Source organism: Oceanimonas smirnovii ATCC BAA-899, assembly GCF_000381965.1.
GTDB classification, from domain to species: Bacteria; Pseudomonadota; Gammaproteobacteria; order Enterobacterales; family Aeromonadaceae; genus Oceanimonas; species Oceanimonas smirnovii.
Genome location: NZ_KB908462.1, coordinates 1 through 114,157, shown reverse-complemented (window position 1 = coordinate 114,157; position 114,157 = coordinate 1). Strand labels below are relative to the sequence as shown.

The following is a 114,157-nucleotide window of genomic DNA, read 5'->3' as shown; positions in this document are numbered from 1 at the left end:
CGGTGAGGTCGAACTGCACATTGGTGCCTCACCCGACAACACCTATGCCCTGCAGGTGCTCAGACGCATGCAGGAGCAGGGCCATATTGAGGTACAGCTGGCAGCGGGCAAGGCCTATTTGCGTGAATCCCGTCATCCGGTGATCCTGATGGCCGGTGGCACCGGCTTTGCCTATACCCGCTCCATTTTGCAGCAAATGCTGGCCGACGGTCTGCATAAGCCGGTATTTATCTACTGGGGCGTGCGCCATCAAGAGCATTTATACGCCCATGAAGAACTGACAGCCTGGGCTGCCGAGCATAAAGAGCTGACCTATGTGCCCGTGGTGCAGAATGGCGGCGAGCAGTGGCAGGGACGCAGCGGTCTGGTGCATGAAGTCATTATGGATGATTTCCCCAGCCTGACCGGTTACGACATTTACGTGGCCGGCCGCTTTGAAATGGCAGGCGTGGCGCGGGAAGCCTTCAAGGAAAAAGGCGTGGATGCTGAACGCCTGTTTGGCGATGCTTACGAGTTTATTTAAACAGCTCGTCGAGTAAAGGAGCAGCGTCCTTTAGCTAAAAATAATGCCGGGCTTGCCCGGCATTATGCTTTTCAGCGGCAACTATTCCTGCTCATTGCGGCCATCGGCCAGCTGCTGTTCCAGCAGGGCCAGGCGGGCTTCCAGTTCGTTCAGTTTTTCCCGGGTGCGCAGCAGTACCTTGGTCTGCACATCAAACTCTTCCCGGGTTACCACATCCAGTTTGCCCAGCTGAGACTGCAGCACGGTGCGAATGCGTTTTTCTGCTTCCTCACCCATGTTCTTCAGGCCGGCGGGCATATTGCTTTGGATCTGTTTGGCGATATCTTCCAGTTTTTTCGGGTCCAGCATGGTCGCTCTCCTTAAAATATTGCTGCTATTGTAACCCAATACTGCTACTCATGGGGATTCGGGATTGGCCTGCTGCAGCGCAATTTGACGAAAGGCACGAATAAGCGGATCTTCCAGCCGTTTCTTAAGCAGACAGACGCCCACCTCAAAGGGTTTCAGATCCGGTGTCACCGCCAGCCGCTGAATTTTATCGGCCATGGGGCTGTGGCGAATGACCGCTGTGGGCACCAGCGCCACGCCACAGCCCAGCGCCACCATGCCGACGATGGCCTCGTTGCCGGCCACTTCGGCATACACGTTAGGGCTGATGCCCTTGTTACGAAACCACTGGTTAGTGCGTTTGCGGGCGACACCCTGCTCCGGAAGAATCACCGGAATCTTGCCCCAGTCGGCGGGACTTTGCTGCAGCAGCTCGTTGGCCAGGCAGGGAATGCGCGGCGCAATAAACACCAGCGGCACCGTTTGCAGCCGAATAAACTCCAGCTTGGCGGGCAGCGCATCGGGGCGGGCGGCAATGGCCAGATCCGTTTCCTCATTCAGTACCTTGTCGATGGCCAGCGCCGGGTCACCGGTTTCCAGCCGCAGCTCCAGTTGCGGATAGCGGGTACGAAAGCGGGCCAGAATGTCGGGTAACAAAAAGTAACTGGCGGTTACTGAGCAAAACAGCCGCAGCCGGCCCTGCAGAGGGCTGTCGTTATGCTTGAGCCGGTCGCGCATCTGATGCCAGTCGCCCAGCCAGCTTTCGGCAAACTGCTGCAGCTGCAGCCCGGCCGGCGTCAGTGCCACGCTGCGGTTGTCCCGCAGCAGCAGCTCGCAGCCCACTTCCTGCTCCAGCCGCTGAATGGCCCGGCTCAGGGTAGACGGGCTCACTGCCATGGCATCGGCAGTGCGGCCAAAATGCAGGCTCTGGCTGAGGTGAACAAATAATTCAAGATTGCGTAAGTCCATTCTGTTGCACCAAATGAAATACTCTGTTTCGAATATATCATTTCCGGCAACGAATGGCCTGGGGTATAGTGCTGGGGTCGTCACCGAAAACGGTGCAAGCATTCAAAAATAACGGATTAATTGGAGCAAAAGGTCATGGCTACTAACTATTTCAACACCCTGAACCTGCGTCAGCAGCTCGAGCAGCTGGGCAAGTGTCGCTTTATGAACCGCGAAGAATTTGCCGACGGTTGTAACTACCTGAAGGGCAAAAAGGTGGTTATCGTTGGTTGTGGTGCTCAGGGTCTGAACCAGGGTCTGAATATGCGCGATTCCGGTCTGGACGTGGCCTACGCCCTGCGTGCTGAAGCCATTGCCGAGAAGCGCAAGTCTTTCGTGCAGGCCACCGAGAACGGCTTCAGGGTAGGCACCTATGAAGAATTGATCCCGACCGCTGATCTGGTGATGAACCTGACTCCGGACAAGCAGCATACCTCTGCCGTTAACGCCGTTATGCCGCTGATGAAAGACGGTGCTGCCCTGGGTTACTCCCACGGTTTCAACATTGTTGAAGAAGGCATGCAGATCCGCAAAGACATCACAGTGGTGATGGTGGCGCCCAAGTGCCCCGGCACTGAAGTGCGTGAAGAATACAAGCGTGGCTTTGGTGTGCCGACCCTGATCGCCGTTCACCCGGAAAACGACCCCAAGGGTGAAGGTCTGGCCATCGCCAAGGCTTGGGCCTCTGCCACCGGCGGCGACCGTGCCGGCGTGCTGGAATCTTCCTTCGTAGCCGAAGTGAAATCCGACCTCATGGGTGAGCAGACCATACTGTGCGGTATGCTGCAGGCCGGTGCCATCGTGTGCCACGAGAAAATGGTGGCCGACGGTATCGACGCTGGCTACGCCGGCAAGCTGATCCAGTTTGGCTGGGAAACCATCACCGAAGCCCTGAAGCAGGGCGGCATCACCAACATGATGGATCGCCTGTCCAACCCGGCCAAGATCAAGGCTTTCGATCTGGCCGAAGAGCTGAAACAGCTGATGCGTCCGCTGTTCAACAAGCACATGGATGACATCATTGAAGGCAACTTCTCTGCCGGCATGATGGCTGACTGGGCCAAGGACGACCACGATCTGCTGACCTGGCGTGAAGAAACTGCTGAAACCGGCTTTGAGCAGTATCCGGCCACCGACGTGGTGATCGGCGAGCAGGAATACTTCGATAACGGTATTCTGCTGGTAGCCATGGTGAAAGCTGGCGTTGAGCTGGCATTTGAAGCCATGACCGCGTCCGGCATCATCGACGAGTCTGCTTACTATGAGTCGCTGCACGAACTGCCGCTGATCGCCAACACCGTTGCCCGTAAGCGTCTGTACGAGATGAACGTGGTTATCTCCGACACCGCCGAATACGGTAACTACCTGTTCGCCAACGCTGCCGTACCGCTGCTGCGCGAGAAGTTCATGCCCAAGGTAGGCACCGATGTGATTGGCAAGACCATCACCGTTGAGTCCAACTCCGTTGACAACCGTCGCCTGATTGATGTGAACGAAGCGATTCGCAACCACCCGGTAGAAATTATCGGCAAGACCCTGCGTTCTTATATGACCGATATGAAAAACATCGCCGTTGGCGGTTAAACAAACAAAACAATAAACAGAGCTGTAAACAGGGAGACTTCGGTCTCCCTTTTTTGTTTGGTGAGCAGGGATTTGGGAATGGGGATTAGGGGCTGACGGTTTTAGTCCCGAGTCCCCAATCCCGGTGACTTTGATATAATATCCAGCTGAATTCTGCGGGAGTGAATAATGAGTTTTGACGAGCGTTTCGGGGGCATTGCCCGCCTGTATGGTGCCCGGGCCCTGGCCCGGTTTGCCGAGGCCCATGTATGTGTAATTGGCATTGGCGGTGTGGGCAGCTGGGCGGCGGAAGCCCTGGCGCGTTCCGGCATTGGCGCTATTACCCTGATCGACATGGACGATATCTGCATTACCAACACCAACCGGCAGATCCACGCCCTCAGCAATCAGATTGGCGCAGAAAAGACTCAGGCCATGGCTGAACGCATTGCCCTGATCAACCCGGACTGCAAAGTAACTGTGGTGGATGATTTTATCAGTGCCGACAACCTCAGTGATTGTCTGCTGGCGGGGTTTGATTATGTGGTGGATGCCATCGACTCGGTGCGGGCCAAGGCGGCACTCATCGCTTTTTGCAAGCGCAACAAGATCCCGGTGATCACCGCCGGCGGTGCCGGTGGCCAGATAGATCCTTCCCGGATCCAGTTAAAGGATCTCAGCAAGACCATTCAGGATCCATTGGCGGCCAAGGTACGGGGCGAGCTGCGCCGCTTCTACAACTTCAGCAAGAACCCCAAGCGCAAGTTTGGCGTGGACTGTGTGTTTTCCACCGAGCAGCCCCGTTACCCGGACGGCGAGGGCGGCATCTGCAGCGCCAAACAGGAATCGGATGGCACCATGAAAATGGACTGCGCCTCGGGCTTTGGCGCCATTACTCATATCACCGCCACCTTCGGCTTCTTTATGGTCAGCCGGGTGCTTTCCCGGCTTGTCGCTCAGGTTGACAGCCAGAGCTAGCCGAGAGTATTGCCATGCGAAGCATCAGTGCGGTTGCGCTCCGCCGACACGCTTCACTGATTGCCACTCACTAAAAAAGCCTGCTGCGAACATAATTAATGTTCGGTCAGGCTTTTTTAATTCGTCATGGCGAGCAAAGCTCGCCCCATGAACGCTCGAAAATGCCATCCATGGCATTTTATGGTCGGCTACGGCAATCCCCACTGCTGCTTCGGGCAACATCGGCGTTGTCTGCAGGCAGTCGGTCAACTCAATGCGTTCTGAGGAGGGCAAAGGGTGTCTGCTTCGCCGTGCCCTTTGCGCTAGGGATGGCGCAACGGAGCCTACAGGGAGGTATTCACGGCGTGCCGGAGAAGCAGTGCGCTTTGTCCGACGGAAGTGCACGGCACAGCAAACAACAAGCGCTTTGCGGTCGGTTCAGCTTTCCGCTTTGGCTTTGATTGCCGAAACGACTGCTCTTAAACCATTGCCCCGGGACGGGCTCAGGTGGTTGAGCAGCTGTAATTCCTCGAAGTAAGTATCTATATCAAAGGCGGCGATCTCGGCGCTGGTCTTGTTGCTTAAGGCCGCCAGCACCACCGCCATCAGGCCCTTTACAATGCGGGCGTCGGAGTCGCAGTGAAACTGCCAGCGTTCCTGTTCATCCTTCGTCGCCACCAGCCAGGCCTGGCTTTCACAGCCGTGAATGGCGTTGGCCTCCACTTTTTCTTCCTCTGCCAGAGGCGGCAGCTGTTTGGCCAGTTTAATCAGCTGTTTGTAGCGGGCTTCCCAGCCCTGAGCGGCGGCAAACAGGGCGCGCACCTCGGTGGCGGTGATCTCTGTACCAAAGGGATGAGTCATTACAGCAGCTCCCGGGCCTTGTTGATGCCGGCCAGCAGGGCGGCCACGTCATCTTCGGTGTTATAAAAAGAAAAGGAGGCACGCACAGTGCCGTTTTTCAGCCCCAGCGCCTGCATCAGCGGCATGGCGCAGTGGTGGCCGGTGCGCACGGCAATGCCCTGCATATCGAGCAGGGTGGACAGATCCTGGGGGTGCACCTCGTCCATGGTAAAGGATACGGCTCCGGCCTGGGGTCGGCCAATCACGCGAATGTCGTCCATGGTGGCCAGGCCATCCAGCAGTTGGGTCAACAGCGCCTGCTCGTGGCGTTGCAGTGCGGCCCGATCCAGCCCTTGCAGATAGTCCACTGCCGCCCCCAGCGCAATGGCCCCGGCAATATTGGGGGTACCCGCTTCAAACTTGAACGGCGCTTCGGCAAACTGAGTGTGCTCAAAGCTGACTGTCTTGATCATCTCGCCACCGGTCTGCCAAGGGGGCATCTTTTCCAGCCACTCGGTTTTGCCATAGAGCACGCCAATGCCGGTGGGCGCAAACATCTTGTGGCCGGAAAAAGCGTAAAAGTCACAGCCTAATGCCTGCACATTCACCGGAAAATGTCCCACCGCCTGAGCGCCGTCAATCAGGGTTACGGCACCCACGGCTTTCGCCATGACAATCAGCTTGGCCACCGGATTGACCTGGCCCAGGGCGTTGGACACATGGCCCACGGCCAGCAGCCGGGTACGTTCGTTAATCAGTTGCTCAGCGGCGGCCATGTCCAGCTCGGCGCTGTCGGTGAGGGGAATCACCTTGAGCACGGCACCGGTGGCGGCGGCCACCTGCTGCCAGGGCACAATATTGGCGTGATGCTCCGAGGTGGACACCAGGATCTCGTCGCCGGTGTTCAGAAAGTGCCGGCCGAGGCTGAACGCCACCAGATTGATGGCTTCCGTGGTGCCCCGGGTCCAGATAATGTCGTTGGGCGAGGGCGCATGAATAAAACGCGCTACTTTTTCCCGGGCCTGCTCAAAGGCGCGGGTGGCCTGGCCGCTCAGGGCATGAGAGGCTCTGTGCACATTGGCGTTGGTATCCCGGTAGTAATGATTGAGCGCATCCAGCACGGCCTGTGGCTTCTGGGTGGTGGCGGCGTTATCGAGATACACCAGCGAATGGCCGTTAACAATTTGCGCCAGGGTAGGGAAGTCGCGTCTGAGTACTCGAATATCCACGTTCATGCATAACCATTAGAAAAAACTGTCAGGATCATGAGCCAAACCCAAGCCGATGACAAGGCGGCCTTCACCCCGAGCGGTCATGGCGGTAAAATCACCGGTCGTTTAATGCTGAGGAGCCGCCATGAAGTTAAACCCCGCCCAGGATGAAGCCGTTCGCTACATTGCCGGACCCTGCCTGGTGCTGGCCGGTGCCGGCTCCGGCAAGACCCGGGTGATCACCAACAAAATCGCCTATCTGGTGCGCCAGTGCGACTATTCCGCCCGCCATATTGCCGCCGTCACCTTTACCAACAAGGCGGCGCGGGAAATGAAGGAGCGGGTGGCGCAAACCCTGGGCAAGAGCGAAGCCCGCGGCCTGATGGTGTCCACCTTTCATACTCTTGGGCTGGACATTATTCGCCGTGAGCACAAGACCCTGGGGCTGAAATCCGGTTTCTCCCTGTTTGACGATCAGGATCAGCTGGCGCTGATCCGAGAGCTGACCGAAAAGGAGCTGGAAGGGGACAAGGAAAGGCTCTCCCGGCTGCTGAGTGCCATTTCCAACTGGAAAAACGATCTGGTGCTGCCGTCCCGTGCCGCCCGGCTGGCCACCGATGCCGAAACCGTGCTGTTTGCCCAGTGCTATGAGCGCTATCAGCGGCATATGAAGGCCTATAACGCCCTGGACTTTGACGATCTCATTCTGATGCCCACCCTGTTGCTCAAAACCAACGCCGAGGTGCGGGCCTACTGGCAGAACAAAATTCGTTACTTGCTGGTGGATGAATATCAGGATACCAACACCAGCCAGTATGAGCTGGTCAAGCTGATCGCCGGCGAGCGCGCCCGCTTTACCGTGGTGGGCGACGACGATCAGTCCATCTACTCCTGGCGCGGTGCCCGGCCCCAGAACCTGGTGCTGCTGAAGGAAGATTACCCCAGCCTGAAAGTGATCAAGCTGCAGCAGAACTATCGCTCCCGGGGGCGTATTCTGCAGTGCGCCAATATTCTGATCGCCAACAACCCCCATGTGTTCGAGAAAGAGCTGTTCTCGGAAATGGAATACGAGGCTTCGGTCAGAGTGCTGTTTGCCAAAAGCGAAGAGCACGAAGCGGAGCGGGTGGTGGCCGAGATCATGGGCCACAAGTTCATGAATGCCAGCAAGTTCGGCGACTACGCCATTCTGTACCGGGGCAATCATCAGTCCCGGCTGCTGGAAAAGGCGCTGATGACCAACCGCATTCCCTACAAGATCAGCGGCGGTACCTCGTTTTTCTCCCGCACCGAGATAAAGGACATCATGGCCTATCTGCGGCTGCTGGTGAATCCGGACGACGACAACGCCTTTCTGCGGGTGGTGAACACGCCCCGGCGGGAAATTGGTCCCACTACCCTGGAAAAGCTGGGCACCTATGCCAACGGCCGGGGCAAAAGCCTGTTTGCTGCCAGCTTTGAGCTGGGGCTGGAGCAGACTCTGACGGGCAGAGGCCTGGTGGCGGTGCGTGCCTTCAGCGACTGGCTGGTGCGACTGGGGGATGAGGCCGCCCGGGACAACGCGGTGGAAGCGGTGCGCGACATGATCAAGGACATTCACTATGAGGAATGGCTGTATGAAAGCTCGCCCAGCCCCCGGGCCGCTGAAATGCGCATGCAGAACGTGTCCACCCTGTTCAAGTGGGTCAGCCAGATGCTGGAAGGCTCGGATCTGGAAGAGGCCATGACACTGCCGCAAGTGGTTACCCGCCTGACCCTGCGCGACATGATGGAGCGGGGCGAAGATGAGGACGACGGCGAGCAGGTACAGCTGATGACCCTGCACGCCTCCAAGGGCCTGGAGTTTCCCTTTGTGTTTATGGTGGGCATGGAAGAAGGCCTGCTGCCGCACCAGAGCAGCATTGACGAAGACAACATAGAGGAAGAGCGGCGGCTGGCCTACGTGGGCATCACCCGGGCCCAGCAGGCGCTGACCTTTACCCTGTGCCGGGAGCGGCGGCAATACGGTGAAACCATTCGCCCCGAGCCCAGCCGGTTTTTGCTGGAACTGCCCCAGCAGGATCTGGACTGGGAGCACAACCGCAAACCCCAGAGCGAAGGCGAACGCATGCAAAAGGGCCAGGCCGGCGTGGCCAGCCTGCGGGCCATGTTCAAGAAATAGCCATCAACCGAAAAGACAGCCATCAGCGGTAAGCTGTCAGTAAAACCATTGGTGCTGGCGAGGGACGTACAAGGCAGGGAAACTTCGCTCGTGCTTGCACACAATGCAAATCTTGCCCGAAGCAGTAGCGGGGATTGCCGGAGCCGACCGTCATCATGCCATGGATGGCATGTGCCGAGCGCCCCGGGGAAGGGCTTGAAGCGTGTCGGCGGAGTGCAGCCGCGCTGCTGCTTCTTGCGACAGGCATAAAAAAGCCGCATTGCTGCGGCTTTTCACGTTACTGATGGTCGCGCTCAGATTGCGTCCAGCATATAGTCAATGGCGTTACCAATCTCCTCATCGGAGCAGTTGCCACAGGCACCACGGGCGGGCATGGCGTTAAAGCCATTAATCGCGTGGCTCAGCAGGGTATCGCGACCCTTGTCAACGCGGGGGCCCCAGGCAGCAGCATCACCTTTTACCGGCGCACCGGCGGCACCGGTGCCATGGCAGGCGGCGCAAGCGGCGTTATACACGGCTTCACCACTGCGGGGAGCAGCAGGTTCGCCGCTGTCACCACCGGCGGCGGCAGTGTCGATAATGCCTTCCAGATCGGCGGCAGAATACACACTGCCCACCGGCTTGGTGCGCTCGGCAACAGCTTCAGGCGACATATCATTGGCGGCGTAGGCCATACCACTCAGTGAAGCAGCGGCAACACCGGCAAGCAACAGGTTTCTAAACAGGCTCACCTTTTCATTCTCCCAGTTGGCTTTCATTATTTTTCCATTCAACCAGGCGAGTATACCCCAAGAATCATGGCCATTAAATGCTCCAACCATACCAACATCAGGGAATATCCCGAGATGAGAGCGGGGTTTACGTTACCGGCTTTGTGATACTATACAGATGTCTTGATATCAAAATGGCTTCCTGGAAGAACCAATCACAATGAACCATAACCACACGCACTCATCAGACAACATCATGGATCAAATTGACCGTATCGTCACGCTTTGGCACCGGGCCCGCCCGGATCTCAGTTTTAATAGCACTGAGGTTATTGGCCGTGTAGTAAGGCTGGAATACTTTATTACCCGCCGGGTACTGCAGGATCTGGCCCATTACGACCTGAACGTAGGTGAATTCGACGTGCTGGCGGCGCTGCGCCGGCATCCGCCCAGTTTTCAGCTGTCTCCTAATCAGTTGCAGTCCATGGTACTGATTTCATCCGGTGCCCTTACCAACCGCATTAACCGGCTGGAAAGCCGGGGGCTGGTTACCCGGGCGCAGGCAGATCATGATCGCCGGGGCGTAATCGTCACTCTCACCGATGAAGGCTACAAGGTAGTGGAAGAGGCGGTAAAACATCACCTGGCGGCAGAAGCCGAGCTGGCGGCAGCCCTTACTGAAGAAGAGCAGCAACAGTTTGCCGCTCTGCTGAAGAAAATGCTGCTGTCGGTTGAAGACTGATCCCTGTTTTTATCACATACTCAATTGGTGACATATTTTTGTAAAATTTGTCGCCAATTTGTCATTCTCCGCCAATACTCAAACTAGATCTGTGTCAGGTTGCTGCAACCGGCACAACTCCAGTCGTGTTCAGGAGGTTTATTTAAATGAAATTATACTTCAAGCCCGGTGCCTGCTCTCTGGCTCCGCACATAGTGCTGTGCTGGATGGAGCAGCCCTTTGAGCTGGAGCCGGCCAACACTCAGGATCCGGAGTTTGTAAAAATCAATTACATGTCGGCGGTGCCGGTACTGATGACAGACGACATGGGGGCCTTGTATCAGACCAGTGCCATTCTGCGTTATCTGGCCCGCTTACCTGCCGGTGAGCACCTGGGGCCCATTAACGATCCCGTGCTGCAGTATCAGTGTGATTACTGGCTAAGCTTTTTTAACACCGACGTTTACCGCGTTATGGTACCCTGGTTTGCCCAACACAAACTGACCACAGACACTACGGATGCCGCTCATGATGCCATCAAGGCAGCGGTGCCCGAGCGTATCGCCCCCTGGCTGCAGCGCATGGACAATCATCTGGCCAGCCGCACCTGGTATATGGACGAGCACAAAAGTATAGTGGATGCCTGTGCCTTTGTGTTTGAGCTCTGGGCCACACAAATTCTGCCTGATGGCTTAAGCAACTACCCGCATGTTGCCCGGCACTTTCAGGATCTGAACGAAGACGCCGGTGTGCGTCGCGCCCTCAGTGCAGAAGGCCTTAACCTTTAACGAGTCACTATCAGGGCCGTGCCAATCACTGTGACCAGGGCGCCCAGCCAGGCGCCACTGGCAGGGCGGCGCTTCATGATCAGCCACAACAGCGGCAGCACCAGCACCGGGCTTACCGAACTCAGCATGGCCACCATGCCCACCTCACCATGGCGCAGTGCCAGCAAAATCAGGGTCATGCCCACGCCCATGGCCAGAAAAGCATTCAGCGCCACCATGCCAAACACCGGCCAGTTAATGCGCTGCAGGGGTTTGGCCACCGCCAGCCCGCACCACAGCAGTGCCATATGAGCGGCAAAGGCGGTGGTCATGCGTACTGCCGAGGCCGCTACCGGATCCACATTGCCTTCCATTACCGGCTTGACCATTAACGTGGCCACCGACTGACACAGCGCCGACAGCAGGCCAAGGGCAATGCCTGGCCAGAGGCTGCCGTTGTCCTGCTCCCAGGCATGGGTTTCATTGCCGCGCTTGCCAAAGAAAATGGCGGTCATGACACCGCCCACCAGCAGTACGCCGCCGGCCAGTGCCTGCGCGCCAATGCGTTCATCAAACAGGGCAAACCCCAGCACCACGGAAAAGAGCGCATGAGTGGCAAACAGCACACTGGCCCGGCGTGGCCCCAGCCGGTTCATGGCGGCATAAAGTGCGGTATCACCGATAAAAATGCCAATCAGGCCAGAAGCCGCCATGACGCCCAGTGCCGGCGTACTCAGGCTGGCCCAGCCGCCGGTGACCATGGCGGCGGCCCATAGCATCAGGCTGACGCAGAACATGCGCCAGCGGGAATAGGCAAACGCCCCCAGATGGCGGGCGGCACTGGCAGACAGCAAACTGGACACTGCCCAGCAGGCAGCGGCTGCCAGGGCAAGAAAGTCGTAGGAAAATGGCATAATAAGCGGCGCTGGAAATGAAAGCATCAGTCTAGCAAGTTTTGGGCCGGCACCAAGCGAGTTTGCCTCTGGCCGGTATAGCGGTGCTAATATTTGTCATTTATTGAAATTTCAAGGGCTTCCATGCGCATTCTGCACACCTCCGACTGGCACCTGGGCCAGCATTTTATGGGCAAAACCCGGCTGAATGAACACGCCGCCTTTCTCAACTGGCTGGTGGCTCAGGTAGAGCAGTACCAGATTGATGCCGTGCTGGTAGCGGGTGATATCTTTGATACCGGCACGCCTCCCAGTTATGCCCGTGAGCTTTATCATAATTTTGTGGTGCAGATCAGCCGCAGCGGTGCCAGCCTGGTGCTGCTGGGAGGTAACCACGACTCTGTGGCCATGCTCAATGAATCCCGTGAGTTGCTGGGTGCGCTGAATGTTCGGGTGATCCCCGGGGCCATGGCCGAGCCTGAACAACAGATTATTACGCTGGCCAACCGTGCCGGCGAGCCCGGTGCCGTGCTCTGTGCCATTCCTTTTTTGCGCCCGCGGGATCTGCTGGAAAGCCGGGCCGGCGACAGTGCCGATGACAAGGGCCGTGCTCTGCAACAGGCCATTGCCGCGCACTATCAGCAGTTGTATGAGCAGGCCCGGGCACAAAATGCCGGTCTGCCCATTGTGGCCACCGGCCACCTCACCACGGTGGGGGCCAGCCGCACTGATTCGGTGCGTGACATTTATATCGGTACCCTGGAGGCTTTTCCTGCCAGCGCCTTTCCTGCCGCTGACTATATTGCACTCGGGCATATACACAGGCCGCAAAAGGTGGGGGGCTGTGAGCATATTCGCTACAGCGGCTCGCCCCTGACCCTGAGCTTTGATGAGACCGGCCAGCAAAAAGAGGTGTTGCTGGTAGAGCTGTCGAATCGCGGCCTGGAAAGCGTCACCCCGGTGCCGGTGCCGGTGTTTCAGCCCATGGCAAGAGTGGCAGGTTCACTGAACGAGCTGGCTGAGCGTTTGCCCGAGGCCGCCCGGACAGGCACTGACACGCGGCCGGTATGGCTGGAAGTGACTGTGTCTGAAGACGATTACCTGAGTGATCTGCAGCCCAGGGTGCAGGCCCTGAGCGAGGGGCTGAATGCCGAGGTGCTGCTGGTGCGCCGGGAGCGCCAGGGGCGCAATGCTGCCTTGCTGGCGGAGCAGAAAGAAACCCTGAGCGAACTGACCCCAACTCAGGTATTTGAACGGCGGCTGGCGCAGGAAACCCTGAATGAGCACGACCTGCGTGAACTGAACCAGCTCTATGCTCAGGTGCTGGCCAGTCTGGAGGAGCAAGCATGAAAATTCTGAGCCTCAGGCTGAAAAATCTGAACTCCCTGCAGGGCGAGTGGAAAATTGACTTTACTCAGTCGCCCTTTGTCGACAGCGGACTGTTTGCCATTACCGGCCCCACCGGGGCGGGCAAAACCACGCTGCTCGATGCCATTTGTCTGGCGCTCTATCACCAGACGCCACGAATGAAAACCGTCTCTGCGGGCAGCAACGAGCTGATGACCCGGCACACCGCCGATTGTCTGGCAGAAGTGGAGTTTGAGGTAAAGGGCGAGGGCTACCGGGCCTTCTGGAGTCAGCGCCGGGCCAGAAGCCAGGTTGGTGGCAAACTGCAGGCGCCCCGTGTTGAGCTGGCAAAGCGCAGCGGTGAAATTCTGACCGATAAAATCAATGACAAGCTCAGGCTGACCGAAATGCTCACCGGTCTCGACTTTGGCCGCTTTACCAAATCGATGATGCTGGCCCAGGGCGGTTTTGCCGCCTTTCTGCATGCGGATGCCAACGAGCGTGCCGAGCTGCTGGAAGAGCTGACCGGCACCGATATTTACGCCCGTATTTCCCAGCGGGTGTTTGAACAGACCCGGGAGCACAAACAGGCGCTGGCCGAGCAGGAAGCGCAAGTTAAAGGCGTGGCTCTGCTGGGTGAGGAGGAGCGTGGCGAAATTGAACGCCAGCGCACCGGGACGGCTCAGCAGCTGAGTGCAGTGCAGCAGGCATTGCAGCGCACCCGGACCGCGTTGGTACAGCGCCAGCAGTGGGATCGGAATGAGCAGCAACTGGTGCAGGCCAGCCAGGCACACCAACAGGCGCAGGCCGCGTTGAACGAGGCGGCCCCTGAACAGCTGGCGCTGGAGCAAAGCGAGCCGGCTGCCCGCTTGTATGTGCAGTGGCAGCAACGCCAGCAGCATCAGCAGCAACAACAAGTCCTCGGCCATCGAATAAGCGAGCGTCAGGCTGAGCTGGGCCGGCTGACACAAGAGCAGCAGGTGTGCCACTGGCGCGGCCTTTCATTCAGCCGGCAGCATCATCAGGCACTGCAGCAGCAGGATCAGGCTCTGGAGCAACAACAGCAGCAGCTTGCCGACGCCATGGCGGCCAATCCTGCCGGTGAGCAGCTGGGAGAGCAGCTGGCCGGCTGGCGGGGTGATATTAAACAGCTGGATAAACTGCACCAGCAAATACAACAGCTTACGGCACAGCACCAGCAACACGGCCAGCAGCAACACCAGCTGGCGCAACAACAACAGGTACTGCAGCAGCAACAGCAGCAGGCCAGCCAGGCTGAGCAAACCGCGCAGGCGCGCTGCCGGCAGCAGCAGGATGCACTGGCCGGCGTGCTTGGCCATGCCACTGAAGCGGAGTTAAAAGCACAATGGCAGGCGCTGCGCAGCCAGCAGCCGCACTGGCTGGCCCTGGAGCAAACTGCCGGGCAACTGCAGGAGCTGAAACAGGAGCAACAACAGCAGCAGCACACTCTGAACCGGCTGACACCACAATGGCAGCAGGGCGAGCAGCAACTTGAGCAAACCCGGGAGCAATATCGTCAGCTGCAGGAGCAAATAAAAGACAAGACCCGGCTGCTGGAACAGGAGCAGCTGATCCGCTCTCTTGAGCAGCACAGGGCTCAGCTACAGCCCGGCGATGCCTGTCCGCTCTGTGGCAGTGAGTCTCACCCGGCCATTGTCGCTTACCAAAACCTGAATAACAGCACTGCCGCCGAGCTGCAGCAAAAGCGCCATGAGCTGGAGCAGATCGAGCAGGCCGGTGCCTCGTTGCGCCACCAGCAGGCGGAGCACAAGGCGAAGCTGGATTATACCGGCCAGCGCTTGCAACAGCTGAGCAGCCGCCTTCACGAGCTGCAGGAAAAACAAACGGCGCTGTTACAGCAGCTGTCTCTTGATGCCAGCGACTGGCAATCTCAGCTGCAGGCGCGTCGCCAGCAGCTGGCTCAGCTTGAGCAACAGGCAGAGCAGCTTGAGGCGGCCAAAGCCGCGCTCCATCAGGCTGAGCAGGCCCGACAGGCGGCAGTGGCACAAACCGGCGAGCTGGCGCATCAGCAACAGCTGCTGACACAAAAAATGGACACTCTGCAGCAGGCACAGCAGCAGCGGCACAGCGACATTCAGGCCTGTGAGCAGCAGCGCTGCGAGCTGGAGCAGCAGCTGCTTGCCGGCATTGGTCATCAGCCCGGTAACTGGCAGGCCTGGCTCAGCCACACCGAGCAGCAATGGCAACAATGGCGGCAGCAGCAAAACAGCGTCAGTCAGCTGAAAGAGCAGCGCCAGCAGCTGGCCATGGCCCTTGGTGAAGCCGAACGCCGGCTGGCACACTGGCAGCAGGGCTGGGATCAGCTGGCCCTGCCTGATGATGCGCCGGTAACAGCCGCCGATCCGGACGCGGCAGCCAGTGAGGCTGAAATCCGGCTGGCCGAACTGAAAGACGCCCTGCAGCGTCAGCATCTGCTGCTGGAGCAGGAGCAACAGCAGGCCACAGAACTGCAGAAAACGCTGAACGAAGCCAACGCCGGCTGGCAGCAGGCGCTGACCGACAGCCCCTTTGCCGATGAGGCAGCATTTCTGGCGGCACATCTGCCGGAGCCAGAGCGCCAGCGGCTGCAGGCACGGCTGCAGGCGTTGCAACAGGCGCTGGCACTGGCTGCCGACCGGCTGGCTCAGGCGCAGCAGGCAAAACAGCAGCTGGGAGACACAGCGCCGCCGGCGCTGGCCGAGCTGGAGCAGCAACAGCAAAACCAGCAACAGGCGCAAAATACCGCCCAGCAGCAACTGGGCCGGCTGGAAGAGCGCCTGGCGCACGATGCCGCTCAGCGTGAGCGCCAGCAAAGTTTGCTGCAGCGCATTGAGCAGGGCCGTCAGCAACTGCAGCGCTGGGAGCAGCTCAATAGTCTGATTGGCGCTGCCGACGGTGCCCGTTATCGCCGTTTTGCTCAGGGGCTGACCCTCGAGCATCTGGTATATCTGGCCAACCGCCGGCTGGAGCGGCTGCACGGCCGTTACCGGCTGGCGCGCAATCATGCCGCCGAGCTGGAGCTGTCGGTCATTGACACCTGGCAGGCGGATGTAAGCCGGGATACCCAGACCCTGTCCGGTGGCGAAAGCTTTCTGGTGAGTCTGGCGCTGGCGCTGGCGTTGTCGGATCTGGTGAGCAGCAAAACCTGTATCGACTCGCTGTTTCTGGATGAAGGCTTTGGCACCCTGGATGCCGACACTCTGGAAGTGGCACTGGATGCGCTGGATGCGCTGAATGCCAGCGGCAAGATGATAGGCGTGATCAGCCATATAGATGCACTGAAGGAGCGGGTGCCGGTGCAGATAAAACTCAGCAAAGGGCAGGGCCTGGGCCTCAGCCGGCTGGCACCGGAATTTGCCTTCAAGGCCGAAGCATGAGCAACAAAAAGCCGGAGCTTTGCTCCGGCTGTTATTGTATCAACGTAAGGATTATTCTGCGGTAATCAGCGCCGGAATACCCGGCAGCATGCCCACCGCCGCCATAATGGCCAGCAGAATGACAAAGGTAATACCCGGAATCACCCAGCGGTCCATCAGTCGCAGTTTCTTGCCGCGCTCCTTGTCACCAATCAGACCCAGGTTATCCAGCAGCATGGTCATGGACCAGCCAAATACCGGGTTAACAAACGCGGAGGCGAACACCACAATCCCGGCAGACTGGCTGCTGGTAGTGTTACGGGTCATCTGCATGCCCGCTTCCAGCAGTGGCATAAATACACCCACAATCAGCGCTACCCGCAACACCGGTGCCCACACCGCCAGATCCATGGGGTAACCCCAGAGTGCGGCAATCACACACAGAATGCCGGTCAGTACGGCACCCGCCGGAATGGGGCGCTTGGCAATGGCCGCCGGAATAATATAAGTCCCCCAGGAAGAGGCCAGATTACCGCCACCCAGCACACTGCCTACAGCCTGGCGTACCGAGGCCACACCCATGGTGTCGTCCACGTTCATCAGTACCTTGGTGGCTTTTTTGGGATAGTTCAGCTCCTGGAAAACCCGCTGGCCCATAAAGTCAGGAGACCACATGGCTACTGCCAGCACCGCAAAGGGTGCCACACTCACAAAGTGATGCAGCTCGGGCCAGCCCATCTGCCAGCCGGTGTTCTCACCCCACCAATAAGACGGGCTCAGGTTGGGAATGCCGGGCTCGGTCACAAACTCAAAGGGTGCGCCCAGGGCAATGGCAATAATAAAGGCAATACCGGAGCCCAGCGGAATGGACAGCCAGCGCATTTCCAGCCGGGCCAGCAGGGCATACATGATAATGGTGCTCAAAATGACCACAAAGGCGACGTAGCCCATATCAATGCCGTTGGCCCATGCGGTCAGTGCCTTGATCTGGCTGAGCAGGCCCATGGCCCCCAGATAAATCAGCAGGCCGCCGCGTACACCATCACTGGTGAGCGCCATCAGTTTACTGCCGCCTTTGGTTAAACTGAGAATTAAGCCAAACAGCCCCACCAGCAAGCCCAGCGCCAGCGGGTGCCCCCCCGAGGCTACAATCAGCGGGATCAGCGGAATCATGGGGCCGTGGGTGCCGGCCAGGTTGGCGTTGGGGTTAATAAAGCCCGAAAACAGAATCACGAACAGCAAGGCCGCTATCAGCATTTCAAAGCGAACGTTTTCTACTACAAAAGCGTCACTCAGCCCCAGCGGACCGGCAAAGGCCGCGACCACGGCGGCAACCATAACAATTTTGCCGATAGTCGCCGCCAGTGCCGGTACAAAATCTTCGAACTCAAAGCTGTAGTCACGAAATGGCAGGTTGATCCCCCAGCGGCGGGGCGACAATATAGACAGCTCATGCTCCAGATAGGCGGCCCGGCTGTCGAAATCTTTGCGGGGCTTGCGCTGGGAGCGGTAGGTCTGGGAGGGTGCTTCAGACATGATCATCTCCTCGATGAATAATACTTTCCCTGTTTAATCACAAGGCATGCTAGCGTCTGTTAACGAATGTAACTATTCGACATAAGTCTTAAAACATAACTGTTACATTCTTGATGCAAGACAAATCATTCAACGTGAAACGGAGATATTCATGATTACTCTGCATTATCTGGAAGACTCCCGCGCTCAGCGCATTCTGTGGTTGCTGGAAGAGCTGGGCCTTGAATATGAGCTGGCCCGTTACTCCCGCAACGCCGGTTCAGGCCTTGCCCCCGATAGCCTGAAGCGTGTGCATGCCCTGGGCAAGTCACCGGTGATCACGGACGGCAACCTCACTCTGGCAGAGTCGGGTGCCATTGTGGATTATCTGGCCCAGCGTTACGGTGCAAAGCAGCTGTTGCCCGAGCACGGCACCGACATCTGGTGGGATTATGTGTACTGGCTGCACTATGCTGAAGGCTCGCTGATGCCGCCGCTGCTGATGCGCTTTGTGTTCGAGCGGGTAAAACAGGCTCCCATGCCGTTTTTTGTGAAGCCGCTGGTGAAAAAAATAGTGGCAGGTGTTAACAGTGCCTTTCTTGACAAGCAGATACATACTCACCTTAATTTTGTGGCGGATCACCTTGCCTGTCATGAATGGATGCTGGGTGAGCAGTTCAGTGCTGCCGATATTCAGATGAGTTTTCCGCTGGAAACCGTGATCAGCAACCCCGAGCTGGCCGACAGCTACCCCAGGCTGCAAGCCTATGTGGCGGCGCTGCAGGCCAGGCCAGCTTACCGTAAAGCCCTGAAAGCAGGCGGAGCCTATCGTTATGGCCCGGCTAATTGATGAGTACTATGTCAGCCGGTAGCATGATGGCTGACTATTTAACCTGTGAGTGAGAGCAATGGATGAGGTAAAAGATCTGGAAGGCTGGTTGTTGCCCTGGCTGAATCAATACGTTCCCCAGTTTGCCAAGCTGGCCTATACCGGTATTGCGCTGGCACTGATTGTTATCATTTCGCTTGGCATTCACTTTGTGCTGCACAGGGTGGTATTACGCTGGGTGGAAGGGCGCACCCGGGGCACGCAGCGCATCTGGCGGCGGGCCTTTTTTGAGCGCAAATTATTTGGCCGGCTGGCACTGACTCTGCAGGGCATCATTATTTACATACAAGCCGGGCTCTGGCTAAAAGGCGATACCATATTATTACCTGCCATTCAGACCGCGGTAAATATGTGGATCCTGCTCTACGCCTTATTATCGCTTTATTCCCTGCTGGATGCGTTGCTGGATATTTTTCGTCAGCGTCCGGCAATGCGGACTTTTCCGTTGCGGGGTATTTTTCAGAGCATAAAACTGATTGCCAGTATCTTTATTGGCCTGCTGATTATCTCTGCCCTGATCGGCAAGTCACCGGTGATCCTGCTGAGTGGTCTGGGTGCCATGACGGCCGTGCTGATGCTGGTATTTAAAGACCCCATCATGGGGCTGGTGGCAGGTATTCAGCTTTCAGCCAACGACATGCTGGCGGTGGGGGACTGGCTGGAAATGGGGCGTTACGGTGCCGACGGCGAAGTGATTGATATTGGCCTGACCACCGTAAAAGTACAGAACTGGGACCACACCATTACCACCATTCCCACTTATGCCCTTATTTCCGACTCCTTTAAAAACTGGCGGGGCATGAGCGAATCTGGCGGCCGGCGCATCAAGCGCAGCGTGCTGCTCGACGCCAGCAGCGTGCGCTTTCTTAACGAAGACGATATTCAGCGGCTGCAGAAGTCTCGCTTGCTCGGTGATTATCTGAATGAAAAAGTACAGGAAATCACACGTTATAACAGTGAAAAGCAGACAGACATGAGCCTGCTGGTGAATGGCCGGCGGCTGACCAACCTCGGCACCTTCAGAGCGTACCTTGGAGTGATGCTGCGCGAGCACCCGCATATCCATCAGCAAATGACCCTGATGGTGCGTCAGCTGGAAGCCAGCAGTAATGGTATTCCTGTTGAAATTTATGCGTTTACCAATACCACCAGCTGGGTAGTTTATGAGGGCATACAGTCTGATATTTTCGATCATATCTTTGCGGTGCTACCCGAGTTTGATCTGCGAGTACATCAAACTCCCACCGGTTATGATATGCGCATGCTGGCTCACCATGAGCAGCCAAAGCTGAAAAAGGTGATGTAAATAAAAAGGCCGGAATATTCCGGCCTTTTTTGTGCAGTGTGATTACGGCTTGTTCGGATGGTTGGGATAGCTGGCAGTGCCCAGCACGCTGCCATTGAACTCCTTGCCATACTGGCTGTATCCACCGTGAAATTTTTCCACGGTTTCTTCCAGTGAGCCCTTGTTACGCGGATCTTGCGGGCGCTCCTGAGTGTCAAGATACATGGCCACGTCCCAGGCCTGCTGCTCGGTGAGTTTCTCGGGCTGCCCCAGGGGCATGTTTTTGTGAATAAAGTAAGCGGCCGTATTCACCCGCTGCATGCCGGCACCCCAGTTATAGGTGTCCGGCCCCCACAGCGGCGGGAATACATAGCGGTCATTCACTTTCTGACCTTCACCATTGGCACCATGACATACAGCACATTCCTGTGCATATACGGCTTTGCCACGGGTAATATCAGGCTCCTGCCCGGGGTCAGACAACTTGGGGTAGCCCCGGCCCGGCGTTTTCACTTCAGCGGTGCCGCCATTATCCAGATAAGCCTGCATAAAGGGGAAGTCATCACGTTTGCCGCCTTTTACCAGGTCCTCATCGCCGGGAATGGGCATGGTGGCCGGATCAAACTGTTCACCGGTCATGGTGCCCTGAGCCAGCCAGTAGGCGTAGGCAGACAAATCAACCAGCACCGGGTTCATATGCTCAGGCGGTGTTCCGTTCATGGAATACAGAAAGCAGCCCTGAATACGCTCTTCATAGCTGTTGATGCGGTCATTCTTTTTTCGGTAAGCGGGGTAACTCATATAAGCCGCCCACAGCGGCGCGGCATTTTCTTTTTTGCCGGCATCCATGTGGCAGTTGACGCAGTTAAGACCGTTACCGACAAACTCCGGAGACAGTGACTGAGTGTTAACAAAATAGTTATAGCCACGGATCACTCGCTCACCGAACTCACCTTCCGGCAGTTTGTCCCAGCCGGGAGGAGCCGGATATTCACCGGCCGCCTTGCCTACAGGGAGCTCTTCCTGAATGGCCAGTTTTTCCAGATTGGCCGGCTGAGCAGTGCTCTGGGCATGAGCTGCAGTGACACCAGCCAGTGTCAGGCCCAGCATAATGGCAGAAATTCGGTTCATGTTACTGACCTCCCAGGCTTGCGAAGTAGCTGGCAACGGCGGTAATTTCTTCTGCCGTCAGCTTTTTGGCCACCGGGGCCATCAGGCCGTGAGTGTCGGTAGCACGGCTGCCGCTTTGCCAGGCTTTAAGCTGGCTCTCTATATAGTCGGCGTGCTGGCCGGCCAGATGAGGAAATACCTCACCCACACCGACGCCTTCCGGTCCATGACAGGCCACACAACTTGGCAAATCACGCTGCCAGTCGCCCTGATAGGCCAGTTTCTCGCCCAGCTCCATGTGTTGTGGTGCCGGTTTTTCACCGCGAAAAGCCGGGTTGTCCGGCAGTGATACCGGCAGGCTGGCAAACCACTGACTGACGGCCTCAACACCGGCGTCGTCCAGCATCATGGCCATGGGCTTCATAATGGCATTATTGCGAGCTCCGCTCTGAAAGTGGCGCAGCTGCTCTGCCAGATAAGGAGCCGGCATACCGGCAATGGAAGGGGCCACATTGGCCATGCCAAGGCCGTTGGCCATATGACAACTGACACAGACACCCGCCTGCGGCGGCATTTCTGCCATCACAGGAAGTGCGCCGGCTCCCAGCAAAGCTCCCAGTAGTATGGTCTTGGTCATTGTTATTATCCTCGATTGGAGGTGGGTGTTACTCAGCGCTAATTCTAGAACCCGAACCCGAGGGCGAGTATACGTATATTCCACATAAAGAGCGGGTTCTTTATTGTTTTTAAAAGAAAAATACGTCTTGCCTGAAAAAAGCGCTGTTAACCGGTCTCAGGCTTGCCTGACATGATCCCGCCACAGCAGCCAGAGCCGGGTATCCAGTTCCAGCTGATGATAGTCAGGCTCCATATGACAACATAGTTGATAGAAGGCCTTGTCGTGTCCTTTTTCCCGAAAGTGGGCCAGCTCATGAACGACTATCATGCGCAAAAACTCCGGCGGCGCTTCACGAAACAGGGCGGCCACGGTAATGCTGTTGCGGGTTTTGAGTTTGTTGCCCTGCACATGGGCACGGTAGGTATGCAGACCCAGCGCCTGTTTCACCACGTTCAGTTTGCTGTCATAGCGAGCCTGACTAAGCGGCGCTGCTTTTTTCATATAGCGGCTTTTCAGCGCGCTTACATAATCGTAAAGCGCCTTGTCGCTCTGCACGTGATGAGACTCTGGATATTTTCGCGTCAGGTAGGTGCCAAGACGGCCATCAGTCACCAGCCTGGCGGCCTGTTGCTGCAGAGATGCCGGATAGCCGGCGAGGTAGTCTGGAGTGCTCAAAATATTATGCCAGGCCGATCAGTGCCTGAGCCTGCTGTTTGGCCGAGCGGCCATAAACACCGGCAATCACTTCATTGCGCTGCTGCATGGGACTGTTGGGATCGCGCTCAGCGGAGGAAACCGGTTTGCTGCTGGCGTCTTCCTGTTTGCCGTCCCGCAGCTCTGCGCGGGCCTGGGCGATGAGTTGTTCGGCCTGGGCGGCGGCATTCTTGTCGGCCTGAGACGGCTCTGCCGGTGCCATGGCAGCCGCCTTTATCTGCTGCATTTTATCGATGGTGGCCTGCGGATCGCCGGGCACCGGTGACATGTCAACCTGCACATGGCCTTCTACCGCATACTGTTTGCCGTCGGGGCCGGTTTCATATTCGTAATTGGGCGAGCCTGCATGCTGGCCACCCACGGCAGCGTGCTGCTGTTCATGGGTGCGCACTTCCTGATCCCGTAACTTGAGATCGTTCAGCTCCAGCACTTCTTCTTCGGTCATGGGTTCGCCGGAGGGTTTGCTGGGGCGAGTGCCGGCTTCGGTGCTGGCCTGCTCATTCCCGGCTTTTTCTTTGCTGTCTGCAGGGGGATCGGCAGAGTCGGTTTCAGTGCCGGTTTTCTGGCCACGGGCATCATACAGGGCGATTTCTTCGCCGCCGCGCTCACGGCGCTCGTCCTGACCGGCAAAGGCATCGGCCTGCTGAGGCGGAGCAATACGCTCCTGTTTGTCGTTGTCCTGACGCGACTGAGTGCCGGCGGTTGGTGCCGGAACAAACAGCGGATCATTAAGCCGGTTGTCGATATTCATGGAAATCTCACCGAATAAAAGTCAGGAAACGATGGCTTATTAAACATAAGAATCATGGTTAAAGAAAGCAAATAAAAAAGCCCTCTTGCAAGAGGGCTAAACAGCAGGCGTAAATCAGGTGATCAGAAACGAATATTAGTAGACAACCAGAGACGACGGCCTTCTTCCAGCACACCGTCCGTCGAGCGACCGCTCTGGGTGTAATCAGAAGCCCAGTCATTACCATTGTTATAGAAAGTGCCTGTGGTGAAGTCTTTGTCGAGCAGGTTATAAATGGTGGCGTTCAGGGTTACCTTGTCGGATACCTGATAGGAGCCTCCCAGGTGAAACAGCTCATAGCCCTGAATGTCGCCTGCCGCGTCGAGCAGGGCCTGCTGATCGGTGTCCAGGTTTTCACGCTTGCTGAGGAAGCGGGCGCGATCGCTGCGGTATTCACCCTGCAGCCACAGGGTCAGCTGTTCTGTGGTGTTCCAGCTCAGTTTGGCATTAACCATGTGTCTGGGCGTGTTGGTCAGAGGTTCACCCTGGTTATCACCGCTTTTCTGCTCGCTGTCGGTCAGGGTGTAATTACCGGAGAGTTTCCAGTCCGGAGCAAACTGCCAGCCGGCAGCCAGCTCTATCCCCTGAGTCACGGCTTTATCCACGTTGACTTTCTGCGAGCAGGTACCACCCGCATTGCCGGCACAAAGCGGGTCACTGACGGGATCACCGTCTGCGATTTTATCGCTGAACTGAGTATGGAACAGGGTCACATTGGCATTGAGGCCTGTAAGGCTGTCGTAATAGGCACCTACTTCGGTATTAATGGTGGTTTCCGGCTGCAGATCCGGGTTGCCGATATTAATGACAGTGCCCTGTCCGCCAATACCGTTAATGCCATCATGCAGGTCATTCAGACTGGGGGTTTTATAGCCCTTGCTGACACCGCCCTTGAGGGTCCAGTTGTCTGTGGTGTTCCATACCAGATAACCGCGGGGGCTGATATGACCGCCAAAGGCATCATGATGGTCATAGCGGGCCCCCAGCGTCAGGGCCAGATCGTCGCGCAGCATCCACTCGTCTTCACCAAACAAGGCCCAGGATTTTTGCTCAAAGGTTTCGGTGGAAATACCGTCTTTCAGCTCGGAATCCTGCCACTGGCCGCCGATGGTGGCAATATGGGTATCACCGACAGGGGCTACCAGCTTGCTGTCGATAACCAGTTCGGTGGCTTTCAGCTCCCGGTCATTGCCGACGATAATGGAGGGAAAACCATCATAGCTGCTGCCAATAGGTTTGAAGTTGGACTGACCGGCTCGTCCGCCCGGAATGGTGCGGCCCAGGGTTTCGGTGGTGTTGTGGGTAATGCTGCTGTCAAGGTTGCCGAATCCCAGCCGGGCACTGTGCGTAAGCGCCAGCTGATCCCGCTCAAAGCGCAGCTCATCCTTATAGCCGTTGGCCTGGGTGGGCTCTTCCTGAGAGCAGCCGTTTACCGCGCTGCCGCCGGTTTTACCATCCAGAGTGCCCAGCTGACAGTCGTCATTGTTATAGACCTGACGGCCCCGCTCCATATCCAGAGAAATATCGTGATCTTCGTTGGGTGTAAAGGTCAGGCGGCCACCGATGGTATAATTTCGCCCCTCTACCGGCGACACACCGCGCTTGTTGACGGTTGAGCCATTATCAAAGGTCAGATCAGACGCTCCCCGGTCGTATACACTGCCGCGCACCGCCAGGCCCAGCTTGTCTTCCATCAGCGGGCCGGAAGTATAAAAGCTGACATTACTTGAATCGCCGTAGTCGCGATCTTCCTGGAAGGTGTGATCCAGGGTGACCGAGCCGCTCCACTCATTTGCCACTTTTTTGGTGATGATATTGATCACCCCACCCATGGCATCAGAGCCATACAGGGTGGACATGGGACCGCGGATCACTTCAATGCGCTCAATGGCGGACAGCGGCGGTATAAAGCTGGTGGCGGTGTCGTTAAAGCCGTTGGGAGTGGCGTTGCCGGAGGTATTCTGGCGGCGGCCGTCGATCATGATCAGCGTATATTCGCTGGGCAGACCACGCATGCTGATATTAAGGCCGCCGGTTTTTCCGGTGCCCTGGCGAATATCAATGCCTTCTACTCCATCCAGTGCCTGCGCCAGGTTGCCATAACGTTTTTGCTGCAGTTCCTGCTGGCCGATAACGGTAATGCTGGCCGGCGCGTCAGTAACGTCCTGTTCAAAGCCGGACGCACTGACCACCACGGTATCAAATACCTGAGCGGTCTGTGCTTGCGCGGTGGCGAGGGTGGCGGTGTTTAACAGCACCAAAGAAATAGCGCTGGCCAGACGACTGGGCATGAGCTTGGGCATGACTACTCTCCTGTGTACAAATATGCCGACTTCGATAAAAATGAGCTTGTTAATGATAATTGTTATTGAAAGCGATTGGCATTGTAGAGAAAGCCTTTCCAAAAAGTGACATCAATTAATGGAACATTTCATTCCGTTAATGGAACAGCGCCTTGAGCTTTTGGGTGATAGTGATGGAGCCGGTGTCTGGTGTTTTTTCTATTCGCTAATGGCTGCCCGTCGTTGCCCGCAGCCGGGCTTGCCAGGTCATGTTGATAATTTTATGGGAGCGCTATGCAAGATTTGTTTGAGCTGGAAGGCGTTGTCACTGTGGTGGCCTGTGGCAGCCTCACGGAGGCTGCACGGCGTCTTGGTGTGCCCAAGTCGACCTTAAGCCGGCGGCTCAGTCAGCTGGAGTCCCGGCTTGGTCAGCCATTGCTGCATCGCCGTGGTAACCGCCTGCAGGCCACTGAAGCGGGTGTATTGTTTGAACGGTATAGCCGGCAAATACTGCACCTTGCAGAGCAGGGGCGTCAGGCCATGGATGACCTGAAAGAAGAGATAAGCGGCGAACTGGTCATAAAAGTGCACAGCAGCTGTATCAGAGGGTGGTTTCCTGGTGTGCTGCAGCAGTTTATGGCGGACTATCCCGGTGTGAGCATCTCGCTCTATAGCGAGACCCGGGCACCGCCTGCGAAAGCCGGGCAGAATGAAATATGGCTATGGGTGGGCGATGATCCTCAGTGTGGCCTGCGCCATGAGGTGCTTGGCCACTGGCCGCGCAGACTTTATATGAGCCCGGATTATGCACAGCGCCATGGTGTGCTGCGGCACCCTCAGGAGTTGCCGGAGCATGTCTGGATAGACAGGCTCAGCGAGCGTCATCATGCGCTTTTGCTGCGCCATGAGCATGAAGGTGAATATATTTTTCAGCCGTTACCTTCCCGGCTGAAGGCAGATGATTACATACTGCAGCTGGATGCCATTGCCAACGGGCAGGGCATTGGCGTACTGCCCGAGTACTATGCTGAAGCATACCTTAAGGCGCACCCGGGGCGCTTGCAGCTTTGTCTGCCCGAGTGGCGGCTGCCGCCGTTGCCGGTGGGGTTACTCTACTCCTTTGGCCGTCAGCCCAAAAAGCAGGCAGCGCTGCTGTCGTATCTGCGTCAGTCGGTACCGGCAGAGTGGACCATATTGCCAGCCCGGGAAGGTTAACAGCACTGTTGCTGACGCTCGGGACGGTTACCCATTGTCGCCAGGCGGCTCAGGGCCGGTGCAATATAATGTTGAAAATGCTGATGGGTCTGGTGCAGCAGTGTTTTGCTGCCGTTATCCAGATCGTCGGCAAGACGATAATACACCCACTGGCCGGCGCGGCGGTCGGCCAGCAGGCCGGCCTGGCGCAGCAGGGCTAGATGGCGGGAAATTTTGGGCTGGGTTTCATTAAGCGCGTGAGTCATTTCACACACGCAGATTTCGCCTTCAGCCACGATCAGCAGCACCAGCTGCAGACGCGTATCATCGGCCAGCGCCTTGAACAAAGACAGGGGAGAGGTTACCACAGGGTTTTCTCCTGCCGGTCCTGTACCAGTACCAGTAACTTTATACGTTCGTAAATTTCCTGGGTGAGCTTGCTGGCATCAGTTTCGCTGCAGCAGGGAGTGTCGGTAAAGTGCCAGGCCATAAAGCGTTCTGCCGGCACAGCACCGGCGGCCGCTTCTGCCTGCTCACACAGGCTGACAACAATATCAAAATATTCGTCGGCAACCGCATCCAGGCCCTTGCTCTCAAGGCCGCTGGTGTCAACGTTCAGTTTATTCAGCGCGGCCAGCGCATTGGCATCGATGGCCACCGGCTGCACACCGGCACTCATTACCCGGTAGCGATCTGCCGCCAGATGATTAAGCAATGCCTCGGCAATGGGGGAGCACACGCTGTTGCTGTGGCAGACAAAAAGCACAGAAGTCATGGCAAGGCCCGTATTCTTGATAATGCGCTCATCTTATATACGGACCTTCGCATGTCAACGCCGTTGTCATTCGCCTGTCATATTTTGCGCGGCAGGTCAGAAGCCCTGCTGTTTTAAACGGGCGGCCAGCTGGTGAGCGCTGGTAAAGGCGGCTTCTACCCGGCCCCCCAGGCACCAATCACCACAGGCAGCCAGCTTGCGCTCGCTGTCCAGCACATACCCCGAAGGATCATGCCCCAGCGCATTCTTGGTTACTTCTGTGGCCAGAGCATAGCGCCAGCGGTGCAGCTGTGCTTCCTGTACGGCTTGCGGGCTGACGCCGGTCAGTGCGCAGAATTCGGCGGTCAGCTGGTTCCGTACCGTATCCTGACAGTCTTCCAGATGGGTAGCAGCCCAGTCGGCGGTGCTGTGAGCCACCACAGCACCCAGCTCCCTGTTGCGGCCGGGCAGGCGATGGTTAAAGGCAATCCAGCGCAAGGAAGAATCATTCACTTTGGCTGCATCCCACACCGGCAGATCACTGTCGTTGACTTTCAGCATCAGGGCGTAGCAGGGCAGCATGCCAAAATCGGCCCAGGTGTCGGGCGCAAAGGGCAAGAGCACTTGAGTTTGCGGCAGCGGTGCCGAGCTGATTACCCAGTCAAACTCGCCCAGCTCCGCCCCTTGGTCATCCAGCAGCCGCCACTTGCCATTGTGCTGCTGCAGGGTTTCAACCCGGGTTTGCAGAGCAATGTTCAGCCCCGGACTCATGGCCTTGAGCAGGCTGTTCATGCCCGGTGCGGCCACATAATGAGGCTCAAACCAGGGGCGCTTGTAAGCGGGCTGACAAGGGGAAAGGGTGGTGATATTGGGTTGCCACTCCACCACGTCACCGCTGGCAATAAAGGGCTTGAGCAGTGCCTTGAAAGCACGGGAGCGGGCGGTAAAAAACTGGGCACCATGATCCCAGCGATGCTCATCGCGGCGGCGGGTAGACATGCGTCCGCCCAGCCCCCGGGCCTTTTCAAACAGGCTGATGTTGGCGTGTTCGCTCAGTTCCCGGGCCAGGGTTAAACCGGCCAGACCGGCACCGATAATGGCAATGTCAGCTTTCATTGTGTTCCTTATTAGTATGAATGGTGCATTGTTGAACATGGGGCTGGCGGCGGTACCAGCATAAAAACAACCGGTAGCCGGCATTCAGCAGCCAGCGCACCGGTGCCAGGCGGGCAAGGCGCGCCAGCCAGGCAAGCGCAGGCACGGTTTGCCATAACAGCAAAAAGGCATCTACGCCGGTATGCAGGTGTTGCTGCTCATCCAGCAGATGCAACTGCTGCAGGCACAAAGCCGGCGTCAGGCCGGCGGCAGCCAGCTCTGGTGGCTGATCCCAGATATTGAGCCAGCGCACTGAGCCGGATTTTGCCCGCCGGCGGTAAAAGGCAATTTCCCGGTCGCACAGGCCACAGCGGCCATCGTAAAATACGGTCAGCATAATGAAACTCTGCATAAAGACGGACAAGGTTCCCCTGAGACCGAGACCGATCCCGCTTTCTTTCAGTGATTTTTATGCGTACTCCGCCTCACCGGCCAATAATCGGTTTACAATGAAAACTTTGCGGCAACCGAAACAGGTGAGTATGGAGATTCCGATACGTATAAAGCAGAAAACCTGCATGGATTGCCTGAGCGGGCACTCCCTGGGGTTTGATATTCGCATGGCCTTTCAGCCCATTATTGACTGGCAGCAACAGGATATTTTTGCTTACGAGGCGCTGGTGCGCGGGCCGGAAGGGCAGGGTGCCGGTTGGGTATTTGAGCAAATCAAGGGCGATAACAAGTACTACTTTGATCAGATGTGCCGGGTTAAGGCCATTGAAACCGCCGCCCGTCTGGGCTGCGATCGCCTGCTCAGCATCAACTTTTTGCCCAATGCCATTTACAATCCGGACACCTGTATTCGCGCTACCATAGAGGCCTCTGAGCTGTATGGTTTTGATCTTAAAAAGATTATTTTTGAGGTGACTGAAGGTGAGCGTATTGTCAGCCAGCAAAAGCTCAAGCGCATTTTTGAGGCGTATGCCCGCTATGGGTTTTATACCGCCATTGATGACTATGGCGCCGGTTTTACCAGCCCAGAGTGGTTATACAGCCTCAAGCCCGCCATTGTGAAACTGGATATGGACATGATTCGTGATATTCATCGCGATCCTGCCAAGCAGCAGCAGCTGGCAGAAGTACAGCGGGTATGCCGGGAGCTGAATGCCCTGGTGCTGGCCGAAGGCATCGAAACCGTGGAAGAGCGGGATTATCTGGTGAATGCCGGTGTGCGTTATTTGCAGGGCTACCTGTTTGCCCGCCCCATGCTGGAAGAGCTGACAGGACTTGAGCAGATAACGGGCTGGACGACCGGATAGCGTGATGAACAGCGCGCGAGAACTGCTTCGGCTGCAGGTTGAAAACGAACGACTAAAGCGCATTGCCGCCGATGCCCGGGAAAAACTGGAAGCGGCCATGGACGGCACCGGCCTGTGCGTGTGGCAGCTGCATGTGCCCAGCGGCAAGCTGGTTATCTTTAACCGGCGCTGGGGTGCCATGCTGGGCTTTCAGCCCAAGGAAATAGAAGCCAGCTTTGAGGTGTGGAAGTCGCACCTGCACCCGGAAGACCGGGAAGAAGTGCTCAACAACTTTTTTGAGCACCTGCACGGGCGCAGTGAATTTTATGAAGTGCAACACCGCATGGTGGCCAAGAATGGTGCCATTACCTGGGTGCAGGACAGGGGCCGGGTAGTAGAGCGCGACGAACAGGGCCGGCCGCTGCGCGTGATGGGCACCCATATCGATATCACTCAGGAAAAGGAGTACGAGCTTGCTCTTTCACGCCTGGCGCACAAGGATCCGCTTACCGGTCTGCTCAACCGCGGCGGCCTGATTGAACGCTTCAAGGCGCTTAAAAGCGAAGGCGCGCTGACCCTGTGCTTTATTGATCTCGACGACTTCAAACAGGTCAACGACACCCTGGGCCACCGTGCCGGTGACAGGCTGCTGATACAGCTGGCCGAGCGGCTGCGCGGCCTGTGCCCGCCGGAAGGGGTGCTGGGACGCTTGGGTGGCGATGAGTTTGTGTTGTTGTTGCCCTGGGCATTACAGAATCCTCAAACCCAGCCGCTGGCGCAGGCCTGCATCGACTGCCTGGATACACCCTTTGAACTGGATAACGGCGAGGCCTCTGTGGGCATGAGCATGGGAGTGGAAGGCGTGCGTGAGCAGGATGATTTTGCCGATGTCATGGCCCGGGCCGATGCCGCCATGTATCAGGTAAAACGCGCGGGCAAACGCGGTATGGCTTTTAATGCAGCCCCTGTGGTGGCTCATATAGGATTAAATGAACGCAGCCGGCATACCGGATAATAAAGGCCCCGCCAGGCGGGGCAAGAGCAGAACCGAAGAAATTATTTGCTCATCAGCTCGGGCACATCGCACTCCTGGGGCTCAATGGCCAGACTGGTGGCGTGGCCGGCGGGCTGGCGCAGGCCGATGATCACCTGCCAGGTCACCGCCAGGGCGCCGACGATGAACACCACGTCACCAAAGGTGCGCACCCAGCGCAGGGTTTGCAGCAGGCCCTGCTGCATAAAGCTTTCGCTGCGGGCATACCAGAGGCCTTCGCTGGCGCTGGCCACAAACTGAATGACACCCACCGGCAGCACGCTGGTAAACAGCATCAGTGCCAGGCCGCCGTTCATCCACCAGAAGGCGGTTTTCATCAGTGACTCGCTGAATACCAGATTGGGGCGAATGTAGCGCAGCACAAGCAGGGCAAAGCCCAGCGCCAGGAAACCATACACACCAAACAGGGCGGCATGAGCGTGAGTGGGCGTGGTGTTCAGACCCTGAATGTAATAGAGCGCCACCGGGGGGTTGATCATAAAGCCCAGCACACCGGCACCCAGCATGTTCCAGAAGGCTACTGCCACAAAGAACATCAGCGGCCATCTTACGTTTTCCATCCAGGGGGCGCTGTTCTTCAGCCGCCAGTTTTCCCAGGCCTCATAACCCAGCACCACCAGCGGCACCACTTCCAGGGCGCTGAAGGTGGCGCCCACCGCCATCACCGGGGTGGTGGTGCCGGAGAAATACAGGTGGTGGAAGGTGCCGGGAATGCCGCCCAGCATAAACAGCGAGGCCGAGGCCAGGCTGGCGGTGGTGGCGGCACGGCGGGACACCAGACCCATGCTGCAGAAGATAAAGGCCAGCGCCGTGGTGGCGAACACTTCAAAGAAGCCTTCCACCCACAGATGCACAATCCACCAGCGCCAGTATTCCATGACCGAGATATGGGTGCGTTCGCCGTAGAAGAAGCCGGCACCGTAGAAGAGGCCAATGGCTGCGCAGGAGGCGGTGAGCAGCGCCAGCAGGTGGCGATCACCGGGCTGACGCAGCGCCGGCACCACACCGCGCAGCATCAGCACCAGCCACAGCACTATGCCGGTGAACTTGCCAATCTGCCACAGCCGGCCCAGATCCACATATTCATAGCCCTGATGCCCCAGCCAGAAGTTGAGGTTGGCAGGCATAATTTGCGCAATGGCCAGATAGTTGCCAACAAAGCTGCCCACCACCACCGCCACCAGCGCCCAGAACAGCACGTTTACCCCCAGTGCCTGATATTTGGGATCCTTGCCGCCGTTGATGATGGGTGCGAGGAACAGGCCGGCGGCGAGAAAGCCGGTGGCAATCCAGAACAGGGCGCTCTGAATGTGCCAGGTGCGCAGCAGTGTGTAGGGGAACCACTTCGACAGCTCAATGCCGTAAAAATGCTGACCTTCCACCGTGTAGTGGGCAGTGGCGCCACCCAGCAGCACCTGAAAGGTAAACAGGGCCACCACCAGAAACACATATTTGCCCAGTGCCTTTTGAGATGCAGTAAGGGTGAAGGTGGTGAGCGGATCCTTTGCCGGCGGCTCAGGGTCGGCTTCGTCTTCCTTGCGCAGAAAAGCCCAGGCCCACACCAGACCGCCCACACCGGCAATCAGCAGCACCACGCTGGCAATGGACCAGACAATGTTCTCGGCGGTGGGCTTGTTGCCGATCAGCGGCTCGTGCGGCCAGTTGTTGGTATAGGTGGCTTCACTGTCTGGGCGCTCGGTGGCGGCGGCCCAGGCGGTCCAGAAGAAGAAATTGGTCATATCGGCCCGGCGCTCGGCGCTTGGCAGGGTGTTCTCCTTCATGGCAAAGCTCTGGCGAGTGCCGCGCAGGGCAGGGTCATCACTGAACAGTTTGTCGTAATAGGCAGCGGTATCGGCCATGGCCTGGGCACGGCGCTCAGACAGCACCAGTACGTCAGCCTCAGCATCGTAGCTGTTGGTGCGATATTCCTGCTTTAAGCGGTGTTGCAGCATGGCTTGCTGATCACCCTCAAGATTGGCATAAGCGGTGCCAAATTCATCCTGAGCGGCCAGCTCCAGCCAGGCTACCAGCTCCCGGTGCAGCCAGTCGGCAGTCCAGTCCGGTGCCTGATAGGCACCATGACCCCACACCGAGCCCAGCTGCATGCCGCCCACCGACTGCCAGGCGGTCTGGCCGTCGAGAATGCCGTCGTGGGTGGTAAGCAGGGTACCGTTTTCGGTCACTACCTGAGCGGGAATGGGTGGGGCCGTCCGATACACTTCACGGCCAAAATAGCCAAGAATGGCAAAAGTAATGCCAACAACCACCAATAACAGTAGCCAAAGGCGACGATAGTTAGCCATGTTGCACCTCCTGGTGCCGGGAAGGGGAAAAGAGAAGGTTGTTTTCCAGATGAATGTGCTGCATCAGGTCGTTCTGCAGCTCCTCAATGCCCGCATACAGCGCCTGCCAGCTGCCGCAGGCATCGGCGGGCAGGGCAAGGTGATTGGTCAGCTCCAGCAGGCGGGCCAGGGCCTGGCCATGGTCGTTGTGCTCCATGCGCATCACGCTGATCGGCCCCTGGGCGGGAGCAAACAGGCCCCGGCGCAGCATGGGGAACAAAATCTGCTCCTCTTTCTGCATGTGGCTTTCCAGCTCCTGGCCCATGCCCTCAAGATGATCCGCCAGCCCCTTGGGGCAGAGCGGATGCTCTTCATGTACCGCTTCCACCCGGCGGGCCAGCCCGGTGAGTTCTGCCAGCTGCTGGCGATGCACCTCATGGTAGCGTGCCAGAATATGGTCAATCAGCTCACCGGTGCCGGCCTCGGCCCAGTTGGTGTCGTCTTCGTTGCGGGCGGGCAGGGCTTCCAGCCGGGCAATGACCTCGGCGGCATCCAGCCCGCGCTCGGCCAGTGCCTCGCTTAACAACATGTTGCCGCCGCAGCAGTAATCCAGCCGGTAATGATGAAACACCCGGGTGGCTCCCGGAATATCCCGGGCCAGTGCGCCCAGGGAATGGTTGAGCAGGCTCATGATGTGGCTCCTTGTTCATGTTACCCTTGCTCTGTAATTGGCAAATTGCATGCCACTTTTTAAGTTGCTGATTTTAATGGGTTATGGATTTTTGATGGTATTTTTCACCCTGTTTGAGTAGGGTAAATAAAACCCTGTTACGGTAAAAATAACCATGCTTTATGAAATTCTGCTGGCGGATCTGGCCGCCGAGCTACCCAGAGCCGTGCGACTACAGAGTCTGGTGCGTATGGTGCGGGAACATTTTGGCTGCGGTGCCGTGTGTCTGCTGCGGCTGCAGGACGGCATGCTCAGCCCGGTGGCGGTAGAAGGTTTGGTGCAGGAGGCCCTTGGCCGGCGTTTTGTGGTGGCTCAGCACCCAAGGCTGGCGGCCATTCTGGCCAGCCGCAGCACTGTGGCCTTTGCCCCCGACTCACCTCTGCCCGACCCCTACGACGGCCTGCTGGAACATCATGTGGGTGAGGCATTGCCGGTGCACGACTGCATGGGCATCAGTTTGTATGTGAACGGCGAACTCTGGGGTGTGATGACTCTGGATGCACTGACCGCCGGCACTTTTGATCAGGACGCTCAAGATTCCCTGCAACGGCTGGCGCTGACCGTAGCCGCCGCCGTGCGCATGACCCGGCTGGAGCGGGACATTCGTGCCCTGCGGCTGGCCCGGCAGGATGCGCCTGTACCTTTGGGCGACCGGCAGGAAGGGGAAATTCTGGGGCAGAGCACCAAGCTTAAACGGCTGCTGCACGAGCTGAATGTGGTGGCCGACTCGGATTTGCCGGTGCTGCTTACCGGTGAAACCGGCGTGGGCAAGGACTTGTTTGCCCGCCGCCTGCATCAGCGCTCGCCCCGCAAAGACAAGCCGCTGGTGCAGGTAAACTGTGCCGCCCTGCCCGAATCCCTGGCCGAAAGCGAGCTGTTCGGCCATGTAAAAGGTGCTTTCTCCGGTGCCGGCAACGCCCGGCCCGGCCGCTTTGAAGCCGCCGACGGCGGCACTTTGTTTCTGGATGAAGTGGGTGAACTGCCACTGGGCATTCAGGCCAAGCTGCTGCGCACCCTGCAAAACGGTGAAATACAGCGGCTGGGGGAAGACGAACCGCGCAAGGTAAATATAAGAATTATTGCGGCCACCAATCGCCAGCTGCACGACAGCGTACGCGACGGCCATTTTCGTGCCGATCTCTACCACCGGCTGTCGGTCTACCCGGTGCCCATTCCGCCGCTGCGGGAGCGGGAAGGGGACGTGCTGATACTGGCCGGCCACTTTCTCGAGCTGAACCGGGGCCGGCTGGGCCTGCGCAGCCTGCGGCTCTCGCCCGCCGCTGAGCGAGCCCTGTGCGCCTACGCCTGGCCCGGTAACGTGCGCGAGCTGGAGCATGTGATCAGCCGCGCCGCCATCAAGGCCCTCAGCCGGGGTGCCGACCGCGCCGACATCATCACCCTGGAACCGGAGCTGCTGGATTTGGCCGGCAGTGAGCCATTAGCCGAACCCGCACAGACAGCAAGCATACCCAAGGCAGCTCCTCACCCGCTGGCCAGCCTGCAACAGGTGACTAATCAGGCTCAGCAGGCCGCCATTAAACAGGCGCTGGACGCTACCGAACACAACTGGGCCGCCGCCGCCCGCCTGCTGGAAGTGGATCCCAGTAACCTGCATAAACTGGCGAAGCGGTTGGGGATGAAGTGAGCGAGTGCCCAAGTATTATTCCTTTTGCAGCCTTACATCAAAGCTGACGTCTATTTCCATGGTGTTGTTCGGGGTGTGCTCTGTTTGCAGATTTTCCACATACATCAGGGTGGTGTTTACACTGCCGCTGGCCCGGCCGTTTTCGTTATTAAGCTCCAGCACATCCAGCTGAATGGGTACTTCTTCTTTGGTGCCGTAGTGCGGGGTAAGGCTGCTTTCCGGAAAATAGGTGACAGAAGCAGTGTTGACCTTATCTTGTATCACCATAAAGTCGATGGTGAGTGTGCCCTTGGTTTCATATTTGTTCTGGCGATGGCCCTGAATAGATACGCTGTACATGCCGGGCATCAGCTCACTGAAGTTGGCGGTAGAGCCTTGCTCATGCTCCAGAATATGCCAGCTGTGTTGTTCTCCGTTGAGGGTACCGGTCAGCTCGTTGGCAACCGCCAGCGGGGCCAAGAGCAGGGCCAGTGTCAGTGAGGTGGTTATTGTTTTAATGAGTGCTCTCCGCTTGAGTACCGGTTTGCCGATTGTTGTGCACTCAGTGTAGAACACAAAAAAACCGGCGGCCTTGGGGCACGCCGGCAATGTCTTGCGACGAATGGTTACAACAAAACGAAATCAGCTTTCCAGGCTGCGCACCCGGCTGGCCAAAGCGGCAAAGTCAAAGGGGTTGCGGTTAGGCACCAGCAGCAGCAGGGCAGACATGGCCACCGGCACAAAGGTGGCCAGCAGGAACGACTCCAGCAAATAGGTGGCGGCTTCGCCCGGGGCCGGGAACAGCATCAGGCCGGCCACCAGGCCGCCGAGTGTGCTGAGCATGGCGTTCCAGCCCTGATAGCGGGCGTTGTAAAAGCCAAAGAACACCGGAAAGGCAGCGGCACAGCACAGCAGATCTGCCAGCAGGAACAAATAAAGCACACTAAAGCCCTGCGAGGCCACATAGAGCACCGGAATGGAAGACAGCACAATTAGCCAGCGCGACAGCCCCAGCAGAGTGTGTACGCTGGTCTCGGGCAGCAGCCGGCGCAGGTCTACCACCAGCATGCTGGTCAGGCCGCTGATGGTGGAGTCGGCGCTGCTCATGATCAGCGCCAGGCCAAAGGGCAGCAGGCCAATGGCAAACCACAGCGGCATGTCGGGCATCAGCACGCTGAACAGCGCCACCGAGCCGTCGCCGGGCAGGTTCAGGCCCACAAAGGCCAGGCCAAACAGCCCCATAATAAAGATGATGGGAAAGCTGAGCACGCCGCTCAGAATAAAGCCGTTACGAATAACCTTGTTGTCCCGTGCGGCAAACACCCGCTGCCAGGTGCCCTGATAGAAGAGGCCGGTCAGCACCACGGCAAGAAAGAAGGTAAGGCCCGATTTCAGCCCTGTGGTGTCGAGCGGGTCAAGCAGGTGCGGTGCGGTTTGTTGCAGGCCGGCCAGGGCCGGGGCCAGACCGTCGGTAGCCTGCCAGCCCAGGGCTATCAGCACCAGCAAAAACGGTAAAATCACCAGCATCTGCACCCGGTCGGTAAAAATGGTGACCCGCAGGCCGCCATACAGGGTGTAAACAAGGGTGGCCACCATCACAATGCCGGCAGTAGTCCACAGCGGCACCGGTGCCAGCAGGGCTACCATCTGGGCAATGGCGGTAAGGCCGGCGGTGAGCGCAATAAACATGTAAAACAGCATGATCACCAGCACAAAACCAAACATGCCCCGGCCGTAGCGTCCCATTACAAATTCAGTGAGGGTGTGGCCTTCGGGCATTAGCTCGCGAATACGTTTGCCCAGCGGAATCATAATCAGCCGGGGTGCCAGCACACCAAGGGCATAGCCGGTAATGGCACCCACACCGCCCCAGGTGGCGGCCTGAGCCGGACCAAACAAAATCCAGGTGCCCATGGTGGTGGCCAGCAAGGTTAATGTAGTGGCGGTGCCGCTCTGGCTGTTGCGGGCCACAATAAAGTCTTCCGGTTTGTCGTTTTGCCGGCGGGCGTACAGCAACCCGGGAATGGCGAAAACCGCCGCAAATAAACAGAGCCATAAAATGGCGGTGGTGGTGTCCAGCATGTGTTCTCCCTTTGCTCCCGCGAGCATGAAATAGCCGGGGCATACGGGCGAAAGGAAGAGGCGGGCGGATCGTAATGGTGCGGGATCGTTCGTTTCCTTCCCTTCGCCGGCATTATCCGGATCAGGTTCTAAGGGTTACCGCCTGTGTGGCGGAGTCTCAGCCCGTGTGGGCTCCCCCAGGAATGCAGAATGAGAGTAAGGGGCGGGGCCTTGATTGTCAATCAACTCAAATGCAACACAAAAAACGCGACCGAAGTCGCGTTTTTATTAACTGACCATGGTTATTTCACCATCCAGCCAATGTCTTCGCCGGCGCGAATGGGCACCAGCTGGTCACCGCCCAGGGGCAGGGTAGCGTCCACCGTCCAGGATTCTTTTACCAGAGTGATGGTGTCTGGGTTGCGGGGCAGGCCGTAGAAGTCGGGGCCGTTATGGCTGGCAAAGGCTTCCAACTTGTTGAGCGCACCGGCTTCTTCAAACACTTCAGCATACAGCTCAATGGCAGCGTGAGACGTGTAGGCACCGGCGCAGCCGCAGGCGGCCTCTTTGCGGTGCTGAAAGTGCGGGGCCGAGTCGGTGCCCAGAAAGAATTTTTTGCTGCCGCTGGTGGCGGCACGCACCAGAGCGGCCTGATGGGTGTTGCGCTTGAGAATGGGCAGACAGTAGTAGTGCGGGCGAATGCCGCCCACCAGCATATGGTTGCGGTTAAACAGCAGGTGGTGAGCGGTAATGGTGGCGGCCACGTTGTCGCCGGCCTGCTCCACAAAGTTCACCGCGTGCTCTGTGGTGATGTGCTCAAGCACGATTTTCAGGTCGGGGAAGTCGCGCACCACGTCGGGCAGCACGGTTTCGAGGAACACTTTTTCCCGGTCAAAGATGTCGATGCGCGAATCGGTGACTTCACCGTGCACCAGCAGCAGGGTGCCGGTTTCCTGCATGGCTGCCAGCACCGGATAGATGTTTTTTACATCGGTCACGCCGGAGTCGGAGTTGGTGGTGGCACCGGCCGGGTAGAGTTTGCAGGCAACAATGTCGCCGCTGGTGCGGCCCTTGCGAATTTCGTCGGGGTCGGTTTTGTCGGTGAGATACAGGCTCATTACCGGCTCAAACCGGCTGCCTTCGGGGCGTACCGCCAGAATGCGCTCGCGGTATTGGTTGGCAAGCTCTGTGGTGGTAACGGGCGGCACCAGGTTGGGCATAACGAGGGCGCGGCCCAGATAGCGGCTGGCGTCGCGTACTGTGTCTTGCAGTTGCTCACCGTCGCGCAGGTGCAGGTGCCAGTCGTCGGGGCGGGTAATTGTCAGTGTGGTCATAGTCGGCTCGGCGTTATCCATTGCTTTCGAGAGCTTCATTATCCACTTACTGGCGGTTTTCACCAAATATAGCCACCGAAGCATCAGCGCGGTTGCGCTACGCCGACACGCTTCAAGCCCATCCTTGGGACGCTCGGCACATGCCGTCCATGGCATGTGACGGTCGGCTCCGGCAATCCCCGCTGCTGCTTCGAGCAGCATCGACGTTGTTAGCAAAGAAAATTCAACCAGCACCATACAGAACCTGCAAACCAACCTGAATTGCTTCCAGCTTCAAGCTGGCCGCTTCCAGCTTTCGTTGCGGGTATGTTATGGTTCGTGCCGAGACACGGGGTGTCCTGCTAAGCAGGGCTGAGATAACACCCGTTGAACCTGATCCAGTTCATACTGGCGAAGGGATGTCAGCCTGCCGGCCTGGTGCCTTTGCTGCCTTATGCCTTCGCCTCAGCTTCGAGGTAGAAAATGCAAACTTCCATTCCATTTAATGAACAACTGGTGCTGGTTACCGGCGGCGCCCGCGGCCTGGGCGAGCATCTGGTGCGCGCCTTTTTGCGCGAAGGTGCCAAAGTGGTGATCAACTACCTGAACAGCGCCGAGGCGGCACAAAAGCTGGCGGCCGAAGCGCCGGAGCAGACCCTGGCGGTGCAGGCCGATGTGACTGACGCCGCCGCCGTGCAGGCCATGTTTGACCAGGCCGAGGCCCATTTCGGCTGCCCGGTAACCACCGTCATCAACAACGCCCTGCCGGTGTTTTCTTTTAATGGTGATGCCCGGCCCCATGCCGAAGCGCTGACCTGGGAGCATTTGCACCAGCAGCTGGAAGGTATTGCCGGCGGTGCCTTAAACACCACCCGGGCGGCGCTGCCTGGCATGCGTAAAACCGGTTTTGGCCGCATCGTTAATGTGGGCACCAATCTGTTCCAGAACCCGGTGGTGCCTTACCACGACTACACCGCCGCCAAGGCCGCGCTGCTGTCGCTGACCCGCACCCTGTCGCAGGATCTGGGCCCGGACGGCATTACCGTCAACATGGTATCCGGCGGCCTGCTGCGCACTACCGATGCCTCTGCCGCTACTCCCGAGGAAGTGTTTGACTACATTGCCGCCAATACGCCGCTGCGCCGGGTGACCACGCCGGCGGAATTTGCCGACGCCACCCTGTTTTTTGCCTCGCCCTGGTCCCGCTCGGTCACCGGCCAGAATCTGGTGGTGGACGGCGGTCTGGTGAAAAACTGATGAGCATGAACGAACGCATGATGCACCTGAACCTGTTTCTGTTCGGGTGCGGCCACCACAGGGCCGCCTGGCGTCACCCCAATTCCGCGGTGGAGCAGCTGGGGGATATTCGCTATTACGAGCGTCTGGCGCAAACCGCCGAGCGCGGCAAGCTGGATGCGGTGTTCTTTGCCGACGGCCAGTCTACCGGCAATGTGGCGGACGGCAGCTACTGGTTTCTGGAGCCGCTGACCGCCATGGCGGCCATGAGCCGGGCCACGGACCGCATCGGTTTTATCAGCACTGTGTCGAGCACCTTTTTCACGCCCTTTCACGCTGCGCGCATGATGGCCTCGCTGGATCATATCTCCAACGGCCGCATGGGCTGGAACGTGGTCACCTCCATGTTTGACGTGGAAGCCCGCAACCACGGCTACGAGGCCATGCCCGCGCACGCCGAGCGTTACCGCCGGGCCGAGGAGTTTGTGGAGGCGGTGATCAAGCTGTGGGATTCCTGGGCTGCTGATGCGCTGGTGATGGATCGGGCCGGCCACTATGCCGACCCCGGCAAGGTGAACCCCATTCATCACAACGGCGAATTCTTTCTGGTGGACGGCCCGCTCAATGTGCCACGCCCGCCTCAGGGGCATCCGGTGCTGTTTCAGGCCGGCGCTTCAGAGCAGGGGCGCACTCTGGCGGCCCAGTGCGCCGAAGCCATTTACGCCGTGGCCTACGATCTGCCGGCGGCCCAGGACTACTACCGCGACATCAAGCGCCGGGTGAGAGCCGCGGGCCGCAGTGTGGATGTGCCCATCATGCCCGGGCTGGTGACCTATGTGGCCTCTACCGAGGCCGAGGCCAAAGCCAAGCAGCGGGAGCTGGATGAGCTGCTGCCCGCCGACGCCTCGCTGCGCCAGCTCGGCACCTATGTAGGGCAGGACTGCTCCGGCTGGGAGCTGGACGCCCCCGTGCCGGCACTGCCGTCTTTGGATGTGTTCACCGGCCCGAAAGGCCGCTACGCCACCGTGCTGCGCATTATTGAGACCGAGCAGCCCACGGTGCGCCAGCTGCTGGGCCGGCTCGCTGCGGGCGGCGGCCACTGCACCATGGTGGGCACGCCCGAGTCGGTTGCCGACCGCATGGAGCAGTGGTTTCGCAACGAGGGTGCCGACGGCTTTAACCTGATGCCGCCCTCATTGCCCGCCGGCATCGAGGACTTTGTGGATCAGGTGGTGCCCGAGCTGCAACGCCGCGGCCTGTTCCGCACCGAGTATGAAGGCTCTACTCTGCGGGAGCATCTGGGACTTCCCCCTGCGGGGAGCTGTCAGCCGTAAGCTTTCAGCTGTAAGTGGCGGGGGTTGTAGGCCGCGATTTATTCGCGGCAGCGGTGTCGCAGGTGAATGTATCTGCCCGGTGTAAAACCGGGCCTACAATTCCCCAGTCCCCGTATTCTCACCCGCCTGGCGGCGTCAGCCGTTGCTCAAGGCGGCGGAGCAAGGCGTCGAGCATCATGGCCATCAGCGCCACCATGATGCCGCCTTGCAGTACAAAGGCCAGGTTGTCGGTGAGCAGGCCGGCAATAATTACCTCGCCAAAACCCTTGGCCGCCACAGTCGAGCCGATGGTGGCGGTGCCTATGCTGATGATCAGCGAAATGCGAATGCCCGCCACCAGAGTGGGCAGGGCCAGAGGCAATTCCACCCGCCACAACCGTTGCAGGGGCGTCATGCCCATGCCTTTGGCCGCCTCGCGCACACTGGCGGGAATTTGCTGCAACCCGGTCACGGCATTTTCAAAAATCGGCAGCATGCCGTAGAGCAGCAGAGCCACCAGGGTGGGAGTAAGACCAAAGCCCAGCGCCGGTACCGCCAGCGCCAGCACCGCCACCGGCGGAAAGGTCTGGCCCAGATTGGCCAGGGCCCGGGCCAGCGGAAAAAAAGCCTTGCCCGAAGGCCGGGTCACGGCAATGGCGGCCCCCAGCGCCAGCAGGGTGGCGGCGGCAATGGCGACAAACACCGCCAGTACATGCCAGCCCAGCAGGTTGAGAAAACTGTCCCGGGCGTAAATGGCCGGCGCGGGGGCGTCCACCAGCAGACGAAACAGCGGCGTGAGTGCGTCCATGTTCAGGGTCAGCAGCGCCAGCAACAGCCCGGGGATCAGCCAGCCCAGCGCGCGGGTCATGCGCCGGCTCCTTGTTTCAGCAGCTGGCTCAGGGTGACTTCACCCACCGGCTGGCCGGCCTCATCCACCACCGTCAGCCGCTCTTCACCCTGCCAGAGCAGCTCGGCCATGGCGTCTTTCAGGCTGGTGGCCGCCGGCAGGGCGGTGCTGGCGGATCCTGTGAGCGGAGCCATGATATCGGCCAGGGTCTGAGTGGCCAGCAGCCGCAGGGATCTGTCCCGGCCGCCCACCAGACTTTGCACAAAGCCCGGTCTGGGGTGGCGCAGCAGGGCTTGTGGGCTGTCCATCTGTAAAATTTCGCCCTTGTCCATCACCGCTATCACGTCGGCCATTTTAATGGCCTCTTCCAGATCGTGAGTCACCATTATGATGGTAATGCCCAGCAGTTGCTGAATATGCAGCAGCTCGTCCTGCAGGTGCTCGCGGGTGAGCGGATCCAGCGCACCAAAGGGCTCGTCCATCAGCAGCAGCTCGGGGCGCGCCGCCAGTGCCCGGGCCACCCCCACCCGTTGCTGTTCGCCGCCGGATAATTGGTGCGGGTACTTGCCGGCAAAGGTGGCGGGGTCGAGCCGGAACAAACTGAGCAGCTCGCTGACCCGGGCATCGATGTCGGCTTTGCTCCAGCCCAGCAGCCGCGGCACTGTGGCGATGTTGCGGGCAATGGTCTGGTGCGGAAACAGCCCCACTCCCTGAATGGCGTAGCCAATGCGCCGGCGCAGCTGCTCGGCTGGGATGGTGGTGACCTTTTGCCCCTGAATAAAAATCTCGCCCTGGCTGGGCTCTATCAGCCGGTTCAGCATGCGCAGGGTAGTAGACTTGCCGCAGCCAGAGGTGCCGACCAATGCGCAGACCCGGCCGCTGTCCACGCGAAACGACAGCTCCTTTACCGCCGTCTGCCGGCCGAATTGTTTGCTCAGGTTTTTTACTTCAATCATGCACGAGTGCCTTGTTGCAGGGCGATCAGGGTATCGATCAGGATGGCGAACAAAAACGCCAGCAGCAGGGTGGGCAGGGCACCGAGGATCACCAGATCGGTGGCGGTCTGCCCCAGTCCCTGAAAGATATAGGTGCCATAGCCACCGCCGCCCACCAGTGCCGCCACCGCCACCAGACCGATATTGAGTGTGACCACTACCCGCAGGCCGCTCAGAATCACCGGCAATGCCAGCGGCAGCTCCACTTGCCACAAGCGCTGGCGGCGGCTCATGCCCATGGCGGTGGCCGCCTCGCGCACATGGGCATCGACCCGGTCAAAGCCCAGCGCCGTGTTGCTGACGATGGGCAGCAGTGAATACAGAAACAGGGCGATCACCGCCGGTGCCGCACCAATGCCGCGAATACCCAGCTCTCCCAGCCAGGGGTAAGCGGTGCTCAGCAGGCTTAACGGCACCATCAGCAGGCCAAACATGGCCAGGCTGGGAATGGTCTGCAAAATATTAAGTACCGGAAACAGTGCTGCCCTGAGCCTGTGCGAGCGGTGGCAGGCAATGCCTAACGGAATGCCCGCCAGCACCGCCGGAATAATGCTGCCCAGGGCCAGTTGCAGATGACGCAGCCCCTGCCGCCAGAAGTCGCTGCGGTTATGAAACTCTTTCAGTAACGACAACTGGTCACACAAGCCCGAAGCCAGCAGTGCCACCACAGCTGCGGTAAGGATGGTCACCAGTGCCAGCCGGGCGGCAGGTCCGAGTTTCAGCCGCAGGGCGGTGTCGGTCACCAGCAGGCACAGCCAGAACAGTCCCAGCCAAAAGCCGGCACCCAGGGAAACCCGGGCCAGGGGGCCGGCATGTTCCAGCAGGGCGGTAGCGGTGTGCCCGGCGGTATACAGCAGCAGCGGCAGGGCGGTGGCAGTGAGTGCCAGTCGCAGGAGCAGGGCACGGTTAGCCAGACAAAGCGGCAGCAATAACAGTGGCCAGAGGCCGGTGAGGCCGGCGGAACTGAGCAGGCTCAGGGATTCGCCGGGCAAAATACGGTTGGGTTGCAGGCCGACAAAGGGCAGCGCCAGCAGGCTGAGTACCAGCGCTGTTGCCAGCAAGCCGCCGACCTTGTCGGGTTTTAATGATAAAGGAATGGGTCACTCCCCGAAGTCAATTTTTGGTTATGTATTGCAGGCGCAATCATCAGTCCTGGCTCAGCCCGGCCAGATAGTCGGCGGCCACGGCTTCGGCGCTTTCGCCGCCAATGGCGATGCGGCTGTTAAGGGTCTGCAGGGAGGTTACATTCAGCGACTGAAACACCGGCTCCAGAATGCCGGCGATCTCCGGGTGTGCCTTGAGCACACTTTCCCGCACTATGGGGGCGGGGGCGTAAACCGGCTGCACGCCCTTGTCGTCGTCCATGACTACCAGACCCACAGAGGCAATGGCACCGTCAGTGCCGTACACCATGGCGGCGTTGGTATCGTCGGTTTGCAGGGCGGCGGCCTTGATGGTGGCAGCGGTGTTGCCACCGGAAAGCACCAGCAGCTGGCTGTCACTCAGCTCAAAGCCATAGGTCTGCTGAAAGGCGGGCAGCACGGCGGGGCTGGACACAAACTCGGCGGACGCCGCCAGCTTGATCTCGCCGCCTTCACTGACATAGCGGCCAAAGTCCGACATGGTAGCCAGATTGTTGGCCTCGGCAATGTCCTGACGCAGGGCAATGGCCCAGGTGTTGTTGGCGTTGGCCGGGGTCAGCCACACCAGCTGATGGGCATCAAAGTCCAGTTGTTTGGCCAGGGCGTAGCCCTGTTCAAAGTCCTTCCAGGCGTCGCTGTCTTCTTTCTGATGAAAAAAGGCGGCATTGCCGGTGTATTCCGGATAAATATCCACTTCGCCGGCAATAATGGCTTTGCGTAGTATGGGGGTGCCGCCCAGCTGGCTGCGGTTTTCCACTTCAAGGCCGGCATTGTTCAGGGCCTGATAAATCAGATTGCCAAGCAGGCCGCCTTCGGTATCGATTTTTGACGATACTACTATGGGGTCGGCTGCCATGGCCGGCAGCGCCAGAGTGGCAGTCAGGGTAAAAACGGCGGAAGCCAGCAGCTTTTTCATCAAAATCATCCTTATTCGGCGAAATTCAGCATCTTTTCTGTTTGCAAGAGTACCCCAAGCTAGATCTCATCTGAACCCTGCTCCGGCTTTTTTGGGGTTTTCCACGGCGTTTTGTTAGCTCGCCTGAAGAATTCCAGCGGTCGCCACAACCCGTGGCTTGCAAAGCATTCCCAGCCCCAGCGCAGCCAGCCCAGCAGAGCAAAGGCCAGCCACAATGCCCACAGCAGCATCAGCAGCCGGTATACCAGCAACGGCACCGACAGCATCCAGCCGGTGGGCAGGGTGGCTGCGCTGCGATCCTGATACCAGTTAAGCCGGTTACCCCAGGAGCCGTTGCCGGCAATCTGCATATCGGGCAGGCCCAGCAGTCCTTGCTGAATGGCGGCAAACAGATAGCTAAGCGCCACCAGGGTCAGTAATACCAGGCCAATTTGCGCCAGATTGAACCAGCCGCCGGCCTGCTGATGCTGCCAGCGTGCCCGCAGGCCCAGTGCCAGCAGCCAGAGTACTACAGTGGCGGCCATCCACAGCGGCACCTGAGTCAGCCCCAGCCCCAGCAGCAGCCAGTGATAAAAACGCAGCGGCGTGAACGGCAGCCGGGCCAGCCCCGCCGCCAGCAAGGCGGTGATGGCCAGCAGGCTCCAGAACAGCACTGCCGGCCCCAGCCGAGGGCCACCGGTAAACAGCACCCAGCGATCCTGCCCCGGCACCAGCTCGATGCGGTGGTTCACGCTGGGGCTGTTGAGATTCACTTGAAGAGTAGTGAACACAGGGCCGATGCCTGCCGGCTGCCGCCAGTGAATGCGGGCGGTTTGTGTGCCCGGCGTTAATGGCAGGGTAAGGGTGCGTTCACTCAGGCGCAGTGGCAGGGTACGGCCATTTATTTCCACCCTCTGCAGCTCGGCGCTTTCAGGCAGTTGCAGCGCATGGCGGCCACCCTGGCTGCTGCGCAGGATCAGTTCAAGGTGTGCATCGGTGGCATGCTTGCCGGGCTGCACCTTCAGGCTGCTGGCATCTATGGTCAGAGTCTGGCCGGGTACCGTGGCCGGCCGGGAAATGGCAAGGGTCAGTTGCTCGCCGGGCCAGGGCCGCCATTCGGGCAGAGCGCCGCCTTGCGGGTGTACCGGAGCCAGCCCGTCGCTGTTCACATGCCAGATGGGGCTGGCGTCCAGCCGCCAGGTCTCACTCCAGTCTTGCGTGTTTGTCGCTGTCAGCACCAGCGAGTCGGTGCGTGCCAGTGCCGACTGCCAGCTGAGCTGGCGCTGGCCCGAAGCCAGACTGATCAGAGCCTTGCCGTTTTCCACCTTAATGCCGTCGGTAAGCACCGACTCACCGGGCAGCAAGGGAATGGCAAGACGCAGGGTTTGATCCACATTGGTCTGGCGCACCAGCTGATTTTCTATCCGCCAGTCCAGCCCCAGCTGCAGAGTGCGGGTCAATTCGGCAAAGTTCGGCAGTACGCCGGGTTTTAATGCGGAGCCTTCGGGTTTGCCATCGGCGGTCAGTCGTGTGAGTTGCAGCCGGCCTTCGGGGACGCCGTTTTCATTCACGCCCTGCAGCCTCCAGCCATTCAGTCGGGCGTTCACCCGTTTGGGCGGCATGGGCAGGGACAGTTGCAGCTGACTTTGGGCTGGCAAGGGGCCACTCATCTCAATACGATGAATACCCGCCGGTAATGGCAAGTGCAGCACGCCCTCGCCATTGCGCCACAGTCCGCTGGCGGCAGTGCTGTTCAGCTGCACCTGCTTTGGCTGCCAGCGGCCCGGCAGGGGCACTGCCATAGGGGTTTGAGTATGTATGTTCAGCGTTAATATCAGGGTATCCGGCTCGGCAATAAGGGTTAAATCAGTAGCAAGCGCACACTCGGGCAGACAGTCGGGCGGGGCCTGCAGCCGGGTTTTCAGCTCCGCCAGCAGCTCGGGTGAAGGAAAGTCGGCCTTTGCGCCGGGGGCAGCCAGCAGCAGGGGCAGCATCAGCAGCGTGAGCGGCCAGCTCCACAGCTTTTGTTGCAAATACAGGCTCTTGCCACCTTGAAGGCTAAAGCCCGCCATGCGCAGCACCAGCAGGCACAACAGTACTACCCGCAGCAGGTTCAGGCCGGCATTCACCTTGGGCGACAGCAAGAATAAATGCAGCTGTTGCTCGGGCGTGACCGGGCCATTCCATTCAAATTCCAGGGTGCGCCAGTGCCAGTCCGGCAACCCCGGGCCTGTTTGTACTTGCGCATTCGGATCCAGCCGGGGCAGAGCATCAGGTGCGCCGGAGGCAGACAGTATGTTATCTTTCATGGCTTCAGCCCTGGCCTCCAGCTCGGCGCTGGCCTGGCGCGGGCTGCCGGTTACAGGGGCGGGCATCACCGCTCCCGGCCTTGCCAGTTGCGGATAAAGGGCAGTGCGTACTTCATCCACCATAAAAGGGATGGTGAGCAAAGTAAGTACTAACAATGCCAGCAGCCGGTAGCCTGCGACCCAGGTTCGCAGCCGGTTGGCGGGCAGCACACGCAACAGAGCCGCTGCTGCCAGCAGATGCAGCCAGATCCAGCGTGGCGGCCCCAGTCCGGAAGCCTGATGCCAGATAAGCCCGAGTGTCACCAGCGTAAGCATGCCCCAGTGCCAGCCCCACAGCCGCAATGCCGCCACGGCGGCGATCAGCACCAGAAATAAATCCAGCAGGGTCCAGCGTTGCAGCCAGGTGTGGGGGCGGTTGTCCATGCCAAAGGCGGCCAGCAGGCTCCAGCCCGGTGGCAGGTTCAGTCGGCTGCTGACATTATCTGTGGTGACATTCCAGCCCGACACCGGCAGGCTGCCAATATGGTTTGTCTGCCGGCTGTCGGCCACCAGTTCAACCGGGCCGGGGCGCAGCTCTATGCCGGGTTGACTGTTATTCAGCTGAGTAACCGGCCGGGGCTCGCCGTTCACGGTAATCCGCCCCGGGCTCAGCGAGCTGGTAAGGCGAATGCTGTGGCTCAGGTTGCCACTCAGAGTGTCGTTAACGGTGTAGCCACCCCCGTTAAAATCGAGCCACAGCTCCCGCCGCAGGCTGAGAGGACTTTGTGACGGGCCCGGATCGCCCCGGCGCAGCTCGGTAAATGCCATAGTGGTGCCCGGCGTCATATAAAAAGCAGGCAAAGACTGCCAGTGGGCAGGCAGACCGCTCTGGCCGGCATCCACGGCGTTGGGGCCATTGATTTCCATCACTCTGAGTTGCGGAAAAGCCTGCACTACCCAGACTTCTTCTTTAGGCCAGGGGGTGGGAGTGGCAGGCAGCGACAGGGCCTCGGCCGGCCCGGTATGACGGCTGATCAGCTGCAGCTGCCAGTTGCCAGGGCGTATCTGCAGCCGCAGACGACCGTCGGGCATCAGCCGGGCCGGCAGGGGGCTGTTCAGCGCCAGCGGTATCTGATCTTCAAGCAGCACAGGTCCCAGCTGCAGCTCCCTGGGCTCGCCGGCCACTTTCAGCTCAATGTGAGTATTCACCTGCAGGGGGATGTCGTCGGCAATATGACGATAGACAGTCATGTTCAGGGTATTGGCTGCGGGGGTCTGAGCCTGGTTGCGCCGGCCGGGCCACAGCCGGCCCTGTTTATCCAGCTCAGGCTCAGCCACAGGCTGGCCGTTTACACTCAGTGCCAGCAGTCCTGTGCCCGGGGCGAGCTGCAGGCTGACCGGCATGCTGGCCCATTGCCAGACACCGTTGATGCGGTGCTCTCCTGCTGGTAAAGACAGCACCGGCTTGCCGTCGCGCTCCCCCAGCAAGGCAGGCACGCCGTTTACCATTACTTGCTGTGGCCAGTGCTCACGGTTGCCGGGCAGAGGTATATCGGCGTCATCATACAGTTCCCAGCTTTGCTCAAAACGCCCTTCCTTGTCATTTAATGCGAGGTTCAGCTGCCCGGGCCAGGCGCACTGACGCTGAGTGCTTTGCCGGTACAGCAGCGGGCAGCGGCTTTGGCTGCTGCCCTGCAACACCCAGCCGGTCCAGGGCTGCAAGGGTTCCGGCACCTGCTCCGCACGGGAGAGAATGGGCAATAAAAACAGCAACAGGGAAAGAATGAGGCGCATAACAGTCCTTGTAAGGCTGCGCAAAAAGTGTGCTTAAAGCCTAGCAGCGAATTGAGACCGGGAGCCTTTCGGCTATTTTTATGGCGATTTGTGAGTAAAAATTTGTGTATGACCTTACAAAAAACCGACCTTATGCTTTTTAGCTGGATTTTTCTGCTATAAAGTTGCCTTGTCTTCAGTGTATGAGATGGATTTTTCGCCATCAAAGGATGAATATGAACCAAACCCAACCCCTTATGCTGCGCATGATTTATGGCGGCAGCCTGGTAACCCGAATTTTGATTGGTATTGTAGCCGGCACTCTGCTGGCGGTACTGGCTCCCGGGGCAGCCGAGTCCGCTGGCTTACTGGGCAGTCTGTTTGTAGGCGCGCTCAAGGCGGTAGCACCTGTGCTGGTGTTTGTGCTGGTAATGTCGTCCATCGCCAACCATAAAAAAGGTGAGCAGACCAGCATCAAGCCGATTCTGTATCTTTATTTGCTGGGTACCTTTGCCGCGGCACTCACGGCCGTGCTGCTGAGCTTTGCTTTTCCTACCGAGCTGGTGCTGGCCAGCCACGGCGGTGAGGCCTCGCCGCCGGAAGGCATTGGCGAAGTGCTGCAGTCCCTGGTATTCAACATTGTTGATAACCCGGTGAATGCCCTGCTGACCGGCAACTTCATTGGTGTGCTGGCCTGGGCTGTTGGCCTGGGGCTGGCGTTTCATCATGCCGGCGACAGCACTAAAACCCTGCTGGCTGATCTGTCTATGGGCGTGTCTGCCATTGTGAAGTTTGTGATCCGGCTGGCTCCCATCGGTATTTTTGGTCTGGTGGCCAACACCATTGCCAGCACCGGATTTGATGCGCTCTGGGGTTATGCCCAGCTGCTGGCAGTATTACTGGGTGCCATGCTGATCATCGCGCTGGTGGTGAACCCGCTGCTGGTATACCTGAAAATCCGTCGCAACCCCTATCCGCTGGTGCTGCAGTGCCTGCGCGAAAGCGGTGTGACCGCTTTCTTTACCCGCAGCTCTGCTGCCAACATTCCGGTCAACATGGAGCTGTGCAAAAAGCTCAAATTACATGAAGACACCTATTCCGTGTCCATTCCCCTGGGAGCCACCATCAATATGGGCGGTGCCGCCATTACCATTACCGTGCTCACTCTGGCGGCGGTGCACACACTGGGTATTGAAGTAGACATGATGACCGCCCTGCTGCTGAGCGTGGTAGCGTCTGTGTCTGCCTGCGGTGCTTCCGGTGTGGCCGGCGGCTCTCTGCTGCTTATTCCGCTGGCCTGCAGTCTGTTTGGCATTCCCAACGACATTGCCATGCAGGTAGTGGCCGTGGGCTTTATTATTGGTGTGCTGCAAGACTCTGCTGAAACCGGCCTGAACAGCTCCACTGACGTGCTGTTTACCGCCGCGGCCTGCATGGCCGACGAGAATAAAAAGTAATTTGCAAAGCCCCCTGTAAGCAAAAGGCCGGCGAGCACTGCTCACCGGCCTTTTTTATTGCTGGGTTATTTTCACACCACCAGTACCGGACATTTAGCGGCACTGGTCACTCGGTGGGATACACTGCCCAGCAGCATGCCGTCCTTGTCGCTGTGGGTACCGCGGGTGCCCACCACTATCAGGTCGGCTTCTTTTTCTTTGGCAAATTTTACAATCACCTTGGAAGGGCGGCCACCGCGCACAAAGCCGCGCAGGTGAGTGGCCCCTTTGCCAAGGGCGTGGGCCTTGGCAAAGTTGACCACTTCCTTGGCATATTCCGTCAGTACTTTGTCGGGAATATCCATTTCTGCCGGCCGGCCAATGGACAGACTGGCTTCAAACAGGCTGTGGTGCTTGTAGACACAAATCAGATATATCTCGGCCTCGGGCAGCAGCTGCTGCAGCTGCACCGCCTTGTCTACGGCTTTGAGTGCGGTATCGGAGCCGTCTACGGCCACGACTATTCGTTTGAACACATTGCCTCCTTAGTCCGCAAAGGCCAGATCCCGGAAGTACAGCGCGATCTCGGGAAAGGCGATAATCAGCGCCGCTGCCGCCACCAGCATAAAGATAAAGGGCGGCGTACCTCTGATCACTTCCATGTACGGGCGTTTGAAAATAGCGATGGCGGTAAAAATATCACAGCCAAAGGGCGGCGTGGCCGAGCCGATGGCCACCTGCAGGGTGATCAGCACGCCCACCAGTACCGGATCCAGGCCGGTAGACTGAATGGCCGGCGCAAAAATGGGCGTGAGCACCAGAATGACCACTATCGGATCCACAAACATGCAGGCAATAAAGAAGGCCACACAAATGGCAATCAGCACACCTACCGGGCCGGCTTCATTAACTCCCACCGACTCCAGTATGGTTTGCGGCACCTGGGCAAACGACAATATCCAGGAAAACCCGTTGCCTACCGCCACCAGAATAAACACCACAGCGGTGATGAGACCAGTGGATTTGGCAATGCGATAAATATCCGGCAGCTTGAGCGAACGGAACACCACAAACTCCAGCAGAAAGGCATAAAGCACGCACACGGCCGCAGCCTCGGTGGGGCTGAAAATACCGCCGTAAATCCCGCCCACAATAATCACCGGAAAGAACAGCGGCCACAATGCCTGGCGCACTGCCACCCCCCGCTCACGCCAGCTGGCCTTGGGCTCGGTGGGCACCTTGTTCTTGTGGGCGTAATACAGGCAGTAGAGCGAGAACATAAACAGGATCAACAGGCCCGGGCCTATACCAGCAATAAACAGCTCGGCAATAGAGGTTTCCGATATAACGCCATAAATAATCATGCCGATGCTTGGCGGGATCAAAAAGGCGATATCACTGGCGTTGATGATCAGTGCCAGGGTAAAGGGATCGGAATAGCCGGCGCGCAGCATTTTGGGCCGCAGTGGCGAGCCCACTGCCACCACAGTGGCCTGCGTAGAACCGGAAACGGCCCCGAACAGAGTACAGGAAGTAGCGGTACTGATGGCCAGCCCGCCCTTGATATGCCCGATAAAGGCCATGACCATATTGATCAGCCGGTCGGCAGAATGACCCCGGGTCATAATATCGGCGGCCAGAATAAACATGGGCACCGCAATCAGCGAGGCCGGGCGAATGCCGCCCATCATCTGCTGAATAAAGGTGCCCATCTGGCCAAAGCCGTCGAACATCATTACAAAGCCAACCACAGCAGCGGTGATCAGCGGAATCATCATGGGAAAGCCCAGCAGCAGCAGGCCAATCATGATCGACATTAACAGTGTTGCCATGAAATCAGCCCTTATACTTCGGTTTCGGTGTCGTCATAGCCGTCCAGCACACCGGTAGACAGATATACGCCCCGGCTGGTGATGTTTTTAACGGCGGTAAGAAAATACTGAATGCCGGTAATGGCAAAGCCCACCGGCACCCACAGATAAATCCACCAGATCTCAAAGCCCAGCGCCGGCAAAATGCGGCCCCGGCTGTACAGGGTGTCGATATAGCCGTAAGCGTGATAGCACAAAAAGAACATAACGGCGGAGGTAAACAGGGAGATCAGCACCATCAGCGCTTTACGCCATTTCACCGATAGCGAGTCATACAGGGCCGACATACGAATATGGCGGCCATGGCGGGCGGCATAGCCCAGGCCGGCAAAGGTAATGAGGATAATAAGAATGCGGTTGATTTCGCCCGAGAAGAAAAAACCTTCACCAAACACAAAGCGGGCGATCACGTTGGTGCAGGTGTTAATGGCCATCAGCAGCACACCGGCGGCCAGCATAACGGCTTCAATACGTGCTATACCCTCGTCTATCCAGCCCAGTATACCGGGCAGGCCGGAGGTATAACCGGCAGTATCGTCTTCCACAGCTTCTTGGTTTTTGTCAGACATTGCGTACTCCTTGACCAGATGAAAGAGCCGGCCAGGGTAAAAGAGAAGGGGCGCCAGGCGCCCCGTTCAGGTTAGTTGGTAACGTTTTTAAGATCTTCTTTAAAGGTGTTCAGCAGCTCCTTGCCGCGGTCGCCGGTCATTTCAATAAACTTGGCTTCCACCTGAGGAGCGCGCTCGCGGAAGACAGCAATCTGTTCGTCATTCAGACGGGTGACAGTGACGTCGTCGCTGCTGCTGGTGATTTTCTCCAGTGAGCGCTCGGCAAGGCCGTCGATGTGCTCGAGAATTTCTTCAAAGGCGTAGTCAGAGGCTTTTTGTACCAGCTGCTTGTCTTCATCGGACAAGCCGTTGTAGAAGTCCTGGTTGGCCATCATGGCAGTGGTAAACCAGCCATGTCCGGTAAACACCAGGTTGGGTGACACTTCATACAGACCACCGGATTCGATCCAGAAGATGGGGTTTTCCTGACCCTGAATCATGTTGGTCTGCAGGGCACCGTATACCTCACCCCAGGGCAGGGGCGTGGGCGTAGCACCAAAGGCGGAATAGGTTTCCGACAGCAGCGGGTTGGTCATGACCCGGATTTTCTTGTTTTTCAGCTCATCCGGCGAGGTGATCGGCTCATCCAGGGTCACCACAAACTCACCTTCCGGATACATTTGCAGCAGCTCCAGACCCTTTTCCGCATACAGCTCGGGGAATTTCTCGTTGATGGCCTTACTTTCACGGAAGAAGCTGACCACATCCCCCATCTCGGTGGGCATCAGGTAAGGAATAAAGAAGATCTGAGCTTCCGGGATCAGAGCGCCGGTAAAGCCGGGGGACTGGTTTACAAAGTTCAGAATGCCAGCCTGAGTCTGCTCCATAATGTCATCAGACTCACCCAGTTCACCAAAGCGGTAAATCTGCAGCTGATGATCCGAGTTGTCTTCAATGTATTCCTTGAACTTGTAGGCGAACACATCCTGCACATCGCCTTCATATTCTTCGTGGGCATAACGCCAGGTATCGGCCTGAGCAGCACCACAGGCGAACATGGCCAGGGCCGAAATACCGGCCAGTTTTCTGAACTTGAATCCCTTTTGCATATCCATTCGATGCTCCGTTATGGTTTCGTGTTCTAACCTTAATTGCTTTTATAGACTGGCAAAATAAGTAAAAAGACGCAAGAAAAGGGGAGGGGCTCAACTGGAGTTTGGTGATCAAAGACAAACTTAGAGGTGCTGATTTGTGTGTTTTGGCATGGTTTTTGCGGTGTTTTGCTGCTTTTTATGGATTTTTATAAGTGTTGTGAGCGAAATGAAAAAGATGGTGACACTGACGAAAGGATAGCAATCTAAATATTACAATGGTAACCAAGTGTTGCTCTTTTGCTGACGGCAAGCTTAGTCCGGAAATGAAAAAACAGGCAACCCGGTTGCCTGTTTTTAACTCAGAAGTGGTAGCTCAGTACCATGCCGGCCAGCGCCTGCACATCGTCACCGGCATCGCGGACGATGGGGCTGTCTTTGGCATCGCCGGTCAGCTGAGTGATGCCGGCCAGACCGGTAACAGACCAGTGAGAAGCAAAGCGGTAATTTACATGACCGCTCAGGCCCAGTCGCCAGTAGCCATCACCGGGCTCATAGCGTTGAAAGCCGCTTTTCAGTGCATCACGGGCCGACACCCGGAACAGGCTTTGTGTCCATTCCTTGCTGCTGTAGGTCAGGCTGGGGCCAATACCTGCAGACCACTCAGGAGTCAGACTTTGCTGCCAGCCAGCGCGCAGCGTGACCTGATATCCGTCCATATCACCCGTCATGGGTGCCTGTGCCTTTAATGTTACGTTCCAGGGGCCGGGACGGTACTGCAGGCGCAGGCCGCCGGTCAGGCCGCCGTCTACCTGGTCAAAGCGGCTCAGGTCGCCTTCATTATCGCGACCCGGCACATAGCCGATAAAAGGAGACAGGGTTAAGCCCTGATGATGATAAATATTCCAGCCCAGACCATCTCTGAGGTTCAGATAGAACTGCTCACCGTAGCGCAGATTAACATCGGGCAGCACCCGGGTTTCATAGTGATCACTGCCCAGATAGTCCGGTGCTTGTGTTACCGAGACACCGACACTGCCGCTAAGGGATTGTGCCATGGCCGGAGCGGCCAGCAGTGGCAGGGCCGCCAGAGTGCAACCAATCAGTTTGTACATAACATAATGCTCCTGAAGCAAAAAAAGCGTGAGGCACCAGTAAGGATGGCACCGGAACATAAAATCCGCGTGAGTCTATCATGGTCAGCAGGCGTGTTATGGGTGTAAGTGCCCATATTGGGCAGGAAAACAGGGGTGAGCAATGGCTATAAAGCTGAAGCGTGCTTTTTCTGTATTGAGCAACAAAAAATAAAAACCCGGCCGCAGCCGGGTTTACTTTATGTAATTAAAACAGATGTTTAGCTATTCAGTTTGGCCAGAGTCTGGTTCAGGGTAGCGCTGGGGCGCATTACCTTTTCCAGTTGTGCCGGATCAGCATGATAATAGCCTTGCACACCGGCAGACTTGCCTTGTACCGCGTTCAGCTCGTTCACAATGGTTTCTTCATTGTCGGCCAGAGTTTTGGCCAGCGGCGCAAAGTGAGCGGCCAGCTCGGCATCGTCGGTTTGTGCTGCCAGCTCCTTGGCCCAGTACATGGCCAGATAGAAATGGCTGCCGCGGTTGTCCAGCTCACCGGCACGGCGTGACGGCGATTTGCCATTGTCCAGCAGCTGTTCGGTGGCTTTATCGAGGCACTTGGCCAGCAGCTTGGCGCGGTCGTTGCCTTCCTTGATGCCCAGCTCTTCCAGCGACACGGCCAGGGCCAGGAACTCACCCAGAGAGTCCCAGCGCAGATGGTTTTCTTCCATCAGCTGCTGTACATGTTTGGGTGCAGAGCCGCCGGCACCGGTTTCATACATGCCGCCACCGGCCAGCATGGGCACGATGGACAGCATTTTGGCAGAAGTGCCCAGTTCCATAATGGGGAACAGGTCGGTCAGGTAGTCACGCAGCACGTTACCGGTAACGGAAATCGTGTCCTTGCCACGTTTCATGCGCTCCATAGAGAAACGAATGGCTTCGTTATAACCCATGATGTGAATGGACAGGCCGTTCAGATCATGCTCCTGCAGATACGTTTCTACCTTTTTGCGCAGTTCATTATCGTGAGCACGCTCTTCATCCAGCCAGAAGACGGCAGGTGTGCCAGAGTTGCGGGCGCGGTTTACGGCCAGCTTGACCCAGTCGCGAATGGCGGCGTCCTTGGTCTGGCAGGCGCGCCAGATGTCACCCTTATGTACCTCATGCTGCATCAGCACGTCGCCAGCTTCGCTGACCACGCGCATGGTGCCGTCTTCTGTCATTTCAAAGGTTTTGTCGTGAGAGCCGTATTCTTCGGCTTTCATTGCCATCAGGCCCACGTTGGATACCGAGCCCATGGTGCGCGGATCAAAGGCACCGTTGGTTTTACAGAAGTTGATTACTTCCTGATAAATGCGGGCATAGGTAGACTCGGGCATAACGGCCTTGGTGTCTTTCAGCTTGCCGTCGCGGCCCCACATTTTTCCTGAGTTACGGATCATGGCGGGCATGGACGCATCCACAATCACGTCGCTGGGCACGTGCAGGTTAGTAATGCCTTTTACGGAGTCCACCATGGCCATTTCCGGACGATGCTCGTAGCAGTCGTGAATGGCTTCTTCAATTTCTTCCTGAGTGGACTGAGGCAGGGTTTTAATCTTTTCCAGTACGCTGTTCATGCCGTTGTTGGGGTTGACACCCAGCTCTTCAAACAGCTTGCCATATTTGTCGAACACTTCCTTGTAGAACACTTTCACGGCATGACCAAATACGATGGGGTGAGACACCTTCATCATGGTGGCTTTTACGTGCAGTGACCACATGACGCCAGTGTCTTTACACTCGCGCAGGGTGCGTTCAAAGAAGCGTTCCAGCGCCGCAGCATCCATAAACATGCTGTCCAGCACTTCATCTTTTTGCAGCGGCAGTTCTTTTTTCAGCTGGGGTTTGCCGTCTTTACCAATAAACTCGATGCGAACTGTCTGGGCTTTGTCGCTGGTAATGGACTGCTCGCTGGAGAAAAAATCACCGCCGTTCATGTAGTCGGCATGAGAGCGTGAGGCCTTGCACCACTCACCCATGGAATGAGGATATTTGCGGGCAAAGGCTTTTACTGCAGCCGGCGCGCGACGATCGGAGTTGCCCTGGCGCAGTACCGGGTTGACCGCACTGCCAAGGATTTTGGAGTAGGTATCGCGAATGGCTTTTTCTTCATCGGTTTTCGGGTCATCGGGCAGGTCGGGAACCTGGTAACCCTGAGACTGCAGCTCCTTGATGCAGGCACGCAGCTGCGGCACTGAGGCACTGATATTGGGCAGCTTGATGATATTGGCGTGAGGATCCTGAGTCAATTTACCCAGTTCGGCCAGGCCGTCGGCCACGCGCTGCTCGTCGGTCAGGCGATCAGGAAAGGCAGCCAGAACGCGGCCGGCCAGAGAGATATCGCTGAGGGTAACATCAATGCCGGCGGCATCGGTAAAGGTGCGAATAATGGGCAGCAGAGAGTAGGTGGCCAGCGCAGGAGCTTCGTCGGTCAGGGTGTAGACGATGGTGGATTGTTTATTGGTCATTATTTCCCTATTTCCCAGGTTGGTGTTGGGGGAGCAGCGGCCGTGCCTGGTACCAGAGGGTATCGGATACTGGCGCTCGACATACGCTGCGCGGAATTTCCGGCGCTCATTGTATGACAGTTGGCCCCCGGGACTTAAGTGTTCCACTTCAAATAAGAAAGAAATTGTCAGTTAAAGTCGCCTTCTGGCAGTGCCGATAAGACGTTATAATATTCATAAAAACTAAATCATCTTTCCCTGAGCCAGAATACTGCCAGCAGTTGTTTATTCTGTATTTAGCATAAGAGATCGTCTTTTGGTTTGTTTGTCGTAGTAATAAAGGACGTTTAATGCGAGAAAACCTTCCAGTTACAAATAATGAGCGCACCTTTAGTGCTGGTGAGCGCCTGATCTCAACAACCGATATTCAGGGCAATATACTGCATTGCAATGACGCTTTTGTGGCGATAAGCGGCTATGCCCGGGATGAGCTGATAGGCCAGCCTCACAATATGATCCGCCATCCCGATATGCCGGCCCAGGCCTTCAGGGTAATGTGGGAGCACCTCAAGGCCGGTAAAACCTGGATGGGGCTGGTAAAAAACCGCTGCAAAAACGGCGACTTCTACTGGGTAGATGCTTATATGTCTCCCATTACCGAAAACGGTAAAACCGTGGGCTATGAATCGGTGCGCTCCTGCCCGTCCCGCGCCGATGTAGAGCGGGCCGAGCGGCTGTATGAACAATTGCGCACCGGTAAGAAAGAGTTCTCTTTGGGTTGGCTCAGGCAGCCTCTGCTCTGGCTGGGGGCAAGTCAGCTGGCGGTGGCAGGTTTGCTGCTTACCTCAAGAACCGGGGCCGGCATTGCGCTGGAGCTGACAGCGCTGGCGGCCTTTGCCGGCTGGAGTCATTACCGCCATGTTCGCACTCTCAGGCAGCTTGATAACCTGTTGGGCAATGCCTTTCGTCATGAGCTGGCGGTCCGAACCCTCAGCCGTGAGCAGGGCATGCCGGGCCGGTTATATGTAGGGATCCGCAGTGAACGGGCACGGTTGCTGGCTGCCATTACCCGCATTGAAGATGCTGCTGCCAGAGTCAGCCGCCGTTCCGATGATGGTGCAGTACAGTTCCGGCAGACTCGTGAAGGCATGGCCGGACTGCGGGAGCAGACCGAGCTGGTGGCCACCGCCATGAATGAAATGAGCACCACCATTCATGACGTGACCACTCATGTACAGGAAACCGCCAGTCAGGCCGACACTGTCAGCCACATGGCTGCGCAGGGGCTGAATGTGGCAGGGGTGACCCGGGAAGCCATTGCCGGTCTTAAGCATACCGTGGACGACATCAGTGGTGAAGTGCGGCAGCTGGCGGAGCAGACCGCTGCCATTGCGCAGGTAGCTGGCATGATTGAAACCCTGTCTGAACAGACCAATCTGCTGGCATTGAATGCCGCCATTGAAGCGGCCAGGGCCGGTGAACACGGTCGCGGTTTTGCGGTGGTAGCCGATGAGGTACGTCAGCTGGCAGCCCGCACCCGGGAGTCTACCGGCGAAATTCACCGCATAGTAGCGGAGCTGACCGAGCGGGCCGGCTCCTCGGTGAATGTGGCGGAGCAGGGTAAAGCCAGTGCCGAATCGGGGCTGGCGCGAGTGGTGGAAACCGAGCAAACTCTTGAAGGCATTGCCGGAGCTGTGTCCCGTATTGCCGATATGTCATTGCAGATGGCTACCGCCGTGGAGCAACAGGCCTGTGTGGCGGAAGACATTAACCGCCAGGCGGTGACCATGGCGGAAGTCTCCGATTCCGGACTGGAGCAAGCGGATGCTGCTGCCGCCAGCATGGATGCACTGCAATCGGTATCTGCCGAGCTGCATGATCTGGTGGTGCGGCTGAAGCGCTGAGGCCCGCACCTTCAGGCCCGGTAAACACCGGGCCTATTTGCGTTTGGTATAGGCCTGGCTGAGCCGGCGTAATACCGGCAGCTGCTGCTGAAAGTGATGGCAGGCAGCACACATCAGAGTGTGCATTCTCAGGCTCAGTTTTTCTCTGGCGTTGAGAGGGCGTTCCTGAGCTTCAGACATTAACCGGGTCGCCTGGTGACATTTCAGCATGCGCAGTCTCCTTGTTGCTGCCAGCGATTTTCCAGACATGCCCGCAATCTGAGCCGTGCCCGGTACAGCAGCACATTCAGGTTACTGACGGTGAGGGCAAGCTCGGCACAGATCTCTGAACTTTCCAGCCCCACAAACTCCCGCATCATAAAGACTCTGCCCTGACTGGCAGGCAAGCCGTTGAGGCAGGCTTCAAAGATTTGCCAGAAGCGTTCATCTTCCAGGCTGTCGTCGGGGGAGCTCCAGCGCTGCGGTCGCTCCTGCTTGTGCCAGCGGCCGTTTTGATTAAACAGCTTTTCTTCAAACTGCTGATCGTCCTCATCATTCAGTTCGCTGACGGTGGCAAGCTTTTGGCGCTTGCGTAACTCATCGGCAATTTTGTGCTTGAGAATGGCAAACACCCAGGTTTTGTAGGCGGCCTTGCCGTTAAAGGAGTCGGCATAGCGGAAAGCTCCCAGCATGGCTTCCTGCACGGCGTCTTCCGCCAGCGTGGGATCGCGCAGTTGCAGGGTGGCAAATTTCAGCATCTGCAGCCGCAGTTGCTCGTTCAGCCCAGCACTGGCACCGGAAGAAATCGCCATAACAATCCTTGTCAGTTGGGTATGGTGAGATAAGTAACAGTTAATCACACCGTTTTCCGGTTAGCCAATAATCCACTGAAATGATGCCCGGCCCGCGAGCGGCCAGCAGCAGTAATACCGTGGCCCAGACGCCGTGCAGCGGCCAGGCACCGGGATACACCAGCACCTGGATCACCAGGGTCATGGCCAGCAGCGCCAGCGCCGACAGCCGGGTTGCCAGCCCCAGCAACAACAGCAGCGGAAACACATGCTCGGCAGTAGCCGCCAGCAGGGCACCCAGCTCGGGAGAAATCAGCGGCAGCCGGTACTCTTCCCGAAACAGAAACACCGCAGACGGATTCAGGCTGGGCCAGCCCAGACTGAACTCGCCGCTGACGATGTCGAGGCTGAAGTTGTCTACCTTGGTCTGGCCCGAGCGCCAGAACACGGCGGCAATGGCAAACCGGCCCAGCAGGGCGATAAATGAATGGGGCAGACGATTAAGCACGTTGCGCCAGGTACACAGTGTGTTGGTCAGCTTCATGATGCAGCTCCTGTACCGGTGATCAGGCGCTGGCGCAGCAGGCAGTTCAGCATATTGGCGGGGTTATACTGCGGGTGCTGCTGTGTCGTGCGCTCAAGGGCCAGCCCTAAAGGCTGACCGGTCAGCAGCCCGGCCATAAAGGCGGCATCGGCGTTATTCAGGCGCAGCAGGGCAACCGACAGGCTGGTGCGCAGTAGCAGGGCATTTTCCGCAGTGGCGGCCTGTATGTCTTTAAGCCGGCCCTCGCCCTGGTGGGCCAGCCAGATGGAACCTACTGCAAAGGCTGAGCGCAGCAGGGCACAGTCGGGGCTCAGTTTCAGCTTGTGGCTGGCCAGACGTTCCGGATCCGCCAGCAGCAACTGTAATTGTTCCGGTGGCAGTGGCCTGGCATCGGCTGCATGGAGCACGGCTTGTACCGCCAGCTCCAGCCGCGCCATATCCGCCAGATAGGGCACACTGGCAGCGGGAGCAAAGCCCTCGATAAACTCAGGCAGGCTGTGGCCATAGTCGGTAAGCAGCGGTGAGGCGGGCAACGACTGCGCTATATAACAACCTGTCATGGCGTTAAAAAAGTCTTCCCCCACCAGTTGCCGGCATACCGGGAACTGCGCCGCCAGCGCCTCGGTCAGTGACACCCGCACGTTATTGCGATAGACGTTGAAGCGGGCCTGCCGGCCGTCATGGGCGGCCACAGCATCGGGCACCGGCCGGACCGGGTCGAGCAGGGCGTCGAGAAAGGCGTCATGCATGGCGGCACTCCCTGAGACGTGGCTCATCGAGCAGGCGCTGAATATGCGCCGTTTCTGTCAGTAACTCATTCAGGGCGGGCACATTATTGTCCCGCTCCAGCAGGGTGGGCAGGGGGCCGGTGTGCGCCAGCAGCCATTGGTACAACGCCCACACCGGCTCGGCCACCGGGCTGCCGTGACTGTCTATCAGCAGGGGCGCGCCGCTGTCGTCGGCCTGTTCGTCAAAGCCCGCCAGGTGCACTTCGCCTGCCCGGTCCAGTGGCAGCGCCTGAATATAGGCCCGGGCGTCGTAATGGTGATTGACCGCCGACACATACACATTGTTTACATCCAGCAGCAGGCCACAGCCGGTGCGGCGCACCGCCTCGCTGATAAAATCGGCCTCACTCAGGGTGGATTCGGTAAAGCGCAGATAGGTGGCGGGGTTTTCCACCATAATGGGGCGGTTCAGTGTTTGCTGCACCTGGTCGATATGGCTGCACAGCCGTTGCAGACTGGCGGGCGTGTAAGCCAGGGGCAGCAGATCATTGGTATAGCGGCCGCCCAGTCCGGACCAGGCGATATGCTCCGACACCGCCTCGGGCTGATAACGTGCAACCAGTTGCGCCAGCCGGGTCAGATGCTCCTGGTTCAGAGGTTCCTTTCCCCCCAGCGACAGGCCCACACCATGGACCGACAACGCGTAATGCTGCCGAATACGGCTTAAGTAATGATGGCGGGGGCCGCCCGCCACCATAAAATTTTCCGCATGAATTTCCACAAAGCCCAGGGGCGGGTGAGTGGTGAGTATTTCCTCGGTGTGCTGCAGTTTGAGCCCCAGCCCCGCCGAGGCCGGCAGGGAAAAGGCACCCGACGACGCCCGGTTAAACGATGTGGTCATGGTGCCTCCCTGGGCTCAGGCCTTTACTTCATCAAAGGCGTTCAGCTGGCCCTTGCCGGTGGGCGAGGTGGGGGAGTCGGTTTCCAGACAGGTGCCGGCGGGCACCAGTTTCCAGGCATTGCCCTGATAGTCGGTTTTTGATGTGCCGGCGCAGCTGGTGCCGGGGCCGGCTGCGCAGTCATTCTGGCCGGCCAGGGCCACGCCGTAGCATTTTTCCATCTCGCCTTTGATGCCGCTGTGATTGTCGGCAAGCGCCGTGCCGGAAGCGGCCAGTGCTGTGCTCAGGGCAAAGGCAAGGGTAGTAGCAGTGTTGACCTTATTCATACTCAGCATCCTTCTGTCAGTGAAGAAACAAACCGTCTTGTGTGTCTGTTCTTCTGTACAGTCGAATGAGAGGGCCGGATTCTTACAGCTTTTTTCCGTTTTTTGATGATTGCGGAATTTCTTCAATTTCCACTATCTTGGAGCGGCTGACCACCACCTTCCAGCGCTGCAGCACCGGTGGCTTCTGGCCCTGAACCTCGCGGGTGACCAGGTTGAACAGATAGCGTTTTTCCACCGGCTGGCGGGCCACCTGATTGTCTTTAAGCTGATACACATGGTGAGAGCCTTTTTCCATTAGCCGTGCCAGCATGCTTAAATCCAGCTGCAGGCTTTCCCGGGTCTGTTCATAGCCGGTCAGAAATCGGGTGGGCAGCATGCGCGAATGGCTGCCGTAAAACATCACCACTTCTTCCCGCTGGCTGATGCTGGCCCGACGCACGGCGCGTACCTCATCGGGCACCCGGGACGGACGCTTGTAATCAAACCATTCCAGCTGGCGGCCCACGGGCTGACTGCTGTGCACATCAAAATACTGCCGCCGCCATTTGGGTCTGCCCTTGCGCAGCCAGCGCCAGAGGGTGTTGCGCAGGTCGTCCTTGAACAGCTCCCGCAGTGCATAGAGCAGGGCCAGAGCAAAAATCACCATCATGGAAATACCACCCAGGGTTTCCCGTACTTCATAAGCGGCCAGCGAGACAGTGGTCATCACCACGGCGGTGACCACGGATTTAAGCAGTTTTTGCTCGCCGCCGCCCAGCTCCCGGGTTTTTTCCTTGAGGGTGACCGGGTATTCGATCAGCCGGCGCAACAGCCGCATCTTGTTGGAAATGCGGGATAATGAATCGCTGGCATGGGCGGTATTGTATTGGTGCTCTATGCGGTGCTGGCGCTCGAGCTGACACACATCCAGCAGCATGGACTTCACGGTTTTATAGTCGCCGTTGCGGGGCAGGTGAGCCACCAGCCCCAGCAGCCGCTGCTCGGTAAACCAGGACACATAGTTGTCTATGTTGGTGTAATACTTGCGCAGGGTGTCGTCGGTGGGCACGCGGCGGCGCAGCCGGCTGAGAATGTCCTGGGCCAGAGCCACCACTTCTTCCACCTTTTCCAGCTCTACTGTTTCCATGTGGTTGCGCAGATCGTGACAGGACTGCTCCAGCCCCACCACATACTGATAACCATAAAGGCTGAGACTGAGCCGGTATTGCTCGGGCGTGAGCTTGCCCCGCTCCGCCAGCCGGCTGTGCACCAGCGGCAGGTGCGGCCTGTCACTGAAATAGGTGCGGCTGGTATGAATGGCGTTGTGATAAAAGCTTTCTTCGGGCACCACAGTGCTGTTCAGTCCCAGCTCGCCGGGCACAAACAGATAAAGCTCAAAGCGGTGCTCGGTGGCTTCCCGCAAAATGCGCGACAGCTTGAGCAGATGACCGTCTTTACGTTCGGCAAAAATCACAAGGTGCAGGCTCCGGTGTCAGTCCTGCAGCAGGCGGCTTGAACGCCTCAGCAGACCATAGAGCAAGGTTTCTGTGGTGTCGAAATGATCGCTGGCATCATTAACAAAGCTGGCCATGGCAGTGAGATAAATGCCGGTCAGCGCCACCTCGCCGGCACTGCGGCGCAGACCACCCGCCTGCCAGTCGGTGGCTTCCAGCAGCCACTGCACGGTGCGGCTTACCCGGGTAATGCCATGGGCCTGCAGGTGCAGATGGCCGGGTTCCAGCTTGTAGCCGAGCATGTCTTTAACCAGACTGCGATAGGGCGACAGGGAATCAAACCAGACCATCAGGGTGCTGAACAGCCGCTCATGCAGAGGCTGCTGCCAGTCTTGCTGCACACTCAGCATGGCCTGATCGGCCCGGTCGAACAGGGCTTCTGCCAGATCATCGCGAGAGCGGTAATATTGGCTCAGCTCAGCCAGGGTCATGTTCCCGGCATCGGCCAGCTGGCGTAAACAAAAGCCGTGCCAGCCGCGCTCCAGTGCCAGATCCAGGGCAGTGTCGAGAAGGGCATCCTGTTCGGGATATAAGTGCGTCATCACTGTCTCCTGAGAAGGTAGAAAAAATAACTCAAAGACTATAACAAGAAAACGGGCCGCAATGGGCCCGTTAATTAGAGAGGAAAAGCGAGTATTTTATTGCTGCTGATCAGTCAGGGTTTTGCCCTGCTCGGTCCAGAAGGCCTTGGCACCATCGTGCAGCGGCGTCACTATGCCCATGGTGCCCGAATCGATGCTCATTGAAGCTGCGGCCTGAGATACAGAGCGCATAAAGGTCAGCCCTTCCTCGGAATAAATTTGTTTCAGGCTGGCAGCGACCTGATCCGCAGACAGATGACGGCCGGCCACCCACAGGGCGGAGTCCTGTACTGTCACCACGTCGTAGTCCACGCCCGGGTAGGTGCCGGCGGGAATGGTCACTTCGGCGTAGTAAGGGTGATCCTGAAACAGGGTGCCCTGGCTTGCGGCTTCATGTACCTGCAACAGGCGAATGTCGTTGCTGGAGGCAGCCTGAATAACCGAGGCATTGGGGAAGCCGGCAAACACCCAGAGGGCATCGATCTGGCGGTCCCCAAGTGCGGAAGCACCCTGGTTATAGCCGATGTATTGCGGGGTGATCTTGTCCCACAGGCCTACGCTTTCAAAAAAGCGCTGGGCCGAGGCGGCAGCACCGGAGCCGGCCGGACCCACAGCCACGCTCTTGCCTTCAAGCTGGGATACTTCAGTAATGTCGGCACCGTCGAGCACAATCAGGTGGGCGGGTGCACCGTAAAGGTAGGACACCGCCTTGGCGTTGCGGTATTTGCGGGTGTCGTTGGTCAGCTTGCCGTTCAGGCCCAGAAACATGTCGCCGGAATAGACAATGCCAAAGTCGGCATCACGGGAGTTAACCCGGCGCAGGTTTTCCACCGAGCCGGCAGAGGCCATGTTGGATACTTCCACCCCGTCCAGGGTGCGGGACAGCCGGGTGGAAATGCCGTTGGAAAAATACTGAAAAGTACCGCCGTCGGGGCCGCCGGAAAAAGCCAGACGCTCGGTCTGAGCCTGGGTAGTGGCAGCGCCCAGGCTGGCGACAGTGGCCACCGCCAGGGTGGTTAACACGCGAAAGGAGTGGGTATGCTTGGTCATGATGATGTCCTCGTTGTCGTTACGTTTATGGTCTTCCAATGAATAATGTCAGCTGCGCTCGGGTACGGTCAGTACTGGCAACGCAGACTGGCGCAGCACCCGCTCGGCGGTGGAGCCGATAAGCCATTTTTCCATCCCGCGCCGGCTGCGGGTGCCGAGCACAATCAGGCTGGCACCTGTTTCAGTGGCACTGGCCAGAATTTCGTCGGCACCGTGCCCCAGACGCAGCTCGGTGGTCAGCTGGTTCTCCAGCCCCTGAAAATAACGCCTCTGAAAGCTGTGCAAATCGGCCATGGCCTGGGTTTTAACTTCTTTTACAAAGGATTCCATCACACTGGCGGGAATGCCCCGACGGTGCCGGTCATCCAGCTCGGTGATCACATGCAGCAGGTGCAAGCGTGCGCCGTGGGCTTTGGCCAGCTCCCGGGCCAGGACCGCTGCTTCAGCGGCCCCTTCAGAGAAGTCGGTGGCATACAAAATATGAGTAATAACAGACATGCATGCTCCTTAATGGGCGTTGGAATGGTGAACGGCGGGAGTCGCACCGCCTTCGCGCTGCAGCCACCACACCAGTGCCACCAGCGCCAGGCCGGCGATATCCGATATAAAGGTAGGCCAGTACAGCAGCAGGGTGCCGGCACCGAGCAGCAGCCATTCGTGCCAGTGAGTTTTACGGCGCAGATAGCCCATGGCAAAGGCACCAAAGGCCAGGGTCCCAAGAGTGGCCGACGTAAAGGCGGTGATGATCTCCAGGGTAGTGCCGTCGAGCAGCATGGCCGGTACATAGGCAAACAGCAGTGGCATCACGTACAGCATTTTGGCGAACTTGAAGGAGGTCCAGCCGGTTTTCCACGGATCCGAGCCGGCAATGGCGGCACCGGCATAGGCGGCCACGCACACCGGCGGCGTGATGTTGGAATCCTGGGACAGCCAGTACACTATCATGTGGGCGGCAATGGCCGAGACGCCGAACTCGCCCAGGGCCGGCACTGCCAGCACGGCCACAATCAGGTAGGCGGCGGTCACCGGCACGCCCATGCCCAGCACCAGTGAGGCAATGGCCACCAGTACCAGCGCCAGCAGCAGGCTGTCACCGGCCATGGAGATGATCAGATCCGAAAACTTGAGGCCCATGCCGGTGAGGGAAATGGTGCCCACAATGACGCCAATCACGCCGATGGTGGCACCCACAATCAGGGTGTTGCGCGCGCCTACCTGAATGGCTTCCCAGATTTGCTTCGGCCCCATGCGGGTTTCCTTGTTGACCCAGCTTACTGCAATGCACGACAACGTGGCCCAGAATGCCGAGTTACCGGCGGAGCGGCCGGCCAGCAATAGCACGGTAATGATCACCAGCGGCAGGGCATAGTACCAGCCGCTCTTGAACACGGTTTTCCAGTGGGGGATTTCCTCGTCCTGCACGCCCACCAGGCCGTGTTTCTTGGCCTCGAAGTGCACCATGCAGTACACCGCCAGGAAGTACAGAATGGCCGGCCCGATGGACAGGATCATGATGGTGGAATAGGGGGTGCCGGTGAGCTCGGCCATCAGAAAGCCGCCCGCGCCCATAATGGGGGGCAGGAACATGCCACCGATGGAGGCGGCGGGCTCAATAGCGCCGGCCACGTGGGGCTTGAAGCCGGCTCGTTTCATCATGGGAATGGTAAAGGCGCCGGACGACACTGTGTTGGCAATGGCGGAGCCGGACACAGATCCGAACAGGGCAGAGGAGATCACCGCCACCTTGGCCGGGCCGCCGGTGGAACGCCCGGCCATGGCCAGGGGCAGGTCGATAAAGAACTTGCCGGCACCGGACTTCTGCAAGAAGGCGCCAAAAAAGATAAACAGAATCACATAGGTCGCCAGTACGTTTGCCATCACCCCGAACACGCCGTTGGTGGTCAGGAACAGGGCGGTGGCGAGGCGCTCAAAGCGAAAACCGCGGTGGGCAAACAGCTCCGGCAGGTAGGGGCCGAACAGGGCAAAAGCGATCATGCCCACACCGATCAGGGTGATGGACCAGCCCAGCACCCGGCGGCAGATCTCCAGCGACAGCAGAAGACCCACCACGCTCACCAGCATGTCTACCTCGTTTTCGGCTCCGGCCCGGTAGTTGAGCGCTTCAAACTGGCTGATCCAGTACAGCACTGTGCCGGCTACCATCAACGCCAGCACTACATCGCTGGCGGTGGGGCTGTTGCTGTTGCGCCGGCTCAGCCACTGATCCAATGGCAGCATCAGGGCGGCAAAGGGCAGGGTAAGCAGCAGCACATAGTGCAGTTTGTCGGCATCCTGCTCCAGCGCTACGCTCAGGCCGTCGTATTCCCAGGTCTCCTTGAACAGCGTGAATTGCTGGTAAAGCGTGGTGGGGGAGTCGTAAATGACAAAGCAGCCGGCCAGCAAGGCCAGCAGGGCAGCGCTTATAATGGAAAGGCCGGCATGGGCTCCGCGGCTGCCGGCAGGATAGAGCAGAAATACCAGCACAAAAGTGATCAGCACATAAATGCCAAGATGGTATTGGGTGCTGAGGGCGGCGACGCCGGCACCGTAAAAGTAAAGAACGACCATGGCCGCGGCCAGCGCCGCCACCAGCCAGGCCCAGGGCCCGGTGAGCTTGCGCTCGGACTTGGCATCCTTTTCCATCAGCTCCTGAAGCTTTTTTTGCTCTTGTGGGCTGAGCTCGTCGAGTTGTTGCTGTGACATTCCTTAACCTCGTTTTTTCACCAGCCGCTAATAAGCTGCTGTTTTGATTAACAGCTTATTAGCAAAATCGGGGCCAACTCAGGCTAAGGTATTGTTAAGTCAGGCCAGCACTGGTTTTGCGATAATGGAAGCAGAGCCGCTGGTATGAATATGAATGTTAAATGGGTGGTAATCCGCCCATCTTAATCAGCGCATGGGCGGATTTTCACACATATTGTCTTGTCTGAATGTTTTAACGGGCAGTGAAGACACAGGCAAGACCGGCGTTGCCTGAGGTTGCAGTGCCGCTACGTGAGGTGACCTGACAAAAAAAAGCGCCCCTGGGCGCTTTGATCATGGGTGGAAATCCCCCCATCAATGGATTAACGGCTCTGGTGGCTGACCGAAGTGGCCCGCAGCAGGTTGTCGTGCACCGGGCAGCGGGCACAGACCAGATCCAGAAAAGCCTGTTTTTCGGCGTCATCAAGATCGGCGTCGATGTCGGCACTGATGTTGATGTGCTTGAAGCCCACCGGATCGTCACTGGGCTTGCCCGCCAGCCCCGCCGGGTTCAGCTCGCCATTAACTTCAACATTGATGCCGCGCAGCTCAACGCCCTGCTCCCGGGCAGCCATTTTGGCAATGGTGGAAACACAGCCCGCCAGCGCAAACAGAAAGGTATCCAGCGGATTGGGACCGGTGTCGCCGGCAGAGGGCTGATCGATGATCATTTGATGTGAGCCCACCTGAGCCCGCACCTGCCAGGTATTTCCCATTTCGGTTTTTACTGTGTAAGTTTTCGTTGCCATAACTACCTCTAATTTAGTTTTTTCTTATATTAAATCGTGCGGCGTTAAAAGCAAGAGTGAGCATGTATGCAATGCGAAGCGATAGCGCGATTGCCGACGTGTGTGCACGGCATGGCAAACGACAAGCGTTCAGCCCTTGTAGTCGTTCTTGTCCAGGCCGTGTTTTTTCATTTTGTCGTACAGGGTTTTACGGGGCAGTTGCAGGCTTTCCTGAGTGTGCTTGATGGAGCCGCCGTGGCGGGCCAGCTCGGATTGAATCAGGGTTTTCTCAAACTGATCCACCCGGGCGGCCAGCCCCTGCCCGCTGGCAGGCGTCTCGGTCTGGCTGTGTTCACTCAGGTCAAAGGAGCAGGCCTCGCCCAGCAGCACATAGCGCTCCGCCAGATTGCGCAGCTCCCGCACATTGCCCGGCCAGGAATGGCTCAGCAGCTGCTGCAGCTGCGGGGCTGATAACGGCGGTATTTCCCGTTCAAACTGAGCGGATGCCAGCAGCGCAAAATGCTGAAACAACAGCGGAATATCGTCGGGGCGGGCGCGCAGCGGCGGAATGTCGATGCGCACCACATTCAGCCGGTAATAGAGATCTTCACGAAAATCACTGGCATCGGCCAGGGCGCGCAAATTAGCCTTGGTGGCGGCAATAATACGAATATCCAGCGGGATCAGCCGGTTCGAACCCAGCCGTTCAATGGCACGCTCTTCCAGTACCCGCAGCAGTTTGATTTGCAGGCTCATGGGCATGCTTTCTATTTCATCCAGAAACAGAGTACCGCCGTGGGCATGTTCCAGCTTGCCGATGCGCCTCTCTTTAGCATCGGTAAAGGCCCCTTTTTCATGACCAAACAGTTCAGACTCAATCAGGTTTTCCGGCATGCCGCCGCAGTTGATGGCAACAAAGTTTTTGTTCCGGCGCGGGCTGTGTTCGTGAATGTAGCGGGCCAGCAGATCCTTGCCCGAGCCGGTTTCCCCCATCAGCAGAATATCCGCCGGGCTGGACGCCACGCTTTGCACCAGCCGGCGCAGGTCCTGCACTGCCGGTGAGCTGCCCAGAATACGCGGGCCGGGAGCGCTCTGAGCCTGCAGCTCCTGGCGCAGGCGGCGGTTATCCAGAGTAAGGGCACGCTTTTCCAGAGCCCTGTGCACCACATCAAGCAGCAGATCTGATGAAAATGGCTTTTCAATAAAGTCGTAAGCGCCGTTACGAATGGCACTGACCGCCATGGAAATATCGCCAAAGCCGGTAATAAGAATGACCGGAATATTTGAATCAATGGTTTTTATTCTGGCCAGCAGTTCCAGTCCGGTGGTGCCCGGCATGTTGATATCGGTAATCACGATGCCGGCAAAATCTTCATTGAGCAGCGGCAGCGCCTTGTCGGCCCTGTCCAGGGTACAGACCCGGTAGTCTTCCAGCTCCAGGGTCTGGCTGGCGGAGCGCAAAATGGCAGCATCGTCATCAATCAGCAAAATATGGGGCGAAGTCATGCGGGCTCCTTATGCATGCGGTTCAGTACCAGGGTAAAGACGGCACCCCCGTCAGGATGGTTGGCAGCGGTCAGTTCACCGTTCAGACTTTCTACTATGCGGTGAGAGATGGACAGCCCCAGCCCGAGGCCGGTGGATTTGGTAGTAAAGAAAGGCTCAAAAATATGGGCCAGCGCCTGTTCGCTCAGGCCGGGACCATGATCGCGCAGGGCAAGAGTAACCTGAGCAGTACTGGCCTGAACATGAATATCAATACGTGGTGACGGCGTTTCGGTCATGGCCTGCAGTGCATTGCCAATCAAATTAACCAGCACCTGCTCCAGCCGGCCCTGATCCCCAGCTACTGCAAGATTGTCCTGTTCATCAGGCCAGTACAGCCTTGCCTTGTGCTTTTCCAGCTCGGCTCCCATCAAGACCATTACGCCCCGGCGCAGCTGGGCCAGGGTAGTATGGGTGTTGCCGGCATGATGCTGGCGGGCAAACTCACGCAGCGGCTGCAAAATGGCGGCCATACGATTTGCCAGGCCGCCAATTTCTTCCAGATTGCCAGCTACTGCCTCGGTGCGGCCTCGCTCCAGCAGCTTGCGGCCATTATCGGCAAACTGGCGAATGGCGGTGAGTGGCTGGTTCAGCTCATGATTAATGCCGGCAGATAATTGTCCCAGCACCGCCATTTTGGCAGCCTGGATCAGCTGACTCTGGGTTTGCCGGTGTTGCTCTACTTCCTGCTTCAGCCGCCGGTTGCTGTCGGTGAGCTGATGAGTGCGCTGCTCTACCCTGCGCTCCAGGGCTTCATGAGCTTGTTGCAGCTCCCGCTGATGGCGCACCTTCATGCGATGCCGGGCCCGCAAAAATAACAGCAGCGCCGCCAGTGTCCAGAAAGTACCAAGTCCGGCAACCAGAGTGCGGGCTATGCGCTCTCTGAGTGGCTTGAGATTGGCCAGAATGGCAACCCGCATGCCCACATCCGGCAGCAGTTCGCTCACCAGCAGATAATGGCCGCTGGCTTCCTCGCCTTTCATGGTCAGCAGCTGATTGCCTCTTGGTGTGGTGTCTCTTTGCTGCAGGGGCAGCGGCTGCAGCTGTACTCTTTCATAACGGCGGCTGCCTTCAATACGGCTGAGCAGCTGCGGATCCGGCGTGAGCAGGCCGGGTTTGGGCAACAGGCGAAAGCGCCACTGGTGGCGGGTGGAGATAAAAATAACGCCGTCTTCGTCCATGACCAGAATGTCCTGCAGCGGGTCGTTCCAGCTGCCTTCTATGTCTTCCAGATCTACCTTGACCACGGTCACGCCAATAATCTGTCCCTGCTGGCGCACCGGCGCGGAAAAGAAATATCCTCGCACCCGGGAAGTATTGCCAAGGGCAAAATAGCGGCCCAGCCCTCCCTCCATGGCCTGCTGAAAATAGGGGCGAAAGCTGTAGTCGTTCCCCACAAAGGGCGCGGCCTGATCCCAGTTGCTGGCGGCCAGAGTCATGCCGTTGCTGTTGATAAGATAACTGTCGGTGGCACCCATGGTGGCATTAACCCGGGCCAGATAGCGGTTAGCCTCATCGGTTTTTTGCGGGTTATCGGGATCGTTCAGCAGCGCCTTGAGCTGATGCTGATCGGCCAGCAGCCGGGGCAAGTCCTGATGGCGTGCCAGCTGATGACGCAGGTTGGTAATGTAGCGGCCCAGGCTTACTTGCGCATGCTGGCGAATATCTGCCAGCCCCTGCTCCCGGGCGTGCCAGAACAACGCTGTGCTAACCAGCAGGGTGCCAAACAACAGCAGCAGAAAAAGGGCAAGGGAGTTCCGTCTCATGATGGGCGTATTATGCGCGTTACGGCGGTAAATTGGCGTGATGGCTCCCGCACTCTTGAGTGCACAGGCACTTTGCAGCGACAATGACGTTTTCACGGAGTTTTTCATTATGGCTTTTCGCATTCGTTATCACTATCGCAAACAACAAAAAGAAATTGGCTATGCCAATGACAAGCACCACAGCATCTACGATGCCATTGCCACCGCTGAAGGGCTGGATCTGGCAGAGTTTCGCCGCATGGAAGATCAGCTTGCCAATATCAGCCGCAACAACAGAAAGACCATGAAGGAGTTCCGGGAAGAATATTTTCGTAAGCTGGGTGTGACTCAGGTCACGATCTTTAAAGACGAATAAGTTTGCGTCAGCCCTTGGAATCGATTTATTTATTATTCTTATTTTTTGTTATTTTTTAGTGTTTATAACTGCTTGATTTCCATATTTCCAAGTGGTTGATTTGTTTGTGATGAGCTCACCTTGTATATACCGCTGCCACTTAATTGAGTGCCATTTGAATTTATAGCTAGTATGTTGATTCTGAGCGGTTTTTCCTTTCTATTGTAGCCTTTAGGAGTGCCGGATCTGATGATCCGCGCTACGGATAATAACAGGGAAAATTCGTTACGGGAGAGCGGTGCAATGAATGCCATATTCCTGATGTTGGTTGGGCTGGGTGCCATGGCGCTCGGCTATTTTGTGTATTCCAAGTTTGTGGCCGAAAAAATATTTCGGCTGGATCCCGGCTTTCGGACGCCGGCGCACGAGTTTGAGGACGGCATAGATTATGTGCCCACCAACAAATTTGTGCTTTGGGGTCATCATTTCACCTCGGTAGCCGGGGCGGCACCCATAGTGGGGCCTGCTATTGCGGTGATCTGGGGCTGGGTGCCGGCCTTTTTGTGGGTGGTGTTTGGTACCATCTTTTTTGCCGGCGTGCACGATGCGGGGGCTATCTGGGCCAGTAACCGCAACAAGGCCAAATCGGTGGGCGCGCTCACCGGTGATGTGGTGGGCAAGCGCGCCCGCAGCATCTTTATGATCGTCATCTTCCTGGTGCTGTTGATGGTTAACGCCGTATTTGCGGTGGTCATCGCCGGTCTGCTGACCAAGTTCCAGACCTCTGTGGTGCCGGTATGGGGGGCCATTGTGGTGGCACTGATTATCGGTCAGCTGATTTACCGCAAAATGATTGGTCTGATCACCGTTTCCATTGTGGGCGTGATTGCGCTTTATGCCCTGATCTGGGTAGGGCCTTCCATGCCGCTAGCGCTGCCCGAGATGTTTATGGGCCTGACCGACAAGGCTCAGTGGATTATTCTGCTGTTTGTATATGCCGCCATTGCCTCGTTGCTGCCAGTATGGATGCTGCTGCAACCCCGCGACTACATTAACGGTCTGCAGCTGTTTGTAGGTCTGGGTCTGCTTTATGGTGCCGTATTGCTGTCGGCTCCGGATGTGGTGGCCCCGGCCTTTAACGACAATGTGCCGGAAGGCACGCCCTCGCTGCTGCCACTGTTGTTTGTGACCATTGCCTGTGGTGCTATCTCCGGCTTTCATGGTCTGGTGTCGTCCGGCACCACCTCCAAACAGCTCGACAAGGAAACCGACCTGCGCTTTGTGGGCTATTTCGGCGCTATCGGGGAAGGGTGCCTGGCACTGGCCGCGATCATTGCCGCCACCGCCGGTTTTGCGACGCTCGCCGACTGGCAGGCCGTGTACAGCGGCTTTGGTCAGGGCGGGGTAGCCGCTTTTGTGCAGGGCGGAGCCAATATTCTGAGCAATGGCCTGGGCTTTGACATCGAGCTGTCGCAAACCATTCTCACGGTAATGGCGGTGTTGTTTGCCGGCACCACCATGGACACCGGCCTGCGGCTGCAGCGCTATATTTTCCAGGAGTGGGGCAGCATCTATAACATCAACTGGATGCAGAAAGCGGCCCCGGCCACCCTGTTGGCGGTAGCTTCCTGCCTGTTGCTGGCCTTTGGCTCCGGTGGCGACGGCTCCGGCGGCTTGCTGATCTGGCCGTTGTTCGGCACCACCAACCAGCTGCTGGCGGGTCTGACCCTGCTGGTGATCACTGTGATGCTGGCGCGTCTGGGCCGGCCCATGTATGTGACCCTGATCCCGCTGCTGTTCCTGCTGGTAATGACAGTTCTGGCACTGTTGATCCAGCTTAAGGACTTCTATGCACAGGCCAACTGGTTCCTGTTTACTCTTGATCTGGTAGTGCTGGCGGCGGCCATTCTGGTGGCGCTGGAGTGTGGCTCTACCCTGAACAAGCTGCGCAGTGGCAAAGCTGAAAGCGCCGAGAACAAGTCGTGAAAATCAAGCGGGTGCTGGCCTGGATAGACAAGGCCAGCCGGTATGCGGAAGAAGTCTATAACGCGCCCTACCGGGCGGCTATTGCCCGGGCCCGGCGCGAGGAAGACGATCTCTTTATGCTGCTGGTATTCTCGGAGATGATGGGCGTGCCGAATCCGGCCTCCTATTACACCCTGGAACTGCAGCCTCTGCTGCTGGAGCGGTTTCACGACTGGCACCAGCGCATGGGCATGGAGCACTCGCCGCTGGATCACTTTCGCTGCTGCTGATTGAGTTGTCTTCTGGCTTGGCAAAGGTCGGAAAAAGGGTCGGTGGAGCCGTTCCCTTTTCCCTCCCTGCCGAGCACTCAGTTGCCTGTAATACAAGTCAGGCAACGCCTTTGTTTGACGAAGCGGGAGCAGGGATTGCCGTATTCGACCGTCACATGCCAGGGATGGCATGTGCCGAGCGTTACATGGGGCGAGCTTGCTCGCCGTGACGAAGTAAAAAGCCTGAACGAACATTAAGTATGTTCGCAGCAGGCTTTTTAATGAGTGGCATTCCATGAAGCATGTCGAAGAAGGTAACCCTGCTGTCGCTTCGCATGCGGGGATTGGCTTTGTGTGCCGGCCTTACTGTTTGGAGAGATGACATGTTACTGACCGACAAGCGCGTCTTGCTGGTGGGCGGCAAGGGAGGCGTGGGCAAGACCACTGTGTCCTCGTCGCTGGCGCTGCTGGCGGCCCGCCGGGGAAAGCGCTGCCTGCTGGTGTCCACCGATCCCGCTCACAGCCTGGCCGATGCCTTTGGGCGGGAAATTGGCGATACCATTACCCGGCTGGCCCCCAATCTAGACGCTCTGGAGCTGGATCCGGATCATGAAGTGGAGCAGCACCTGGCCCGGGTGCTGGCGCAGCTTAAACGCTTTACCCGGCCCGAGATGTACGGCGAGGTGGAGCGACAGATGCGCCTCACCCGCCAATCGCCGGGGGCCCAGGAAGCGGCACTGCTGGAGCGCATGGCCAGAGTGATGGAAGAAGGGCTGCAAACTCATGACCTGGTGATTTTCGATACCGCCCCCACCGGCCACACCCTGCGCCTGCTCAGTTTGCCCGAGGCCATGGCCGCCTGGACTCAAGGGATGCTCAAAAGCAACCAGCGCTCGGAAAAACTGGGCGAGGTGCTGGACCATTTAACCCCGGGCAAGGACGTGGACAGCCCTTTTGGCGATCCGCGGGCTCACGAAACCGCCGGTATGGACGAACGCACCAAATCCATTACCGAAACGCTGCTGGCGCGTCAGCGGCTGTTTCAGCGCACTCGCCGGTTGCTGACCAACGGCGAGCAGACTGCACTGCTGTTTGTGCTCACTCCCGAAAAGCTGCCAATACTGGAAACAGAACGGGCGGTAACAGCACTGCGGGAAGAAAAATTGCCCCTGGCCGGCCTGGTGGTGAACCGCATTCTGCCTGATGAAGCTGACGGTGCTTTTCTGGCACAACGCCGAAGCCAGGAAAAAACACATCTGGCTGAGATAGAGCGAACCTTTGCCGGTCTGAATCGCTATCCGTTATATCTGCAGCCCACGGATATTCAGGGGCTGGACGGCCTGGGTGATATGGCCACCCGGCTGGAGCAGGCCGGGCTGTAAGTGTCTTAATTCAATTTACAGCCGAATCCTCCCTTGAGTAGAATTTGGCCGAGGGTTTTCTGATAGTGAACGGAGAAATATGACAACGGCGAAGCAGGGCGACGACAATAACGATGTGGGTACCCGCCTCAAGGCGGTGCGCCTGATGCGCAATATTTCCCAGCGGGAGCTGGCCAAACGCACCGGCGTGACCCACTCCAGCCTGTCGCTGATTGAGCAGGGCAAGGTCAGCCCGTCGGTCAGCTCGCTGAAAAAGATCCTCGACGGCATTCCCATGACGGTGGGTGAGTTTTTTACCCTGGATCTGCAAAACACCGATCAGATCTTTTTCAGCCCCGACGAGCTGCAGGACGTGGGCAGCGGTAATCTGTCTTTGAAACTGGTGGGCTATAACCGCAAGAACCGGGCCATGTCATTTATTGTGGAAACCTACCCGCCTGGCGTGGACACCGGCCACGACATGATGGCCTACCACGGCGAGGAAGCCGGCGTGGTGATAGAAGGAGAAATCGAAATTACCATAGGCGCTCAGCACCGGCTGCTGAAGGCCGGCGACAGCTATTACTTCTCCACCACTCAGCCCCACCGTTTTCGCAATATCAGCGATCAGCCCTGCCGTATCGTCAGCTGCTCCACTCCGGCCAAGCATTTCTGAGTTTTAGCGAGGGTAATACCCTCGCCACCCCATCATTTGTTTTATTTTTGTTTATAAAAAGTTAACTGCTGGTGTGACTCAGATCACGTCAAATGTCCCTTAAGGGACATGTCGGCCACTTTCCGTCTGCCTCTATGATGAAGCGTCAACGGACAGACAAGGAAGAGGCTATGGAGAAAATACTGACCCCCCGCATGGAGCAACTGCCCATCGGCTGGACCAGGCTGGCAATATTGACCGGTCTGTTTCTGCTGGTGTTAGCACTCGGTGCGGGCAAGACTGAAGGCGAGTTCGGGCTCTTTGCCCTGGTGCCCACCCTGGTGGTGCTGGGGCTGGCGCTGCTGACCCGGCGCACGCTGGAGCCGCTGCTGGCCGGTGCCCTGACGGGCTTTGCCCTGGTGGAGCCACAGCGGACGCTGCACAACTTTGTGGCCAGCACCCTGGAGGTGATGCAGGGGCCCATTATGGGCTGGCTTATTCTGGTGTGCGGCCTGCTCGGTAGTCTGATTGCCCTGCTGCAATTTTCCGGTGCGACTCTGGCCTTCAGCGACAGTCTGGGCAAATACGTCAAGCGTCGCTCTCATGCCCTGATGGCCAGTTGGCTGCTGGGCATTGCCATTTTTATTGATGACTACCTCAATGCTCTGACCGTCAGCACCGCCATGCGCAAGCTGTCGGACAAGCTGAAAATCTCCCGGGACATGCTGGCCTATGTGGTGGACTCCACTTCGGCACCGGTGTGCCTGCTGATCCCGTTTTCCACCTGGGTAATTTATCTCGCCGGCCTGATTGAAGCCAATGGCCTGGTGCCGGAAGGGCAAGGCTTCAATTATTACCTGAGCCTGTTGCCCTACCTGGTGTACCCCTGGGTGGCCCTGCTGCTGGTGCCCCTGGTGGCTTTTGGCGTGATGCCGCTGCTTGGCACCATGAAGCAGGCAGAGCGTGACTGCCTGGCAGACAACAGCGAGGCTATCGAACAGGACGAGCCGGGCCATCGCCAGCCGCCGCGACTGGTGAACTTCATGCTGCCGGTGCTGACCCTGCTGCTGGCCACCTGGTATTTCAATATTGATGCGCTGATGGGCGTGGGCTGCGCCCTGGTGGTATCGCTGGTGCTGTACCGGCTGCAGGGGCTGGCCAGTCTGCCCCGGCTGTTTGATGAAATTATTCAGGGCATGGCCACCATGTTGCTGCCGCTGGGCATCGTGTTTGCGGCCTTTGTACTGCAGGCAGTCAACGAGAAGCTGGGGCTGGCGCCTTATCTGATCGACACCATCACCCCCTATATGAATGCCCAGTGGCTGCCGGCGCTGAGCTTTCTGGTGCTGGCCGGGCTGACCTTTGCCACCGGCTCCTTCTGGGGTGTGTATGCCATCGCCTTTCCCATCATGATCCCCCTGGCGCAGGCTCTGGACGCCAATATGGCGCTGACCCTGGGGGCCGTGGTGTCGGCGGGGGTCTTTGGCAGCCATGCCTGCTTTTTTGGGGATTCCACCGTGATCTCCGCCCGCGGCTGCGGCATCAGCCCGATGCAACATGCCCTCAGCCAGCTGCCCTATACCCTGATTGCCGCTGCCGTCACCACGGTAGTGCTGTGGCTGCTGGCCTGATTTGAAACAAGGAGAACAAGATGAAACGAACCGGATTCGCCTTTCACGAACACTGCCTGTGGCACGATGCTGGCCCCTGCTCGGTGTTTGATCGCCCCGGTGGCTTTGTGCAGCCCGCCGCCGCCGCGGAGCACCCGGAAACCAAGCGCCGGTTGCGCAACCTGCTGGCGGTGAGTGGCCTGCTGGAGCAGCTGACCCCGGTGCACGCCGAGCCGGCCACCCGGGAAGATTTGCTGCGCTTTCATACCGGACGATACATTGACGAGCTGAGCGCCATGAGCGAACAGGGCTTCGGTGATGCCGGCCAGTATGCGCCCTTTCGTCAGGATGCCTTTCCCATTGCCTGCCGCTCGGCCGGCCTGGCCATGGCCACGGTGGCGGCGGTGCTCAGGGGCGAAGTCGACAACGGCTACTGCCTGTCGCGCCCGCCCGGGCATCACGCTGAAGCGGATCGGGGCATGGGATTTTGCCTGCTGGGCAATATTCCCATCGCCATTCGGGCGGCCCAGGCAAAGGGGCTGGTGCGCCGGGTCGCGGTGATTGACTGGGATGTGCACCATGGCAACGGCACTCAGCAGGCGTTTTATGAGGATGCCGAGGTGCTGACCATCTCCCTGCATCACGACAACAACTATCCCATTGACTCGGGCAGTGCAGACGAGCGGGGCAGTGGGGCCGGCTTTGGTTATAACCTCAACGTACCGCTGCCGGCCGGATCCGGCATTGGCACCTATTTGGCGGCCATGGATCAACTGGTGATCCCGGCGTTGGATCGTTTTCAGCCCGAGTTGATCGTGGTGGCCTGTGGCTTTGATGCCAGCGCCATGGATCCGCTCGGCTGCATGCTGCTTAATGCTGATGCCTTTGGCCAGCTCACCGCCAGGGTGATGGCCGCCGCCGATCGCCTGTGCCGAGGCCGGCTGGTGATGGTGCATGAAGGAGGCTATTCGGAAGGCTATGTGCCCTTCTGTGGCCACCGGGTGATCGAAACCCTGAGCCGAAGCGACATTCATGTGCCCGATCCGGCGGGAGGGGATATTGCCCGTTGGGGCCAGCAGGAGCTGCAGCCTCATCAGGCAGCGCTGATCGAAAGCCTGCAGCCATTATTGCAGGATATTCACGGATGATGACCAGGCCCTGACCTGGTGCAAAAACTGGTCAGGGCCTGTTTGGAATGTTACATTTTATTCACCGTTTTATTGATCGGTGAATATGGCGTTCATGCAAAAGGATATTGCACCCACTTCTCTTGAACCCCTGGCGCAACTGTTGTCACAAGTTGATTGCAAGGGGTTTCTTCCTGAGCTTCAGGCTTGCCTGGAAAGCTATTTTGCCGGTATCGATCTGGTGCTATGCCGGTTTCACCGCCTGCGCAGCCCCGAAATACTGTTGCATAATCTGAACCACCAACAAGAAGCGAAAACTCTGCATCCTTACTGTGCCGGTATGTATCAGCTCGATCCTTTTTACCAGTACTGGCTGAACCACCCGACTACCGGCGTATTTCGTCTGGATGACATAGCTCCTTCGGAATTCCGGCGCAGCGAGTATTTTCTGACCTACTACACCGGACTGGGCCTGCATGACGAGCTGATGTGTTTTTTCTCACCCAACACGAATACCACCCTGGCTTTTTCCTTTGGCTTTTATCAGCCCCCGCTGCACCCTGACGGTCGCCTGCTGAGCGAAAAAATGGCCTACCTGTTCCCCCTGTTGCAGGCGCTGCTGGAAAAGCACCACTGGCAGCCTGCGGGTGACGATGGGGCGGGCTCTGAAGAGTTTATGGATGAACGTCTGAGCGAACGTGAGCAGCAGGTGGCACGGCTGTTTTTGCAAGGGCACAGTGCCCCGGCCATTGCCGACCTGCTGTGCATCAGCCCGGGCACGGTAAAAAATCACCGCAAGAACATTTATGGCAAGCTCGCCATCAATAGTCAGGCCGAGCTGTTTCAGCTGTTTTTACGGCAGCTGGGTGTGGAGTAAAAAGAAAGGGCGCCTTCCGGCGCCCTTGGTGTTTTTCGGTCTGCTGGTGCTTCAAGTCACGGTCAGCCCGCCCCGAACTCTATCCAGGTGGTTTTCAGCTGGCTGTATTCGGCCAGGGAATGCAGCGACTTGTCCCGGCCGTTGCCGGATTGCTTATAGCCGCCAAAAGGCACCGTCATGTCGCCGCCGGCGTAGTTGTTAACGAATACCTGGCCCGACTCCAGCCGCCGGGCTGTGGTCAGGGCGCGGTCCAGGTTTTGGGTCCAGACCGCCGCCGCCAGGCCGTAAGGGGAGTCGTTGGCAATGGCCACTGCTTCGTCGGCACTGTCAAAGCCAATCACCGCCAGCACAGGGCCGAACACCTCTTCCCGTGCCAGCGCCATGCTGTTGTCCACGTTATCAAACACGGTGGGGGCAAAATACAGGCCGCCATTGATGCTCACCGGCTCGCCACCGGTGCGCAGGCGCGCGCCCTGTTTGTGTGCCGCCGCCACATGGCCGGCAATGCCGTCGAGCTGGGTGGCATCGACGATGGCACCCATGGCGGTGGCTGGATCCAACGGGTTGCCCGGCTGCCAGCTGGCGGCGTGGTGCACAATGCGCTCTATCAGCTCGTCCTTGATGGCGTTTTCCACCAGCAGCCGGGATCCGGCGATGCACACCTCGCCCTGGTTGTAGAAAATGGCCTGGGCCGCCTGTTGCGCCACGCGATCCAGGTTGCCGGCGTCGGCAAACACGATATTGGCGCTCTTGCCGCCGCACTCCATAAAGGTGCGTTTCATATTGGACTCGCCCGCATACTGGGTCAGCAGCTTGCCCACGGCGGTGGAGCCGGTAAAAGCCAGGGCGTTCACGTCCATGTGCAGGGCCAGGGCCTTGCCCACGGTATGACCGTAGCCGGGCAGCACCTGCAACACGCCGGCGGGCAGGCCGGCGTCATGGGCCAGGGCCGCCAGCCGCAGGGCGCTGAGAGGAGACTTTTCCGACGGCTTCAAGATCACGGTATTGCCGGCGGCCAGGGCCGGGGCGATTTTCCAGCAGGCCATCATCAGCGGAAAGTTCCAGGGCACGATGGCGGCCACCACCCCCAGTGGTTCCCGGGTCACCAGCCCCAGGCTGCTGGCGGCAGTGGGGGCGATTTCGCCATACACCTTGTCGATGGCCTCGGCGTTCCAGCGCAGGCAGCGCACCGCCGCCGGCAGGTCCACTTCCAGGCTGTTGGCAATGGGCTTGCCCATGTCCAGAGTTTCCAGCAGCGCCAGCTCCTCGGTGTGTTGCTCTACCAGGTCGGCGAAGCGCAGCAATACCTGTTTGCGCTCCGCCGGGGCCAGTCCGGCCCAGTGGGGCAGGGCGGCGCGCGCGTGGGCCACCGCCAGGTTGGCGTCCTGCTCGTCGCAGCTGGCCACCTCGGCTAGTTGCGCACCGGTAGCCGGGTTGTGGCTGGCAAAGCGTGCTCCGGACAGGGCATAGCAGTAGCAGCCGTTGATAAAGGCGCGGCCCTCGGGCCGTAGTCCTTCACTCAGAGTTTGCCAGTGGGCAAAAGAATGTTGGGTCATGGTCGCCTCCTCAGCTCATGATGCCCAGCTGGCGAGCGGTGGCGTCCAGGCTTTCCCGGGCCAGGCGCACCAGTTCGTCGATTTCAGGCTTAGTGATCACCAAGGGCGGCGACACCACCATGGTTTCGCCCACGGAGCGCATTACTATGCCGGTGTTAAAGCAGTTGTCCCGGCAGCGGCTGCCGATACCCGGCTCAAAGCGGTCCAGAGTGGTTTTGTTGGCCACCAGCTCCAGGGCACCCAACAGGCCGAGACTACGGGTCTCGCCCACCAGCGGGTGATCCGTCAGGCTGGCCCAGCGCTCGGCAAAATAGGGTGCGGCCACCTCGCGCACCTGCTCCAGCACGCCGTCTTCTTCCATCAGCTCCAGGTTGCGCAACGCCACGGCGGCGCAGGCCGGATGACCGGAGTAGGTAAAGCCGTGGTAGAACTCGCCGCCCTGCTCGATCAGGGTCTCGGCCACCCGGTCACCCACCAGCACGCCGCCGATGGGCAGGTAGCCGGAAGACAGCCCCTTGGCGATGGGCATGAGATCGGGCTTGATATTGAAGTGCTGGCTGCCGAACCACTGGCCCAGCCGGCCGAAGCCGCAGATCACCTCGTCGGCAATCAGCAGAATGCCGTAGTGATCGCAGATGCGCTGAATTTCGGGCCAGTAGCTGTCGGGCGGAATGATCACGCCGCCGGCACCCTGCACCGGCTCGGCAATAAAGGCCGCCACCCGGTCTACCCCCAGCTCCTTGATCTTCTGCTCCAGCGACCGCGCCGCCAGCAGGCCGAATGCTTCCGGGCTCATTTCCCGGCCTTCGCCAAACCAGTAGGGCTGAGCGATGTGCTCCACGTCCGCCAGCATGGGGCCGCCCTGCTCGTGCATGGGGGCCATGCCACCCAGGCTGGCACCGGCCACGGTGGAGCCGTGGTAGCCGTTGCGCCGGCCGATGATCACGGTTTTTTCCGGCTGGCCCTTGAGCTGCCAGTAGCGGCGTACCATGCGCACGACCGTGTCGTTGGACTCGGAACCGGAGCCGGTAAAGAACACGTGGTTGATGTGCTCCGGGGCCAGCTCGGTCAGCTTTTTGGCCAGTTTGATCGCCGGCGGATGGGCGGTCTTGAAGAAGTTGTTGTAGTAGGGCAGCTCGGTCATCTGGGCGGCGGCCGCGTCCACCAGCTCCTGGCGGCCATAGCCCAGGTTCACGCACCAGAGGCCGGCCATGGCATCGAGAATGCGGTTGCCTTCGGAATCAATAATATAAATGCCTTCAGCCCCGGTAATGATGCGGCTGTTGCTGCCCAGATCCTTGGTGTCGGTAAAGGGATGCAGGTGGTGCTGGCCGTCCTGTTTGCGCAGGTCTTGAGTGTTGTACTGATGCATGATGGTGTCCTTTTTGTTCATGTGTCTGTCTCGGGTACAGCCCATTGCCACGCCAACACGCAGCAAGTACTTCCATGTATGCTCGACGATGGCATCCCTGCCATCGACGGTTGGCTAAGGCAACGGCCTGTCCCCTTCTTGTTCGAGTGAATCTGCTGTCAGGCGTTGACGCGCTGGCGGTAGTTCGCGCAGGCGGCGCCAAAGGCGGTAAAGATGGCGGCATAGAGCGGGTGTTCGTCGGTGCGCCACTCCGGGTGCCACTGCACGCCCAGGGCAAAAGGCAGGGTGGGATCGCTGATGGCTTCCACCAGGCCGTCCGGGGCCAGGGCCTCGGCCAGCAGGCCTTCGCCCAGGCGGTCGATGCCCTGCTGGTGCAATGAGTTCACCTCGAAGTTCAGCTCACCGGTGAGCCGGTGCAGCAGGCCGTCCGGGTTCAGACTGAGGGCATGAGCCGGCTCGTAATGCGAGTTCACTCCGCCGCTGTCCGGCTCGCGGTGATCCATCAGGCCGGGCAGTTCCTGCAGCGGTTGGCGCAGGCTGCCGCCCCAGGCCACGTTCATTTCCTGCAGGCCGCGGCAGATGCCGAGCAGCGGCAGTTGCAGCCGGCGGGCGGCACGGATCAACGACAGCGCGGATCCGTCCCGATCCTGATCCAGCCGGCAGTCTGCATGATCCTGATCGGCGGCGTAATGGCGCGGATCTACATTGCTGTAGCTGCCGGTGAGGCAAAGGCCGTCGAGGCGCTCCAGGATCCCTTCGTTCAGGCCCTCGGCCAGGGCCGGCAGCAGCACCACTTCCACCTTCGCCGAATGGCGCAGGGCGTCCACGTACTTGTTCACCACCATGTGGCACTGGTGCCCTTCAATCTGTCGCTGACAGGCGGTGACGCCGATCAGAGGCTTGTGCATTATTCTTTCCATATTTTCACCTGCTCAAACCAGTCGGTTTATATATTCAACGGCCTTGAGTGCCGATTCCATATCCGCATGGAAGCACGTCAATCAGCCTAAATCCAGTGAAAACAGGCTTTAAAAGGGAGTTTAGGTTTGAAATATGTGACAGGGTTAACTCTTTTTTACAATTTATTAACTATTGTGATGCTCAAGTGATTGTCTTGTTTCGTTCATTATCCTATAACAAATGGCATTCTAGGTGGTTATTAAAACACAACATGGAGGTCACCATGAGTGACAGGGGCATGCAAGAGGCCCGGGAGTTTCTGGAACGAAACCCGGATATCAATTCCATCGATCTGATGATCGGCGACATCAACGGGGTGATCCGCGGCAAGCGCATTCCCCGGGACAGCCTGCTCAAGGCCTACGAGGAAGGGGTCTGCCTGCCGGCCTCGCTGTTTGCCCTCGACATTAACGGCAATACCATTGAGGAAACCGGACTGGGGCTGGATCAGGGCGAGGGTGACCGGCTGTGCTTTCCGGTGCCCGGCACCCTGAGCCGGGTGCCCTGGCAGGACAGACCCTGTGCCCAGCTGCTGATGAGCATGTATGAAAACGATCATAGTCCCTTTGTGTACGATCCTCGTCATGTGCTGCAGCGGGTGCTGGATCGCTTTTCCACGCTGGGCCTGACGCCGGTGGTGGCGGTGGAAACCGAGTTTTATGTGATCGACCGGGAGCGGGACGACGAGCACCAGCTGCAGCCGCCGGTGTCGCCGGTGAGTGGCAAGCGGGATCGTCAGTGTCAGGTGTATTCGCTGTCGGATCTGGATGACTACTGCGATTTTCTTGAAAGCATTCAGCAGTCGGCCATGACTCAGAACCTGCCGGTGGACACCGCCATTGCCGAGTGTGCCCCGGGCCAGTTTGAGATCAACCTCAAGCACAGACCCGATGCCATGCAGGCCTGCGACGAGGCGGTGTTGCTCAAGCGGCTGATCAAGGGGGTGGCAGCCCGCCACAGTATGGAAGCCACCTTTATGGCCAAGCCCTACAACCAGGAGGCAGGCAGCGGCACCCATATTCATGTGAGCCTTATCGATAGCGAGGGCAACAACCGCTTCTGCAGCCACGACGACAACCCATTGGGCAATGATCTGTTGCAACAGGCGGTGGCCGGTGTGCTGGCGCTGATGCCCGAGTCGATGGTGGTGTTTGCCCCCAATGCCAACAGCTACCGCCGTTTTCAGCCCGGCTTTTATGTGCCCATGAGCCAGACCTGGGGTGCCGACAATCGCACCGTGGCGGTACGCATTCCCGGCGGCAACCCCGCCGCCCGCCGCCTGGAACACCGCGTGGCCGGTGCCGATGTCAATCCCTACCTGCTGGTGGCCAGCATTCTGGCCGGCATTCACCATGGCCTGACCCACCGGCTGAGCGCCCCTGAGCCCGTGACCGGCAACGCCTATGCCAGCCATCTCCCCAGTCTGCCCAACAGCTGGATTCAGGCGCTGGATCAGTGGCAGCAAAATGAGATCCTGCCGGAATACCTGGGTCAGGAGTTCTGCCGGGTGTACCACGCCAACCGCTACGGCGAACGGCAACTGTTTATGCGCCACGTCAGCTCGCAGGAGTATGACTGGTATCTGCGTTCGGTCTGACAGGAGCAAGTCCCATGGAAGGATGTAACTTTCGCCGCTGGCTGATGCCGCTGCTGGCCCTTGTTTTACTGCTGCCCGGGTTGGCCCGGGCAGATGCCCCCAGCCTGGAAGTGCCTGCACTGGTACTGAAAGGCATTCCCTTTGAGGTGACGGTGAGCGGCAGTGAGCCGCTCTGGCTGGTGCAGGAAAACAACCGTCAGCCGGTGATGTTTGAGAATGGTGAGGCGACCATTGAGCTGGTAACCCAGGCCGACAGCCTGGCGCTCAGCCTGCAGAATGAGGCCGGCACCGTGCTGGCCGAAACGGCCAGTCCGGCCATTGCGGCCTGGCTGTCGGTGGTGCCGGCGCTGCTGGCCATTGTGCTGGCGCTGGCGTTCCGGCAGGTGATTCTGGCGCTGTTTGTGGCCATCTGCTGTGGCGGCTGGCTGGGTTATGGTCTGGCCGGCGACAAGCTGCTTAACAGCGTGCTCGACTCGGTGAACGTGCACGTGCTGGCCGCCGCCAGCGACTCTGAACACATGTCGGTGGTGCTGTTCTGCCTGCTGATCGGCGGCATGGTGGGCATTATCTCGCGCAACGGCGGCACCGTGGGCATTGCCCGGCACATTACCCGCTTTGTGCGCGGCCGGCGCAGCGCCCAGACCACAACGGGTTTGCTTGGTACCGCCATTTTCTTTGATGACTACGCCAATGCGCTGATTGTCGGCAATACCATGCGTAACATTACCGACCGGCTGCGCATCTCCCGGGAAAAGCTGGCTTATCTGGTCGACTCCACCGCCGCACCTGTGTCCGCTATTTTGCTGGTGACCACCTGGATTGGCTTTCAGGTAGGGCTGATTGACGAGGCGCTCAGTCTGGTAGACGGCTTTGACGGCTCCGCCTACGGCGTGTTCATGGCGTCCATCAGTTACAGCTTCTACCCCATTCTGGCGCTGATGTTCGTGTTTATGATCAGCCTTTCCGGTCGCGATTTCGGCCCCATGCTCAGGGCCGAGCAGAGAGCGGTTCGCCTGCAAGCAGAGACGGACGATGAACTGACCGACCGGGAAGCGATTGCCGAGGAAGCCAGCATCGATGCCAAGCCGGGCATTCCTCACCGCGCCCTGAACGCCATTATTCCCATGACGGTACTGGTGGTGACCACTCTTGGGGGTATCTGGTACACCGGCCTGAGTGAGCTGGGTTTTCCCGCCGAGGCCAGCCTGCGGGAGGTGTTCGGTAACAGCGACTCCTTTACCGCCATGATGTGGGGCTCACTGCTCAGTACCCTGGTGGCACTGGTGATGACCCGTATTCAGGGCCTGCTGAGCATGGACGAGGCCGCCCATTACTGGTTTGAAGGGGTGAAGTCGATGCTGCTGCCCATCACCATTCTGATGATGGCCTGGGCGTTGTCGTCGGTGAACGAAACCCTGAACACCAGCGACTACCTGGTGAGCGTGCTCAGCGACAGCCTGCAGCCGGAGCTGATTCCAGTGAGCGTGTTTGTGCTGTCGGCCTTTACCGCCTTTGCCACCGGCTCATCCTGGGGGGTGATGGGCATCATGATGCCGCTGGTGGTGCCTCTGGCCTGGGCGGTGCTGCAGCACCACGGCCTGGCCGGTGATCCTGAAGCCATGCACCTGTTCTACGCCTCGGTGGCGGCGGTGCTGGCGGGGGCGGTCTGGGGCGACCATTGTTCGCCCTTGGCCGAGACCACGCTGCTGGCGGCCATGGCCTCGGGCTGCGGTCTGGTGGAGCATGTGCGTACTCAGCTGCCCTATGCGCTGTTTGTGGGGGTGATTGCCACCCTGCTCGGTGTGGTGCCCGTGGCCTATGGCATGCCCTGGTGGCTGGGCATCGTACTCTGCACCCTGGCCATGGCCGCCGGCCTGCGGCTGCTGGGCAAGCGGGCCGATGCCGAGGAAAGCGAGCCGGTCACTGTTGAGCCTGTTAAGGTAGCCAAAACACCCTCCTGAGAATTTGGCAATGCGAAGCACCAGCAGGGTTGCGCTTCGCCGACACGCCACAAGTGCGACATTTTGCCGCACTTGTGGCGTTTTTATTCGTGCTACCATGACGCTTTGTTTGTGTGTTGTTCCGCCGCCATGACCAGACCCCTTTCCGCCACTCTGCCATTGCTCGATCTGGATCGCGTGCTGCGTTTCAGCCTGTACAGTCGTTGGGTGTTTGTGGCTGTGCTGGGCACCAGCACTTTGGTGTTTTATCTGCTGCAACTCGGCTTGCCGCTGCTGCCGCTGGCATTGGCGGCGGCGGGTATGGCCGGGCTGAATCTCTGGCTGGCTCAGGCCGGGCAGAAAGGACGACCGGCGCAGAGGCTGCTGCAACAAGGTCTGCTGCTGGATGTGCTGGCGCTGGGACTGGTGCTGGGGCTGACCGGTGGTGCCAGCAACCCGCTGGCGGTGCTGTTTTTGCTGCCGCTGGTGATGGCTGCACTGGTGTGTTCAGCGCGCTTTGCCTGGGGGCTTACGGGTATCGCCACCGCCTTTTATCTGCTGCTGTTTTTCTGGCATGTGCCGCTGCCGGCGGGGGAGCACGCTGGTCACGGCGACCACGAGGCCCTGTTCAATCTGCATCTGGCAGGCATGTGGCTGACCTTTGCTTTGTCAGCTGGCTTGATCACCACCTGTGTATCCCGGCTGGTGCGTATTCTCGGCGAGCGGGAGCGGCGGCTCAATCAGGCCTATCAGCGTCAGGACACCGACGAGCGGCTGCTGGTGCTGGCGATGGAGGCGGCAAGCCTGACTCACCAGCTATCCACGCCTCTCAACAACCTGTTTCTGCTTAACGAAGAGCTGCGCGAGACTCCCGATCTGCCTGAAGAAGTGCAGGAAGATCTGCAACTGGCTCACACTCAGTTGCAGCAATGCGCCGATATTCTGAGCCGGCTTAAGTCTCAGAGTCAGGTAGAGCAAGAACCGGTACGGTTGTATCACACGCTTGGGGAGCGGCTGGCTCAGTGGCAGAATCTGCGACCGGAAGTGCGGGTAGACTGGCAGCGACCGGTAGCGGAACAGGACCCTAGGGTGCGGCTCAGCCCGTTGTTCTGGCCGGCGCTGTTTAATATTCTTAATAACGCCGCCGATGCCGGGGAAGGCCGTATTGAGCTGCATACGCATTTTCATCACAACGGCGACTGGGAGCTGGGCGTACATAACCGCAGCGGCGTGCTGAGCGAGGCCCAGTTGCGCCGGGCCGGACTGGATCAGTTTGATTCGGGCAAACCCGCCGGTCTCGGGCTCGGAGTCTGGCTGTCTCACGCGACTCTGTCGCGGCTGAACGGCCGGCTGGAACTCAGTAATCACGCCGAAGGCGGCGTCTATGCCCGCATTTTGCTGCCTCTGGAGCCGAGCGCATGACAGACTTTTTGCTGGTGGATGACAACGAAACCTTTGCCCGCCTGTTGTGCCGGGGCTTTAAACGTCGCGGGTTGAATCTGGAATGGGCGGCCACCGGCGACGAGGCGCTGGCGCTGCCGGCCCGCTTTCAGGGCATTTTGCTGGATCTGAACCTGAATGGCGAAAGCGGCCTGCAACTGCTGCCGGAGCTGGTGGCGGCTCAGCCTCGAGCGCGTATTGTGGTGCTCACCGGTTATGCCAGCATCAGTACCGCCATTGCCGCCATCAAACTGGGTGCGGTGCAGTACCTGCCCAAACCGGCAGAAATTGACGCCATTCTTGCCGCGTTTGAAGAAGATGATGCCGAGCAGACCGCGGGCCTGAGTATCGAGGAGGAATCCCCGTCGCTCAAACGTCATCAGTGGGAATATGTGCAGTTTGTATTGCAGCAGCACGATGGCAATATTTCGGCCACTGCCCGCGCCCTGGGCATGCACCGGCGTACTCTGCAGCGCATGCTGCAAAAGCACGCTGTCAGTCGTTAACCGCTGCGACAATGTGCCGCATGGTGCAACGAGTCACTTTTTTCTACTATAAACGGGACTCATCTTTCACTACCCGTGCAACGGATTCCGGCGGTGCCAACCAGTGCCGCTCTTTTTTATTTTAAGGAGTGAAAACATGAAGCTAATGCGTAGTGCCCTTGCCTCTTTGTTGCTGCTGAGCGCCACTGGTGTTGTAGCTCACGAATATGAGCAGGGCGGCCTGCATATTGATCACCCGTGGAGTCGTCCGGCCCCGCCCATGGCGGTCAACGGCAGCGCCTATCTGGTGATAAATAACCATGGCAACACCGATGATGTGCTGCTGAGCGCCGAGAGTCCGGTATCCGAGCGAGTGGAGATCCATACCCATGTGATGGACGGTGACATGATGAGAATGCGCCAGCTCGACAACCTGCCGGTGCCGGCAGGTGAGGCTGTCACCCTGGCCCCGGGCGGCCATCACCTGATGCTGATGGGGCTGAAACAGGCACCCAAGGAAGGCGACCGCTTTCCTCTGATCCTGAACTTTGAGCAGGCCGGTGAGGTGGAAGTAGAAATATCCGTGGACACCACTGCGCCCGAGCCAGTGAAGATGGCCCACGATGAAGGGCATCACCACCACTAAGTTTCAAAAGGGGCCAGGATGGCCCCTTTATTATTGCAAAGGTGCTAACAAGGAGAGTAAAGGGAGCGGCTACAGACGACTTTTTCCTTACCCCAGCAATTCCCGGTGCACTACCTTGATGCAGCTGTCTTCCACATATTCCAGCTCGGCCTCGGCGGCTGCCTCTGCCGCTGAGTGGCTGGTAATGCCTTCCTGCAGCCACAGGCATAGCGCTTCGTGCTCAATGGCTTCATCGGCAATATCAGCGGCATATTCGCCCCGGCGAAACACGTTCACCAGTTGCACCGGCTCATCCAGATCCTCCAGGCCCGAGACACAGGTCTCCCCCAGAATAACAGCACCGGCCAGCTGCGGATTAACCGGAAACACCCGGTAGCCTTGCTGTTGCAGATATTCCATTACCTGATAACTGGCCCGTTCGGGGCGGTTTGAGGCACCCACCACAGCAATATTGTGAGTGTTTGAAAGAATCGTTTTCAGTCGTTGCTGTTCAGATGCTTCCATGATGATTTCCTGCTGAGTTTAAAAAGGCAGTTATACCAGTTTGCCTGCCCGGTAATCCATCATCGCCTGTTCAATTTCTGCTTGTGTGTTCATCACAAAAGGGCCGTACTGCACTACGGGCTCATGAAGCGGCCGTCCTGCCAGCAGCAGTGCTCTGCCTCCGCTGCTGCCTGCCGTCAGTATAAGGTGGTCTCCTGCACTCAGAACAGCGCTTTGCCTTGCAGGCAAAGCCTGCTCATTGACCCTGATATCGCCTTCAAAGGCATATAACAGCGCGTTTAGCTCCTTTGTCAGGGGCAGTGTCAGCGGCTGTTCGGGAGCAAGATGAATATCGGCAATAAGCGGCTGAGTATGCTCGCTGCGGATGGGCCCTGTCCAGATTTGATCTGCCAGGCGCAGTTCTCCAGCCAGCAGCACCAGTTTGCCATTGTCTGCAAGGGGAATGCGCGGCAGCTGATCAGCAGGAATATCCTGGTAACGGGCCGGTTGCATTTTGAGTGCTGCCGGCAGATTGAGCCAGATTTGAAACCCCTGCATGCGACCGGCTTCCTGCTGGGGCATTTCTGAGTGGATTACCCCACGGCCAGCCGTCATCCATTGTACGTCACCGGGACGCAGATGACCTTGGTTACCCATATGATCCCGGTGCAACATGTGGCCGTCCAGCATATAGGTAATGGTTTCAAACCCCCGATGCGGATGATCGGGAAAGCCGGCAATGTAGTCGGCGGCCTCATCAGAAACGAAGTGATCCATCATCAGAAAGGGATCCATGCGTTGATGCTGATGCTGCCCCAGTACCCGGCGCAGGCGCACACCGGCACCATCCTGAGTATCCAGCGGCGGATAAAGTGTGGTGATGGTTCTTGCTGTCATATAGGTCGCTCCTTACAAAAAACGCCCGGCCCGATCATGGGGTTGCCACCAGTCCTGTTGCGGCCCCGCCGAAATAATACCGCTGGGGTTAATGGTTGAGTGGCTGCAGAAATAGTGATGGCGAATATGATCCATATTGACGGTGTCAGCGATGCCCGTTTGCTGATAGAGGTCTCTTAATAAACCATAAAGATTGTGATAATCACTGATACGCCTGCGATCACACTTGAAGTGAGTGTGATAGACCGCATCAAAGCGAACCAGGGTAGTCCACAACCGAATGTCGGCTTCGGTAAGCCGGTTGCCCAGCAGCCAGCGCCGGGTGTTCAGGTGTTGTTCCAGCCGATCAAGCGTCGCGAACAGCGGCTCAATGGCCTCGTCGTAGGCGGCCTGACTGGTGGCAAAACCGGCCTTGTATACGCCGTTATTAACCGTATCGTAAATAGTGCTATTGAGCTGCTCTATTTGTTCCTGCAGCTCAGCCGGATAGTAGTTGCCGGCGTGGGCACCGACCTTGTCAAAGGCGCTGTTGAACATCCGTACTATATCTGCCGACTCGTTACTGACAATGGTCTGGCGTTGTTTGTCCCACAGAATGGGTACGGTCACCCGGCCCGAATAGTGCGGGTCAGCCTGTGTGTAAAGCTGGTGCAGGTAGTTGTGCCCGTAAAGCTGGTCGCCGGTGGTATCGTCAAAGCCGGTGTCAAAGGTCCAGCCGTGCTCTTGCATTAACGGATGTACCACAGAGATGGTAATCAGATCCTCAAGGCCTTTGAGCTTGCGCATAATCAGGGTGCGGTGAGCCCAGGGGCAGGCGAGCGATACATAAAGATGGTAGCGGTCCGGCTCGGCAGCAAAACCGCCGTCACCTGTGGGGCCTGGGCTGCCATCGGCCGTCACCCAGTTGCGGTAGCGGCTTTCACTGCGCTCAAAGCGGCCTTTATTCTTGTCGGTGTTATACCAGACATCATGCCATACCCCTTCTATCAGCTTGCCCATGGCTTGCCTCCGTTAACGATAAACCTGGGTTCAGTATGGAAGCCGGTATGTCTTTCATAAAGCGGGAATATTCGAGCCGACTATTCAAAAAATGTGAATGATATTCACATGGAAATGCCTGAAACGTGTTGTGAAGTTGGCGTGTTAAACAATTTGATGCCGGAATCAAAGACAGTACGGCACTGACTCAGCAGTGCCGGAACTGTCATCAATAAAACTGACGTAACCACTGATTCAGCTGGCCAGCGGGCAGGGCACCGGACTGGCGGGCAATTTCCTTTCCGTTTTTAAACACGATCAGGGTGGGAATGGAGCGAATGCCAAAACGGGCTGCGGCCTGCTGATGCTCCTCGGTGTTCAGCTTGGCCAGGCGCAAACGGCCGGCAAGCTCACCGGCGGCAGCTTCAAATATGGGGGCCATCATTTTGCAGGGGCCGCACCAGGGGGCCCAGAAGTCCAGCACTAACGGCAGGCTTTCGTTTACCAGCAAGCGCTCCAGAGCCGGGCCATCCAGCTCAAGCGCTGTCGCTGGTGTCAGCTCAGCTTTGCACTTGCCACATTTCGGGGCCTGTTGCAGCCGCGCTGCCGGCACCCGGTTGCGTGCCGAACAGGCCGGACATACCAGGAACTGTTCGCTCATTATTTCATCCAGTCGGCCAGTTGGTAGGTCAGGGTATATTCTTCGCCTTTCAGGATGAGTTGCTGGCTGTCTTGAATCACGGTAGCTCCCTTGTTCAGGGTGTTGAGCACGGCAATCTCTACTTTCTGGGCATCCGGTGAGCAAGCCATCTGTGTGGTGGCCAGGGGTTCTGCCTTGAGCACGCCCTGCTTCAGAGTGGCGCTGCCAAAGAAACGGTTACAGCCGGCCTGGCCGTTAATGGAGAAGTGCTCTCCGATTTCCAGCTCTGATTTGATATCGGCACCAACGGCTTCACCGTTAACGGCGGTCAGATTCCAGTGATGATGCTGCAGGTCGGACTCGACCACTTTCAGACCGCCGCTGCAGGCAGTGAGTAACAGAGCGGTGGTAGCGGCAAAAGCGAGTTTCATAAGTGCTCCTTAATTAATTTTGTTATGACAGGGCAGACTATCGGCGAGACACTGCAGATTGTCGAGAGTCACCTCAGCGATAGCAGACAGAGCTTCATTTGTTAAGAAAGCCTGATGTCCAGTGAGAATGACGTTAGGATAGGCGGAAAGCAAGTGGAAGATCTCGTCTTGTATTATCTGACAGGATTTGTCTTCAAAAAACAGGTGATCTTCTTCTTCGTATACATCCAGCCCCAGATGACCAATTTTACCAGTGTTAATGGCATCAATGGCGTCTCTGGCATTCAGCAGTCCGCCCCGGCTGGTGTTGATGATCATGACGCCATGCTTCATCTGCGCAAAGCTGTGGCGGTTAAGCAGATGATAGTTGTCAGGCGTCAGCGGACAGTGCAGGCTGATCACGTCCGACTCGGCAAACAGCCGCTCAAGCGGCGCATATTCTGCTCCCATGGCCAGCACGGCGTCATCCTGAACAGGATCATGTACCAGTAACTTCATGCCCAGCCCTTTCAGAATGCGCAGCGTTGCCAGGCCGATTTTTCCCGCGCCGATAATACCGGCGGTTTTACCATGCATATTGAAGCCAACCATGCCGTTAAGGGAAAAGTTGGCATCACGGGTGCGTTGATAGGCCTTGTGAATATGGCGGTTAAGCGTGAGCATCAGCCCTACTGTGTGTTCGGCCACGGCTTCAGGAGAGTAGGCCGGTACCCGCACCACATTCATGCCCGCCCGGTTAGCAGCGTCCAGGTCTACATTGTTGTAGCCGGCGCAGCGCAGGGCAATGTGCCTGACGCCGCCTTCAGCCAGCAGTCTGATAACATCGGCGTTAAGGTGATCGTTTACAAACACGCAGACAGCATCAAACCCCTGGCCAAGCAAGGCGGTTGTATCGTTCAGGGCAACATCAAACCAGGTAATGTTAAAACCGTGCCTGTGGTTATGCTCGGTAAACGCGGCCTGCATATAGGGACGGTTGCTGAAAAAAGCGATATTCATCTAAGAGGCGGCTCCCTTGCCTGAGTATGTAACGATTATTGGTATGGTCCGCCTGTTTTTTCAAGCTTGCCGGCCATAGTAAAAAGTGATTTTATGTGAGGCCACTGTCACAACGGGAGCTTTCATGTTTGTTACCCTGCTTACCGGCAGCGCCGGTCAACTGACGCCGGACATTACCAGCGCCATTGACAAACAGCCGGTCAGTGCGGCCCTGTTCTGCAGCCGCACCGGACTGAAAGGAGACGAGCAGGTATCTACCCGCTTTCATGGCGGACCCGAGCGGGCGTTGCATTATTATCCGGCGGAGCATTACCCGGTGTGGCACCAGTGGTTCGAGGGTATGGGGCTGACCGACAGCCGCGAGCGGCTGGTCCCCGGGGCGTTTGGCGAGAACCTGTCCGGCACCGGACTGACGGAAGACAACGCCTGCATTGGTGATGTGTTTCGGCTGGGGGACGCCCTGGTGCAAATCAGCCAGCCACGCTCGCCCTGTTATAAACTCAATGCCCGTTTTGGACATGACTTTTTCTCGGTACTGGTGCAGGCCAACGGCCGTACCGGCTGGCTGCTGCGGGTGCTGGAAGAAGGTATGGTACCGCCGGCTGCGAATATTGAACTGGTGGAGCGGCCTTGTCCGGGCATGCCGGTCAGGCGAGCCGGTGATATTGTGTTCAACCGCGGTTTTGATGCTGATGGATTGCGGGAGCTGGCCGGGCTTGAACACTTATCCCCCAACTGGCGCAAAAAAGCGGCAGATTATCTGGCGGCAGGCCGGGTGGATGACTGGACTCTGCGCTTATTGGGGCCAAAAGCGACGCAAAGCTAAAAAAGGGCTTGCAAGGGAACCGCGGTTTCGGTACATTCTCGCTCCGTTAACGGCATGTAGCGCAGCCTGGTAGCGCACTTCGTTCGGGACGAAGGGGTCGGAGGTTCGAATCCTCTCATGCCGACCAGATTCAATAAAAAAGCCTCGCAGCAATGCGAGGCTTTTTTGTTATCGGCTGACCGTGACGGTCTGGCCGTTAAAGTGAACTTCCTGTCCGGCTGTTATCTTGCAACGCTTGCGCACTTCTACCTGGCCATTTACGGTCACGGCACCCTCATCAATCACCGCTTTGGCCATGGCACCCGAGTCGCACCAGCCCAGTACTTTCAGCAGGTTGCACAGGGGAATAAAATCATTGCCTTCCAGGCAGAATGTTTCGTTCATTGAGTGTCTCTTTGGTGGTGGTTTGAATTGCGTTAAGTAGTAAAAATAGTTTTAAATTTTACAATTTTAGTTAATTCTTGGTTTTATCAATTGTTTCTTTGCTGTTTTGTCCGGTTCTGGGCATTATAAACGGTTTGGACCACGCCATTTGCTGTGTTGTTATCTTCTCATGATTTGACGCTGCCCCTGGAGGCAAGACTGTGCCATTCTGAGTCCTGTGATGCTTGGCGATGTGTGTGCGTCCCTGTGTTTAAGTCAGTTACGTTATCAAGAGGTGATTATGTCCGGATTGCTGCCCAATATCGACCCTGATGGTCTGCTGGAATATTCCGTGGTTTATACCGACCGTGCGCTGAACCATATGTCCGGCCGCTTTCAGCAAGTGATGAAAGACATCTCTGCCAGTCTGAAAGAGCTCTATCACGCTCATTCCACCGTGATTGTTCCCGGCAGTGGTACTTACGGCATGGAAGCGGTAGCCCGGCAGTTTGCCAGTAACAAGCACTGTCTGGTGGTGCGTAATGGTTGGTTCAGCTATCGCTGGAGTCAGATCTTTGAAGCCGGCAGCATTCCCGCATCCGAAACCGTGCTCAAGGCCCGCACCATTGAGGATGGCCCTCAGGCCGCCATGGCTCCCGCACCCATTGAGGAAGTGGTCGCCGCCATTCGTGAGCAAAAGCCCGATATGGTGTTTGCTGCTCATGTAGAAACCGCTGCCGGCATTATGCTGCCCGACGACTATATTCGCGCCATGGCTGAAGCGGTGCATGAGGTGGGCGGTTTGCTGGTGATTGACTGCATTGCTTCCGGCACCATCTGGGTAGATATGGAAGCCTGCGGCGTAGATATTCTGCTGAGCGCACCGCAAAAGGGCTGGAGCAGCTCACCCTGCTGTGGCCTGGTGATGCTGAGCAAACTGGCCCGGGAGCGCATTGAGCACACTCAAAGCTCCAGCTTTGCCATTGATCTGAAAAAATGGCTGCAGATCATGGAAACCTATGAGCAGGGCGGCCATGCCTATCACGCCACCATGCCTACCGATGCACTCACCATGTTCCGCGATACCATTACAGAAAGCCGTGAGTTTGGCTTTGCGCTGATGAAACAGCGTCAGCAGGAGCTGGGCGATAAAATTCGTGCAGCTTTGTCTTCCCGTGGCATCAAGAGTGTGGCGGCCAGCGGCTTTGCTGCTCCGGGTGTGGTGGTGTGTTATACCGACGACGCCGGCATCAAGAGCGGCAGCAAGTTTGCCGCCGAAGGCCTGCAAATTGCCTCGGGCGTGCCACTGGCCTGTGACGAGCCCGCTGATTTTCAGACCTTCCGGCTGGGCCTGTTTGGTCTCGACAAACTGAAAAACGTGGACCGCACTGTGGCCACCTTTGAAGCCGCACTGGATAAGGTGCTGCAGAACTGACATTCACCCCCATAAAAAACGCCGCTCAACCGAGCGGCGTTTTTGTTCAGGCCTGAGCCTCTGTTAATAAGGCCGGCTCCTGCCGGGGCTTGTCGGGCGCGGTTCGCTCAAGCTGAAACCGGGCAATTTGCTGAGTCAGCTGATGAGACGACTCATGTACCCGCTCACTGCTTTCCGAAATCAGATCCGCGACCTGCAGCGCCTCTCTGGAGCCTTCGTTAATATTGAGCAGGTTGCGGTTAATTTCTTCCGCTACTGCCGACTGCTCTTCCGACGCAGTGGCAATCTGGGCATTCATATCGTTAATGCTCTGCACTTCCGTCAGGATCTGCTCCAGGTCCCGGCCGGCGGCACGCACCACATCCATGCTGATGGCAGCCTGTTCCTGGCTGTTGGTCATGTGTTCCGATACGGTGCCGGCATGGCTTTGCAGTTGCTGGATCATACGCTGAATCTCACCGGTAGATTCCTGAGTACGCAGTGCCAGGGAGCGAACCTCATCGGCTACCACGGCAAAGCCCCGGCCTGATTCGCCGGCCCGGGCGGCTTCAATGGCGGCGTTCAGTGCCAGCAGGTTGGTCTGCTCGGAGATATTGCGGATCACTTCCACCACAGAGTCAATCTGACGGGTCTGGCTTTCCAGCTCTTCCATGGCCTGGCCCGCTTCACCCACTGAGTCGGCCAGCTGCTGCATACTGCTGATGCTGCGGTTAACATCCTCATGGCCCATGCTGGCTTCCTGATTGGCTTTTTCTGCCGCTGCGGACGCATCGCTGGCATGACGGGCCACTTCGTGCACGGTGGCATTCATTTCGTTCATCGCAGTGGCGACCTGATCTACCTCATTGAACTGATTTTGCATGCTGGCGCGGGTTTGCCGGCTTTTTACACTCAGCCCTTCGGCTTCACCATCCAGCAGATTGGCGGCTTCCCGCACCTGAGCCAGCAGGGTGCATAATTGCTCACCCATGGTATCCACGCCGCGAGAAAGCTGGCCGATTTCATCGGTGCGGGTTGCACCGGTGCGGGCAGCCAGATCGCCCTGCCCAAAGCGAGCGATCACTTCCTGCACGCGGGCAACCGAAAAGGTAAGGGTGCGAGTAATAATCATGATTAATACCAGTGCCACCAGAACCACCATAACGGTCAGTGCCAATGATTTGCTCGCCTGCTGCCAGAACAGTTCGTTAACGTCGCTGAGATAAACGCCGCTGCCAATCACCCATCCCCAGGGAGCAAAACCCTGCACGTAAGAGACTTTTTGCTGAGGACTGTCAAACTGAGGGCCGATATAGGTGTATTCTACGAAGCCTGCGCCGCTGTCCTTGACGCTGTTTACCATGGCCTGCCAGTGATAATGGCCATCAGCATCAGTGACCTGGGTCATATCGCGCCCTTCTTCGTCGGGCTTGAGGGGATGCATCACCAGCCGGTGCTGCATGTCGTTGATCCACATGTAACCACCATCGCCATAACGCATGGCGCGAACGGCTTCCAGTGCCAGCTCGCGGCTGCGGCTGTCACCGAGCCGCTGGCGTTGTTCGTAATAGTGGTTAACCAGAGACGTGGCTGTTTCAACCTGCTCTCGTACCTTTTCCTGACGTGCCTTGAGCAGTTCAATATGAAGGCCGGTCATGGCAGAAATCTGAACCAGTATTAATCCGATAAACAGCGTAATGACCATGACCATCAGTTTGTTGCGCAAACTGAGGTTATTAAAAAATTGCATATCCATCCTCGAGGGCTCTGAGGGTGGCTTGTGAGCCTGTGGCTGCCTGCGGTGGCATATTCGACAACAGGCTAAAGCGTCCCATGCTTATTGATATTGGTGTTAATACGGCCTTCACCTTCATGACCGTTGCAGCAGCATAGCAGTAATACACTGACAAAAGGTAGCCTTATGGGTCTTTGAATCTTGACCTGTATCAAGCGTCGGGCAAACAGAGGCTGGTGCCGGCAGGGAGGTGAGCGGTAAGATGCGGGCCTGCTGAATAAAGGAGTGCCCGTGGCGAAAGCAAAAACAGAAACCAAAACCATGGTATTGCTGGCTAACCTGAACTGTGATCATGTGCTGCAGCTGGAAGCGCCGCTGGTTGCCGGCAGTCGCCTGAATTACCGGGACGGCGGTCGTCGCCTGGGAGGCGGAGCCGCCAACACCGGCACTGGCCTGTGCTGGGCCGGCCACAGAGTGCTGCCGGTAACCCGGCTGGGCAATGATGACACCGGTGACTGGCTGCTGCAGCAGGCAAGAGAGCTGGGGCTTAACACGGATTATATCGAGCGCTTTGAGGGCAGCACCGGTGAGCTGCTGGTGCTGGTAGACAGCCGGGGTGAGCGCACCATACTGCGTCAGGCCCGGCCGCCGGCCTTGCCTGTATGTTTGCCTCAGGAGCCGGTAGATTGCCTTTACGTCAATACCGACGGCGAGCAGGCAGCAGATTATATGATGGCCATGAACCCGCACAGCCTGGTGATCAGTCAGTATCCTGCCGGTGGTCGCTGGTTACGTCCCTGCCGCATTATGATTGCCTCTGCCGCTGACGTGGGGACGCTGTCGGATCCTTGGCAGCATGCCAGACAGCTGGCCGGTGATTCGCTGGAGTGGCTGGTGCTTACCCACGGTGAGCGGGGTGCCGAGGCCATTTCTGCCGGGCAGCGGCTGTATGTGCCGGCTCCGGCAGTGACGCCGGTGGATGCCACCGGCGCAGGTGATGCCTTTGCCGGCGGACTTATTCATGGTCTGTGCTCAGGCTGGCCAATGGCCGAGGCACTGGCAGAAGCCGGCAACTGGGCAGCCTGCACTCTGACATCGGCCTCGTCCATTCCTTCGCCCCAGTTGCTCCGGTATCTGGCCGGTGAGCTGAAATTCTCCATGAGCACTGATAAGCTCAGCCTGATCCAAGCCTGCGGAGAGCAACCTGAGTGAATGACAGCTTTATAATCAAGCTACTGACTATCACCTGGCGCTGGTCGGTATTTCTGATGTTTCCTGTACTGATATTTGGTTATGTAGAACTGACCGGCCTGTCGTTAAGTGAGTTCGATACCGGCGTAAACCACCATAAATGGCTTCTGGTTTCTCTGTATTTTTTATATGTGTTGCTGTGGTGGCGGCTTAATCTTCGCGTGATGGACCTGATAGTGCGCCGGAGATGGCGATGACGGAGTGGCTGCCCACCTACTGGCCGCTGGGGCTGGCGGCACTGTCTGCCCTGGCTGGCTGGGGGCTGGCCCGCATCACTCTTGGCGTGCGGCTGCAGCTGACGGCTCAGCAGGGCGAACACTGGCAGCAGGCCCTGACCGAGCGCAGCGCCGAATTACAGGACACGCGCCAGCGACTGGAGCAACAGCAGCAGCTGGTGCTGAAAATGAACGGCCGGCTCAAGGAGTACGAAACCCTGCTGCGTCAGGAGCGGCAGTGGGCAGCAGATAAACAGGCTCAGTTTGAAGACAGTGAAGCCCGCCTGCAGCAGCAGTTCGAAAATCTGGCCCAGCGCATTTTCGAGCAGAAAACCCATAACCTGCGGGAGCTGAACCAGCATAGCCTGGACACCCTGCTGGGGCCGCTGCGCGAGCAGCTGGAAGGCTTTCGCCGAAATATGCAGGAAACCTATGCTGACGAAAGCCGCCAGCGCCACAGCCTGAAGTTTGAGATTGAACGGCTGGCTGAGCTGCATAAACAGATGAGTGCCGACACCAGCGCCCTGACCCGCGCCCTGAAAGGAGACAGCAAGCAGCAGGGCAACTGGGGCGAAGTGGTATTGTCACGAGTGCTGTCCGAGTCGGGCCTGCGGGAAGGCCATGAATACAGCACCCAGCAAAGCCTGAGCAACGCCGACGGCAAGCGTTATCAGCCCGATGTGATAGTGCACCTGCCCCAGGACAAGGACATTATCATCGACGCCAAGGTATCACTTACCGCCTATGAGCGTTATTTCAACGGTGAAACTCAGGGCGAACGCGAGCAGGCACTGCGGGAGCATGTTGCCTCTGTGCGGGGCCATATTCGTGAGCTGGGGCGCAAGGATTATCATCAGCTGCAGGGGGTGCGCACCCTGGACTATGTGCTCATGTTTGTGGCGGTAGAGCCGGCGTTTCTGGTGGCGGTAGAGCACGAGCCAGCACTGGTGAAATATGCCCTTGACCATAATATTCTGCTGGTCAGCCCCACTAACCTGCTGGTGGCGCTGCGTACCATAGAGAACCTGTGGCGGGTAGAGCGGCAGAATCAGAATGCCCGGCGCATTGCCGAGTCGGCGGGCAAGCTCTATGAAAAATTGCGGCTGTTTACCGAAGACATGGAGGCGGTGGGGGGCTCACTGCGCCGTGCCGATGACAGCTATCAGCGTGCCATGAAGCGTTTGTGCCAGGGCCGGGGTAATCTGGTGCGCCAGGCGGAGGCCTTTCGCGAGCTGGGAGTGGAAGTGACCAAGCCCTTGCCTGAGCACCTGCAGGAGCAAAGCCGGATCACCGAAGAGCCGGCGCTGGAGTCAGTGCCAAAGGAGTTATAAAAAGAAGGGGCTGGGCTGAAACAGCCGCTCCACCTCGGGAATAAACTTTTTGTCGACCAGAAACAGCACCACATGGTCATTTTGTTCGATGACGGTTTTATCGTGGCCAATCAAGACTTCTTCGCCCCGTACTATGGCCCCTATGGTGGTGCCCGGCGGCAGCTTGAGATCGCCCACCATGCGGCCCACCACTCTGGAAGTGCTGCTGTCGCCATGGGCAATGGCCTCTATGGCTTCGGCAGCCCCCCGGCGCAGGGAATAGACGTTGACGATGTCGGCCCGGCGCACATGGGTCAGCAGGGCCGAAATGGTGGCCTGCTGGGGCGAGATGGCCACGTCTATGGTGCCGCCCTGCACCAGATCCACATAGGCACCGCGCTGAATAAGCACCATCACCTTGCGGGCACCCATTTTCTTGGCGAGCATGGCCGACATTATGTTGGCTTCGTCCTGGTTGGTGACCGCAATAAAAACGTCGACCTGATCGATATGCTCTTCAATCAGCAGCTCCTGATCCGAAGCATCACCACAAAACACCATGGTGTGCTCCAGCATTTCCGACAGCTGTTCAGCCCGCTTGGGGCTGTGTTCGATCAGCTTGACTGAATATTGTCGCTCCAGCCGGCTGGCAAGCCCTGCTCCTATATTGCCACCACCCACTATCATGATGCGCTTATAGTCACTTTCCAGCCGTTGCAGCTCAGACATCACCGCGCGAATATGGCCGCTGGCAGCGACAAAAAAGACTTCATCGTCCGCCTCGATAATGGTGGTACCCTGCGGGCGTATGGGCCTGTCCTGGCGAAAAATGGCCGCCACCCGGGTATCTATGCTGGGCATGTGATCCCGCAGAGTAGAGAGCGCATTGCCCACCAGAGGGCCGCCATAATAAGCCTTGATGGCCACCAGACCCACCTTGCCTTCGGCAAAGTCCACCACCTGCAGGGCACCGGGATACTGAATCAGCCGGTAAATATATTCGGTCACCAGCTGCTCGGGAGCGATCAGGCTATCTACCGGAATGGCCTCGTTCATAAACAGCCGCTCCCGCTCCGCCAGAAACTCCGGTGAGCGAATACGGGCCACCTTGTTGGGCGTGTTGAACAGGGAATAGGCCACCTGACAGGCAATCATATTGGTTTCGTCGCTGTTGGTGACCGCCACCAGCATGTCGGCATCCTGAGCACCGGCTTCCCGCAGCACCGACGGATAGGCACCATGGCCATTGACGACCCGCAGATCATATTTGTCCTGCAGCTCGCGCAGCCGTTCCGTGTTGGTGTCGACCAGGGTGATGTCGTTATTTTCACCCACCAGGTTTTCTGCCAGCGTGCCGCCTACCTGGCCGGCCCCCAGAATGATGATTTTCATGCCTGTTTCGCTATTTTGGCGTAATAGAAACCGTCCCGTCCGTGTTCATCCGGCAGCAGCTGCCAGCCCGGTTGCTGCGGCGTATCGCCATCATGCAGGGGCTGCAGCAAGGCGTCGGGCGTGCGGGCCAGAAAAGCCTTTACCTGCTCGCGGTTTTCGTCCGGTAATACCGAGCAGGTGGCATAGAGCAGCATACCGCCGGGTTTCAGTTGCTGCCACTGGGCATCCAGAATTTGCGACTGCAGCGCCGCCAGCTGGGCGATGTCTTCGGGCCGGCGCAGCCATTTGATATCAGGGTGGCGACGGATCACGCCGGTGGCGGAGCAGGGCGCATCAAGCAGAATGCGATCAAATTGCGGCCCTTGCCACCAGTCCTGCGGCCTGGCGGCATCGCCCTGCAGCACGGTGGCCTCAAGGCCGATGCGGTCCAGGTTCTGATGCACCCGCTCCAGCCGGTCGGCGTCCATATCAATGGCCACCAGCTGCTTCAGCGCCGGCTGGCGCTCCAGAATATGGGCGGTTTTACCACCGGGGGCGGCACAGGCGTCAAGGATCAGCTCACCGGGCTGCGGATCGAGCAGTTGCGCGGCCATCTGGGCAGCGGCATCCTGCACCGAACAATGGCCCTCGCTGAAACCGGGCAGGGTGGTAACATCCACCGGCCGGCCCAGCCGCAGCGCCTGGGCGGCCAGCGGGTCGGCACTGGCCTCAATGCCCTGCTCCGCCAGCAGCGCCATATACTGGTCGCGGCTGTGGTGGGTCTCGTTCACTCGAATCCACATGGGCGGGTGGCAGTTATTGGCGGCCATAATGGCCTGCCACTGCTCGGGATAGGCCTGCTGCAGCCGTTTCATCAGCCAGTTGGGGTGGGCCTGACGCAGCTGAGGCAGGGCATCCACCTTTTCTTCCAGCTCCTGCTGCCGGCGCTGCACATTGCGCAGCACGCCGTTGACCAGCCCCTTGAACGGATCGGCCTTGAGCCGTTTGCAGGCGGCCACGGTTTCGGCCAGCGCTGCATGAGGCGGTACCCGGGTATAGAGCAGCTGATACAGCCCCACCAGCAGCAGGGCATGCACCGGCTGGTATTTGCCCTTGAGCGGCTTGTCGAGCAGTTGCTTGGCCATGGCGTCGAGCCGGCTGTACCAGCGCAGTGTGCCAAAGCACAGCTCCTGCAGCAGGGCGCGATCCTTGGCGGCCACCTCCTGCTGATAGCGGGGCAGCAGGGCAGACAGGGACTGACCCTGATTGATCACCCGGTGAACAATATTGGCCGCGGCGGCGCGAGTTTTCATGGCGTTCTCTTGTGGTTGGCGAACATCAGTACAGCTGGCTGCCCGGAGTGAACCAGTCTTTACGGGCATTGAGCAAATCCTGGCAGCTCATGGCTTTTTTGCCCGGGGGCTGCAGGCTGAGCAGGCGCAGCACACCCTGGCCGGTGGCCACGTCTATGCCGGCTTTACCAGCGGCCAGAATGGTGCCGGGAGCGGCATCGGTGCCTTGATCCAGTACTTGCGTCTGCCACAGTTTGATATTGTGCTCCGCCACCATAAAGTAGCTGACCGGCCAGGGGTTAAAGGCGCGCACGCAGCGCTCCAGTTGCCCGGCAGGCAGGCTCCAGTCAATGCGGGCTTCTTCCTTGCTGAGCTTTTCGGCATAGCTGGCTCCGGCATCGTTCTGCGGCTCGGCGTTGGCGCTGCCACTTTCCAGCTGGCCAAGGGTGTGCAGCAGCGCCTGCGGGCCCAGCTCTGCCAGTTTTTCATAGAGGCTGGCAGAGGTGTCGCCGGCCTCGATGGGCAGGCTGGCCTTGTGCAGCATGGCACCGGTATCCAAACCCTTGTCCATCTGCATGATGGTCACGCCGGTGTTGGCATCGCCGGCCCAGATGGCACGCTGAATGGGGGCGGCACCACGCCAGCGGGGCAGCAGGGAGCCATGCACGTTAATGCAGCCCAGGCGCGGCGTATCGAGCACCACTTGCGGCAGGATCAGGCCGTAGGCCACCACCACCATCAGATCGGCACCCAGGGCGGCCAGCTCGGCCTGGGCGGTTTCGTCACGCAGGCTCTGGGGTTGATACACAGGCAGCCCGGCCTGCTCGGCGGTCACCTTGACCGGGCTTGGGGTCAGCTTTTTGCCCCGGCCCGCAGGGCGGTCTGGCTGAGTGTAAACGGCAATGACATTGTGGCCGGCATCCAGCAGCGCCTGCAGATGGCGGGCGGCAAAGTCGGGCGTGCCGGCAAAAACCAGATTGAGTTTGCTCAAGAAAAATCCTTAGCGATGAATCAGCGCTGTTCCTGACGGGCCATTTTTTCCATTTTCTGACGAATGCGCTGGCGCTTGAGCGGAGACAGGTAATCCACAAACAGTTTGCCTTGCAGGTGATCCATTTCATGCTGAATGCAGATGGCCAGCAGATCGTCCGCTTCCAGCTCAAAGGTCTCGCCGTGTCTGTCTTGCGCACGAATTTTTACTTTTTCGGCCCGGGGTACCAGAGCGCGGGCACCGGGCACCGACAGGCAGCCTTCTTCAATGCCGGTGCTGCCGTGGCTTTCCAGAATTTCCGGATTGATCAGCACCAGGGGGTGCTCCCGGTCTTCGGACACGTCGATCACAATAAGACGCTGATGAATATCCACCTGAGTGGCGGCCAGACCGATGCCTTCTTCGGCATACATGGTCTCAAACATATCATCTACAATGGTCTGTAACTCGGGAGTAAAGGCGTCTACCGGCCTGGCGACGGTTCTGAGGCGTTCATCGGGAAAGCGCAATACTTCTAAAACTTTGGCCATAACGAGATTCATTTCCTGTATTAGGTTCTGTCAGTATTTTAGCCATTTGCAACACAAAAATCAGCAACAGTCGGCAGCAGGCAGAGGAAGATGACCAACACAGACCTTGATGCTCACGCTTTATTACCCTGGCTGGCCCTGCAGCAGGCCAAGGGCCTGGGCCCGGTGCGCGGCTGGAAACTGTGGCAAAAACTGCAGGAAAATTGCTGCCGGGCGGAATATTTGCGCGAAACCGGCCTGGATGACTCCATTCTCACTCATCTGCTGACGCCTCAGCATGCCCTGCTGGAACGAGTGCTGGCGTGGCTGAATGATGGCCCCGAGCGCCATTTGCTGACGCGCGCCGATCCACGCTACCCCGAGCAACTCAATCGGGTTTCTGCCGCGCCCTTACTGTTATTTGTAGAAGGGGATCCGGCGGTGCTGACACTGCCCCAGCTGGCGGTGGTGGGCAGCCGGCATCCTTCCTATGTGGGCAAGGAGAACACTCGCCAGCTTATTCCGCCTCTGGTTGAAGCGGGGCTGGCCATTACCTCCGGACTTGCCATGGGGATTGATGGTCTGGCTCATCAGGCCGCCCTGAATGCCGGCGGTACCACGCTGGCGGTGTTTGGCTCCGGGCTGGCCCAGTGCCATCCCAAACGGCATCTGCGGCTGGCTCGTCACATCGTGGAGTGTGGTGGTGTCATTATGTCTGAATGTTACCCCTGGGAAAAACCACAGGCATTTCTGTTTCCGAGACGAAACCGCATTATCAGCGGTCTTGCTCTTGGGGTGCTGGTCATGGAAGCGGCTGAGCGCAGTGGCTCGCTGATTACTGCCCGCTTTGCCCTGGAGCAGAATCGAGAGGTATTTGCCGTGCCCGGTGCCCGGCAAAACCCGCAGGCGACAGGCTGTAACCGGTTAATACAGCAGGGGGCCAAGCTGGTGGAAGAGGCCAATGACGTACTGGAAGAGCTGGCGGGCTTCTCTGCGGCAGCGGTCAAAATTCACGATGCTGCCACGGAGCAATTATTGCCTTATCCGGACTTGTTGGATAACGTAGGTTTAGAGGCAACGGCACTGGATATTATTGCAGAACGTTGCCAGCAGCCGGTGCATCAGGTGTTAACCCGGTTGGTCGAGCTGGAATTGGCCGGCTGGGTGGAATCCGTGCCCGGGGGTTATGTCAGAGCGAGGAGGAGCTGATCATGTTCGAAGTACTGATGTACTTGTTCGAGACCTACATCCATGCAGATGTAGACACCATGGTGGATCAGGATGAACTCGCTGAAGAACTGACTGACGCGGGCTTCAACAAGGAAGAGATCCTCAAGGCGCTGGCCTGGCTGGAACGCCTGGCTGCACTGCAGGAAGCAGAAGAGCCGCCGGCCTGGGCCTGCTCTGCTCCCGATTCATTCCGCATCTATACACCGGAAGAGCTGTATAAGCTCGACACCGAAGGGCGTGGTTTTTTGTTGTTCCTTGAGCAAATCAAGGTGCTGAATGCCGAAACCCGCGAAATTGTGATTGACCGGGTAATGGAGCTGGACTCGCCGGTGATTGAACTCGATGACCTCAAGTGGGTAGTGCTGATGGTGCTGTTCAATGTGCCCGGGAGTGAGTCGGCTTATCACGAGCTGGAAGATCTGCTGTTTGAACAACCTGACGGAGCGGTTCACTGATCCCGGCCGCGCTGGTAGACTTCACAGCCAGTGAATTCGGAGGCGCGGCATGTCGAAAATCGATACCAGTCTGTTCAGTGGCCAGCATTCAGGCCCGGCCGAAGAGGCTTGCCCGGCTTGTGGCAAACCTCTGCAGTTGCGCCATGGCAAGCATGGTGCCTTTCTTGGCTGTTCAGCCTATCCCGGTTGTGACTATCTGAGGCCGCTCAAGGTCATTGAGCACGATGAAGACGTGGAAAAACTGCTGAAAGGCAGTACCTGCCCGCTGTGTGGTCATACCCTGGCCATTCGCAAGGGGCGCTACGGACTTTTTATTGGCTGCTCTCACTATCCCGAGTGTCATTATGTGGCTGATATCAACGATCAGGGCAACAGCGATCCTGCCTGTCCGGTGTGCGAAAAAGGTCATCTGGTGGCTCGTACCTCCCGTTACGGCAAGCGCTTTTATGCCTGCGATGCTTACCCGGGCTGCCGCTATATTGTTAACGACAAACCGGTAGCCAAACCCTGCCCGGAGTGCGGTTTTGGTATTCTTACCGAGCGCAAGGGCCGGCTTTGTTGCCCGAAAAAAGGCTGTGGTTACCAGCAATAAACATCTTCAGGAATTTCGTTTTCATGACTCAGCAAGCTTTCTTTACGGCCGTTGAACAGCTGCAACAGGGCGGTGTCATCGGTTATGCCACGGAAGCGGTATTTGGTATTGGGTGTGATCCCGATAATGGTGATGCAGTACAAAGAGTGCTGGCCATCAAGGAGCGCCCGGTCGACAAGGGGCTGGTACTAATCGCCGCCGATGTCAGTCAGCTGTTGCCTTATCTGGATCTGACCCGGCTGCCCGAAGGCCGGCTGGAGGTGATTCTGGCAAGCTGGCCCGGGCCCTATACCTGGATTATTCCGGCGCGCCCTGAAGTGCCCGAATGGCTTAAAGGCCGGTTCGATTCGTTGGCGGTGCGGGTCACCGATCATCCTCAGGCCCACGATCTCTGCCTGGCCTATGGCAAGCCGCTGGTGTCGACCAGTGCCAATAAGAGCGGTGAAGAGCCTGCCCGCAGTGCTGCCGAGCTGGCTGACCGGCTGGGCAATGAGCTCGACTATATTCTGCCCGGCGATACCGGCGGCCGGGCTAACCCGTCGCTGATTCGCGATGGCATTACCGGCGCTGTATTACGCCCGGCCTGACTGTTTATCAACAAGGAATTATCATGAGTAGCAAACCGGATACGTCGGCCGTAAAGGCATTTTTACTGGCACTGCAGGACAATATCTGCCGGCAGCTGGAACAGGCCGACGGCAGCGGCCGTTTTATTGAAGACAGCTGGACCCGGGAAGAAGGCGGCGGTGGCCGCAGTCGGGTACTGCGCAATGGTACCGTAATCGAGCAGGGTGGCGTGAACTTCTCTCATGTATACGGTGCTGCCATGCCGGCGTCGGCCACAGCGCACCGCCCGGAGCTGGCGGGCCGCTCTTTTGAGGCCATGGGGGTGTCGCTGGTGATCCATCCGCACAACCCTCATGTGCCCACCAGTCATGCCAATGTGCGTTTCTTTATTGCCGAAAAAGAAGGGGCCGAACCGGTGTGGTGGTTTGGTGGTGGTTTTGATCTGACGCCGTTTTATCCGGTGGAAGAAGACTGCCGGCACTGGCATCAAGTATCCAAGGATTTGTGTGAACCCTTTGGTGAGGATGTCTATCCCAAATACAAGGAATGGTGTGACCGCTATTTCTACCTCAAGCACAGGAATGAAACCCGGGGCGTGGGCGGGCTTTTCTTTGATGATCTGAATGAATGGCCTTTTGAGCGGTGCTTTGCCTTTATGAAAGCAGTGGGTGAGGGCTACCTGGATGCTTATCTGCCGATTATCGCGCGCCGTAAAGATACCCCCTATGGTGAGGATGAGCGTCAGTTCCAGCTGTATCGCCGGGGCCGCTACGTCGAGTTCAACCTGGTATATGACAGAGGTACTTTGTTCGGACTACAGACCGGCGGCCGTACCGAGTCTATTCTGATGTCGATGCCGCCGCTGGCCCGGTGGGAATATGACTGGCAGCCAGAAGCCGGCTCCAGAGAGGCACGGCTGCAGGCGTTTCTGGTGCCGCGTAGCTGGGTTTAAGTACGGCCGGACTCGGTGCCAAATAGCTCTATCACCTTGTCAATTAATGCCTGGCGCTCACCGCCGGGCAAAAAAGCCGCATAGACTTCCCGACTGATGGTGGGAGCCTCTTCCACCAGAAACAGCCGTTCCTGATCCTGGTATTGACGGATCATGGAACTGGGTAAAAAGGCACTGCCGCCGTGATGCAGCAGATATTCCAGCGCAATGCGTACTGAACCAGTATGCAGCAACGGAGGCGTGGCGGTATTGAACAGTTTGGCGTGCTGAGTATTAAAGGCGGTGCCCCAGTCGATACGAATGTAATCCTGAGCCATGGCCCGGCTGGCATCCAAACCTGGATAAGTGGAGACCAGCTGCAGATCCATGGTGTGGGTAGCAATATGGCGTACGCCCTCAATACGGGCTGGATCCGTAAGAAAGGCCAGATCCAGAGTGCGGCTCAGCAGCGCCCGGGTCATTTGCTCCGGAGTGCGAATATCGGCTCGTAATGATAATGCCGGCAGCTCACAATAAAGCCGGTGCAAACCGTCTTGCAGGTAGGCGTCCCACAGGTTAGCGGTGCCTGCCACTGCCAGCTGCTGAGTTTGCCGTTCGCTTAAAGCTACCTCGTGCTGGGCCCGGGCCCAGGCCAGCAGCATGGATTCTGCATGAGGGATAAGTGCTTCACCTGATGAGGTCAGCTGAATATTGTTGCGCAACCGGGTGAAGAGGGTGACGCCCAGCTGGCTTTCAAGCTGGCGAATGCGAAAGCTGACCGCAGACGGCGTCAGGTACAGGTGCTCTGCTGCCTTGCCAAAGTGACGGGTACGTGACACTTCCAGAAAGGTTTTTAAAAGTTCGGTATCCAAGGCCAACCACAATTATTTTGTTCGTTAGCGCAAAATCTATTCGTTTTGGCGGCTAATGCAACCAAAAAAATGCCTTTGATGGCAATATAATTTCTATCTCCTTTAAATTCAGTAGCAGTGAGAAGCATCATGGACAGATACGTCGTTACCGGTAATCCCATCGCTCACAGTCAGTCACCCTTTATTCATCAGGCATTTGCCGATCAAACCGGTCAGCAAATCAGCTACGAGAGGCTATTGTTGCCACTGGATGGTTTTGCTCAGGGAATAGCGGATTTCGTAAAGCAGGGGGGACTTGGCTGCAATGTGACTGTTCCTTTTAAAACCGATGCGCTGGCGGTAGCCGATGAGCTGAGTGAGCGTGCCAGTCTGGCAGAAGCGGTTAATACTCTTAAAGTAATGAGCGATGGCCGGTTATTTGCCGATAATACCGACGGGGCCGGCCTGGTCATGGATTTAAAACGACTGGGCGTACCGCTGACGGATAAACGCATTTTGCTGCTGGGCGCGGGCGGAGCAGCCCGGGGAGTGATGGGCCCGTTGCTGGCGGAGCAGCCGGCCATGCTGGTGGTGACCAATCGCACGCGGGCACGGGCCGATGAACTGGCCAGCCGCTTTGCCAGCCTGGGACCGGTCAGCAGCCAGCCGCTTGATGCCTTGCAGGGATCCTTTGATCTGATTATTAACAGCACTTCTGCCAGTTTGCAGGGAGAGCGGCTGACCTTGCCTGCCAGCCTTTGCCATTCCGGCACCCATGTCTACGATATGATGTATGGGCGGGAAGAAACTCCCTTTATGTGCTGGGCGGCGGAGCAGGGCGTCAGTCATCGTTATGATGGCCTGGGCATGCTGGTAGGACAGGCGGCAGAAAGCTTTTATCTCTGGCGTGGTGTGCGCCCGAATATGGCACCGGTACTGCAGGCACTCAGGACCAGACTGGAGCAGGCACAATGAATCAGGACATTATTGTCGGCGACGAAGTTTACTGGCAGCCCGAAGAACAACGGCTGGCCTTCAGTGCTCACTGGCAGGGCAGGCAGGTATTCTGTTTTATCACTCAGCACCGGCTGGAGCACCTGGCGGGTCAGCAGTTACCCGATGAGGCCAGTGCCATGCTGGCCTTTGAGCAGGTGCGCTTTGATATTGAAGAGCTGGTGTGCGAGCGCATCGAAGAAGAAGCCTTTGCACCGGACGGCAGCATCAGCCTGTAGGGCTTGTATCTTGGTCAAGAGCCGGCAGAGAGGGCGCTACGCGAAGCATCAGTGCGGTTGCACTCCGCCGACACGCTTCACTTATTGCCACTCACTAAAAAAGCCTGTTGCGAACATAGTTAATGTTCGGTCAGGCTTTTTTAATTCGTCATGGCGAGCAAAGCTCGCCCCATGAACGCTCGAAAATGCCATCCCTGGCATTTAATGGTCGGCTACGGCAATCTCCACTGCTACTTCGGGCAACATCGGCATTATCTGCATACAATCAGTCAGCGTCAGGCGTGCAGAGGAGGGCAAAGGGTGTCTGCTTCGCCGTGCCCTTCGCGTCAGGGATGACGCGACGGAGCGTACATGGAGGTATTCACAGCGTGCCGGCGAAGTAGTGCGCTTTGAGCGACGATAGTGCACTGCTCTGCAGACGATGATATTTGTGACCGAGATTTGTCTGTTGATTACCTCTGCTGGAGATATTCATCCTTCAGGCGTACATAGTTGTCGGCTGAGGCGGGCAAAAATGCCTTTTCTTCCTCGGTCAGCGGGCGCGCCTGACGCACCGGTGAGCCGACATATAAAAAACCTGTCTTCAGTCGCTTGCCCGGCGGCACCAGACTGCCGGCACCGATAATCACATCGTCTTCAACGATGGCACCATCCAGAATAATGGCACCCATGCCCACCAGTACCCGATTACCGATGGTGCAGGCGTGCAACATGGCCTTGTGACCAACCGTTACGTCATCCCCGATCAGCAACGGCAGGCCGTCGGGGCGGGAATCACTTTGGCGGGTGACGTGCAGCACGCTGCCATCCTGAATATTGGTACGGGCACCGATGCGAATGTGGTTCACATCGCCCCGGGCGGCAACCAGAGGCCAGATGCTGCTGTCGTTACCCAGAATAATGTCGCCGTAAAGCACGGCAGATTCTTCCACAAACACGCGCTCGCCCAGCGTTGGAACGATTCCCTGGTATGCCTTTAATGATTTCATGCCTTCATCTCTTTATTGGGGGCTGACAGGGCAATATAGTACCGAAACCCAGATAAAAGTGCAGGATCTGTGTATAACTCTGTGGCTAACATGTGGTTTTGCTGGGTTAATAAGCGTTCGGCGCTAAAAGCCGTATTTTTGTCAAAAAAGCCCTTGCGCAAAAATCGCGGCTCCCTATAATGCGCATCCACTGACACGGGGCAAGCGGCCTACGGTCACAAACGTTGAAAGACAACAAAATAAAGTTTGATTCAACGCTTGACGAACACCAAGAGTTGCGTAGAATACGCAGCCCTGACCAGCGAAAGCGGTCACGCTCTTTAA

106 protein-coding genes, 1 tRNA gene and 2 riboswitches (1 of these 109 cut by a window edge) are annotated in these 114,157 nt (G+C 58.1%); of the genes, 44 read left to right on the top strand and 63 right to left on the bottom strand.

The window, feature by feature from the left end; all coding sequences use genetic code 11:
- On the top strand, nt 1-523 hold the 3' portion of the coding sequence (gene fre / locus G364_RS0110930) for an NAD(P)H-flavin reductase (protein WP_019935191.1). 173 nt of this gene lie to the left of the window's left edge; only the last 523 of its 696 coding nucleotides appear in the window; the start codon falls outside the window, past its left edge; the stop codon is at nt 521-523.
- A gap of 81 nt (nt 524-604) precedes the next feature.
- Here the strand turns inward: fre and ubiK are convergent, their stop codons facing one another.
- Both ubiK and ilvY read right to left on the bottom strand, forming a co-directional pair.
- The gene (gene ubiK, locus G364_RS0110925) at nt 605-871 is read right to left on the bottom strand and encodes a ubiquinone biosynthesis accessory factor UbiK (RefSeq protein ID WP_019935190.1); all 267 of its coding nucleotides are present in this window, start codon (nt 869-871) and stop codon (nt 605-607) included.
- A 48-nt stretch (nt 872-919) separates the two neighbouring features.
- The gene (gene ilvY / locus G364_RS0110920; protein WP_019935189.1) at nt 920-1,819 is read right to left on the bottom strand and encodes an HTH-type transcriptional activator IlvY; all 900 of its coding nucleotides are present in this window, start codon (nt 1,817-1,819) and stop codon (nt 920-922) included.
- Nucleotides 1,820-1,954: 135 nt separating this feature from the next.
- On the opposite strand from ilvY, the gene ilvC reads away from it, so the two are divergent.
- Nucleotides 1,955-3,442, top strand: coding sequence for a ketol-acid reductoisomerase (ilvC, locus tag G364_RS0110915; protein ID WP_019935188.1), 1,488 nt, complete (start codon nt 1,955-1,957; stop codon nt 3,440-3,442).
- A gap of 168 nt (nt 3,443-3,610) precedes the next feature.
- Nucleotides 3,611-4,399, top strand: a complete 789-nt coding sequence (gene tcdA, locus G364_RS0110910) for a tRNA cyclic N6-threonylcarbamoyladenosine(37) synthase TcdA (protein ID WP_019935187.1) — start codon at nt 3,611-3,613, stop codon at nt 4,397-4,399.
- A gap of 417 nt (nt 4,400-4,816) precedes the next feature.
- Here tcdA and csdE read toward each other — a convergent pair whose 3' ends face one another.
- Entirely contained in the window at nt 4,817-5,239 is a 423-nt protein-coding gene (gene csdE / locus G364_RS0110905; RefSeq protein WP_019935186.1) for a cysteine desulfurase sulfur acceptor subunit CsdE, read from the bottom strand.
- Nucleotides 5,239-6,453 (bottom strand): aminotransferase class V-fold PLP-dependent enzyme, encoded by a 1,215-nt coding sequence (locus tag G364_RS0110900; RefSeq protein WP_019935185.1) that lies wholly within the window; start codon nt 6,451-6,453, stop codon nt 5,239-5,241. The genes csdE and G364_RS0110900 overlap by 1 nt, the downstream gene beginning before the upstream one ends.
- Nucleotides 6,454-6,574: 121 nt before the next feature.
- Between G364_RS0110900 and rep the strand changes: the two genes are divergently transcribed.
- Nucleotides 6,575-8,587, top strand: a complete 2,013-nt coding sequence (gene rep / locus G364_RS0110895; protein WP_019935184.1) for a DNA helicase Rep — start codon at nt 6,575-6,577, stop codon at nt 8,585-8,587.
- A gap of 293 nt (nt 8,588-8,880) precedes the next feature.
- Here the strand turns inward: rep and G364_RS0110890 are convergent, their stop codons facing one another.
- On the bottom strand, nt 8,881-9,345 hold the full coding sequence (locus tag G364_RS0110890; RefSeq protein ID WP_019935183.1) for a c-type cytochrome: 465 nt from the start codon (nt 9,343-9,345) through the stop codon (nt 8,881-8,883).
- Nucleotides 9,346-9,553: 208 nt separating this feature from the next.
- On the opposite strand from G364_RS0110890, the gene G364_RS0110885 reads away from it, so the two are divergent.
- On the top strand, nt 9,554-10,039 hold the full coding sequence (locus G364_RS0110885) for a MarR family winged helix-turn-helix transcriptional regulator (RefSeq protein ID WP_019935182.1): 486 nt from the start codon (nt 9,554-9,556) through the stop codon (nt 10,037-10,039).
- 146 nt (nt 10,040-10,185) lie between these two features.
- Nucleotides 10,186-10,806 (top strand): glutathione S-transferase family protein, encoded by a 621-nt coding sequence (locus tag G364_RS0110880; RefSeq protein ID WP_019935181.1) that lies wholly within the window; start codon nt 10,186-10,188, stop codon nt 10,804-10,806.
- On the opposite strand, the gene G364_RS0110875 is transcribed toward G364_RS0110880, so the two are convergent.
- A complete protein-coding gene (locus G364_RS0110875) occupies nt 10,803-11,699 on the bottom strand; it encodes a DMT family transporter (protein ID WP_019935180.1) in 897 nt (298 codons plus the stop codon). The genes G364_RS0110880 and G364_RS0110875 overlap by 4 nt on opposite strands.
- Nucleotides 11,700-11,822: 123 nt before the next feature.
- Between G364_RS0110875 and sbcD the strand changes: the two genes are divergently transcribed.
- Nucleotides 11,823-13,028 (top strand): exonuclease subunit SbcD, encoded by a 1,206-nt coding sequence (sbcD, locus tag G364_RS0110870; RefSeq protein ID WP_019935179.1) that lies wholly within the window; start codon nt 11,823-11,825, stop codon nt 13,026-13,028.
- Nucleotides 13,025-16,423 (top strand): AAA family ATPase, encoded by a 3,399-nt coding sequence (locus G364_RS0110865; protein WP_019935178.1) that lies wholly within the window; start codon nt 13,025-13,027, stop codon nt 16,421-16,423. Before sbcD ends, G364_RS0110865 begins: the two co-directional genes overlap by 4 nt.
- A gap of 51 nt (nt 16,424-16,474) precedes the next feature.
- Here the strand turns inward: G364_RS0110865 and G364_RS0110860 are convergent, their stop codons facing one another.
- Complete coding sequence (locus G364_RS0110860) at nt 16,475-17,938, bottom strand: DUF3360 family protein (protein WP_019935177.1); 1,464 nt, start codon at nt 17,936-17,938, stop codon at nt 16,475-16,477.
- 151 nt (nt 17,939-18,089) lie between these two features.
- Between G364_RS0110860 and G364_RS0110855 the strand changes: the two genes are divergently transcribed.
- The gene (locus G364_RS0110855) at nt 18,090-18,767 is read left to right on the top strand and encodes a glutathione S-transferase (RefSeq protein ID WP_019935176.1); all 678 of its coding nucleotides are present in this window, start codon (nt 18,090-18,092) and stop codon (nt 18,765-18,767) included.
- A 58-nt stretch (nt 18,768-18,825) separates the two neighbouring features.
- Entirely contained in the window at nt 18,826-20,112 is a 1,287-nt protein-coding gene (locus G364_RS0110850) for a mechanosensitive ion channel family protein (RefSeq protein WP_019935175.1), read from the top strand.
- Nucleotides 20,113-20,154: 42 nt separating this feature from the next.
- Here G364_RS0110850 and G364_RS0110845 read toward each other — a convergent pair whose 3' ends face one another.
- From G364_RS0110845 to G364_RS0110825, 5 genes are all read right to left on the bottom strand, one after another.
- The gene (locus G364_RS0110845; RefSeq protein ID WP_019935174.1) at nt 20,155-21,222 is read right to left on the bottom strand and encodes a c-type cytochrome; all 1,068 of its coding nucleotides are present in this window, start codon (nt 21,220-21,222) and stop codon (nt 20,155-20,157) included.
- A gap of 1 nt (nt 21,223) precedes the next feature.
- Nucleotides 21,224-21,838 (bottom strand): c-type cytochrome, encoded by a 615-nt coding sequence (locus G364_RS0110840; protein WP_019935173.1) that lies wholly within the window; start codon nt 21,836-21,838, stop codon nt 21,224-21,226.
- A 156-nt stretch (nt 21,839-21,994) separates the two neighbouring features.
- A complete protein-coding gene (locus tag G364_RS0110835) occupies nt 21,995-22,495 on the bottom strand; it encodes a M48 family metallopeptidase (RefSeq protein ID WP_019935172.1) in 501 nt (166 codons plus the stop codon).
- A 4-nt stretch (nt 22,496-22,499) separates the two neighbouring features.
- Nucleotides 22,500-23,285 carry a putative metalloprotease CJM1_0395 family protein gene (locus tag G364_RS16505; protein WP_019935171.1) on the bottom strand — a complete coding sequence of 262 codons (786 nt, stop codon included), beginning with the start codon at nt 23,283-23,285 and terminating at the stop codon, nt 22,500-22,502.
- A 122-nt stretch (nt 23,286-23,407) separates the two neighbouring features.
- The gene (locus G364_RS0110825; protein ID WP_019935170.1) at nt 23,408-25,627 is read right to left on the bottom strand and encodes a TonB-dependent receptor domain-containing protein; all 2,220 of its coding nucleotides are present in this window, start codon (nt 25,625-25,627) and stop codon (nt 23,408-23,410) included.
- A gap of 273 nt (nt 25,628-25,900) precedes the next feature.
- On the opposite strand from G364_RS0110825, the gene G364_RS0110820 reads away from it, so the two are divergent.
- On the top strand, nt 25,901-26,821 hold the full coding sequence (locus G364_RS0110820) for a LysR family transcriptional regulator (protein WP_019935169.1): 921 nt from the start codon (nt 25,901-25,903) through the stop codon (nt 26,819-26,821).
- Here G364_RS0110820 and G364_RS0110815 read toward each other — a convergent pair.
- The 4 genes from G364_RS0110815 to G364_RS0110800 form a co-directional block, all read right to left on the bottom strand.
- Entirely contained in the window at nt 26,818-27,168 is a 351-nt protein-coding gene (locus G364_RS0110815) for a metalloregulator ArsR/SmtB family transcription factor (RefSeq protein ID WP_019935168.1), read from the bottom strand. The genes G364_RS0110820 and G364_RS0110815 overlap by 4 nt on opposite strands.
- Nucleotides 27,162-27,575 carry an arsenate reductase/protein-tyrosine-phosphatase family protein gene (locus tag G364_RS0110810; protein WP_019935167.1) on the bottom strand — a complete coding sequence of 138 codons (414 nt, stop codon included), beginning with the start codon at nt 27,573-27,575 and terminating at the stop codon, nt 27,162-27,164. The genes G364_RS0110815 and G364_RS0110810 overlap by 7 nt, the downstream gene beginning before the upstream one ends.
- A gap of 96 nt (nt 27,576-27,671) precedes the next feature.
- Nucleotides 27,672-28,670, bottom strand: coding sequence for an NAD(P)/FAD-dependent oxidoreductase (locus tag G364_RS0110805; protein WP_019935166.1), 999 nt, complete (start codon nt 28,668-28,670; stop codon nt 27,672-27,674).
- A complete protein-coding gene (locus G364_RS0110800) occupies nt 28,660-29,046 on the bottom strand; it encodes a thiol-disulfide oxidoreductase DCC family protein (protein ID WP_156816492.1) in 387 nt (128 codons plus the stop codon). Before G364_RS0110800 ends, G364_RS0110805 begins: the two co-directional genes overlap by 11 nt.
- Before the next feature lie 181 nt (nt 29,047-29,227).
- On the opposite strand from G364_RS0110800, the gene G364_RS0110795 reads away from it, so the two are divergent.
- Together G364_RS0110795 and G364_RS0110790 are read left to right on the top strand one after the other, a co-directional pair.
- Nucleotides 29,228-29,968: an EAL domain-containing protein gene (locus G364_RS0110795; protein ID WP_019935164.1), complete on the top strand. Its 741-nt coding sequence runs from the start codon at nt 29,228-29,230 to the stop codon at nt 29,966-29,968.
- A 4-nt stretch (nt 29,969-29,972) separates the two neighbouring features.
- Nucleotides 29,973-30,962, top strand: a complete 990-nt coding sequence (locus tag G364_RS0110790; protein ID WP_019935163.1) for a sensor domain-containing diguanylate cyclase — start codon at nt 29,973-29,975, stop codon at nt 30,960-30,962.
- A 41-nt stretch (nt 30,963-31,003) separates the two neighbouring features.
- Here G364_RS0110790 and G364_RS0110785 read toward each other — a convergent pair whose 3' ends face one another.
- Together G364_RS0110785 and ytfE are read right to left on the bottom strand one after the other, a co-directional pair.
- Nucleotides 31,004-33,304 (bottom strand): nitric-oxide reductase large subunit, encoded by a 2,301-nt coding sequence (locus G364_RS0110785; protein WP_019935162.1) that lies wholly within the window; start codon nt 33,302-33,304, stop codon nt 31,004-31,006.
- Entirely contained in the window at nt 33,297-33,974 is a 678-nt protein-coding gene (ytfE, locus tag G364_RS0110780; RefSeq protein WP_019935161.1) for an iron-sulfur cluster repair protein YtfE, read from the bottom strand. Before ytfE ends, G364_RS0110785 begins: the two co-directional genes overlap by 8 nt.
- A 154-nt stretch (nt 33,975-34,128) precedes the next feature.
- Here ytfE and norR point away from each other — a divergent pair, with 154 nt between their 5' ends.
- Nucleotides 34,129-35,658 (top strand): nitric oxide reductase transcriptional regulator NorR, encoded by a 1,530-nt coding sequence (norR, locus tag G364_RS0110775; protein ID WP_019935160.1) that lies wholly within the window; start codon nt 34,129-34,131, stop codon nt 35,656-35,658.
- 15 nt (nt 35,659-35,673) lie between these two features.
- Here norR and G364_RS0110770 read toward each other — a convergent pair whose 3' ends face one another.
- The 3 genes from G364_RS0110770 to pyrC all read right to left on the bottom strand — a co-directional run bounded on the left by G364_RS0110770 (nt 35,674) and on the right by pyrC (nt 39,032).
- Entirely contained in the window at nt 35,674-36,117 is a 444-nt protein-coding gene (locus G364_RS0110770) for a hypothetical protein (RefSeq protein WP_156816491.1), read from the bottom strand.
- 162 nt (nt 36,118-36,279) lie between these two features.
- Entirely contained in the window at nt 36,280-37,719 is a 1,440-nt protein-coding gene (locus tag G364_RS0110765; RefSeq protein ID WP_019935158.1) for a sodium:solute symporter family transporter, read from the bottom strand.
- Nucleotides 37,720-37,800: 81 nt separating this feature from the next.
- Nucleotides 37,801-37,907: riboswitch (TPP riboswitch) on the bottom strand.
- Nucleotides 37,908-38,000: 93 nt separating this feature from the next.
- Entirely contained in the window at nt 38,001-39,032 is a 1,032-nt protein-coding gene (gene pyrC, locus G364_RS0110760; RefSeq protein ID WP_026344853.1) for a dihydroorotase, read from the bottom strand.
- A gap of 319 nt (nt 39,033-39,351) precedes the next feature.
- Nucleotides 39,352-39,448, top strand: a riboswitch (TPP riboswitch).
- 46 nt (nt 39,449-39,494) lie between these two features.
- Between pyrC and G364_RS0110755 the strand changes: the two genes are divergently transcribed.
- Together G364_RS0110755 and G364_RS0110750 are read left to right on the top strand one after the other, a co-directional pair.
- Complete coding sequence (locus tag G364_RS0110755; RefSeq protein ID WP_019935156.1) at nt 39,495-40,268, top strand: 3-oxoacyl-ACP reductase; 774 nt, start codon at nt 39,495-39,497, stop codon at nt 40,266-40,268.
- A complete protein-coding gene (locus G364_RS0110750) occupies nt 40,268-41,581 on the top strand; it encodes an LLM class flavin-dependent oxidoreductase (protein WP_019935155.1) in 1,314 nt (437 codons plus the stop codon). The genes G364_RS0110755 and G364_RS0110750 overlap by 1 nt, the downstream gene beginning before the upstream one ends.
- Nucleotides 41,582-41,699: 118 nt before the next feature.
- Here the strand turns inward: G364_RS0110750 and G364_RS0110745 are convergent, their stop codons facing one another.
- From G364_RS0110745 to G364_RS16500, 5 genes are all read right to left on the bottom strand, one after another.
- The gene (locus G364_RS0110745; RefSeq protein ID WP_019935154.1) at nt 41,700-42,428 is read right to left on the bottom strand and encodes an ABC transporter permease; all 729 of its coding nucleotides are present in this window, start codon (nt 42,426-42,428) and stop codon (nt 41,700-41,702) included.
- Nucleotides 42,425-43,363, bottom strand: coding sequence for an ABC transporter ATP-binding protein (locus G364_RS0110740; RefSeq protein WP_019935153.1), 939 nt, complete (start codon nt 43,361-43,363; stop codon nt 42,425-42,427). The genes G364_RS0110745 and G364_RS0110740 overlap by 4 nt, the downstream gene beginning before the upstream one ends.
- Nucleotides 43,360-44,463, bottom strand: coding sequence for an ABC transporter permease (locus G364_RS0110735; RefSeq protein WP_019935152.1), 1,104 nt, complete (start codon nt 44,461-44,463; stop codon nt 43,360-43,362). Before G364_RS0110735 ends, G364_RS0110740 begins: the two co-directional genes overlap by 4 nt.
- Before the next feature lie 85 nt (nt 44,464-44,548).
- The gene (osmF, locus tag G364_RS0110730; protein ID WP_019935151.1) at nt 44,549-45,460 is read right to left on the bottom strand and encodes a glycine betaine ABC transporter substrate-binding protein OsmF; all 912 of its coding nucleotides are present in this window, start codon (nt 45,458-45,460) and stop codon (nt 44,549-44,551) included.
- A gap of 59 nt (nt 45,461-45,519) precedes the next feature.
- Nucleotides 45,520-49,521 carry a hypothetical protein gene (locus G364_RS16500; RefSeq protein WP_019935150.1) on the bottom strand — a complete coding sequence of 1,334 codons (4,002 nt, stop codon included), beginning with the start codon at nt 49,519-49,521 and terminating at the stop codon, nt 45,520-45,522.
- A 215-nt stretch (nt 49,522-49,736) separates the two neighbouring features.
- Here G364_RS16500 and sstT point away from each other — a divergent pair, with 215 nt between their 5' ends.
- Nucleotides 49,737-50,957, top strand: a complete 1,221-nt coding sequence (gene sstT / locus G364_RS0110720; RefSeq protein WP_019935149.1) for a serine/threonine transporter SstT — start codon at nt 49,737-49,739, stop codon at nt 50,955-50,957.
- A gap of 71 nt (nt 50,958-51,028) precedes the next feature.
- On the opposite strand, the gene G364_RS0110715 is transcribed toward sstT, so the two are convergent.
- The 6 genes from G364_RS0110715 to G364_RS0110685 form a co-directional block, all read right to left on the bottom strand.
- Nucleotides 51,029-51,472 carry a universal stress protein gene (locus tag G364_RS0110715; RefSeq protein ID WP_026344851.1) on the bottom strand — a complete coding sequence of 148 codons (444 nt, stop codon included), beginning with the start codon at nt 51,470-51,472 and terminating at the stop codon, nt 51,029-51,031.
- A gap of 9 nt (nt 51,473-51,481) precedes the next feature.
- Complete coding sequence (locus tag G364_RS0110710; protein ID WP_026344850.1) at nt 51,482-52,768, bottom strand: TRAP transporter large permease; 1,287 nt, start codon at nt 52,766-52,768, stop codon at nt 51,482-51,484.
- An 11-nt stretch (nt 52,769-52,779) separates the two neighbouring features.
- Nucleotides 52,780-53,376, bottom strand: a complete 597-nt coding sequence (locus G364_RS0110705; protein ID WP_019935146.1) for a TRAP transporter small permease — start codon at nt 53,374-53,376, stop codon at nt 52,780-52,782.
- 71 nt (nt 53,377-53,447) lie between these two features.
- Complete coding sequence (locus G364_RS0110700) at nt 53,448-54,470, bottom strand: TRAP transporter substrate-binding protein (RefSeq protein ID WP_019935145.1); 1,023 nt, start codon at nt 54,468-54,470, stop codon at nt 53,448-53,450.
- Nucleotides 54,471-54,808: 338 nt separating this feature from the next.
- Entirely contained in the window at nt 54,809-55,561 is a 753-nt protein-coding gene (locus G364_RS0110695; protein WP_019935144.1) for a MipA/OmpV family protein, read from the bottom strand.
- A gap of 239 nt (nt 55,562-55,800) precedes the next feature.
- On the bottom strand, nt 55,801-58,032 hold the full coding sequence (locus G364_RS0110685; RefSeq protein ID WP_019935142.1) for an NADP-dependent isocitrate dehydrogenase: 2,232 nt from the start codon (nt 58,030-58,032) through the stop codon (nt 55,801-55,803).
- 329 nt (nt 58,033-58,361) lie between these two features.
- On the opposite strand from G364_RS0110685, the gene G364_RS0110680 reads away from it, so the two are divergent.
- Complete coding sequence (locus tag G364_RS0110680; RefSeq protein WP_019935141.1) at nt 58,362-59,915, top strand: methyl-accepting chemotaxis protein; 1,554 nt, start codon at nt 58,362-58,364, stop codon at nt 59,913-59,915.
- A gap of 33 nt (nt 59,916-59,948) precedes the next feature.
- Here the strand turns inward: G364_RS0110680 and G364_RS17230 are convergent, their stop codons facing one another.
- The 14 genes from G364_RS17230 to G364_RS0110610 form a co-directional block, all read right to left on the bottom strand.
- Nucleotides 59,949-60,125, bottom strand: a complete 177-nt coding sequence (locus tag G364_RS17230) for a zf-HC2 domain-containing protein (RefSeq protein WP_019935140.1) — start codon at nt 60,123-60,125, stop codon at nt 59,949-59,951.
- The gene (locus G364_RS0110670) at nt 60,119-60,706 is read right to left on the bottom strand and encodes a sigma-70 family RNA polymerase sigma factor (protein WP_019935139.1); all 588 of its coding nucleotides are present in this window, start codon (nt 60,704-60,706) and stop codon (nt 60,119-60,121) included. The genes G364_RS17230 and G364_RS0110670 overlap by 7 nt, the downstream gene beginning before the upstream one ends.
- 40 nt (nt 60,707-60,746) lie before the next feature.
- On the bottom strand, nt 60,747-61,229 hold the full coding sequence (locus tag G364_RS0110665; RefSeq protein WP_019935138.1) for a DoxX family protein: 483 nt from the start codon (nt 61,227-61,229) through the stop codon (nt 60,747-60,749).
- Nucleotides 61,226-61,978, bottom strand: a complete 753-nt coding sequence (locus tag G364_RS0110660; RefSeq protein ID WP_019935137.1) for an HvfC/BufC N-terminal domain-containing protein — start codon at nt 61,976-61,978, stop codon at nt 61,226-61,228. Before G364_RS0110660 ends, G364_RS0110665 begins: the two co-directional genes overlap by 4 nt.
- Nucleotides 61,971-62,858, bottom strand: a complete 888-nt coding sequence (gene bufB / locus G364_RS0110655) for an MNIO family bufferin maturase (protein WP_019935136.1) — start codon at nt 62,856-62,858, stop codon at nt 61,971-61,973. Before bufB ends, G364_RS0110660 begins: the two co-directional genes overlap by 8 nt.
- A 15-nt stretch (nt 62,859-62,873) precedes the next feature.
- Nucleotides 62,874-63,182 (bottom strand): BufA1 family periplasmic bufferin-type metallophore, encoded by a 309-nt coding sequence (locus G364_RS0110650; protein ID WP_019935135.1) that lies wholly within the window; start codon nt 63,180-63,182, stop codon nt 62,874-62,876.
- Nucleotides 63,183-63,264: 82 nt separating this feature from the next.
- Complete coding sequence (locus G364_RS0110645) at nt 63,265-64,635, bottom strand: hypothetical protein (RefSeq protein WP_019935134.1); 1,371 nt, start codon at nt 64,633-64,635, stop codon at nt 63,265-63,267.
- Nucleotides 64,636-64,653: 18 nt separating this feature from the next.
- On the bottom strand, nt 64,654-65,217 hold the full coding sequence (locus G364_RS0110640) for a TetR/AcrR family transcriptional regulator (RefSeq protein ID WP_019935133.1): 564 nt from the start codon (nt 65,215-65,217) through the stop codon (nt 64,654-64,656).
- A 96-nt stretch (nt 65,218-65,313) separates the two neighbouring features.
- Nucleotides 65,314-66,306 carry a TAXI family TRAP transporter solute-binding subunit gene (locus tag G364_RS0110635; RefSeq protein WP_019935132.1) on the bottom strand — a complete coding sequence of 331 codons (993 nt, stop codon included), beginning with the start codon at nt 66,304-66,306 and terminating at the stop codon, nt 65,314-65,316.
- Nucleotides 66,307-66,354: 48 nt separating this feature from the next.
- Nucleotides 66,355-66,804 (bottom strand): universal stress protein, encoded by a 450-nt coding sequence (locus G364_RS0110630; RefSeq protein ID WP_019935131.1) that lies wholly within the window; start codon nt 66,802-66,804, stop codon nt 66,355-66,357.
- A 9-nt stretch (nt 66,805-66,813) separates the two neighbouring features.
- Entirely contained in the window at nt 66,814-69,009 is a 2,196-nt protein-coding gene (locus G364_RS0110625; protein WP_019935130.1) for a TRAP transporter permease, read from the bottom strand.
- Nucleotides 69,010-69,371: 362 nt separating this feature from the next.
- On the bottom strand, nt 69,372-69,797 hold the full coding sequence (locus G364_RS0110620) for an OsmC family protein (protein ID WP_026344847.1): 426 nt from the start codon (nt 69,795-69,797) through the stop codon (nt 69,372-69,374).
- 129 nt (nt 69,798-69,926) lie between these two features.
- Nucleotides 69,927-71,282, bottom strand: a complete 1,356-nt coding sequence (locus tag G364_RS0110615) for a sigma-54-dependent transcriptional regulator (RefSeq protein ID WP_019935128.1) — start codon at nt 71,280-71,282, stop codon at nt 69,927-69,929.
- On the bottom strand, nt 71,279-73,183 hold the full coding sequence (locus G364_RS0110610; protein ID WP_245541416.1) for a sensor histidine kinase: 1,905 nt from the start codon (nt 73,181-73,183) through the stop codon (nt 71,279-71,281). The genes G364_RS0110615 and G364_RS0110610 overlap by 4 nt, the downstream gene beginning before the upstream one ends.
- A gap of 13 nt (nt 73,184-73,196) precedes the next feature.
- On the opposite strand from G364_RS0110610, the gene G364_RS0110605 reads away from it, so the two are divergent.
- The 8 genes from G364_RS0110605 (at nt 73,197) to G364_RS0110570 (ending at nt 81,285) form a co-directional block, all read left to right on the top strand.
- Entirely contained in the window at nt 73,197-73,442 is a 246-nt protein-coding gene (locus G364_RS0110605) for a DUF2960 family protein (protein WP_019935126.1), read from the top strand.
- Between the two features lie 282 nt (nt 73,443-73,724).
- Entirely contained in the window at nt 73,725-75,407 is a 1,683-nt protein-coding gene (locus G364_RS0110600; RefSeq protein WP_019935125.1) for a carbon starvation CstA family protein, read from the top strand.
- Nucleotides 75,404-75,676, top strand: coding sequence for a cory-CC-star protein (locus tag G364_RS0110595; RefSeq protein ID WP_019935124.1), 273 nt, complete (start codon nt 75,404-75,406; stop codon nt 75,674-75,676). The genes G364_RS0110600 and G364_RS0110595 overlap by 4 nt, the downstream gene beginning before the upstream one ends.
- Before the next feature lie 362 nt (nt 75,677-76,038).
- Nucleotides 76,039-77,037, top strand: a complete 999-nt coding sequence (locus tag G364_RS0110590) for an ArsA family ATPase (RefSeq protein ID WP_019935123.1) — start codon at nt 76,039-76,041, stop codon at nt 77,035-77,037.
- A gap of 79 nt (nt 77,038-77,116) precedes the next feature.
- Complete coding sequence (locus G364_RS0110585; protein ID WP_019935122.1) at nt 77,117-77,692, top strand: cupin domain-containing protein; 576 nt, start codon at nt 77,117-77,119, stop codon at nt 77,690-77,692.
- A gap of 170 nt (nt 77,693-77,862) precedes the next feature.
- Nucleotides 77,863-79,302: a Na+/H+ antiporter NhaC family protein gene (locus G364_RS0110580; protein ID WP_019935121.1), complete on the top strand. Its 1,440-nt coding sequence runs from the start codon at nt 77,863-77,865 to the stop codon at nt 79,300-79,302.
- A gap of 20 nt (nt 79,303-79,322) precedes the next feature.
- Complete coding sequence (locus tag G364_RS0110575; protein ID WP_019935120.1) at nt 79,323-80,429, top strand: class II histone deacetylase; 1,107 nt, start codon at nt 79,323-79,325, stop codon at nt 80,427-80,429.
- A 94-nt stretch (nt 80,430-80,523) separates the two neighbouring features.
- Complete coding sequence (locus G364_RS0110570; protein WP_245541415.1) at nt 80,524-81,285, top strand: response regulator transcription factor; 762 nt, start codon at nt 80,524-80,526, stop codon at nt 81,283-81,285.
- A 62-nt stretch (nt 81,286-81,347) separates the two neighbouring features.
- On the opposite strand, the gene G364_RS0110565 is transcribed toward G364_RS0110570, so the two are convergent.
- The 3 genes from G364_RS0110565 to G364_RS0110555 all read right to left on the bottom strand — a co-directional run bounded on the left by G364_RS0110565 (nt 81,348) and on the right by G364_RS0110555 (nt 85,121).
- Nucleotides 81,348-82,841 (bottom strand): aldehyde dehydrogenase, encoded by a 1,494-nt coding sequence (locus G364_RS0110565; protein ID WP_019935118.1) that lies wholly within the window; start codon nt 82,839-82,841, stop codon nt 81,348-81,350.
- A gap of 10 nt (nt 82,842-82,851) precedes the next feature.
- Nucleotides 82,852-84,213, bottom strand: a complete 1,362-nt coding sequence (locus G364_RS0110560) for an aspartate aminotransferase family protein (RefSeq protein ID WP_026344846.1) — start codon at nt 84,211-84,213, stop codon at nt 82,852-82,854.
- 158 nt (nt 84,214-84,371) lie between these two features.
- On the bottom strand, nt 84,372-85,121 hold the full coding sequence (locus G364_RS0110555; protein ID WP_019935116.1) for a gamma-glutamyl-gamma-aminobutyrate hydrolase family protein: 750 nt from the start codon (nt 85,119-85,121) through the stop codon (nt 84,372-84,374).
- A 275-nt stretch (nt 85,122-85,396) separates the two neighbouring features.
- On the opposite strand from G364_RS0110555, the gene G364_RS0110550 reads away from it, so the two are divergent.
- From G364_RS0110550 to G364_RS0110530, 5 genes are all read left to right on the top strand, one after another.
- Nucleotides 85,397-86,770, top strand: coding sequence for a glutamine synthetase family protein (locus tag G364_RS0110550; RefSeq protein WP_019935115.1), 1,374 nt, complete (start codon nt 85,397-85,399; stop codon nt 86,768-86,770).
- 14 nt (nt 86,771-86,784) lie between these two features.
- Nucleotides 86,785-88,731 carry a Na+/H+ antiporter NhaC family protein gene (locus G364_RS0110545; protein ID WP_019935114.1) on the top strand — a complete coding sequence of 649 codons (1,947 nt, stop codon included), beginning with the start codon at nt 86,785-86,787 and terminating at the stop codon, nt 88,729-88,731.
- Between the two features lie 129 nt (nt 88,732-88,860).
- Nucleotides 88,861-90,132, top strand: coding sequence for a sensor histidine kinase (locus G364_RS0110540; protein WP_019935113.1), 1,272 nt, complete (start codon nt 88,861-88,863; stop codon nt 90,130-90,132).
- Nucleotides 90,129-90,656, top strand: coding sequence for a response regulator transcription factor (locus G364_RS0110535; RefSeq protein WP_019935112.1), 528 nt, complete (start codon nt 90,129-90,131; stop codon nt 90,654-90,656). The genes G364_RS0110540 and G364_RS0110535 overlap by 4 nt, the downstream gene beginning before the upstream one ends.
- 136 nt (nt 90,657-90,792) lie before the next feature.
- Nucleotides 90,793-91,281, top strand: a complete 489-nt coding sequence (locus G364_RS0110530; RefSeq protein ID WP_019935111.1) for a copper chaperone PCu(A)C — start codon at nt 90,793-90,795, stop codon at nt 91,279-91,281.
- 87 nt (nt 91,282-91,368) lie between these two features.
- Here G364_RS0110530 and G364_RS0110525 read toward each other — a convergent pair whose 3' ends face one another.
- The 6 genes from G364_RS0110525 to G364_RS0110500 form a co-directional block, all read right to left on the bottom strand.
- Entirely contained in the window at nt 91,369-91,785 is a 417-nt protein-coding gene (locus tag G364_RS0110525) for a CoA-binding protein (protein ID WP_019935110.1), read from the bottom strand.
- 30 nt (nt 91,786-91,815) lie between these two features.
- Nucleotides 91,816-92,661, bottom strand: a complete 846-nt coding sequence (locus G364_RS0110520) for a pirin family protein (RefSeq protein ID WP_019935109.1) — start codon at nt 92,659-92,661, stop codon at nt 91,816-91,818.
- Between the two features lie 12 nt (nt 92,662-92,673).
- Complete coding sequence (locus G364_RS0110515) at nt 92,674-93,660, bottom strand: glutathione S-transferase family protein (protein ID WP_019935108.1); 987 nt, start codon at nt 93,658-93,660, stop codon at nt 92,674-92,676.
- Between the two features lie 208 nt (nt 93,661-93,868).
- Nucleotides 93,869-94,300: a thioredoxin TrxC gene (trxC, locus tag G364_RS0110510; RefSeq protein ID WP_019935107.1), complete on the bottom strand. Its 432-nt coding sequence runs from the start codon at nt 94,298-94,300 to the stop codon at nt 93,869-93,871.
- Nucleotides 94,300-94,710: an META domain-containing protein gene (locus G364_RS0110505; RefSeq protein WP_019935106.1), complete on the bottom strand. Its 411-nt coding sequence runs from the start codon at nt 94,708-94,710 to the stop codon at nt 94,300-94,302. Before G364_RS0110505 ends, trxC begins: the two co-directional genes overlap by 1 nt.
- A 9-nt stretch (nt 94,711-94,719) precedes the next feature.
- A complete protein-coding gene (locus tag G364_RS0110500; RefSeq protein WP_019935105.1) occupies nt 94,720-95,709 on the bottom strand; it encodes a 2-hydroxyacid dehydrogenase in 990 nt (329 codons plus the stop codon).
- Between the two features lie 124 nt (nt 95,710-95,833).
- Here G364_RS0110500 and G364_RS0110495 point away from each other — a divergent pair, with 124 nt between their 5' ends.
- The gene (locus G364_RS0110495; protein ID WP_019935104.1) at nt 95,834-96,535 is read left to right on the top strand and encodes an MOSC domain-containing protein; all 702 of its coding nucleotides are present in this window, start codon (nt 95,834-95,836) and stop codon (nt 96,533-96,535) included.
- 50 nt (nt 96,536-96,585) lie between these two features.
- Nucleotides 96,586-96,662 (top strand) — tRNA-Pro (locus G364_RS0110490).
- A 41-nt stretch (nt 96,663-96,703) separates the two neighbouring features.
- Here G364_RS0110490 and G364_RS0110485 read toward each other — a convergent pair.
- Nucleotides 96,704-96,919 carry an RNA-binding S4 domain-containing protein gene (locus tag G364_RS0110485; protein WP_019935103.1) on the bottom strand — a complete coding sequence of 72 codons (216 nt, stop codon included), beginning with the start codon at nt 96,917-96,919 and terminating at the stop codon, nt 96,704-96,706.
- Between the two features lie 280 nt (nt 96,920-97,199).
- On the opposite strand from G364_RS0110485, the gene G364_RS0110480 reads away from it, so the two are divergent.
- Nucleotides 97,200-98,333 carry an aminotransferase class V-fold PLP-dependent enzyme gene (locus G364_RS0110480; RefSeq protein WP_019935102.1) on the top strand — a complete coding sequence of 378 codons (1,134 nt, stop codon included), beginning with the start codon at nt 97,200-97,202 and terminating at the stop codon, nt 98,331-98,333.
- Between the two features lie 46 nt (nt 98,334-98,379).
- Here the strand turns inward: G364_RS0110480 and G364_RS0110475 are convergent, their stop codons facing one another.
- Nucleotides 98,380-100,062 carry a methyl-accepting chemotaxis protein gene (locus tag G364_RS0110475; RefSeq protein WP_019935101.1) on the bottom strand — a complete coding sequence of 561 codons (1,683 nt, stop codon included), beginning with the start codon at nt 100,060-100,062 and terminating at the stop codon, nt 98,380-98,382.
- Nucleotides 100,063-100,368: 306 nt separating this feature from the next.
- On the opposite strand from G364_RS0110475, the gene G364_RS0110470 reads away from it, so the two are divergent.
- The 3 genes from G364_RS0110470 to rmuC are packed head-to-tail and all read left to right on the top strand — an operon-like array spanning nt 100,369 to nt 102,844.
- A complete protein-coding gene (locus tag G364_RS0110470; protein ID WP_051089277.1) occupies nt 100,369-101,259 on the top strand; it encodes a PfkB family carbohydrate kinase in 891 nt (296 codons plus the stop codon).
- Nucleotides 101,256-101,495 (top strand): hypothetical protein, encoded by a 240-nt coding sequence (locus G364_RS0110465; RefSeq protein WP_019935099.1) that lies wholly within the window; start codon nt 101,256-101,258, stop codon nt 101,493-101,495. Before G364_RS0110470 ends, G364_RS0110465 begins: the two co-directional genes overlap by 4 nt.
- Nucleotides 101,492-102,844, top strand: coding sequence for a DNA recombination protein RmuC (rmuC, locus tag G364_RS16495; protein ID WP_019935098.1), 1,353 nt, complete (start codon nt 101,492-101,494; stop codon nt 102,842-102,844). Before G364_RS0110465 ends, rmuC begins: the two co-directional genes overlap by 4 nt.
- Here rmuC and trkA read toward each other — a convergent pair.
- From trkA to def, 4 genes are read right to left on the bottom strand one after another with little or no spacing between them, the layout of a single operon-like run.
- Nucleotides 102,839-104,215 (bottom strand): Trk system potassium transporter TrkA, encoded by a 1,377-nt coding sequence (gene trkA, locus G364_RS0110455; RefSeq protein ID WP_019935097.1) that lies wholly within the window; start codon nt 104,213-104,215, stop codon nt 102,839-102,841. The genes rmuC and trkA overlap by 6 nt on opposite strands.
- Complete coding sequence (gene rsmB / locus G364_RS0110450; RefSeq protein ID WP_019935096.1) at nt 104,212-105,507, bottom strand: 16S rRNA (cytosine(967)-C(5))-methyltransferase RsmB; 1,296 nt, start codon at nt 105,505-105,507, stop codon at nt 104,212-104,214. The genes trkA and rsmB overlap by 4 nt, the downstream gene beginning before the upstream one ends.
- 25 nt (nt 105,508-105,532) lie before the next feature.
- The gene (gene fmt / locus G364_RS0110445) at nt 105,533-106,477 is read right to left on the bottom strand and encodes a methionyl-tRNA formyltransferase (protein WP_019935095.1); all 945 of its coding nucleotides are present in this window, start codon (nt 106,475-106,477) and stop codon (nt 105,533-105,535) included.
- A 20-nt stretch (nt 106,478-106,497) separates the two neighbouring features.
- Nucleotides 106,498-107,007 carry a peptide deformylase gene (gene def / locus G364_RS0110440; RefSeq protein ID WP_019935094.1) on the bottom strand — a complete coding sequence of 170 codons (510 nt, stop codon included), beginning with the start codon at nt 107,005-107,007 and terminating at the stop codon, nt 106,498-106,500.
- 90 nt (nt 107,008-107,097) lie between these two features.
- On the opposite strand from def, the gene dprA reads away from it, so the two are divergent.
- Genes dprA through hemF form a run of 5 tightly spaced genes read left to right on the top strand, consistent with a single transcriptional unit; the run spans nt 107,098 to nt 110,782 of the window.
- Entirely contained in the window at nt 107,098-108,195 is a 1,098-nt protein-coding gene (gene dprA, locus G364_RS0110435) for a DNA-processing protein DprA (RefSeq protein ID WP_019935093.1), read from the top strand.
- Between the two features lie 2 nt (nt 108,196-108,197).
- Entirely contained in the window at nt 108,198-108,671 is a 474-nt protein-coding gene (locus G364_RS0110430; RefSeq protein WP_019935092.1) for a DUF494 family protein, read from the top strand.
- Nucleotides 108,672-108,720: 49 nt separating this feature from the next.
- Complete coding sequence (locus G364_RS0110425; RefSeq protein ID WP_019935091.1) at nt 108,721-109,263, top strand: DNA topoisomerase family protein; 543 nt, start codon at nt 108,721-108,723, stop codon at nt 109,261-109,263.
- A gap of 23 nt (nt 109,264-109,286) precedes the next feature.
- A complete protein-coding gene (gene tsaC, locus G364_RS0110420) occupies nt 109,287-109,850 on the top strand; it encodes an L-threonylcarbamoyladenylate synthase type 1 TsaC (RefSeq protein ID WP_019935090.1) in 564 nt (187 codons plus the stop codon).
- 23 nt (nt 109,851-109,873) lie between these two features.
- Nucleotides 109,874-110,782, top strand: a complete 909-nt coding sequence (gene hemF / locus G364_RS0110415; RefSeq protein WP_019935089.1) for an oxygen-dependent coproporphyrinogen oxidase — start codon at nt 109,874-109,876, stop codon at nt 110,780-110,782.
- On the opposite strand, the gene hdfR is transcribed toward hemF, so the two are convergent.
- On the bottom strand, nt 110,779-111,633 hold the full coding sequence (gene hdfR, locus G364_RS0110410) for an HTH-type transcriptional regulator HdfR (RefSeq protein WP_026344843.1): 855 nt from the start codon (nt 111,631-111,633) through the stop codon (nt 110,779-110,781). The genes hemF and hdfR overlap by 4 nt on opposite strands.
- A 129-nt stretch (nt 111,634-111,762) precedes the next feature.
- Between hdfR and aroE the strand changes: the two genes are divergently transcribed.
- Both aroE and G364_RS0110400 read left to right on the top strand, forming a co-directional pair.
- Nucleotides 111,763-112,587 carry a shikimate dehydrogenase gene (gene aroE, locus G364_RS0110405; RefSeq protein ID WP_019935087.1) on the top strand — a complete coding sequence of 275 codons (825 nt, stop codon included), beginning with the start codon at nt 111,763-111,765 and terminating at the stop codon, nt 112,585-112,587.
- On the top strand, nt 112,584-112,844 hold the full coding sequence (locus tag G364_RS0110400) for a DUF1488 family protein (protein ID WP_019935086.1): 261 nt from the start codon (nt 112,584-112,586) through the stop codon (nt 112,842-112,844). Before aroE ends, G364_RS0110400 begins: the two co-directional genes overlap by 4 nt.
- 452 nt (nt 112,845-113,296) lie before the next feature.
- Here G364_RS0110400 and G364_RS0110395 read toward each other — a convergent pair whose 3' ends face one another.
- Nucleotides 113,297-113,833, bottom strand: a complete 537-nt coding sequence (locus G364_RS0110395; RefSeq protein WP_026344842.1) for a gamma carbonic anhydrase family protein — start codon at nt 113,831-113,833, stop codon at nt 113,297-113,299.
- Nucleotides 113,834-114,157: the final 324 nt, after the last annotated feature.

Coding starts and splice junctions, on each gene's coding strand:
- ubiK (WP_019935190.1), bottom strand. CDS start 871: ATGCTGGACCCGAAAAAACTGGAAGATATCGCCAAACAGATCCAAAGC.
- ilvY (WP_019935189.1), bottom strand. CDS start 1,819: ATGGACTTACGCAATCTTGAATTATTTGTTCACCTCAGCCAGAGCCTG.
- ilvC (WP_019935188.1), top strand. CDS start 1,955: ATGGCTACTAACTATTTCAACACCCTGAACCTGCGTCAGCAGCTCGAG.
- tcdA (WP_019935187.1), top strand. CDS start 3,611: ATGAGTTTTGACGAGCGTTTCGGGGGCATTGCCCGCCTGTATGGTGCC.
- csdE (WP_019935186.1), bottom strand. CDS start 5,239: ATGACTCATCCCTTTGGTACAGAGATCACCGCCACCGAGGTGCGCGCC.
- G364_RS0110900 (WP_019935185.1), bottom strand. CDS start 6,453: ATGAACGTGGATATTCGAGTACTCAGACGCGACTTCCCTACCCTGGCG.
- rep (WP_019935184.1), top strand. CDS start 6,575: ATGAAGTTAAACCCCGCCCAGGATGAAGCCGTTCGCTACATTGCCGGA.
- G364_RS0110890 (WP_019935183.1), bottom strand. CDS start 9,345: ATGAAAGCCAACTGGGAGAATGAAAAGGTGAGCCTGTTTAGAAACCTG.
- G364_RS0110885 (WP_019935182.1), top strand. CDS start 9,554: ATGGATCAAATTGACCGTATCGTCACGCTTTGGCACCGGGCCCGCCCG.
- G364_RS0110880 (WP_019935181.1), top strand. CDS start 10,186: ATGAAATTATACTTCAAGCCCGGTGCCTGCTCTCTGGCTCCGCACATA.
- G364_RS0110875 (WP_019935180.1), bottom strand. CDS start 11,699: ATGCCATTTTCCTACGACTTTCTTGCCCTGGCAGCCGCTGCCTGCTGG.
- sbcD (WP_019935179.1), top strand. CDS start 11,823: ATGCGCATTCTGCACACCTCCGACTGGCACCTGGGCCAGCATTTTATG.
- G364_RS0110865 (WP_019935178.1), top strand. CDS start 13,025: ATGAAAATTCTGAGCCTCAGGCTGAAAAATCTGAACTCCCTGCAGGGC.
- G364_RS0110860 (WP_019935177.1), bottom strand. CDS start 17,938: ATGTCTGAAGCACCCTCCCAGACCTACCGCTCCCAGCGCAAGCCCCGC.
- G364_RS0110855 (WP_019935176.1), top strand. CDS start 18,090: ATGATTACTCTGCATTATCTGGAAGACTCCCGCGCTCAGCGCATTCTG.
- G364_RS0110850 (WP_019935175.1), top strand. CDS start 18,826: ATGGATGAGGTAAAAGATCTGGAAGGCTGGTTGTTGCCCTGGCTGAAT.
- G364_RS0110845 (WP_019935174.1), bottom strand. CDS start 21,222: ATGAACCGAATTTCTGCCATTATGCTGGGCCTGACACTGGCTGGTGTC.
- G364_RS0110840 (WP_019935173.1), bottom strand. CDS start 21,838: ATGACCAAGACCATACTACTGGGAGCTTTGCTGGGAGCCGGCGCACTT.
- G364_RS16505 (WP_019935171.1), bottom strand. CDS start 23,285: ATGAATATCGACAACCGGCTTAATGATCCGCTGTTTGTTCCGGCACCA.
- G364_RS0110825 (WP_019935170.1), bottom strand. CDS start 25,627: ATGCCCAAGCTCATGCCCAGTCGTCTGGCCAGCGCTATTTCTTTGGTG.
- G364_RS0110820 (WP_019935169.1), top strand. CDS start 25,901: ATGCAAGATTTGTTTGAGCTGGAAGGCGTTGTCACTGTGGTGGCCTGT.
- G364_RS0110810 (WP_019935167.1), bottom strand. CDS start 27,575: ATGACTTCTGTGCTTTTTGTCTGCCACAGCAACAGCGTGTGCTCCCCC.
- G364_RS0110805 (WP_019935166.1), bottom strand. CDS start 28,670: ATGAAAGCTGACATTGCCATTATCGGTGCCGGTCTGGCCGGTTTAACC.
- G364_RS0110800 (WP_156816492.1), bottom strand. CDS start 29,046: ATGCTGACCGTATTTTACGATGGCCGCTGTGGCCTGTGCGACCGGGAA.
- G364_RS0110795 (WP_019935164.1), top strand. CDS start 29,228: ATGGATTGCCTGAGCGGGCACTCCCTGGGGTTTGATATTCGCATGGCC.
- G364_RS0110790 (WP_019935163.1), top strand. CDS start 29,973: ATGAACAGCGCGCGAGAACTGCTTCGGCTGCAGGTTGAAAACGAACGA.
- G364_RS0110785 (WP_019935162.1), bottom strand. CDS start 33,304: ATGGCTAACTATCGTCGCCTTTGGCTACTGTTATTGGTGGTTGTTGGC.
- ytfE (WP_019935161.1), bottom strand. CDS start 33,974: ATGAGCCTGCTCAACCATTCCCTGGGCGCACTGGCCCGGGATATTCCG.
- norR (WP_019935160.1), top strand. CDS start 34,129: ATGCTTTATGAAATTCTGCTGGCGGATCTGGCCGCCGAGCTACCCAGA.
- G364_RS0110765 (WP_019935158.1), bottom strand. CDS start 37,719: ATGCTGGACACCACCACCGCCATTTTATGGCTCTGTTTATTTGCGGCG.
- pyrC (WP_026344853.1), bottom strand. CDS start 39,032: ATGACCACACTGACAATTACCCGCCCCGACGACTGGCACCTGCACCTG.
- G364_RS0110755 (WP_019935156.1), top strand. CDS start 39,495: ATGCAAACTTCCATTCCATTTAATGAACAACTGGTGCTGGTTACCGGC.
- G364_RS0110750 (WP_019935155.1), top strand. CDS start 40,268: ATGAGCATGAACGAACGCATGATGCACCTGAACCTGTTTCTGTTCGGG.
- G364_RS0110745 (WP_019935154.1), bottom strand. CDS start 42,428: ATGACCCGCGCGCTGGGCTGGCTGATCCCCGGGCTGTTGCTGGCGCTG.
- G364_RS0110740 (WP_019935153.1), bottom strand. CDS start 43,363: ATGATTGAAGTAAAAAACCTGAGCAAACAATTCGGCCGGCAGACGGCG.
- osmF (WP_019935151.1), bottom strand. CDS start 45,460: ATGAAAAAGCTGCTGGCTTCCGCCGTTTTTACCCTGACTGCCACTCTG.
- G364_RS16500 (WP_019935150.1), bottom strand. CDS start 49,521: ATGCGCCTCATTCTTTCCCTGTTGCTGTTTTTATTGCCCATTCTCTCC.
- sstT (WP_019935149.1), top strand. CDS start 49,737: ATGAACCAAACCCAACCCCTTATGCTGCGCATGATTTATGGCGGCAGC.
- G364_RS0110710 (WP_026344850.1), bottom strand. CDS start 52,768: ATGGCAACACTGTTAATGTCGATCATGATTGGCCTGCTGCTGCTGGGC.
- G364_RS0110705 (WP_019935146.1), bottom strand. CDS start 53,376: ATGTCTGACAAAAACCAAGAAGCTGTGGAAGACGATACTGCCGGTTAT.
- G364_RS0110700 (WP_019935145.1), bottom strand. CDS start 54,470: ATGGATATGCAAAAGGGATTCAAGTTCAGAAAACTGGCCGGTATTTCG.
- G364_RS0110695 (WP_019935144.1), bottom strand. CDS start 55,561: ATGTACAAACTGATTGGTTGCACTCTGGCGGCCCTGCCACTGCTGGCC.
- G364_RS0110685 (WP_019935142.1), bottom strand. CDS start 58,032: ATGACCAATAAACAATCCACCATCGTCTACACCCTGACCGACGAAGCT.
- G364_RS0110680 (WP_019935141.1), top strand. CDS start 58,362: ATGCGAGAAAACCTTCCAGTTACAAATAATGAGCGCACCTTTAGTGCT.
- G364_RS17230 (WP_019935140.1), bottom strand. CDS start 60,125: ATGCTGAAATGTCACCAGGCGACCCGGTTAATGTCTGAAGCTCAGGAA.
- G364_RS0110670 (WP_019935139.1), bottom strand. CDS start 60,706: ATGGCGATTTCTTCCGGTGCCAGTGCTGGGCTGAACGAGCAACTGCGG.
- G364_RS0110665 (WP_019935138.1), bottom strand. CDS start 61,229: ATGAAGCTGACCAACACACTGTGTACCTGGCGCAACGTGCTTAATCGT.
- G364_RS0110660 (WP_019935137.1), bottom strand. CDS start 61,978: ATGCATGACGCCTTTCTCGACGCCCTGCTCGACCCGGTCCGGCCGGTG.
- bufB (WP_019935136.1), bottom strand. CDS start 62,858: ATGACCACATCGTTTAACCGGGCGTCGTCGGGTGCCTTTTCCCTGCCG.
- G364_RS0110650 (WP_019935135.1), bottom strand. CDS start 63,182: ATGAATAAGGTCAACACTGCTACTACCCTTGCCTTTGCCCTGAGCACA.
- G364_RS0110640 (WP_019935133.1), bottom strand. CDS start 65,217: ATGACGCACTTATATCCCGAACAGGATGCCCTTCTCGACACTGCCCTG.
- G364_RS0110635 (WP_019935132.1), bottom strand. CDS start 66,306: ATGACCAAGCATACCCACTCCTTTCGCGTGTTAACCACCCTGGCGGTG.
- G364_RS0110630 (WP_019935131.1), bottom strand. CDS start 66,804: ATGTCTGTTATTACTCATATTTTGTATGCCACCGACTTCTCTGAAGGG.
- G364_RS0110625 (WP_019935130.1), bottom strand. CDS start 69,009: ATGTCACAGCAACAACTCGACGAGCTCAGCCCACAAGAGCAAAAAAAG.
- G364_RS0110620 (WP_026344847.1), bottom strand. CDS start 69,797: ATGGCAACGAAAACTTACACAGTAAAAACCGAAATGGGAAATACCTGG.
- G364_RS0110615 (WP_019935128.1), bottom strand. CDS start 71,282: ATGACTTCGCCCCATATTTTGCTGATTGATGACGATGCTGCCATTTTG.
- G364_RS0110605 (WP_019935126.1), top strand. CDS start 73,197: ATGGCTTTTCGCATTCGTTATCACTATCGCAAACAACAAAAAGAAATT.
- G364_RS0110600 (WP_019935125.1), top strand. CDS start 73,725: ATGAATGCCATATTCCTGATGTTGGTTGGGCTGGGTGCCATGGCGCTC.
- G364_RS0110590 (WP_019935123.1), top strand. CDS start 76,039: ATGTTACTGACCGACAAGCGCGTCTTGCTGGTGGGCGGCAAGGGAGGC.
- G364_RS0110585 (WP_019935122.1), top strand. CDS start 77,117: ATGACAACGGCGAAGCAGGGCGACGACAATAACGATGTGGGTACCCGC.
- G364_RS0110580 (WP_019935121.1), top strand. CDS start 77,863: ATGGAGAAAATACTGACCCCCCGCATGGAGCAACTGCCCATCGGCTGG.
- G364_RS0110575 (WP_019935120.1), top strand. CDS start 79,323: ATGAAACGAACCGGATTCGCCTTTCACGAACACTGCCTGTGGCACGAT.
- G364_RS0110570 (WP_245541415.1), top strand. CDS start 80,524: ATGCAAAAGGATATTGCACCCACTTCTCTTGAACCCCTGGCGCAACTG.
- G364_RS0110565 (WP_019935118.1), bottom strand. CDS start 82,841: ATGACCCAACATTCTTTTGCCCACTGGCAAACTCTGAGTGAAGGACTA.
- G364_RS0110560 (WP_026344846.1), bottom strand. CDS start 84,213: ATGCATCAGTACAACACTCAAGACCTGCGCAAACAGGACGGCCAGCAC.
- G364_RS0110555 (WP_019935116.1), bottom strand. CDS start 85,121: ATGCACAAGCCTCTGATCGGCGTCACCGCCTGTCAGCGACAGATTGAA.
- G364_RS0110550 (WP_019935115.1), top strand. CDS start 85,397: ATGAGTGACAGGGGCATGCAAGAGGCCCGGGAGTTTCTGGAACGAAAC.
- G364_RS0110545 (WP_019935114.1), top strand. CDS start 86,785: ATGGAAGGATGTAACTTTCGCCGCTGGCTGATGCCGCTGCTGGCCCTT.
- G364_RS0110540 (WP_019935113.1), top strand. CDS start 88,861: ATGACCAGACCCCTTTCCGCCACTCTGCCATTGCTCGATCTGGATCGC.
- G364_RS0110535 (WP_019935112.1), top strand. CDS start 90,129: ATGACAGACTTTTTGCTGGTGGATGACAACGAAACCTTTGCCCGCCTG.
- G364_RS0110530 (WP_019935111.1), top strand. CDS start 90,793: ATGAAGCTAATGCGTAGTGCCCTTGCCTCTTTGTTGCTGCTGAGCGCC.
- G364_RS0110525 (WP_019935110.1), bottom strand. CDS start 91,785: ATGGAAGCATCTGAACAGCAACGACTGAAAACGATTCTTTCAAACACT.
- G364_RS0110520 (WP_019935109.1), bottom strand. CDS start 92,661: ATGACAGCAAGAACCATCACCACACTTTATCCGCCGCTGGATACTCAG.
- G364_RS0110515 (WP_019935108.1), bottom strand. CDS start 93,660: ATGGGCAAGCTGATAGAAGGGGTATGGCATGATGTCTGGTATAACACC.
- trxC (WP_019935107.1), bottom strand. CDS start 94,300: ATGAGCGAACAGTTCCTGGTATGTCCGGCCTGTTCGGCACGCAACCGG.
- G364_RS0110505 (WP_019935106.1), bottom strand. CDS start 94,710: ATGAAACTCGCTTTTGCCGCTACCACCGCTCTGTTACTCACTGCCTGC.
- G364_RS0110500 (WP_019935105.1), bottom strand. CDS start 95,709: ATGAATATCGCTTTTTTCAGCAACCGTCCCTATATGCAGGCCGCGTTT.
- G364_RS0110495 (WP_019935104.1), top strand. CDS start 95,834: ATGTTTGTTACCCTGCTTACCGGCAGCGCCGGTCAACTGACGCCGGAC.
- G364_RS0110485 (WP_019935103.1), bottom strand. CDS start 96,919: ATGAACGAAACATTCTGCCTGGAAGGCAATGATTTTATTCCCCTGTGC.
- G364_RS0110480 (WP_019935102.1), top strand. CDS start 97,200: ATGTCCGGATTGCTGCCCAATATCGACCCTGATGGTCTGCTGGAATAT.
- G364_RS0110475 (WP_019935101.1), bottom strand. CDS start 100,062: ATGCAATTTTTTAATAACCTCAGTTTGCGCAACAAACTGATGGTCATG.
- G364_RS0110470 (WP_051089277.1), top strand. CDS start 100,369: ATGGTATTGCTGGCTAACCTGAACTGTGATCATGTGCTGCAGCTGGAA.
- rmuC (WP_019935098.1), top strand. CDS start 101,492: ATGACGGAGTGGCTGCCCACCTACTGGCCGCTGGGGCTGGCGGCACTG.
- trkA (WP_019935097.1), bottom strand. CDS start 104,215: ATGAAAATCATCATTCTGGGGGCCGGCCAGGTAGGCGGCACGCTGGCA.
- rsmB (WP_019935096.1), bottom strand. CDS start 105,507: ATGAAAACTCGCGCCGCCGCGGCCAATATTGTTCACCGGGTGATCAAT.
- def (WP_019935094.1), bottom strand. CDS start 107,007: ATGGCCAAAGTTTTAGAAGTATTGCGCTTTCCCGATGAACGCCTCAGA.
- dprA (WP_019935093.1), top strand. CDS start 107,098: ATGACCAACACAGACCTTGATGCTCACGCTTTATTACCCTGGCTGGCC.
- G364_RS0110430 (WP_019935092.1), top strand. CDS start 108,198: ATGTTCGAAGTACTGATGTACTTGTTCGAGACCTACATCCATGCAGAT.
- G364_RS0110425 (WP_019935091.1), top strand. CDS start 108,721: ATGTCGAAAATCGATACCAGTCTGTTCAGTGGCCAGCATTCAGGCCCG.
- tsaC (WP_019935090.1), top strand. CDS start 109,287: ATGACTCAGCAAGCTTTCTTTACGGCCGTTGAACAGCTGCAACAGGGC.
- hemF (WP_019935089.1), top strand. CDS start 109,874: ATGAGTAGCAAACCGGATACGTCGGCCGTAAAGGCATTTTTACTGGCA.
- aroE (WP_019935087.1), top strand. CDS start 111,763: ATGGACAGATACGTCGTTACCGGTAATCCCATCGCTCACAGTCAGTCA.
- G364_RS0110400 (WP_019935086.1), top strand. CDS start 112,584: ATGAATCAGGACATTATTGTCGGCGACGAAGTTTACTGGCAGCCCGAA.
- G364_RS0110395 (WP_026344842.1), bottom strand. CDS start 113,833: ATGAAATCATTAAAGGCATACCAGGGAATCGTTCCAACGCTGGGCGAG.